Source organism: Microbacterium sp. 8M (genome assembly GCF_902506375.1).
GTDB lineage: Bacteria > Actinomycetota > Actinomycetes > Actinomycetales > Microbacteriaceae > Microbacterium.
In genome coordinates this window covers 897,613-1,008,927 of record NZ_LR733284.1, presented here as the reverse complement: position 1 = coordinate 1,008,927, position 111,315 = coordinate 897,613, and the positions used below count along the sequence as shown (strand labels likewise).

Annotated in this window: 106 protein-coding genes and 1 tRNA gene (2 of these 107 cut by a window edge); 52 read left to right on the top strand and 55 right to left on the bottom strand. The window is 71.1% G+C overall.

All coding sequences use genetic code 11. The annotated features are described in order from the left end of the window. The 5 genes from AERO9AM_RS04775 to AERO9AM_RS04755 all read right to left on the bottom strand — a co-directional run. Window positions 1-97, bottom strand: the 5' end (the start) of a protein-coding gene (locus tag AERO9AM_RS04775; protein WP_159575119.1) for a hypothetical protein. It extends 413 nt beyond the left edge of the window; 97 of the gene's 510 nt are visible here — the first part of the coding sequence; it begins with the start codon at window positions 95-97; its stop codon lies off the left edge, out of view. A 103-nt stretch (window positions 98-200) separates the two neighbouring features. Continuing rightward, window positions 201-1,322 carry a M24 family metallopeptidase gene (locus tag AERO9AM_RS04770; protein WP_159575118.1) on the bottom strand — a complete coding sequence of 374 codons (1,122 nt, stop codon included), beginning with the start codon at window positions 1,320-1,322 and terminating at the stop codon, window positions 201-203. Window positions 1,323-1,604: 282 nt separating this feature from the next. Beyond that, window positions 1,605-2,333 (bottom strand): DUF3349 domain-containing protein, encoded by a 729-nt coding sequence (locus tag AERO9AM_RS04765; RefSeq protein ID WP_201298587.1) that lies wholly within the window; start codon window positions 2,331-2,333, stop codon window positions 1,605-1,607. Continuing rightward, window positions 2,330-2,620: a hypothetical protein gene (locus AERO9AM_RS04760; protein ID WP_159575117.1), complete on the bottom strand. Its 291-nt coding sequence runs from the start codon at window positions 2,618-2,620 to the stop codon at window positions 2,330-2,332. The genes AERO9AM_RS04765 and AERO9AM_RS04760 overlap by 4 nt, the downstream gene beginning before the upstream one ends. A gap of 17 nt (window positions 2,621-2,637) precedes the next feature. Beyond that, entirely contained in the window at window positions 2,638-3,834 is a 1,197-nt protein-coding gene (locus AERO9AM_RS04755; RefSeq protein ID WP_159575116.1) for an inorganic phosphate transporter, read from the bottom strand. A 222-nt stretch (window positions 3,835-4,056) separates the two neighbouring features. On the opposite strand from AERO9AM_RS04755, the gene AERO9AM_RS04750 reads away from it, so the two are divergent. Next, window positions 4,057-4,878, top strand: coding sequence for a cytochrome c oxidase assembly protein (locus AERO9AM_RS04750; protein ID WP_236602482.1), 822 nt, complete (start codon window positions 4,057-4,059; stop codon window positions 4,876-4,878). 104 nt (window positions 4,879-4,982) lie between these two features. Here AERO9AM_RS04750 and AERO9AM_RS04745 read toward each other — a convergent pair whose 3' ends face one another. Continuing rightward, window positions 4,983-5,441 (bottom strand): hypothetical protein, encoded by a 459-nt coding sequence (locus tag AERO9AM_RS04745; RefSeq protein ID WP_159575115.1) that lies wholly within the window; start codon window positions 5,439-5,441, stop codon window positions 4,983-4,985. Window positions 5,442-5,589: 148 nt separating this feature from the next. On the opposite strand from AERO9AM_RS04745, the gene AERO9AM_RS04740 reads away from it, so the two are divergent. Next, window positions 5,590-6,018, top strand: coding sequence for an NUDIX hydrolase (locus AERO9AM_RS04740; RefSeq protein ID WP_201298586.1), 429 nt, complete (start codon window positions 5,590-5,592; stop codon window positions 6,016-6,018). A gap of 23 nt (window positions 6,019-6,041) precedes the next feature. Here AERO9AM_RS04740 and AERO9AM_RS04735 read toward each other — a convergent pair whose 3' ends face one another. Further along, window positions 6,042-6,491 carry an aminoacyl-tRNA deacylase gene (locus AERO9AM_RS04735; protein ID WP_201298696.1) on the bottom strand — a complete coding sequence of 150 codons (450 nt, stop codon included), beginning with the start codon at window positions 6,489-6,491 and terminating at the stop codon, window positions 6,042-6,044. Window positions 6,492-6,568: 77 nt separating this feature from the next. Continuing rightward, the gene (locus AERO9AM_RS04730; protein ID WP_159575114.1) at window positions 6,569-7,075 is read right to left on the bottom strand and encodes a DNA helicase; all 507 of its coding nucleotides are present in this window, start codon (window positions 7,073-7,075) and stop codon (window positions 6,569-6,571) included. 127 nt (window positions 7,076-7,202) lie between these two features. Here AERO9AM_RS04730 and AERO9AM_RS04725 point away from each other — a divergent pair, with 127 nt between their 5' ends. Then, a complete protein-coding gene (locus AERO9AM_RS04725) occupies window positions 7,203-7,760 on the top strand; it encodes a peptidylprolyl isomerase (RefSeq protein ID WP_159575113.1) in 558 nt (185 codons plus the stop codon). A gap of 53 nt (window positions 7,761-7,813) precedes the next feature. Continuing rightward, on the top strand, window positions 7,814-8,704 hold the full coding sequence (locus tag AERO9AM_RS04720; RefSeq protein ID WP_159575112.1) for a rhomboid family intramembrane serine protease: 891 nt from the start codon (window positions 7,814-7,816) through the stop codon (window positions 8,702-8,704). Between the two features lie 297 nt (window positions 8,705-9,001). Here AERO9AM_RS04720 and AERO9AM_RS04715 read toward each other — a convergent pair whose 3' ends face one another. Next, window positions 9,002-9,241, bottom strand: coding sequence for a cell division protein CrgA (locus AERO9AM_RS04715; RefSeq protein WP_159575111.1), 240 nt, complete (start codon window positions 9,239-9,241; stop codon window positions 9,002-9,004). A 69-nt stretch (window positions 9,242-9,310) separates the two neighbouring features. Between AERO9AM_RS04715 and AERO9AM_RS04710 the strand changes: the two genes are divergently transcribed. Then, a complete protein-coding gene (locus tag AERO9AM_RS04710; protein WP_159575110.1) occupies window positions 9,311-10,090 on the top strand; it encodes a class E sortase in 780 nt (259 codons plus the stop codon). After that, on the top strand, window positions 10,090-10,263 hold the full coding sequence (locus AERO9AM_RS04705; RefSeq protein ID WP_201298585.1) for a hypothetical protein: 174 nt from the start codon (window positions 10,090-10,092) through the stop codon (window positions 10,261-10,263). Before AERO9AM_RS04710 ends, AERO9AM_RS04705 begins: the two co-directional genes overlap by 1 nt. An 8-nt stretch (window positions 10,264-10,271) precedes the next feature. On the opposite strand, the gene pknB is transcribed toward AERO9AM_RS04705, so the two are convergent. From pknB to AERO9AM_RS04670, 7 genes are all read right to left on the bottom strand, one after another. Further along, window positions 10,272-11,972, bottom strand: a complete 1,701-nt coding sequence (gene pknB / locus AERO9AM_RS04700) for a Stk1 family PASTA domain-containing Ser/Thr kinase (protein WP_201298695.1) — start codon at window positions 11,970-11,972, stop codon at window positions 10,272-10,274. 66 nt (window positions 11,973-12,038) lie between these two features. Next, a complete protein-coding gene (locus tag AERO9AM_RS04695) occupies window positions 12,039-13,754 on the bottom strand; it encodes a protein kinase domain-containing protein (RefSeq protein ID WP_159575108.1) in 1,716 nt (571 codons plus the stop codon). Continuing rightward, window positions 13,751-15,214: a peptidoglycan D,D-transpeptidase FtsI family protein gene (locus AERO9AM_RS04690; protein ID WP_159575107.1), complete on the bottom strand. Its 1,464-nt coding sequence runs from the start codon at window positions 15,212-15,214 to the stop codon at window positions 13,751-13,753. Before AERO9AM_RS04690 ends, AERO9AM_RS04695 begins: the two co-directional genes overlap by 4 nt. A 63-nt stretch (window positions 15,215-15,277) precedes the next feature. Beyond that, complete coding sequence (locus AERO9AM_RS04685) at window positions 15,278-16,672, bottom strand: FtsW/RodA/SpoVE family cell cycle protein (RefSeq protein WP_159575106.1); 1,395 nt, start codon at window positions 16,670-16,672, stop codon at window positions 15,278-15,280. Then, window positions 16,669-17,919, bottom strand: coding sequence for a PP2C family protein-serine/threonine phosphatase (locus AERO9AM_RS04680; RefSeq protein ID WP_159575105.1), 1,251 nt, complete (start codon window positions 17,917-17,919; stop codon window positions 16,669-16,671). The genes AERO9AM_RS04685 and AERO9AM_RS04680 overlap by 4 nt, the downstream gene beginning before the upstream one ends. Before the next feature lie 9 nt (window positions 17,920-17,928). Next, window positions 17,929-18,441, bottom strand: a complete 513-nt coding sequence (locus AERO9AM_RS04675; protein WP_159575104.1) for an FHA domain-containing protein FhaB/FipA — start codon at window positions 18,439-18,441, stop codon at window positions 17,929-17,931. Then, on the bottom strand, window positions 18,434-19,132 hold the full coding sequence (locus tag AERO9AM_RS04670) for an FhaA domain-containing protein (protein ID WP_159575103.1): 699 nt from the start codon (window positions 19,130-19,132) through the stop codon (window positions 18,434-18,436). Before AERO9AM_RS04670 ends, AERO9AM_RS04675 begins: the two co-directional genes overlap by 8 nt. Before the next feature lie 217 nt (window positions 19,133-19,349). Here AERO9AM_RS04670 and AERO9AM_RS04665 point away from each other — a divergent pair. Beyond that, window positions 19,350-19,433 (top strand) — tRNA-Leu (locus AERO9AM_RS04665). 65 nt (window positions 19,434-19,498) lie between these two features. On the opposite strand, the gene AERO9AM_RS04660 is transcribed toward AERO9AM_RS04665, so the two are convergent. After that, window positions 19,499-19,696 (bottom strand): hypothetical protein, encoded by a 198-nt coding sequence (locus AERO9AM_RS04660; protein ID WP_159575102.1) that lies wholly within the window; start codon window positions 19,694-19,696, stop codon window positions 19,499-19,501. 332 nt (window positions 19,697-20,028) lie between these two features. Between AERO9AM_RS04660 and AERO9AM_RS04655 the strand changes: the two genes are divergently transcribed. Continuing rightward, on the top strand, window positions 20,029-21,882 hold the full coding sequence (locus tag AERO9AM_RS04655) for a lipase family protein (RefSeq protein WP_236602481.1): 1,854 nt from the start codon (window positions 20,029-20,031) through the stop codon (window positions 21,880-21,882). A gap of 136 nt (window positions 21,883-22,018) precedes the next feature. Here AERO9AM_RS04655 and AERO9AM_RS04650 read toward each other — a convergent pair whose 3' ends face one another. After that, window positions 22,019-22,804, bottom strand: a complete 786-nt coding sequence (locus AERO9AM_RS04650) for a DNA/RNA non-specific endonuclease (protein WP_159577367.1) — start codon at window positions 22,802-22,804, stop codon at window positions 22,019-22,021. Window positions 22,805-23,015: 211 nt separating this feature from the next. Here AERO9AM_RS04650 and AERO9AM_RS04645 point away from each other — a divergent pair, with 211 nt between their 5' ends. The 6 genes from AERO9AM_RS04645 (at window position 23,016) to AERO9AM_RS04620 (ending at window position 30,169) form a co-directional block, all read left to right on the top strand. Beyond that, window positions 23,016-25,118 carry an MDR family MFS transporter gene (locus AERO9AM_RS04645; RefSeq protein WP_442923250.1) on the top strand — a complete coding sequence of 701 codons (2,103 nt, stop codon included), beginning with the start codon at window positions 23,016-23,018 and terminating at the stop codon, window positions 25,116-25,118. 47 nt (window positions 25,119-25,165) lie between these two features. Continuing rightward, on the top strand, window positions 25,166-25,798 hold the full coding sequence (locus AERO9AM_RS04640; protein WP_159575101.1) for a TetR/AcrR family transcriptional regulator: 633 nt from the start codon (window positions 25,166-25,168) through the stop codon (window positions 25,796-25,798). Between the two features lie 296 nt (window positions 25,799-26,094). After that, a complete protein-coding gene (locus AERO9AM_RS04635; RefSeq protein ID WP_236602480.1) occupies window positions 26,095-28,170 on the top strand; it encodes an MDR family MFS transporter in 2,076 nt (691 codons plus the stop codon). A 56-nt stretch (window positions 28,171-28,226) separates the two neighbouring features. Further along, window positions 28,227-28,835, top strand: coding sequence for a TetR/AcrR family transcriptional regulator (locus AERO9AM_RS04630; RefSeq protein ID WP_159575100.1), 609 nt, complete (start codon window positions 28,227-28,229; stop codon window positions 28,833-28,835). Then, window positions 28,832-29,416, top strand: a complete 585-nt coding sequence (locus AERO9AM_RS04625; protein WP_201298584.1) for a GNAT family N-acetyltransferase — start codon at window positions 28,832-28,834, stop codon at window positions 29,414-29,416. Before AERO9AM_RS04630 ends, AERO9AM_RS04625 begins: the two co-directional genes overlap by 4 nt. A gap of 549 nt (window positions 29,417-29,965) precedes the next feature. Beyond that, window positions 29,966-30,169, top strand: a complete 204-nt coding sequence (locus AERO9AM_RS04620; protein ID WP_159575099.1) for a cold-shock protein — start codon at window positions 29,966-29,968, stop codon at window positions 30,167-30,169. 189 nt (window positions 30,170-30,358) lie between these two features. On the opposite strand, the gene AERO9AM_RS04615 is transcribed toward AERO9AM_RS04620, so the two are convergent. From AERO9AM_RS04615 to AERO9AM_RS04605, 3 genes are all read right to left on the bottom strand, one after another. Then, the gene (locus tag AERO9AM_RS04615; RefSeq protein WP_236602479.1) at window positions 30,359-31,033 is read right to left on the bottom strand and encodes an HAD hydrolase-like protein; all 675 of its coding nucleotides are present in this window, start codon (window positions 31,031-31,033) and stop codon (window positions 30,359-30,361) included. Window positions 31,034-31,060: 27 nt separating this feature from the next. Further along, the gene (gene nucS, locus AERO9AM_RS04610; protein ID WP_159575097.1) at window positions 31,061-31,756 is read right to left on the bottom strand and encodes an endonuclease NucS; all 696 of its coding nucleotides are present in this window, start codon (window positions 31,754-31,756) and stop codon (window positions 31,061-31,063) included. 145 nt (window positions 31,757-31,901) lie between these two features. Next, window positions 31,902-33,125, bottom strand: a complete 1,224-nt coding sequence (locus AERO9AM_RS04605) for an MFS transporter (protein ID WP_159575096.1) — start codon at window positions 33,123-33,125, stop codon at window positions 31,902-31,904. A gap of 59 nt (window positions 33,126-33,184) precedes the next feature. Here AERO9AM_RS04605 and AERO9AM_RS04600 point away from each other — a divergent pair, with 59 nt between their 5' ends. The 9 genes from AERO9AM_RS04600 (at window position 33,185) to AERO9AM_RS04560 (ending at window position 46,408) form a co-directional block, all read left to right on the top strand. Then, window positions 33,185-34,273 carry a LacI family DNA-binding transcriptional regulator gene (locus AERO9AM_RS04600; RefSeq protein ID WP_159575095.1) on the top strand — a complete coding sequence of 363 codons (1,089 nt, stop codon included), beginning with the start codon at window positions 33,185-33,187 and terminating at the stop codon, window positions 34,271-34,273. Window positions 34,274-34,410: 137 nt separating this feature from the next. Continuing rightward, a complete protein-coding gene (locus AERO9AM_RS04595; RefSeq protein ID WP_159575094.1) occupies window positions 34,411-37,359 on the top strand; it encodes a Na+/H+ antiporter subunit A in 2,949 nt (982 codons plus the stop codon). Continuing rightward, a complete protein-coding gene (locus AERO9AM_RS04590) occupies window positions 37,359-37,964 on the top strand; it encodes a Na(+)/H(+) antiporter subunit C (protein WP_159575093.1) in 606 nt (201 codons plus the stop codon). Before AERO9AM_RS04595 ends, AERO9AM_RS04590 begins: the two co-directional genes overlap by 1 nt. Beyond that, window positions 37,961-39,523, top strand: coding sequence for a Na+/H+ antiporter subunit D (locus AERO9AM_RS04585; protein WP_159575092.1), 1,563 nt, complete (start codon window positions 37,961-37,963; stop codon window positions 39,521-39,523). The genes AERO9AM_RS04590 and AERO9AM_RS04585 overlap by 4 nt, the downstream gene beginning before the upstream one ends. Continuing rightward, complete coding sequence (locus AERO9AM_RS04580) at window positions 39,520-40,098, top strand: Na+/H+ antiporter subunit E (RefSeq protein WP_159575091.1); 579 nt, start codon at window positions 39,520-39,522, stop codon at window positions 40,096-40,098. Before AERO9AM_RS04585 ends, AERO9AM_RS04580 begins: the two co-directional genes overlap by 4 nt. Continuing rightward, window positions 40,095-40,364 carry a monovalent cation/H+ antiporter complex subunit F gene (locus AERO9AM_RS04575; protein WP_045250261.1) on the top strand — a complete coding sequence of 90 codons (270 nt, stop codon included), beginning with the start codon at window positions 40,095-40,097 and terminating at the stop codon, window positions 40,362-40,364. Before AERO9AM_RS04580 ends, AERO9AM_RS04575 begins: the two co-directional genes overlap by 4 nt. A gap of 25 nt (window positions 40,365-40,389) precedes the next feature. Beyond that, the gene (gene mnhG, locus AERO9AM_RS04570; protein ID WP_159575090.1) at window positions 40,390-40,776 is read left to right on the top strand and encodes a monovalent cation/H(+) antiporter subunit G; all 387 of its coding nucleotides are present in this window, start codon (window positions 40,390-40,392) and stop codon (window positions 40,774-40,776) included. A gap of 94 nt (window positions 40,777-40,870) precedes the next feature. Further along, window positions 40,871-44,956: a Pls/PosA family non-ribosomal peptide synthetase gene (locus tag AERO9AM_RS04565; RefSeq protein WP_159575089.1), complete on the top strand. Its 4,086-nt coding sequence runs from the start codon at window positions 40,871-40,873 to the stop codon at window positions 44,954-44,956. Between the two features lie 60 nt (window positions 44,957-45,016). Further along, entirely contained in the window at window positions 45,017-46,408 is a 1,392-nt protein-coding gene (locus tag AERO9AM_RS04560) for a M1 family metallopeptidase (RefSeq protein WP_159575088.1), read from the top strand. Window positions 46,409-46,474: 66 nt separating this feature from the next. On the opposite strand, the gene AERO9AM_RS04555 is transcribed toward AERO9AM_RS04560, so the two are convergent. Further along, window positions 46,475-47,983 carry an SDR family oxidoreductase gene (locus AERO9AM_RS04555; RefSeq protein ID WP_159575087.1) on the bottom strand — a complete coding sequence of 503 codons (1,509 nt, stop codon included), beginning with the start codon at window positions 47,981-47,983 and terminating at the stop codon, window positions 46,475-46,477. 25 nt (window positions 47,984-48,008) lie between these two features. Further along, complete coding sequence (locus tag AERO9AM_RS04550) at window positions 48,009-48,656, bottom strand: MarR family winged helix-turn-helix transcriptional regulator (RefSeq protein ID WP_236602478.1); 648 nt, start codon at window positions 48,654-48,656, stop codon at window positions 48,009-48,011. Between the two features lie 72 nt (window positions 48,657-48,728). Between AERO9AM_RS04550 and idi the strand changes: the two genes are divergently transcribed. From idi to AERO9AM_RS04515, 7 genes are read left to right on the top strand one after another with little or no spacing between them, the layout of a single operon-like run. Further along, window positions 48,729-49,286, top strand: a complete 558-nt coding sequence (gene idi, locus AERO9AM_RS04545; protein WP_236602477.1) for an isopentenyl-diphosphate Delta-isomerase — start codon at window positions 48,729-48,731, stop codon at window positions 49,284-49,286. Next, the gene (locus tag AERO9AM_RS04540) at window positions 49,283-50,356 is read left to right on the top strand and encodes a polyprenyl synthetase family protein (protein ID WP_159575086.1); all 1,074 of its coding nucleotides are present in this window, start codon (window positions 49,283-49,285) and stop codon (window positions 50,354-50,356) included. Before idi ends, AERO9AM_RS04540 begins: the two co-directional genes overlap by 4 nt. Further along, window positions 50,353-51,231: a phytoene/squalene synthase family protein gene (locus AERO9AM_RS04535; protein WP_201298583.1), complete on the top strand. Its 879-nt coding sequence runs from the start codon at window positions 50,353-50,355 to the stop codon at window positions 51,229-51,231. Before AERO9AM_RS04540 ends, AERO9AM_RS04535 begins: the two co-directional genes overlap by 4 nt. Further along, window positions 51,228-52,784, top strand: coding sequence for a phytoene desaturase family protein (gene crtI / locus AERO9AM_RS04530; protein ID WP_201298582.1), 1,557 nt, complete (start codon window positions 51,228-51,230; stop codon window positions 52,782-52,784). Before AERO9AM_RS04535 ends, crtI begins: the two co-directional genes overlap by 4 nt. Beyond that, the gene (locus AERO9AM_RS04525) at window positions 52,775-53,161 is read left to right on the top strand and encodes a lycopene cyclase domain-containing protein (protein ID WP_159575085.1); all 387 of its coding nucleotides are present in this window, start codon (window positions 52,775-52,777) and stop codon (window positions 53,159-53,161) included. Before crtI ends, AERO9AM_RS04525 begins: the two co-directional genes overlap by 10 nt. Next, entirely contained in the window at window positions 53,158-53,514 is a 357-nt protein-coding gene (locus AERO9AM_RS04520) for a lycopene cyclase domain-containing protein (protein WP_159575084.1), read from the top strand. Before AERO9AM_RS04525 ends, AERO9AM_RS04520 begins: the two co-directional genes overlap by 4 nt. Beyond that, complete coding sequence (locus tag AERO9AM_RS04515) at window positions 53,511-54,398, top strand: prenyltransferase (protein ID WP_159575083.1); 888 nt, start codon at window positions 53,511-53,513, stop codon at window positions 54,396-54,398. Before AERO9AM_RS04520 ends, AERO9AM_RS04515 begins: the two co-directional genes overlap by 4 nt. A 21-nt stretch (window positions 54,399-54,419) precedes the next feature. Here AERO9AM_RS04515 and AERO9AM_RS04510 read toward each other — a convergent pair whose 3' ends face one another. After that, window positions 54,420-54,941, bottom strand: coding sequence for a 4'-phosphopantetheinyl transferase family protein (locus AERO9AM_RS04510; RefSeq protein ID WP_159575082.1), 522 nt, complete (start codon window positions 54,939-54,941; stop codon window positions 54,420-54,422). 176 nt (window positions 54,942-55,117) lie between these two features. Here AERO9AM_RS04510 and AERO9AM_RS04505 point away from each other — a divergent pair, with 176 nt between their 5' ends. From AERO9AM_RS04505 to AERO9AM_RS17625, 8 genes are all read left to right on the top strand, one after another. After that, window positions 55,118-56,128 carry a LacI family DNA-binding transcriptional regulator gene (locus AERO9AM_RS04505; protein WP_159575081.1) on the top strand — a complete coding sequence of 337 codons (1,011 nt, stop codon included), beginning with the start codon at window positions 55,118-55,120 and terminating at the stop codon, window positions 56,126-56,128. Between the two features lie 114 nt (window positions 56,129-56,242). Beyond that, window positions 56,243-57,541, top strand: coding sequence for an ABC transporter substrate-binding protein (locus tag AERO9AM_RS04500; protein ID WP_159575080.1), 1,299 nt, complete (start codon window positions 56,243-56,245; stop codon window positions 57,539-57,541). A gap of 69 nt (window positions 57,542-57,610) precedes the next feature. After that, entirely contained in the window at window positions 57,611-58,531 is a 921-nt protein-coding gene (locus tag AERO9AM_RS04495; protein WP_159575079.1) for a carbohydrate ABC transporter permease, read from the top strand. Next, window positions 58,528-59,370, top strand: a complete 843-nt coding sequence (locus AERO9AM_RS04490; protein ID WP_159575078.1) for a carbohydrate ABC transporter permease — start codon at window positions 58,528-58,530, stop codon at window positions 59,368-59,370. The genes AERO9AM_RS04495 and AERO9AM_RS04490 overlap by 4 nt, the downstream gene beginning before the upstream one ends. Next, complete coding sequence (yicI, locus tag AERO9AM_RS04485; protein ID WP_159575077.1) at window positions 59,370-61,502, top strand: alpha-xylosidase; 2,133 nt, start codon at window positions 59,370-59,372, stop codon at window positions 61,500-61,502. Before AERO9AM_RS04490 ends, yicI begins: the two co-directional genes overlap by 1 nt. A gap of 40 nt (window positions 61,503-61,542) precedes the next feature. After that, a complete protein-coding gene (locus tag AERO9AM_RS04480; RefSeq protein WP_236602476.1) occupies window positions 61,543-62,937 on the top strand; it encodes an MFS transporter in 1,395 nt (464 codons plus the stop codon). A 67-nt stretch (window positions 62,938-63,004) separates the two neighbouring features. Continuing rightward, on the top strand, window positions 63,005-64,174 hold the full coding sequence (locus AERO9AM_RS04475; protein ID WP_328821150.1) for a glutamate-cysteine ligase family protein: 1,170 nt from the start codon (window positions 63,005-63,007) through the stop codon (window positions 64,172-64,174). Then, on the top strand, window positions 64,129-64,530 hold the full coding sequence (locus AERO9AM_RS17625; protein ID WP_328821149.1) for a hypothetical protein: 402 nt from the start codon (window positions 64,129-64,131) through the stop codon (window positions 64,528-64,530). Before AERO9AM_RS04475 ends, AERO9AM_RS17625 begins: the two co-directional genes overlap by 46 nt. 115 nt (window positions 64,531-64,645) lie before the next feature. Here the strand turns inward: AERO9AM_RS17625 and AERO9AM_RS04470 are convergent, their stop codons facing one another. From AERO9AM_RS04470 to AERO9AM_RS04460, 3 genes are all read right to left on the bottom strand, one after another. Continuing rightward, window positions 64,646-65,404 carry an alpha/beta fold hydrolase gene (locus AERO9AM_RS04470; protein WP_236602475.1) on the bottom strand — a complete coding sequence of 253 codons (759 nt, stop codon included), beginning with the start codon at window positions 65,402-65,404 and terminating at the stop codon, window positions 64,646-64,648. Between the two features lie 37 nt (window positions 65,405-65,441). Next, window positions 65,442-66,437, bottom strand: coding sequence for a hypothetical protein (locus tag AERO9AM_RS04465; protein WP_159575076.1), 996 nt, complete (start codon window positions 66,435-66,437; stop codon window positions 65,442-65,444). An 83-nt stretch (window positions 66,438-66,520) separates the two neighbouring features. Then, window positions 66,521-67,357, bottom strand: a complete 837-nt coding sequence (locus AERO9AM_RS04460; RefSeq protein WP_201298581.1) for a hypothetical protein — start codon at window positions 67,355-67,357, stop codon at window positions 66,521-66,523. Window positions 67,358-67,479: 122 nt separating this feature from the next. Here AERO9AM_RS04460 and AERO9AM_RS04455 point away from each other — a divergent pair, with 122 nt between their 5' ends. Continuing rightward, on the top strand, window positions 67,480-68,403 hold the full coding sequence (locus AERO9AM_RS04455) for a hypothetical protein (RefSeq protein ID WP_159575075.1): 924 nt from the start codon (window positions 67,480-67,482) through the stop codon (window positions 68,401-68,403). A gap of 67 nt (window positions 68,404-68,470) precedes the next feature. Here AERO9AM_RS04455 and AERO9AM_RS04450 read toward each other — a convergent pair whose 3' ends face one another. The 4 genes from AERO9AM_RS04450 to AERO9AM_RS04435 form a co-directional block, all read right to left on the bottom strand. Continuing rightward, window positions 68,471-70,078 (bottom strand): ABC-F family ATP-binding cassette domain-containing protein, encoded by a 1,608-nt coding sequence (locus tag AERO9AM_RS04450; RefSeq protein ID WP_159575074.1) that lies wholly within the window; start codon window positions 70,076-70,078, stop codon window positions 68,471-68,473. A gap of 24 nt (window positions 70,079-70,102) precedes the next feature. Beyond that, window positions 70,103-71,221 carry a radical SAM protein gene (locus AERO9AM_RS04445; RefSeq protein WP_159575073.1) on the bottom strand — a complete coding sequence of 373 codons (1,119 nt, stop codon included), beginning with the start codon at window positions 71,219-71,221 and terminating at the stop codon, window positions 70,103-70,105. Then, window positions 71,218-71,403 (bottom strand): 50S ribosomal protein L32, encoded by a 186-nt coding sequence (rpmF, locus tag AERO9AM_RS04440; RefSeq protein ID WP_159575072.1) that lies wholly within the window; start codon window positions 71,401-71,403, stop codon window positions 71,218-71,220. The genes AERO9AM_RS04445 and rpmF overlap by 4 nt, the downstream gene beginning before the upstream one ends. A 430-nt stretch (window positions 71,404-71,833) precedes the next feature. Further along, window positions 71,834-72,505, bottom strand: coding sequence for a hypothetical protein (locus AERO9AM_RS04435; protein WP_159575071.1), 672 nt, complete (start codon window positions 72,503-72,505; stop codon window positions 71,834-71,836). 193 nt (window positions 72,506-72,698) lie between these two features. Between AERO9AM_RS04435 and AERO9AM_RS04430 the strand changes: the two genes are divergently transcribed. Further along, window positions 72,699-73,859 (top strand): endo-1,4-beta-xylanase, encoded by a 1,161-nt coding sequence (locus tag AERO9AM_RS04430; protein WP_159575070.1) that lies wholly within the window; start codon window positions 72,699-72,701, stop codon window positions 73,857-73,859. A 67-nt stretch (window positions 73,860-73,926) separates the two neighbouring features. On the opposite strand, the gene AERO9AM_RS04425 is transcribed toward AERO9AM_RS04430, so the two are convergent. The 5 genes from AERO9AM_RS04425 to argG all read right to left on the bottom strand — a co-directional run bounded on the left by AERO9AM_RS04425 (window position 73,927) and on the right by argG (window position 79,660). Continuing rightward, window positions 73,927-75,822, bottom strand: coding sequence for a YhgE/Pip domain-containing protein (locus AERO9AM_RS04425; protein WP_159575069.1), 1,896 nt, complete (start codon window positions 75,820-75,822; stop codon window positions 73,927-73,929). Continuing rightward, the gene (locus AERO9AM_RS04420) at window positions 75,819-76,745 is read right to left on the bottom strand and encodes a hypothetical protein (protein WP_201298580.1); all 927 of its coding nucleotides are present in this window, start codon (window positions 76,743-76,745) and stop codon (window positions 75,819-75,821) included. The genes AERO9AM_RS04425 and AERO9AM_RS04420 overlap by 4 nt, the downstream gene beginning before the upstream one ends. Further along, a complete protein-coding gene (locus AERO9AM_RS04415; RefSeq protein WP_159575068.1) occupies window positions 76,742-77,410 on the bottom strand; it encodes a TetR/AcrR family transcriptional regulator in 669 nt (222 codons plus the stop codon). Before AERO9AM_RS04415 ends, AERO9AM_RS04420 begins: the two co-directional genes overlap by 4 nt. A gap of 39 nt (window positions 77,411-77,449) precedes the next feature. Beyond that, a complete protein-coding gene (locus tag AERO9AM_RS04410; RefSeq protein WP_159575067.1) occupies window positions 77,450-78,082 on the bottom strand; it encodes a SatD family protein in 633 nt (210 codons plus the stop codon). Window positions 78,083-78,211: 129 nt separating this feature from the next. Further along, window positions 78,212-79,660 (bottom strand): argininosuccinate synthase, encoded by a 1,449-nt coding sequence (gene argG, locus AERO9AM_RS04405; protein WP_159575066.1) that lies wholly within the window; start codon window positions 79,658-79,660, stop codon window positions 78,212-78,214. 188 nt (window positions 79,661-79,848) lie between these two features. Here argG and AERO9AM_RS04400 point away from each other — a divergent pair, with 188 nt between their 5' ends. The 6 genes from AERO9AM_RS04400 (at window position 79,849) to AERO9AM_RS04375 (ending at window position 84,191) form a co-directional block, all read left to right on the top strand. After that, window positions 79,849-80,109, top strand: coding sequence for a hypothetical protein (locus tag AERO9AM_RS04400; protein ID WP_159575065.1), 261 nt, complete (start codon window positions 79,849-79,851; stop codon window positions 80,107-80,109). A gap of 17 nt (window positions 80,110-80,126) precedes the next feature. Further along, the gene (locus AERO9AM_RS04395) at window positions 80,127-80,894 is read left to right on the top strand and encodes an ABC transporter ATP-binding protein (protein ID WP_159575064.1); all 768 of its coding nucleotides are present in this window, start codon (window positions 80,127-80,129) and stop codon (window positions 80,892-80,894) included. Window positions 80,895-80,954: 60 nt separating this feature from the next. After that, window positions 80,955-81,266 (top strand): hypothetical protein, encoded by a 312-nt coding sequence (locus AERO9AM_RS04390; RefSeq protein ID WP_159575063.1) that lies wholly within the window; start codon window positions 80,955-80,957, stop codon window positions 81,264-81,266. After that, window positions 81,263-82,738, top strand: coding sequence for a hypothetical protein (locus tag AERO9AM_RS04385; protein WP_159575062.1), 1,476 nt, complete (start codon window positions 81,263-81,265; stop codon window positions 82,736-82,738). Before AERO9AM_RS04390 ends, AERO9AM_RS04385 begins: the two co-directional genes overlap by 4 nt. Beyond that, complete coding sequence (locus AERO9AM_RS04380; protein WP_159575061.1) at window positions 82,689-83,405, top strand: hypothetical protein; 717 nt, start codon at window positions 82,689-82,691, stop codon at window positions 83,403-83,405. The genes AERO9AM_RS04385 and AERO9AM_RS04380 overlap by 50 nt, the downstream gene beginning before the upstream one ends. A 153-nt stretch (window positions 83,406-83,558) precedes the next feature. After that, a complete protein-coding gene (locus tag AERO9AM_RS04375) occupies window positions 83,559-84,191 on the top strand; it encodes a response regulator transcription factor (RefSeq protein WP_159575060.1) in 633 nt (210 codons plus the stop codon). Window positions 84,192-84,233: 42 nt separating this feature from the next. Here the strand turns inward: AERO9AM_RS04375 and AERO9AM_RS04370 are convergent, their stop codons facing one another. From AERO9AM_RS04370 to AERO9AM_RS04335, 8 genes are all read right to left on the bottom strand, one after another. Next, entirely contained in the window at window positions 84,234-85,001 is a 768-nt protein-coding gene (locus AERO9AM_RS04370; protein ID WP_201298579.1) for a Pr6Pr family membrane protein, read from the bottom strand. Window positions 85,002-85,030: 29 nt separating this feature from the next. Next, window positions 85,031-86,185, bottom strand: a complete 1,155-nt coding sequence (locus AERO9AM_RS04365) for a hypothetical protein (protein ID WP_159575059.1) — start codon at window positions 86,183-86,185, stop codon at window positions 85,031-85,033. Continuing rightward, window positions 86,179-87,006: a hypothetical protein gene (locus tag AERO9AM_RS04360; protein ID WP_159575058.1), complete on the bottom strand. Its 828-nt coding sequence runs from the start codon at window positions 87,004-87,006 to the stop codon at window positions 86,179-86,181. Before AERO9AM_RS04360 ends, AERO9AM_RS04365 begins: the two co-directional genes overlap by 7 nt. Further along, entirely contained in the window at window positions 87,003-88,154 is a 1,152-nt protein-coding gene (locus AERO9AM_RS04355; protein WP_159575057.1) for a vWA domain-containing protein, read from the bottom strand. Before AERO9AM_RS04355 ends, AERO9AM_RS04360 begins: the two co-directional genes overlap by 4 nt. After that, window positions 88,151-89,137: a VWA domain-containing protein gene (locus AERO9AM_RS04350; protein WP_236602474.1), complete on the bottom strand. Its 987-nt coding sequence runs from the start codon at window positions 89,135-89,137 to the stop codon at window positions 88,151-88,153. The genes AERO9AM_RS04355 and AERO9AM_RS04350 overlap by 4 nt, the downstream gene beginning before the upstream one ends. Further along, window positions 89,128-89,631, bottom strand: coding sequence for a hypothetical protein (locus AERO9AM_RS04345; protein ID WP_159575056.1), 504 nt, complete (start codon window positions 89,629-89,631; stop codon window positions 89,128-89,130). The genes AERO9AM_RS04350 and AERO9AM_RS04345 overlap by 10 nt, the downstream gene beginning before the upstream one ends. Then, window positions 89,615-90,580 carry a DUF58 domain-containing protein gene (locus AERO9AM_RS04340; RefSeq protein WP_159575055.1) on the bottom strand — a complete coding sequence of 322 codons (966 nt, stop codon included), beginning with the start codon at window positions 90,578-90,580 and terminating at the stop codon, window positions 89,615-89,617. The genes AERO9AM_RS04345 and AERO9AM_RS04340 overlap by 17 nt, the downstream gene beginning before the upstream one ends. Before the next feature lie 224 nt (window positions 90,581-90,804). After that, a complete protein-coding gene (locus AERO9AM_RS04335) occupies window positions 90,805-91,770 on the bottom strand; it encodes an AAA family ATPase (protein ID WP_159577356.1) in 966 nt (321 codons plus the stop codon). 539 nt (window positions 91,771-92,309) lie between these two features. Here AERO9AM_RS04335 and AERO9AM_RS04330 point away from each other — a divergent pair. The 5 genes from AERO9AM_RS04330 to AERO9AM_RS04310 all read left to right on the top strand — a co-directional run bounded on the left by AERO9AM_RS04330 (window position 92,310) and on the right by AERO9AM_RS04310 (window position 98,882). After that, window positions 92,310-93,563, top strand: a complete 1,254-nt coding sequence (locus AERO9AM_RS04330) for a histidine kinase (protein WP_159575054.1) — start codon at window positions 92,310-92,312, stop codon at window positions 93,561-93,563. Beyond that, entirely contained in the window at window positions 93,560-94,231 is a 672-nt protein-coding gene (locus AERO9AM_RS04325; protein ID WP_159575053.1) for a response regulator, read from the top strand. The genes AERO9AM_RS04330 and AERO9AM_RS04325 overlap by 4 nt, the downstream gene beginning before the upstream one ends. A gap of 284 nt (window positions 94,232-94,515) precedes the next feature. Beyond that, window positions 94,516-95,793 carry an acyltransferase family protein gene (locus AERO9AM_RS04320; protein ID WP_159575052.1) on the top strand — a complete coding sequence of 426 codons (1,278 nt, stop codon included), beginning with the start codon at window positions 94,516-94,518 and terminating at the stop codon, window positions 95,791-95,793. 112 nt (window positions 95,794-95,905) lie between these two features. Further along, window positions 95,906-96,871 carry a helix-turn-helix transcriptional regulator gene (locus AERO9AM_RS04315; RefSeq protein WP_159575051.1) on the top strand — a complete coding sequence of 322 codons (966 nt, stop codon included), beginning with the start codon at window positions 95,906-95,908 and terminating at the stop codon, window positions 96,869-96,871. 109 nt (window positions 96,872-96,980) lie between these two features. Continuing rightward, the gene (locus AERO9AM_RS04310) at window positions 96,981-98,882 is read left to right on the top strand and encodes a HAMP domain-containing protein (RefSeq protein ID WP_236602473.1); all 1,902 of its coding nucleotides are present in this window, start codon (window positions 96,981-96,983) and stop codon (window positions 98,880-98,882) included. 77 nt (window positions 98,883-98,959) lie between these two features. Here the strand turns inward: AERO9AM_RS04310 and AERO9AM_RS04305 are convergent, their stop codons facing one another. From AERO9AM_RS04305 to AERO9AM_RS04290, 5 genes are all read right to left on the bottom strand, one after another. Next, window positions 98,960-100,006 carry a DMT family transporter gene (locus AERO9AM_RS04305; RefSeq protein ID WP_159575049.1) on the bottom strand — a complete coding sequence of 349 codons (1,047 nt, stop codon included), beginning with the start codon at window positions 100,004-100,006 and terminating at the stop codon, window positions 98,960-98,962. 292 nt (window positions 100,007-100,298) lie between these two features. Further along, the gene (locus AERO9AM_RS17465) at window positions 100,299-100,454 is read right to left on the bottom strand and encodes a DUF2795 domain-containing protein (protein ID WP_236602683.1); all 156 of its coding nucleotides are present in this window, start codon (window positions 100,452-100,454) and stop codon (window positions 100,299-100,301) included. Continuing rightward, on the bottom strand, window positions 100,384-101,475 hold the full coding sequence (locus AERO9AM_RS04300) for a glycosyltransferase family 2 protein (protein WP_159575048.1): 1,092 nt from the start codon (window positions 101,473-101,475) through the stop codon (window positions 100,384-100,386). Before AERO9AM_RS04300 ends, AERO9AM_RS17465 begins: the two co-directional genes overlap by 71 nt. Continuing rightward, on the bottom strand, window positions 101,472-103,082 hold the full coding sequence (gene rfaE2 / locus AERO9AM_RS04295; protein ID WP_159575047.1) for a D-glycero-beta-D-manno-heptose 1-phosphate adenylyltransferase: 1,611 nt from the start codon (window positions 103,080-103,082) through the stop codon (window positions 101,472-101,474). The genes AERO9AM_RS04300 and rfaE2 overlap by 4 nt, the downstream gene beginning before the upstream one ends. After that, a complete protein-coding gene (locus AERO9AM_RS04290) occupies window positions 103,079-104,614 on the bottom strand; it encodes an aldehyde dehydrogenase family protein (protein WP_442923249.1) in 1,536 nt (511 codons plus the stop codon). Before AERO9AM_RS04290 ends, rfaE2 begins: the two co-directional genes overlap by 4 nt. A 225-nt stretch (window positions 104,615-104,839) precedes the next feature. Between AERO9AM_RS04290 and AERO9AM_RS04285 the strand changes: the two genes are divergently transcribed. After that, the gene (locus AERO9AM_RS04285) at window positions 104,840-105,979 is read left to right on the top strand and encodes a glycosyltransferase family 9 protein (RefSeq protein WP_201298578.1); all 1,140 of its coding nucleotides are present in this window, start codon (window positions 104,840-104,842) and stop codon (window positions 105,977-105,979) included. 186 nt (window positions 105,980-106,165) lie between these two features. Here the strand turns inward: AERO9AM_RS04285 and AERO9AM_RS04280 are convergent, their stop codons facing one another. The 6 genes from AERO9AM_RS04280 to AERO9AM_RS04255 form a co-directional block, all read right to left on the bottom strand. Next, window positions 106,166-106,873 carry an SDR family oxidoreductase gene (locus AERO9AM_RS04280; RefSeq protein WP_159575046.1) on the bottom strand — a complete coding sequence of 236 codons (708 nt, stop codon included), beginning with the start codon at window positions 106,871-106,873 and terminating at the stop codon, window positions 106,166-106,168. A 140-nt stretch (window positions 106,874-107,013) separates the two neighbouring features. Further along, a complete protein-coding gene (locus tag AERO9AM_RS04275) occupies window positions 107,014-107,889 on the bottom strand; it encodes a bifunctional heptose 7-phosphate kinase/heptose 1-phosphate adenyltransferase (protein ID WP_159575045.1) in 876 nt (291 codons plus the stop codon). Next, window positions 107,886-108,602 carry a D-sedoheptulose-7-phosphate isomerase gene (locus tag AERO9AM_RS04270; protein ID WP_201298577.1) on the bottom strand — a complete coding sequence of 239 codons (717 nt, stop codon included), beginning with the start codon at window positions 108,600-108,602 and terminating at the stop codon, window positions 107,886-107,888. Before AERO9AM_RS04270 ends, AERO9AM_RS04275 begins: the two co-directional genes overlap by 4 nt. After that, window positions 108,599-109,885, bottom strand: coding sequence for a glycosyltransferase (locus AERO9AM_RS04265; RefSeq protein ID WP_159575044.1), 1,287 nt, complete (start codon window positions 109,883-109,885; stop codon window positions 108,599-108,601). The genes AERO9AM_RS04270 and AERO9AM_RS04265 overlap by 4 nt, the downstream gene beginning before the upstream one ends. Next, a complete protein-coding gene (locus AERO9AM_RS04260) occupies window positions 109,882-110,979 on the bottom strand; it encodes a glycosyltransferase (RefSeq protein WP_159575043.1) in 1,098 nt (365 codons plus the stop codon). The genes AERO9AM_RS04265 and AERO9AM_RS04260 overlap by 4 nt, the downstream gene beginning before the upstream one ends. Next, on the bottom strand, window positions 110,976-111,315 hold the 3' portion of the coding sequence (locus AERO9AM_RS04255; RefSeq protein ID WP_159577350.1) for a glycosyltransferase family 9 protein. Its footprint extends 755 nt past the window's final position; the window shows 340 of its 1,095 coding nt (coding positions 756-1,095); its start codon lies beyond the right edge, outside the window — the gene reads right to left on this strand; it ends in the stop codon at window positions 110,976-110,978. The genes AERO9AM_RS04260 and AERO9AM_RS04255 overlap by 4 nt, the downstream gene beginning before the upstream one ends.

Here is a 111,315-nt window from a genome sequence, read left to right as displayed (position 1 = left end):
CGGTGCCCGCTGCGCAGCCCGAGACTCCCACGAGCGCGAGAGCGGCTCCTGCCGCGAGCAGAACGCGTGAAGGGATCCTGGTCCGCTCTGCCGTCATGTGCTCACCCTAAGGGGCATGAGGTGAAGACACCGCCATTGGTTCTGCCGGCCTCAACCGAGTGCTCGGCCCGTACGCGACGCAGGCCCCGTGGGCGGTTCCCTCAGGATCCCGCGGGGGTCAGCTCGTGCGGGGTGGTGTTGAGGTTCGTGCAGCCGTCGGCGGTCACGACGACGATGTCCTCGATGCGGGCGCCCCACTCGCCGGGGAAGTAGATCCCGGGTTCGATGCTGAACGCCATGCCTTCGCGCAGCGGCAGCGTGTTGCCGGGCGCGATGTACGGCTCCTCGTGCGTGGTCACGCCGATGCCGTGGCCGGTGCGGTGCAGGAACGCGTCGGCCAGGCCCTCGGCGGCGAGCACGTCGCGGGCCGCGGCGTCGACCTGCTCGGCGGTCACCCCGGGGCGCACCGCGTCGACCGCTGCCTGCTGGGCGCGCACGAGCACGGCGATCCGCCGGGCGATCTCGGGATTCGGCGCGCCGACCGCGTAGGTGCGCGTGCTGTCGGAGTTGTAGCCGCTCGGCACCGCGCCGCCGATGTCCACCACCACGACGTCGCCGTCCTGGATCACCCGGTCCGAGACCTCGTGGTGCGGATCCGCGCCGTTCGGACCGGAGGCGACGATCACGAACTCGACCGTGCGGTGCCCCTCCTCCAGGATCGCGGCGGCGATGTCGGCCGCGACCTCGCGCTCAGTGCGGCCCGCGCGCAGCAGCCCGGGCACCCGGCGGTGCACCGCGTCGATGGCGTCGCCGGCGCGGCGCAGCTCGGCGATCTCGGCCGCGTCCTTGATCATGCGGCTCTCGCGCAGCACGGGCGTCGCGAGCTCGGGCCGCGCCCCCAGGCGCTCCGTGAGCGGCACCACGTGCAGCGCCGGCAGGGCGTCGGCGACGCCGAAGCGCGCCACGGATCCGCCCATCGCCGCGGTGACCAGGGCGTACGGATCCTGGCCGTCCACCCAGCCGGCCACCGCGAGTCCGAGCGCGCCCACCGCGGTGTCGCGCACCTTGGCGAGCTCCATGCGCGGCACGACGACGGTCGGCTCGCCGCTCGCCGGGATCACGAGCGCCGTGAGCCGCTCGATGGTGTCGCCCTCGACGCCGGCGAGGTACGTCAGGTCGGGACCCGGTCCGACCACGATCGCGTCGAGGCCGGCTTCGGCGGTCAGCGCGCGAGCGCGGTCGAGGCGGGCGGCGTACACGGAGGCGGGGAACGGGGTGCTCACCCCTCCACGCTACGTGCCACCCGGTGCGGTACGCCAGGCTCGCGGAGGGACATATTCCGAGATCGAGATGAACCGCTGCCGCCGGTGCGGAGGAGGGATGATTCGTCTTCCCGGATGCCTGCCGACCGGATCTGCGGTGGACGATCCGCTCAGTGATCCGGACCCTTCGACGGGCTCAGGGACCGGACGGTCGGTCCGGTGATCCGGGGCCTTCGCGAGGCTCAGGGGCCGGACGGTCGGTCCGGTGATCCGGGGCCTTCGACAGGCTCTGGGACCGGACGGTCAGCTCAGCGTGAAGCCGGACTCCTCGAGGCGGGCGCGCACGCGCTCCACGTCGTCGTCACCGGGCAGCTCGCCGAGCACCTTCATCATCAGCACCTGCGCGTCGACGATGGAGACCTCGGGATCCGCACCGCTCTGTGCCGCCACGGCTTCGCACACCTCCTGCACCTCGTCGTCGGTGAGGCGGCGGCGCAGCAGGGCGAGGATGGGCACGCGGTCCTGTGCGGGGATGCCGTCGGGGTAGCCGGCGCCCAGCCAGCGCAGCGCCTGGGCGATCGGGCTCGGGTCGGCGTCCGGGGCCACGCCGGTGCCGACCGCATCGGGCACGCCCGTGCCGGCGGAACCGGCCGCGTCGGCGGCGCCGGACCCGGCGGCCCCTGACGCGGCGGCCTCAGACTCGGCCTCGGCGAGGACGCGCCGATCCCCGGCGATCCGCTGCGCCTTGGTGCTCAGCGGCACACCGCGCTCGGCCAGGTGGGCGGCGACGCGGCGCACCTCGTCCTCGCCGGGGGTGGCCGAGGTGACGTCGGCGATGGCGGTCCGGATCTGCGAGACGCGCACCGGATCCGTCTCCTGCTGCGCCAGCGCTGACACCACCGCGGCGAGCTCCTCCGCGGTGAGGGTGCGCTGCAGCAGGGCGAGCAGCGGCGAGTAGTCCTTGGGCGGCACGCCCTCGGGGTAGCCGGCGCGCAGCCAGTCGAGCACGCGGGTGAGGACGTTGCCGTTCACTTGCCCGCCCCGAACAGGGAGATGCCGAAGTAGTGGTAGATGCTCAGCCGGGTGATGAAGAGCACCCCGGCGAGCACCGCCGCGATGACGATGGCGAAGAGGATCCACCCTGCGGCGGTGAGCAGTGGCCGCCTCGTGCCGGGCGCCTCGCCCTCGACCTCGCCGGTTCCGGCGGACTGCAGCCGCATGCCGATCGCGAACAGCGCGGGCAGGCCGGCGCCGAACAGCAGTCCGACCAGCAGCACACGGCCGGCGGAGAGCGCCATCTGCGCGATGTCGAAGTTCATCTCGTCCGTCCTTCGGTTCAGGCCGCCGCGCCCTGCGAGGCGGTGCTCGGGACGACTCTGCCATCCCAGTCGGCGTTGACGTTGCGGTGATCGACCCTCTGCCGGCGGCTGCGCAGGTACATCAGCGTCGCCGCCGCGACCAGCAGCACGAACACGGTGATGGCGCCGGCGAGCCCGCCGATGCCGTGCGCGAGGAAGAAGCAGAGTGCGCCGACCACGCCGGCCGCGGGCATCGTGATCAGCCACGCGGTGACCATGCGCCCCGCGATTCCCCAGCGCACATGGGCGCCCGGACGACCGACACCGGATCCGAGGATCGAGCCCGTGGCGACGTGCGTCGTGGACAGGGCCATGCCCATGGAGCTGGAGGTGAGGATGATCGCCGCCGACGAGGCCTCGGCCGCGAGTCCCTGCGGCGACTCGATCTCGACCAGGCCCTTGCCGAGGGTGCGGATGATCCGCCAGCCGCCGAGGTAGGTGCCCAGGGCGATGGCCGCGCCGCAGGTCACGATGATCCAGATCGGCAGGCCGTCGCTGAGGATCTGCTCGCCGGTGAGACTGCCGTGCGCGATGAGGGCGAGGGCGATCACGCCCATGGTCTTCTGGGCGTCGCCGGTGCCGTGCGCGAGCGAGACCAGCGACGCCGTGCCGATCTGGCCCCAGCGGAACCCGGCCTCGCGGTGCTTGGCGTGCACCGTGCGGGTGAGCCGGTACACGAGCCAGGTGGCGACCGCTGCGACCACCCCGGCGATGACCGGCGAGAGCACGGCGGGCACGATGATCTTGCCGAGGATGCCGGCCCAGTTGACGGTGGCGGCGCCGGCGATGCCCGCACCGATGAGACCGCCGAACAGCGCGTGCGAGGAGCTCGACGGAAGACCCAGCAGCCAGGTGAGCAGGTTCCACAGGATGCCGCCGACGAGGCCCGCGAAGATGATGATCATCGCGGACTCCGGGTTGAGCCCGGGCACGAGATCGCCGTTCGGGCCCTGGATCGTCAGCACGTCCTTCGTGATCGTCGCGGCGACCTCGACCGAGAGGAAGGCGCCGACGAGGTTCAGGATCGCGGACAGCGTGACAGCGACCTTGGGCTTGAGCGCGCCCGTGGCGATGGAGGTCGCCATCGCGTTGCCCGTGTCGTGGAAGCCGTTGGTGAAGTCGAAGCCGAGGGCGGTCACGACCACCAGGACGAGGATCAGCACTTCGGCGCTCATGATCGTCAGCATCCCGCGCTCTGCCTGCAGGGACGGCCGGTTTCGCCCACTCGACGGCGAGAGTTCACCCGCCGTTAAGCCGTGGGCGCCGGGCCCCGATCTCACCGTCCGCATAGTCGCCGGGCGTAGCCTCACGGCGGCCTCATCAGCAGATCGGAGCCCGCCACGCCTCCCATCCCCGTCTTCCTCCGCACCTGGAGCCTGGATCCGACCGCGCTCGTCGTGCTCCTGGTCGCCGCCGGGCTGTACCTGGGCGGTGTCGTCGTGCTGCGCCGGCGCGGGCACCGCTGGCCGCTGCGGCTGACGCTGCTCTACCTGCTGCTGGGGCTCGGCTCGTACGCGTGGGTGTCGTTCGGGTTCCTCGGCAGGTGGAGCGCCGAGCTCCGCTGGGCGTTCACCACCCGGATCGCCCTGCTGCTGTTCGTGGTGCCCATGCTCGTGACGCTCGGGAGGCCGGTGTCCCTGGCGCGCGCCGTGCTCTCGGCACACCCGCGCGCCGGAATGAACGGCTTCCTGCGGTCGTGGATCGCGAAGTTCTTCGGCAACGCGATCATGGCGCCGGTGTTCACGTGCCTCGTGTTCGCCGTCTTCTTCACGCCGCTCTCGGCGACGCTGCGGTTCTCCCCCGTCGCGCCGGGGGCGATCTCGGCGGTGGTGCCCGTGCTGGGGCTGCTCATGGTGCTGCCGATGGCGGCGCACACCGTCGCTCGCACGAGCCTGTTCATCGTGGCCGAGTTCCTCTTCGCGTTCGTGGAGCTCGTGCTCGACGCGATCCCGGGGGTACTGCTGCGCCTGGGAACCGTGGTGTTCGACCACGCCGGAGCGGTGCCCGGGGCGATGCCGCTGTGGTTCCCGAACCCGCTGCGCGATCAGCAGCTCTCCGGCGACCTGCTGTGGTTCATCGCCGAGATCGTCGACGTGCCGATCCTCGTCATCCTGATGATGCGATGGATCCGCTCCGACCGGCGCGAGTCGCGCAGCATGGACGAGCTCAGCGACGAGGAGATGGCCGAGCTCACCGCCGCTCACCTGCGCGGCGAGTGACGGATCCGGATCCGTCCGGCCCGCTCCGGTCGTTCAGGTCGCACTTTCTGCTGCACCCGGGAGCGGGTGGCGCAGAAAGTGCGACCTGAACGAAGGGAACTCTCTCAGTCGGCGGGCGCGGCGGTGCGGATGCGCTCGCCGAGGAAGGCGAGGTCGGCGGGCGTGAGGGCCGTCACCGCGTAGGAGACGGGCCACACCGTGCCGTCGTCGAGCTGCGCGGGCCATTCGAACTCGAACGTGGCGTAGCGCACCTTGAACTTCGCCTTGGGCTTGAAGAAGCAGACGACCTTGCCGGCGGCGTTGGCCCAGGCGGGCATGCCGTAGTACGTCTTGGGCACGAGGTGCGGCGCGTTCTCGGCGACCAGCTGGGCCAGGGCGGTGGCGAGGGGGCCGTCCTCGTCGTCCATCTCCGCGATCTTCGCCCGCACGTCGGCCTCGCCGGCGGCGCGCAGCTCCTCGGGGCTCGCCTTCTTGCGTGCGGCACGGGTGCGGCTCTCCTTCGCGGCCTCCTTGACGGCGGCGCGCTCGAAGTCGCTCAGCACGGGCGCGGTGCTCTCGGTCATGTCATCCTCCGTTCGATGGCCCCGGCTTCCGGGACGTTCACCAGCCTAGGAACGGGTGTTCGGCCGCGCTTCTTCAGAACTGATCGATCCGATCACCGGATCCGGCCCGGCGGCGCCATACCGCCGTGCACCGCCTAGGGTGTGACTCATGGACATGCGGGTGGCGGCATACGCGGTCATCGTCGACGACGCCGATCGCGTGCTGCTGGCGCGGTGGACCGAAGGACGCAGGGTGTCCTGGACCATGCCCGGCGGAGGACTCGAGCCGGGTGAGGATCCGCAGGTGGCGGCGCGGCGGGAAGTGCACGAGGAGACCGGCTACAAGGTCGTCATCGAGGAGCTGCTCGGGATCCACTCCCGGGTGATCCCGCCCCGGCGCCGGGTGACGCCCGGAGCGACGGATCCCCTGCACACCCTGCGGATCGTGTACCGCGCGCGCATCACCGGCGGACGACTCCGGTTTGAGAAGAACGGCTCCACCGACATGGCCGCCTGGTATCGCCTGGACGAGATCGGCGGCCTCCAGCGCGTCCGGCTCGTCGACATCGCCCTGGGCATGGCAGGGCTGCTCGGCTGACGCCGGATCCGCGAGCCGTCGATCTACTCCGCCTCGGAGATGTCGGCGACGGTGGCGTCGTACGCGTCGATCAGGGCGTCGGCGTCGACGAACAGGCTGTAGCCGTGGGATCCCGCGCCCATCGCGATGCGCTGCCCGCGGATGGATTCGTCGGCGAAGACCGGCCAGGCCGTGGTGCTGCCGATCGGGACGATGGTGCCGCGCTCGTATCCGGTCGCGGCGAGGGCCACCTCCGGGTCCGGGAGCTTCAGCCGGTTCACGCCGACCAGCGCGCGCAGCTTCGGCCAGGAGATCTTGCGCCCGCCCGGGATCAGTGCGAACAGGAAAGTGTCGTCGCTCCGTTTGACCACCAGCGTCTTCACGATGCCGGAGGGATCCAGGCCGAGAAGGGCCGCGGCCTCATGGAGGCTGCGGGCTGCCGGGCGCTCACGGATCTCGATCTCGAGGCCGCGCTCTGCGGCGGCGTCGCGCACGCGGGCGTGCGGATCCGCGGTGGACTCAGGATCCGCGACGTCGGACGGCCCCTCGGCCGGCTCGGGGCGGGCGGTGCTCACGCCTCGGGGGCGTTCAGCGGGTCGTCCGCGACCCAGAGCTCGTCGTCGGCGCGGAGGGCCTGCCAGGCCGCGACCAGCACGCCGACCGCAGCGGCGGCGCCCAGGATGATCGCGATCACGCTGCCGATACCGGGACCGCTCTTGCGGGCGGCCGGCGCGACCAGGGTGCGCGGGGTGTACGGCGTTCCGGTGCGCTTGGCGTTGGCGATGTCCCATGCGGTGAGCGCGGTGCCGACCACTCCGCCGATCGCGGGGACGACCTTGTGGTCGACGACGTCGCGGGAGATCTTGAGGCCCTTGTCGACGACGGGGGCCACACGGTGCTCGTACACGTCCTGAACGGCGGGGACGACCTGCTCACGACGGAAGTTGTCGAGCTGGCGGCCGGCTTCGCGGGCGAAGTTCGCCGCATCCCCGGCGACGACCTGCTGGGCGGCCCACAGCTTGGCGGCCTCGCTCTGCAGCTTGCGGAGTTCCTTCTGACGCTTGCGGCTCAGGCTCACGATGCCCTCCCAATCGAAACGGGGTTCGGACTCCCCATCTTGCCAGAGATGCTCCTGTGCGGCGGGTGTGCGTCCCAGTTCACAGGGGAATCGGAAGGTGCCGGGGTTCCGATGCGAGAATGGATCCATGCCTCACGCCACTCACGTCGCCACCCTGCACACCAACCACGGAGACATCGTCGTCAACCTGTACGGCGACCACGCACCCCGCACGGTGAAGAACTTCGTCGGTCTTTCCGACGGCACCGGATCCTGGACGCACCCCGCCACCGGCAAGCCGGGCGAGGGTCCGCTGTACAAGGACGTCATCTTCCACCGGATCATCCCGAACTTCATGATCCAGGGCGGCGACCCGCTCGGCCAGGGCGTCGGCGGACCCGGCTACACGTTCAACGACGAGATCCACGGCGAACTGAACTTCAACGAGCCCTACGTGCTCGCGATGGCCAACGCCGGTCTGCGCCGCAACGCCATCACCGGACAGGTCGAGGGCACCAACGGCTCGCAGTTCTTCATCACCACCGACCCCACCCCGTGGCTGCAGGGCAAGCACACGATCTTCGGCGAGGTCGCCGACGACGCGTCCAAGGCCGTCGTGGACGAGATCGCCTCGGTGCGCACGGGCGCGGGCGACCGCCCCGTCGAGGATGTCGTGCTGCACTCCGTCGACATCGTCGAGAACTGATCGCGACCGATCCTGATCACTGAGCCTGTCGACGTGGACTCCGGAGCGCACCGATGACGACCCCGGAGTTCCACGCGAATCCCGACAACTTCTGCTACCGGCACCCCGGTCGGCAGAGCTTCGTGCTGTGCCAGCGGTGCATGCGGACGATCTGCCCGGAGTGCCAGACGCAGGCGCCGGTCGGGGTGATCTGCCCCGAGTGCATGCAGGAGCAGCGGCGCAGCCGCACCCCCGCCCAGCGCCGCGCCGACCGGCGCTGGGGTGCGCGTTCCATGACCGCCGTGGGCGGGCGCCCACTCATCACGTACTGGATCCTCGGGATCACCTCCGCTGTGAGTCTTCTGCAGCAGCTTCCCGGGCTCTTCGGGCCGATCACCGGCGCGCTGCAGTTCGCGGGGGCATATCTCTACCCGTCACTGTCGGGGCTGCCGTTCGAGCCGTGGCGAATGCTGACCGCGCTGCTCGTGCACGGAAACTTCATCCATCTCGGCTTGAACATGCTCGCGTTGTGGATGGTGGGGCAGCAGCTCGAGCCGCTGCTGGGGCGTGCGAAGTTCCTCACGCTCTATCTTGTGAGCGGGCTCGGCGGGTCGGTCGCGATGGCTCTGATCGATCCGACTCAGCCCACAGTCGGGGCGTCCGGGGCGATCTTCGGCCTGTTCGTCGCCCTGATCGTGATCGGCCGCCATCTCGGCGGCAACATCATCGGTGCGCTCGTCGTGCTCGGGATCAACTTCGTGTACGGGTTGATCGTTCCGGGGATCGCCTGGGAGGCGCACGTCGGCGGTGCCGTCGTCGGGGCGCTGGTCGCGCTCATCTACATCAACGCGTCCCGGCGCCGCAGTGCGCGGTTCTGGTGGATCGGGCTGGTCGCGGCACTCGTGCTGGTGCTGCTCGTCGTGGTCGCGATCGTGCCGCCGCTGATCATCACCGCCGGTCACTGAGAACGTCGTTTGCGGAGAACGCCGGTCACGGACGACTCGGAACGCAAGGCCCTCGCCCTCGGGCGGGGGCCTTCGTCGTCTCCGCGGGGTGTGAATAACACCGGTGTAATTCTCCCCAAGTGGGGATAGAACTGTGGATAACTCCGGGGAGCGGGTGTGCATATCCATCCCCAGAATGTGGATAACCCTCTGGATCCGTGGACAACCCTGCGGAATGCCGTCTTGAGCCGGTCGGAGGGCCGGAATGCAGAAACGCCCCCGCGCGGGCGGAGGCGTTTCGGTGAGGGTGCGGCGGCGTCAGCGCCAGCGCGTCGTCATGAGGAAGCCGATGAGTGCGATGCCGAGGCCGATCAGCAGGTTCCAGGACTGCAGGCCCGGGATCGGGTACTGCATGCCCGTGATGTAGAAGACCAGGATCCAGGCCAGGCCCAGCAGCATGAAGCCCACCATGACGGGCTTGAACCACACGGCGTTGGGGGCGGCTTCGCCGTCGACCTTCTCTACGACGGCCTCTTCGGTCTTGCGGGATCGTGCCATGCGCACAGTCTACCCAAACGCCTGCGCCGCACACGGGGAGGGTAGAGGTCGGCTGAGTAGGATCGCGGCATGACCGATGCGACGCGAGCCTCCGCCCGTCGCATCCGAGACCGCCGACGGCGGGCGACGCCCCTGAGCGTGCTCGGCGAACTGCTGCTCACCGCGGGCGTCGTGGTGCTGCTCTACGTGGCGTGGCAGATGTGGATCGGCGATCTCATCATGAGCGCCGAGGCCAACGACAAGGGGCAGCAGCTCACCCAGGAGTGGGCGAAGGCGCCTGCACCTGCGTTGCCGCCCGTGCTCGACGACGGCAGCGGCGTCGACGCCGCGCACCCGCGGTACGCGCCGCCCGAGATGACCGCGCCGAAGGACGGCGTGCCCTGGGGAGCCGTCCTGCGCGTGCCCCGGTTCGGCGCGGATTATGCGGTGACGATCGCGGGCGGTGTCACCCGAGCGGACACGCTCGACCACGGCTGGATCGGCGTGTACCCGAACGCGGGGATGCCCGGCCAGACCGGCAACTTCTCGATGGCCGCGCACCGCACGACCTGGGGCAAGCCGTTCAACCAGCTCGACCGGCTGCGCCTGAACGACGCCATCGTGATCGAGACGGAGCAAGGGTGGTACACCTACCGGTTCCGCACGCTCGAGTACGTCACCCCCGACAGCGTCGACGTGCTGGATCCCGTGCCGCAGATGCCCGATGCACCCCCCGGCGGTCGTTACATCACGCTGACCGCGTGCTCGCCGCTGTACTCCCTGGCCGAGCGCATCGTGGCCTACGGGGTGTTCGAGAGCTTCCAGCCGCGGGCGCTCGGCGCTCCGGCCTCGCTGAAGGCGGTGAGCTGATGTACGCGGCGCTGTGGCGCATCCTTCCCGGGCCCTGGTGGGTGCGGCTGCTCATCCTGCTCGTCCTGCTCGCCGCGGTGCTGTACGCGCTGACGTTCTGGGTGTTCCCCTGGGTGAGTCCGCTGATCTCACCCGGTGATGTGAGCATCGAGCCGGCGCCGACGGCGACCTGACGACCGGATCACTTGCCGGTGCAGTAACTGAGGTCGATCGTCGACTGCACGGGCACGTCTCCGGGCGCCACAGACATGGCGGCGACCTTCTTCGGATCCGTGGCCTTGCAGCCGGGGTTCTCCACCGGGTTCGCGGTGAGCCCCAGTTCCTGCAGCGCCTGGGTCGCTGCGTCCAGGGTCCAGCCGGTGAGGTCGTTGACCGTCACCACGCCGCTGGCCACCACGAGATCGACCACGGTGCCCGGCGCGACCTTGGTGCCGGCCGGAACGCTCGCACTCAGCACGGTGTCGTGCTGAGTGCGCGGATCGTTCTTCTGGGTGACCGAGCCGAGCTGCAGGCCGGCCTTCGTCAGGGCGTCCTTGGCGGCCGAGGCGCTGAGGCCCTCGAGCGTCGGGACCGCGATCTCCGCGGCACCCGAGGAGACGTAGACGGTGACGGACTGGCCCTTGTCCATGCTGCTGCCGGCGGTGGGATCCGTGCTGATCACCTTGCCCTTTTCGACCGTCGCATCCGCCTGCTCGATGCGGATCGCACGCAGGTCGTTCTTGTCGAGCATCGCCACCGCGGCGTCGTAGCTCTGACCGACCACATTCGGCACCGTGCGTCCCGCGCCCGGCACGTCTGTGGTCGGCTTGATCGCCAGCACCCAGATCAGCACCGAGGCCAGCAGCACCACGAGCAGCGCGATGCCGGCCCACACCCAGGCGACCGGCGGCCCGGACTGGGTGCGCGTCATGGTGGTGTCGGAGGAGAGCTGGCGCAGCGTGCGCGCGGTCTCCTGCGCGTGCCGCGGACTGGGACCGTACAGCTCGCTGGTGAGCGAGGAGAGCTGCTTCTTCGTGGGCACCGCGCCGGTCACCGCATTGTCGAGTGCGGTGCGGAACGAGGCCGCATCGGGGAAGCGCTGGAACGGATCCTTCGCCATCGCGCGCAGCACGATCGGCTCCAGGGCGCGGATGCGCTCGAGCTCGGCGGCGGAGTGCGCCTCGTCGTGCACCTCGCTCGGCGGCAGCGGCGTCTCGCTGACGTGCTGATAGGCGACCGCGACCGGCGACTCCCCGCGGAACGGCTGGCGGCCCGCGAGCATCTCGTACAGCACGACACCGGTGGAGTACAGGTCGGTGCGCGCGTCGACCTGCTCGCCCTTGGCCTGCTCGGGCGAGAAGTAGGCGGCGGTGCCGATGATCTGTGTGGTCTCGGCGACCGTGGACGACGAATCGGACACCGCGCGCGCGATGCCGAAGTCCATCACCTTCACCGTGCCGCCCGGCGTGATCTTGACGTTGCCCGGCTTGATGTCGCGGTGCACGACACCGGCGCGGTGCGAATATTCGAGCGCCTCGAGGATCCCGTCGGCGTAGCGCACGGCGTCGGCCGTCGGCACGGGACCGCGGGCGATGACGTCCTTCAGCTGCTCGCCCTGCACCAGCTCCATCACGATGAACGGAACCGGCTCGGCAGAGCTGCCGCCGGCCTCGGGCGTGGAGTCCTCCCCCGCGTCGAACACGCGCACGATCGACGGGTGCGACATGCGCGACGCGGCCTGCGCCTCCATCCGGAACCGGGTGCGGAACGCCGTGTCCCTGGCGAGCTCGCGGTCCAGGATCTTGATCGCGACCTCGCGGCCGAGCGTCAGGTCGTACCCCCGGTACACCTGGGCCATGCCGCCCCGGCCGATGAGGTCATCGACGCGGTAGCGACCGGCCATGACGCGCGTGGTCGTCGTCACGGAGGACCCCCCTCGTTCTCGTGATTCTGCTGCGGTGCCCGTGCCTCAGGGCGTCGGCGTGGGCGTCACCGGCGGTGTCGGAAGCGACTGGATCTGCGCCGTGCGCGAATCCGAGTCGGGGCTCTGCTGGTCGCCGCACCGCACGGAGTACTTGGCCGTGAAGTCGCCGCTCTGGCTGAGCCGAACCTCGGTGCTCGTCGTCCCGGCCGGGAACTCGGGGCCCCCGGACATGAACGATCCGCCGTCGATCGTGACGATGTAGCCGGTGATCGACGTGCCGCTGGGGCAGACGTAGTCCGCACCCCATGAGACCGTGATGGTGCCGCCCGCGATCATCTCTCCCGCGAACGTGGGCGCGGCGCCCGGCTTCGGGGGCTGGGTGCGGTCGGCGTACGCCGTGAGTGCGATCGAGGACCCCTGCGGGACCTTGCCCTGGGGGTTGACCTTGTAGACCTTGCCGACCTGGTCGGCGGCCGGTGCCGGATCGCCGGTCGCGCAGGTGGCCTTCAGGCCGGCGTCGACGGCCTTCGCGGTGGCCTCGTCACAGGTGAGACCGACAAGACCGAGGGCGTCGACGTCGACGCGCGGCGTGGTCGTGGGCGACGGCGTCTTGCTCGGGGAGGGCTGCGACGACGCCGTGGTGGAGGACACCGGGTCGGGCGCCTTCTGGTTCGCCAGGAGAGCCCAGATCGTGCCGCCGAGCACGATGAGCAGCAGCGCGATGAGCGCGATCAGCGGCCACGTCCACGGGCTGCGCTTCTTCTTCTCCGGCGCCTGCTCGGCCTCGGTCGGGATCTGCGCCGTGGTCGGCATGATCGTGGTGGCGCCCTGGGTCGCACCCAGGATCTGCGTCATCGCGTCATCACCGGACGCACCGGCGGCCCCGGCTCCCCCCACGACGCCCGCGATCACTGCGGGCACCGCGATCGCGGCGGAGTTCAGGTCGCCGCGGCGCAGCGCCTGCGCGGCCCGGGCGACTGTGGCGGCAGAGCTCGGCCGGTCGGCCGGCTTCTTCGCGATCATCGCCATCACGAGGTTCTGCACCGGCTGCGGCACCGTGGCGGGCAGCGGCGGCGGGGTGTCGTTGATCTGCGCCATGGCGATCGCGACCTGCGACTCACCCGTGAAGGGGCGCTTGCCGGCGAGGCACTCGTACGCGACGATGCCCAGCGAGTAGATGTCCGTGGCCGGCGACGCGGCGTGCCCCGACGCCTGCTCCGGGGAGAGGTACTGGACGGTGCCCATGACCTGACCGGTGGCGGTGAGCGGCACCTGGTCCGCGATGCGGGCGATGCCGAAGTCGGTGATCTTGACGCGGCCGTCGGGCGTGATGAGCAGGTTGCCGGGCTTGATGTCTCGGTGCACCAGGCCGGCGGCGTGCGCGGCCTGCAGCGCCGACGCGGTCTGCGCGACGATGTCGAGGGTCTTGTCGGCGCTGAGGGCGCCCTCGCGTTCGATGATGGTCGAGAGCGCCTCGCCGGGCACGAGCTCCATGACGAGGTAGGCGGAGCCGTTCTCCTCGCCGTAGTCGAAGACGCTGGCGATGCCCTCGTGGTTCACGAGCGCGGCGTGGCGGGCCTCGGCGCGGAAGCGCTCGAGGAAGCCCGGATCCCCCATGTACTCGTCCTTGAGGATCTTGATCGCGACGGTCCGTCCGATGACGTGGTCGGTCGCTTCCCACACCTCGCCCATGCCGCCGATCGCGATCCGAGACTGCAGCTCGTACCGGCCGCCGAAATGCACACCCTGCGTCGGCCTCATCTGTTCAGCACCGCCTCCATGACCTTCTTCGCAATCGGTGACGCAATCGTGTCACCGGATCCGGACTGTCCCTGCCCACCGCCGTCTTCGACGACGACCGCAACGGCGATCTCCGGGTTCGAAGCGGGCGCGAAGCCGGTGAACCACAGCGTGTAAGGGGCCGTGTCGCCGTTCTCCGCCGTGCCCGTCTTTCCGGCCACGTCGACTCCGTCTATTCTTGCACCCTGCGCTGCGCCGCTTGAGACCGACGCCTGCATGGCGGCGGTGATCGCAGCCGCCTCCTCGCGGGTCGCCGCCTGGCGGAACTCGGTGTTCGGGAACTGCTTCTGCACGGACAGATCGTCGCCGACCACCTGGTCCACCATGCGGGGATTCATCACCACTCCGCCGTTCGCGATCCCGGCCGCGACCATCGCCATCTGCAGCGGCGTCGCCCGCACGTCGCCCTGGCCGAAGCCGGTCAGGCCCGTCTTGTCCGGTGAGAGGTTCTTCGGGTAGGTCGAGGCGGACGACTGCAGCGGCAGCGAGAACTCCTGGTCGAAGCCGAACTTCTCGGCCGCCGCGCGGATCGCGTCGTCGCCGAGCTGCACCGCGAGCTCGGCCATCGGGATGTTGCAGCTGTACCGGATCGCGTCGGCGAGGCTCACGTTCTGTCCGTCGCCGCCGGGGCAGATCCCGCCCCAGGCGTTGTGCACGGCGGTGCTGGTGCCCGGAAGCGTGTACGCGGCGGGGTTGGGGAAGGTGGACTGCATCGTGAAGCGGCCGGAGTCGAGCGCCGCGGTCGCCACGACGAGCTTGAACGTGGACCCAGGCGGGTTCATGTTCCCGCCGATGGCGCGGTTCGACAGCGGCTTGCCCGGATCGGCCACGAGCGCGTCGTAGGTCGCGTTCGCGGCCTTGGAGTCGTGCACCGCGAGGCTGTTCGTGTCGAAGCCGGGGGTGGAGACCATGGCCAGGATCCGGCCGGTCTTCGGCTCGATCGCGACGACGGAGCCCTGGTAGCCCTGCAGTGCGTCGTAGGCGGCCTTCTGCGCGACCGGGTCGAGCGTGAGCATCACGTTCGCGCCCTTCTGCGGCTGGCCGGAGATGATGCGCTCGATCGAGGACAGGAACTGCGAACTGCCCGTTCCGCTGAGCTCGCTGTTCATCGCCTTCTCGATGCCGGTCGCGCTGCCCAGGGCCGGGTTGTAGTAGCCGGTGACGGCGGACCACATCTGCGGATCCGTGTAGACCCGCTGGAACGAGTACATGTCGTCGGAGGGTACGGAGGTGGCGATCGGGGCGCCGCCCGCGATGATCGAGCCGCGCTGGATCTCGTAGCTGTCCAGCCGGGTTCGCCGGTTCGCGTCGTTCTGCGCGAGGGCGTCGGCCTGCACGACCTGGATCCAGCTCACCGAGCCGAACAGCGCGAGGAACATGACCAGCACGAGGATGCTGATCCGCCGGAGCTCTTTAGTCATGCGACACCCCCTGGGGTGTCGTGCTCGCCGGTCCCTGAGCGAGCGGAGCGAGACGAAGGGTCGTCATCCGATCACCACCCTGGGCTGGCGGCGCACGCCGTCGGAGATCCGCAGCAGCAGGCCGACGATGAGCCAGTTGGCGATCAGCGAGGATCCGCCGGCGGCCAGGAACGGCGTGGTGAGGCCGGTCAGCGGGATCACCCGGGTGACGCCGCCGACCATGATGAACACCTGCAGGCCGATCGTGAACGAGACGCCCACCGCGAGCAGCTTGCCGAAGTCGTCCTGACCGGCGACGCCGATCCGCAGGCCGCGGCTCACGAAGACCATGTACAGGCAGAGCAGCGCGAACAGTCCGATCAGGCCGATCTCCTCGCCCAGGCTGGTGATGATGAAGTCGCTCTCGGCGACCGGCGTGATCTGCGGGCGGCCCTGGCCGAGGCCGGTGCCGATCAGGCCGCCGTGCGCGAGCCCGAAGATCCCCTGCGTGAGCTGGTAGCTCTGGTCCTCCATGAGGTCGGGGTCGAAGGCGTTGATCCACGTGTTGAAGCGGTTCTGCACGTAGGTGAGGAACTGCGACACGATGGCGACGCCGACCACCACGCCCGCGACGCCGATGAGCACCCAGCTGGTCTTGCCGGTAGCGACGTAGAGCATCACGATGAACATGCCGAAGATGAGCACACCGGTGCCGAGGTCGTGCTGGGCGACGATGATGGCGAGCGAGATCAGCCACACCACGATCACCGGACCGAGCTCGCGCATCCGCGGCCACGTGATGCCGGCGAACCGCTTGCCGACCGACGAGAGGCTCTCCCTGGTGCGCACCAGATACCCCGCGAAGAAGATCGCGAGGAAGATCTTGGCGAGCTCGCCGGGCTGGATCCCGAGTCCGCCGATGTTGATCCAGACATCGGCGTTCGCATCGTCGACGCCGAGGCCCGGCACGAACGGCAGGATCAGCAGCAGGATGCCGGCGAGGCCCGACAGGTACGTGAAGCGGTACAGCACGCGGTAGTTGCGGAGGAAGATCACGAGGGCGATGGCGCCGATCACCGAGATCGCCATCCACATGAGCTGCTTGTTGGAGTACGCGTCGAAGCCGACGCGGTGCGCGGCGATGTCGAGCCGGTAGATCTCCGCGATGCCGACGCCGGTGAGCAGCGTCGCGATCGGGAGGACGAACGGATCCGCATCGCTCGCGACGAAGCGCAGCACGACGTGCAGCGCGAAGACCAGCACTGCGAGGCCTCCGCCGATGATCAGGATCATCGGGTCGATGCGGTGCAGAGCGCCCAGCTGCACGAGGGTGAGCGCGGCACCCGCGACGGCCATCGCGAACAGCAGCAGCCAGAACTCGCGGTTGCGCTGCGTCTGCGGGCCGCGGATCCGGCGCAGTGCGCGGAGGACGGCCGTGTCGGCCGAGACGCCGCCGGGTGCGGGTGTGGTGGCGGTCATGGCGTCTTCCCCGTCCCCGCGGCGGTGCGCAGGCTCTCGACCGTGGCGCGCGCGGCGGCGAGCGTGCTGGCGCTCGTGGTCTCCTCGACGGCGGACTGGTAGAACTGGGGCAGATCCGACACCTTGATGCCGGTGTCCTCGTACACGTGCGAGAGCGGGAACGGCCCGAGATCCTGCTGGATCCCCTGGAAGATCGCGACATTGCCGGACTCGGGCGCGATGCCCACGTAGTAGCGCGTCTGGGTCCACGCGTACCCGCCGAACAGGGCGGCCGCCATAAGCGCGATCACCACGATCAGGCCGGTGATCCAGCCGATCCGGCGGCGCACCGCGCGACGGTGATCCTCCTCGATGAGCTCCTCGAGGTAGTCCGCGGCGGGCTCGAAGTGCGTGGGCTCGTTCGCCGCCTGACGCACGGGATGCAGCCAGCTCGGTCGCGCCGGACGGGCGGCCGGCACCACGACGCCCTGCGGGTTCGCCGCGGCGCCCACGATCGTCGCGGATCCGGAGCGGACCGGATGCTGGCCGCCCACGTCGACGATCACGATGGTGACGTTGTCGGGGGCGCCGCCGTCGAGCGCCGACTTCAGCAGGCCGTCCGCGGTGCGGCCGGGCGCCATGCCGAGCCGCAGCGTCTTCATCATGTGCGCCTCGTCGACCACGCCGCTGAGGCCGTCGGAGCAGAGCAGCCAGCGGTCGCCCGGGAAGGTCGGCATGACGAACATGTCGAGCTCGGGATCCGCGTCCATGTCGCTCAGCACGCGCATGAGCACGGAGCGGCGCGGGTGGTAGCGCGCCTCCTCGGGTGTGATGCGGCCGGAGTCGACGAGCCGCTGCACGAACGTGTGATCCGTGGTGATCTGCGTCAGCGTCTCGTCGCGGTAGAGGTAGATGCGCGAATCGCCGATGTGGCCGATGACCGCGTAGTCGTCGACCATGATGATCGCGTCGAGTGTGGTGCCGAGGCCCGCGAGCTCCGGCCGGTCCTTGACGGCGCGGATCATGTCGCCGGCCGCCGTGGTCGCCGCAGCCTGCAGCGAGGCCTCCGCATCCATCGTGGACGGGTAGGCGTGGTCGAGGTTCTGCAGCCGGTGGATCGCGATGCTGCTGGCGACGTCGCCGCCCGCGTGGCCGCCCATGCCGTCGGCGACGACGAACAGGTTCGCCCCGGCGTAGCCGGAGTCCTGGTTGTTGGAGCGGACCTTCCCGGTGTGGGAGATCGCGGCGCTCGAGCCCTCGAAGACCATGGCCGCCGGTTACGCCCGCAGCTCGAACGTCGTGGCGCCCACCTTGATGGGAGCGCCGACCGGAACCGCGACCGGCGCGCCGACGCGCTCGCCGTCGAGGAAGGTGCCGTTCGTGGAGTCGAGATCCTGGAGCATCCACTGGTCGCCCCACAGCATCAGGCGCGCGTGGTGGCTGGAGGTGTAGTCGTCGCGGATCACCAGCCCGGACTCGCTGGAACGGCCGATCGACATCGGCTCGGATCCGAGCGGCACCTCGAGGCCTGCCTTGGGGCCCGAGGTGATCACGAGCTTGCTGACGGTGGAGGTGGTCGCCGGTCCGCCGGGCCGGCTGCGCGGGGCGGCCTTCGGCTTGACCGGAGGGGCGGCCGGCTTCGCGGGAGCGCTCGCCGCGGCCGCCTCGGGCATCTTGCGCACGCGCACGCCGAACAGGTCGGCGCGCAGCGAATAGACCACGGCGAACACGAAGAACCACATCAGCACGAGGAAGCCGATGCGCAGCAGGAGCAGCGTCAGTTCACTCATGGCGGCGGCTTCCCGCCGATGCCGAGACCGGCACGATCTGGAAGGTGAGGTCGGTGCGGCCGATCGTGATGACCATGCCGCTCTCGAGCTGCGCCTCGCGCACGCGCTGTCCGTTCAGCTTCGTGCCGTTGGTGGAGCCCAGGTCGCGGAGCATGGCGTGGTCGCCGTCCCACAGCACCTCGGCGTGCTTGCGGCTGGATCCGGCGTCGCTGATCGTGATGTCGGCGTCGCTGCCGCGGCCGATCACCGTGCGGGCCTTGGTCAGCGGATACCGGGATCCGCCCGTCGCGATCTCGGCCTGCCAGGTGACGCGGCCGCCGGTCGCGGTCGATGAGGACTCCACGCGCACGGTGCCGGTCGCGAGCTTGTCGTCGGCTTCGAGGGCGATGTCCACGGGGCCCGCGAAGCTGTATCCCTGGGCGCGGGCGTGGTCCTTGACGAGGACGTGCAGCTCGTCGATGAGCGCGGATCCGAGGCCGTGCATGGCGGTGGCGTCGTCACCGCTGAGGTGCACGAGGAAGGTGCTCGGAACGATGATCCGGTCGCGGCTGACGACCGCGGCCTTCGTGTCCATCTCACGGCGCAGAGCCGAAGCGATCTCCACGGGCTGGATGCCGCTGCGGAAGGTCTTCGCGAACGCGCTGTTCACAGCGCGCTCGAGACCCTTCTCAAAGCTGTCTAGTAGTCCCACTGGGCTCCCATGGCTCACCGATCGGTAGGCCCATGTTAGCGACACGGCCTGAATGAACCCCTGGGGCGCCGCGACATGGAGGAAACGCTGAAGCGCCGGGCAGCACCGGATGCGGCGCGCGACGGTGTCCGGTGCCGGGACGAGCGCGGACGGCCGTGGTTCGAACCCGGCCCCGGGGCGTGATATTCTGGGGAGGTTGGTTCGCGAGGACCGACATGCGCGAGTGGCGGAATAGGTAGACGCGCTGGCTTCAGGTGCCAGTGCCGGCAACGGCGTGGGGGTTCAAGTCCCCCCTCGCGCACAGAACGACGAAGGCCCCGGATCGAAAGGTCCGGGGCCTTCGTCGTTTCGGTGATCAGGGTGGCCTCAGGCGACTTCGGCGGCGAAACGGCGCAGTGCGTCGTCGACGTCGGTCACGCGCAGGCTCAGCCGGCTTCCGGGCTCGCACTGAGTGCCGCGTACGAGACCTGGCACGTCGGCGAACTCCACGAGAACGCCGAACGGGAGCGTCTTGGTCACCGTCGCGGTGATCATGTCACCGGTGCGGGGGAGCTTCTCGTCCATGCATCCACCTCCCTTCCCTGAATCGGGCGAAGGAGAACAGGCGGATCACGGGGCGGTCGGGCTAACCTTCCGTGTCGTGCCGCGCATCGCGTCCGGCACCATCCCGATCTTCACAGCCTGATTCTAGAGCCGGAGGGATCCGCGGTGAAGGGCCGCTTCCGTCCGGAACCGGCCAGATCCCGGGCGCGGCGCAAGCGGGGAGGAGTCCCCCGCCGAGTCTTCACAGCGGCATCTGCGCGCCAGTATGTTGGCCTCAGCGTCCGGGACGAGAGGGCGATCGCGAGAAGCGCGTCGCGCCGACAGCCGATGCGGCGCGAGGCGAAGGGGGCACCGTGACCGGAGACGAGACCGCAACAGCGCCGGAACCGGAGGGGATCCGGCCGGCGCGCGCAGGACGCCCGGCGCAGGCCGTCGCCCGCCTGAGTGCGCCGATCCGGGTCGTCCTCGGCCTTGCGATCGCCGCCGTGGGCGTGGCCTTCCTGCTCGTGTCGATGACCGTGCAGACGATCGCCCTCGTCACCGGGATCGGCATCTTCCTCGTGGGGGTGGCGGTGCTGCTCGTGCCCGGCGATCGTGAGGAGGCGGCGGGATCCGGATCCCGCTCGCTCCCGGTGATCATCAGCCGCGTCCTCGGCGCGCTGCTGGTGCTGCTCGGCGCGGGCATGGCGCTGTGGCCGGCCGCGGGCGCGCCACTGCTGGCGCAACTCCTCACCGCGGCGCTGATCGTCTTCGCCGTGGCGACGGCCGTGCGGGCCCTCCGCCCCGGCGCGGACCAGCGGGTCACCGGGATCATCGCCGCCCTCGCCACGCTCGCGGTCGCCGCGATCACGGTGTTCTGGCCGGTGCTGACCCTGGTCGTCTTCCGGCTCGGCGTCGGCGCGTGGTTCGTCTTCATCGGGCTGCAGCTCGTCGTGCGTGCGCTCTGGCAGCGCTCCCCGCGACCGCACGCGGCGGCTCCGCGCCGTGGTGTGCGCTGGCTCCGCACGATCGGCGCGACCGTCGCCCTCGTGCTGGCGGTCGCGCTCGCCGCGGGCAGCGGTGCGCTGCTCGGCGGGACGCCGCTGCCGGTGCCCGACGCGTTCTACACCCCGCCCGCCACCGTGCCGTCCGCACCGGGCACGCTCATCCGGTCCGAGCCGATGACCATCGGCGTCCCTGCGGGGGCGAAGGCGTGGCGCATCCTCTATACGACGACGCACCCCGACGGATCCCCCGCGGTCTCGAGCGGCACCGTGCTCGCACCCGCCGATCCCGGACCGGATCCGCTGCCGCTGCTCACCGTCGCGCACGGCACGGTCGGGGTCGTGCCGGGCTGCGCGCCCTCGCTCAGCGCCGCGCCGTTCGCCGACGGCGCGGGCACGGCCATGGTCGACATGGTCACGAAGCACGGCTGGGTCGCCGTGACCAGCGACTACATCGGACTCGGCACCAAGGGGCCGCATCCCTACCTCGTCGGCGACGCGGAGGCCCGCAACGTCTGGGATGCGTCGAAGGCCGTGCTCGGCTTCGACGCGGTGAAGGTCTCCACCGACACCGTGATCTGGGGGCACTCGCAGGGCGGGCAGGGCTCCCTGTGGACGGGACAGATCGCGTCGTCGTACGCGCCGGAGTTCACGGTGAAGGGGATCGCCGCCTTCGCGCCCGCCTCCGACCTGTACGCGCTCGCCGAGGCGATCAAGACCGAGACGGCGGGCAAGACGGTGTCGGCGTACATCGCGGCGACCTGGGATCGGGTGTTCCCCGAGCTCGAGGTGGAGGAGAACCTGACGCCCGGATCCGCGGGCCCGGTCGAGCGCATCGGCGGGCTGTGCTTCAACGGGCACGACGGTCTTGCCGCGATCCTGCGCGGCAGTCAGGTGCCCAATCAGATCTTCCCGAACACGCTGCTGGGCGGCCCGTTCGGGGAGAAGCTCAAGGAGCAGGAGCCCACCGGCCCCTTCCCCGCCCCGCTGCTGGTCGCGCAGGGTCTCGCAGATCCGCTCGTGAAGCCCGCGATCCAGCACGCCTGGGTGCAGGGGCGCTGCGACGCCGGGATCCCGATCGACTACCGCACCTATCCGGGGCTCGGGCACGTGGAACTCGTCGGGCCGGACTCGCCGCTCACGCCGCAGCTGGAACAGTGGACCCTGGACCGGTGGGACGGCAAGGCGCCGACGCCCGACTGCGACCACCTGCCGGTCGGCTGACGCCCGGGCCGGCCTGCTCTTCGTCTCGTCGCTGCGCTCCTCGCTCAGGGACCGGCATCCATCGGTCCCTGAGCGAGCGCAGCGAGACGAAGGGCGCCGCCGCGCGAGACGGGCGCCCGCCCGACTGCCGCCGCGCTCAGAGCACGATGTCGTCCGCGGAGCGGAGCAGGTGCCACTCGCCCGCCCGCACGGTGGCCGGCGCAAGCACGTCGGCAGCAGCCAGCGGCCCCACGTCGACGCCGGCGAGAGCGGCGATCTCCGCGATCGGCACCTGGAACGTGCGGAAGCCCCCGAGCGGGGCGACGGCGAGCAGACCGCTGCGGGTGTCGACGAGATCCGACTGGTCGAGCACGAACCCGGCCGCGGCGAGGGATCCTGACGAGACCCAGGCGGCGATCTTCCAGAAGCGCAGCGGGATCCGGATGCCGCGGTAGGGCGGGTCGTCGTCCTCGAGCACGGGCGCGGTGAACACCGACAGCCGCTGCCCGGTCGCCTCGGCGTACGCCATCACGTGGTCCTCCAGGCCCAGCCACAGCTCCGGGCCCTGATTGAACCGGGCCGCCTGCGGGGCCGCGTTCGGGTAGACGAAGGTGGCCTCCATCGCGGCGCGCGCCTCGCTCGGCTCTCCCCAGCCCGGGTCACGCCGGCGCACCAGGTGGCCGCGATCGAGGTCGTTGCCCGCGTACACGGCGGGACCGGTCTGCTCGTCCTCGTCGATCCGGGGATCCAGCCGCCACTCGCCGGTGCGCGGCAGATCCTGCAGGGCGGACCCGTCGATGTTCACGCCCGTCGCCACGGCGAGCCGGCGGCCCGGATCCAGCAGCACCGTGAACCGCGGATACGTGAGCTCGCGCACCTCGCGCGCCGGGCGCGGAAGCGCGACGGGAACGGAGAGGAAGCCGGACAGGTAGCCGTCGGTCATGCCTCCATCGTGGTCGATGCCGCCGACATGCGTCACGACCTGGCCGAACGCTCCGGTGATCGGATCCACATCCGTGCGTGACGGAAAGCTTGCGAAGGTGTAAGATTGCAGGGTTGCAAGTTTTAGCGCCGGCGACGGCGCCCGCGTCGATCGACGGAGTCCGCGGGCGGATCCGCCCCCGCTCCATCCCCTGCTCCCCCGGAAGGACCTCATGGCAACCGCCACCGACACCATCGCGACGGTCACCCCGCCCGCCCCGCGCGCGGCGCAGCCCATCATGACCCACAAGCAGATCATGCTCGTGGTCTACGGCCTGATGAGCGGCATGTTCCTGTCATCGCTCGCGCAGACCGTCTTCGGCACCGCGATCCGCACGATCGGCGACGACCTGCACGGCCTCGACCAGCAGGCCTGGGTCACCACCGCGTTCCTCATCACGTCGACCATCGCCGTGCCGATCTACGGCAAGCTCAGCGACATCTTCGGCCGCCGCCCGCTGTTCATCCTCGGGATCGTCGTCTTCATCCTGGGATCCACGCTCTCGGCCTTCTCGACGTCGATGATGATGCTCGCCGCCTTCCGCGCGTTCCAGGGCATCGGGGCGGGCGCCCTGATGGCGCTGCCGCTCGCGATCATGGGCGACATCCTCGCCCCGCGCGAGCGCGCCAAGTACCAGGGCTATTTCTTCGCGGTCTTCGGCATCGCGACCGTGATCGGCCCGCTCGTGGGCGGTCTTTTCGCCGGCGCGAAGGAGATCCTCTGGATCGACGGCTGGCGCTGGACCTTCCTCATCAACATCCCGCTCGGCCTGTTCGCCCTTTTCATGGTGATCACGTTCCTGCACCTGCCCAAGGTCGGAAAGCACAAGGGTCCGCGGATCGACTGGTGGGGGGCCGCTGCGGTGATCGTGGCCCTCGTCCCGCTGCTCATCGTGGTGGAGCAGGGCCGGGCCTGGGGCTGGGGCTCCGCCGGGGCCATCGCCTGTTACGTGATCGGCGGCCTGGGACTCGTCGCGTTCATCGTGATCGAGGCCCTCATGAAGGACGACGCGATCATCCCGCTGAAGCTGTTCCGCTCCGGCACGTTCTCGATGGCCACCGTGCTCGGGATCCTCGTCGGGTTCGCGATGTTCGGCGCCATGATGACGATCCCGCTGTACATGCAGATCGTCGTCGGCATGAACCCGACCGAGTCCGGTCTGTCCATGCTGCCGCTGATCGTCGGCCTGATGCTCGCCTCGCTCGCCTCCGGCCAGATCACCGCGCGCACCGGCAAATACCGGATCTTCCCCGTGCTGGGCACGCTCTTCACCGCAGTCGGGTTCTTCTCGCTCACCCTCATCCGGTACGAGACCCCGCTGTGGCAGATCTTCGCCGGCATGTTCGTGCTCGGCCTCGGGCTCGGCCAGCTCATGCAGCCGCTCACGCTCGCGAGCCAGAACTCCGTCGACCCGCACGAGATGGGGGTCGCCTCGAGCGCGGCCACGTTCTTCCGCCAGATCGGCGGAACCCTGGGCACGGCCGTGATGCTCTCCGTGCTGTTCTCGCTGCTTCCGGCCAACATCCTGCACGCGACCGCGGACAAGGCGAACCTCACGGCGGCCCTCGACACCGCACTGGATCCGGTGCAGGCCGGCAAGGCCGGGAACGCGGCGATCATGAAGCAGCAGTGGAGCCCGATCGTCGGCCCGCTGACGAAGAACATCCAGGAGCAGCTCGACAAGGGCGTGGCCGAGGGCGACGTGAAGGCGAAGGAGGCGGCAGACTCCGCCGTCACGGCTGCGGTGACCCAGGCCGTGGACCAGGCGGTCGCCGCGGGTCAGCTGCCCGCCGCGGCTGCTCCCGCCGTGATCGCGCAGAAGGCGGCCGAGGCGACGCCCGCTGCCGAGGCCACGGCGCACCAGCAGGTGCTGAAGGCCGTCGCCGAGAAGGCGCACGCCTCGGTGCAGGGCGACCGGGTCGCCGTGGACTGGGCCGACCACGACCAGCGCACCTACTGGGTCGACCAGATCGTGCCGACTCTGCAGGACGAGATCCAGAAGAAGGCGGACGACGCGTCGGGATCCTCCCCGGTGGCCGTGAACGACACCTCGTTCCTCACCGGCGCGGATGCGACGCTCAGCAAGCCGTTCATGATCGGGTTCATCCAGGGCCTCGTGACGCTGTACTGGGTCGGGCTCGGCGTGATCCTGCTGGCGTTCGTGCTGACGTGGTTCTTCAAGGTGCCGCCGCTGCGCGCACGCTCGGCCCTGCAGGAGCAGGCCGACAAGGCCGGCCTCACCGAGACCGGCACGATCAGGACGCATTCGGCGTGAGAGGTCGGGCGGACGCGCGTCCGCCCGCCTCCCGGGAGGCAGGAGAGATGACGGACATCGAGGATCCGGCTGCGACGGACGTGCACGCGGAGGCGTGCGGGCGCCGGGAGCGCAAGAAGCAGCAGACCCGGCAGGCGCTGCACGAGGCCGCGCTGCGGCTGGTGGACGAGAACGGGCTCGACGGCACCACGGTCGAGCAGATCTGCGAGGCGGTGGACGTGTCGCCGCGGACGTTCTTCAACTACTTCCCGTCGAAGGCCGCTGCGGCCCTCGATCTGCCCGACTCCGCCATCTCCCCCGCCGGCGCCGAGGCCTTCCGCGCCGCGGAGGGCGAGCTGGTGCCGGCCCTGTGCGAGCTCATCGGCGCCTCGATGGACGACGCTCAGCACCGCAAGCGCATGAAGGCGCTGGTGCTGCGCCGCCCCGAGCTCATGCCGGCCTTCGCGCAGTGGATGGGCAGTGTGCGCGAGCAGTACTACGCGCTGGTGCGTGAGCGCGCCGACGACGCCGAAGCCCTGGCCGCGGTCGCCCTCACCATGGCGGCGCTCAGCATGATCGTGCACGACGGCACCGCCGGCGGCGAGCGTCCGGGTGCTGCGCGGCTGCTCGAGGCGGTGGAGCAGCTCGTCGCGGCCCGCACGGTCGCGCTCTCCCCCGTCGCCGCGCCTTCTCGCGCCTGATCCCCCATCCCCGAGCACTCCCCGCCCTCATCCTGACTGCGCCGAGCCACCCCCTTTGCCCCGAGCCGCCCCCTTGCACACCGCGTGCAAGGGGGCGGCTCGGCGAGAAAGGGGTGGCTCGGCGTTCGTGGAGTGGGCGGATCGCACCCAGCAACCTCATAGCGAAGCTGCGTTTGCGCAACCTTTCCGATCGTGTAATCTTGCAGAGCTGCAACATTCTTGCCGCCAACGTCGGCGCCCGCGCATCGCATGCCGACGACGGGCTCCGGCGTCCTTGAACCATTCGAAGGGGCTCCATGTCCACCGCAACCGCAACCACAGGGGCGACGCGCGCCGACCACGCGCAGAACGCCCCGATCATGACGCACAGGCAGATCCTGCTCGTCATCTACGGCCTCATGGCCGGCATGTTCCTGTCGTCGCTCGACCAGACCATCGTCGGAACGGCGATCCGCACCATCGGCGACGACCTGCACGGTCTCGACCAGCAGGCCTGGGTGACCACGGCCTACCTGATCACCTCGACGATCTCGGTGCCGATCTACGGCAAGCTCAGCGACATCTTCGGCCGCCGTCCGCTGTTCCTCTTCGGCATCTCCGTGTTCATCGTCGGCTCGGTCCTCGCGACGTTCTCTTCGTCGATGCTCATGCTCGCCGCCTTCCGCGGTGTCCAGGGCATCGGCGCCGGCGCGCTCATGTCGCTGCCGCTCGCGATCATGGCCGACATCCTGGCGCCGCGCGAGCGCGCGAAGTACCAGGGCTACTTCTTCGCCGTGTTCGGCATCTCCTCGCTGATCGGCCCGCTCGTGGGCGGCCTGTTCGCGGGCGCGAACGAGATCCTCTGGATCAACGGCTGGCGCTGGGTGTTCCTCATCAACCTGCCGATCGGCCTCATCGCGCTCGGCATGGTGATCGCCTTCCTGCACCTGCCCAAGGTCGGCAAGCACAAGAACCCGCGCATCGACTGGTGGGGGGCGACGGCCGTGATCGTGGCGCTCGTGCCGCTGCTGCTCGTGGCCGAGCAGGGGCGCGAATGGGGCTGGGCCTCGTTCGCCGCCATCACCTGCTACGTCATCGGCGGGCTCGGTGCGATCGCGTTCGTGCTCATCGAGATCGCCATGAAGGACGACGCGATCATCCCGATCCGGCTGTTCCACTCGCGCCCGTTCTCCTGGGCGACCGGCATCGGCGTGCTCGTCGGCTTCGGCATGTTCGGCGCGATGATGACGATCCCCCTCTACATGCAGATCGTCGGCGGGCTCACCCCGACCGAGTCCGGGTTCGCGATGCTGCCCATGGTCTTCGGCCTCATGGGATCCTCGATGGCCGCCGGCCAGATCACCGCGCGCACCGGCAAGTACGGCATCTTCCCGCGCACCGGCACGCTGATCATGGCCCTCGGCTTCCTGCTGCTGACGTTCGTCTCCTACGACACCCCGGTGTGGTTCATGATGGTCGGCATGTTCGTGGTCGGCCTCGGCCTCGGCCAGCTCATGCAGTCGCTGGTCATGACGAGCCAGAACGCCGTCGAGGCCCAGGACATGGGCGTCGCGACGAGCGCCGCCACGTTCTTCCGTCAGATCGGCGGAACCCTGGGCACGGCCATCATGCTCTCGATCTTGTTCACGCTGCTGCCGACGAACATCGTGCACAGCATGGCCGACAAGCCCACGCTGACGAGCGCCCTGAACGCGGCTCTGGATCCGGCCGTCGCCGGCGAGAAGAAGAACCAGGCCGTGATGAAGCAGCTGTGGGACCCGATCGTGGGGCCGCTGGAGGCGAACATCCAGACGCAGCTCGACAAGGGGACCGCGGAGGCCAAGGCCGCGGCGGGCAAGGCCGTCACCGACGCGGTCACGGCAGGCGTGAACCAGGCGGTCGCCGCCGGGCAGCTGCCCGCAGCCGCCGCGCAGAGCGTGATCGATCAGAAGGTCGCCGAGGCGACCCCGGCCGCCGAGGCCAAGGCCCTGCAGACCGTGGCCGACAAGGCGCACGGCACCGTGCAGGACGGCAAGGTCGTCGTGGACTGGTCCGACAAGGATCAGCGAAGCTACTGGGTCGATCAGCTCGTGCCGAACATCGTGAAGGACATCGACAAGGGTTCGTCGAAGGCGTCGAGCGGATCCAACTCCTCGGTCAGCGACACGTCGTTCCTGAACGGGGCGGACCCGGCCCTCACCAAGCCGTTCATGGTCGGTTTCACCAAGGCCATCGACGTCATCTACTGGGTCGGCTTCGGTGTGCTGATGCTCGCCTTCGTGCTGACCTGGTTCTTCACGGCACCGCCGCTGCGGACGCGCTCTGCTCTGCAGGAGCGGGCGGACGCCGCCGGCGTCAGCGAGACCGGTACGATCAGGGTCCAGAGCGCCTGAGCGATGCAGCCGGGGCGGGCACGTCCCGCCCCGGCTCCGCGCACGAGGAGAAGAAGATGAGCATCGCGAACACCGTCGGTGAAGGCCGGCGCGAGCGCAAGAAGCAGCAGACCCGGCAGGCGCTGCACGAAGCGGCCCTGCGCCTCGTCGAGGAGCAGGGCCTGGACGGCACCACGATCGAGCAGATCTGCGAGGCCGTCGACGTCTCGCCGCGCACCTTCTTCAACTACTTCCCGTCCAAGGCCGCCGCCGCGCTCAAGCTGCCCGAGTCGGGCGTCGAGGCGGAGGTGGAGGCGCGCTTCCTGCGGGCCGAGGGGGAACTCGTCCCCGCGCTCTGCGAGGTCGTCGGATCCTCGATGGACGTCGGCATGGACCGGCAGCGGATCAAGGAGCTGCTGATGCGGCGTCCCGAGCTGCTGCCGGCGTTCTCGCAGTGGATGGGATCCGTCCGCGAGCAGCTCGTGGAGCTCGCCGAGCGCCGCGCCGCCGACCACGACGAGGCGATGCGCGCGGTCTCCCTCGTGCTCGCGGCCATGAACGTGCTCGTGCACACCCGCACCACGCCGGACCGCCCGGGCGCCGAGCGGCTGCTGCAGGCGCTGGACGGCCTCGTCGACGTCCGGTCGGCGCGGATGTCGGATCCGGAGCCTACGCTGGACGCGTGACCTCCCCCGTCCTGGAGCGGCTCGCTCTGCCGCTGCGCACCGAACGGCTCATCGTCCGCGCGAGCACGGCGGATGACGCCGACGCAGTCTGGCGCTACCGGCGCCTCGACGAGGTGAACCGCTGGCTCACGACCGCCCCGCAGGACGCCGCCGCGTTCCGCGCGCACTTCGCGGATCCGGAGCGACTGGCGGTCACGCTGCTCGTGGAGCTGCCCGGCACCGGGGTGATCGGCGACGTCATGCTGCGCGTCGAGGACGCCTGGTCCCAGGCCGAGGTGCGGGACCGCGCCGTGGGCGTGCAGGCGGAACTGGGCTGGGCCATGGACCCCGCGCATCAGGGGCGGGGATATGCGACCGAGGCGGTGCGTGCGGTGATCGCCGTGTGCTTCACCGAGCTCGGCCTGCGACGGGTCAGTGCCGGCTGCTTCGCGGCGAACGAGGCGTCCTGGCGGATGATGGAGCGCCTCGGCATGCGGCGTGAGGAGCACAGCCGCGAGACCGCGCTGCATCGCAGCGGCGAGTGGATGGACGGCATGAACTACGGTCTTCTGGCCTCGGAATGGCGCGCGTTGACCGTTTGAGAGCGCATTCCGATCGCCGCGCGGAATCGCCTGGACACCCGTGCATGCCCTCGCCTAATGTGGACCGCGCGCACCTGAAGAGAGTCGCTCCCGCCTGACGTCCCCAGCGAAGGCGGTAGGTCTTCCCCAGAGACCGGCGGCTCGTGCGTGCATGGGCCCCCTCGGCGCATCCAGTCCCCAATGGATACCCCGGGGGGGCCGCTTCGCCCCCAGTATTCCGATGTACTGCATGGTAGACCCGCGGACCACAATTTGTCCCCCTTTTGGGGGACAAATTCTCTGAACATGCGTTATGCTGTTCTCAGACGCACCCTCCGGTCGTCCTGGGTCCCCATCGCTCCCCCCGCGGTGGGGACCCGCTCCATTTCCGGGGAGTCCGCATCCGGCGGCGGCTGCCATGCGCCCGCCGCCATGCGCATACGGCCCCGTCACGTCGTGCAACATTTGCGTCACCTTGTCACCCGGGGTGTTGCGATGAGGTGCCTCTCGGATAGCGTTAGCCTTGTCGGCGCGTTTGCTCCGACGTAAGCCCAAGCAAGAAGGCAGTACATGACTCAGGGCACGGTTAAGTGGTTCAACTCGGAGAAGGGCTTCGGCTTCATCTCCCCCGATGACGGTGGGGCTGACGTGTTCGCGCACTACTCCGCCATTGCGACGTCCGGTTACCGCTCGCTCGACGAGAACCAGCGCGTCGAGTTCGATGTGGCGCAGGGCCCCAAGGGCCTGCAGGCCGAGAACATCCGTCCGCTCTGAGCGACACGGACTCCTGACTCCCCCGGGGCTTCGGCTCCGGGGGAGTTCTCTTTTGTGCGGGGCGCCCTCCCCCGTCGCGAGAGCGGACCCCGGTCGCGAGACCGACGTTCCGATCGTCGGTTCCGGGACGTGGATTCGGTCTCGCGGATGGCTCCGACCGCCGAGGGACCTCGAACGGAACGGATCCCGTCACGCCTGCGGGAGCAGGATCCGCAGCAGCTGCTCCGGCGTGGCGACCTCGGCGATCGCGCCGTCCGACTCCCCCGGCTCGCCGAAGCCCCAGGTCACAAAGATCACCGGCACGCCGAGCGGCGCGGCTCCCTCGACGTCGTGCTTGCGGTCACCGATCAGCACGGGCCGGCTGATGTCGACGCCCGCCTCAGTGAGCCGCTGCAGGGCGCGGCGGAGCACCGCCTCCTTGCCGTCGTGCAGTCCCGCGGCGTCGGGCAGGGCGCCCGCGACCACGACGAAGTCGTCCATGAGCTCGTAGTGCTCGAGGATCGCGAGCACCTGGTTCTCCGGCTTCGAGCTGGCCGTCGCCTGTGGGATCCCCGCGGCCTTCACGGCCCGCAGCGCTTCGGCCACCCCGGGATAGATCCGCACGCTTGCGGCGTAGCCGTCACGGGCGGCGAGCTCGCGATACCGCCGCATCGCGATGTAGGCGTCCTCGACCGACAGTCCGGCGCGATCGCGGAACGACTCGAACATGGGCGGACCGATCCACTGGGAGAGCTCCGTCGCCGCCGGCTCGGGGAGCCCGAACGACGCGAAGACCTCGATCAGGCGCGGCAGGATCCCGGCCGAGGCGTCGGCGATCGTGCCGTCGACGTCCCAGAGGACGCAGGTGTACGGGGGAACGGACATGTCCATGCCTCTCTTGGAATGAAGGGGTCAGAACAAGCGGGGCGCGCCGGAGGAGATGCCCTTCATGTCCTCGTAGTCGAGCACGAGGCAGCGGATCCCCCGGTCCTCGGCGAGCACACGCGCCTGCGGCTTGATCTCCTGGGCCGCGAACACGCCCTGGACGGGCGCCAGATGCGGATCCCGGCCGAGCAGCTCCAGGTACCGGGTGAGCTGCTCCACCCCGTCGATGTCGCCGCGGCGCTTGACCTCGACGGCGATGGCGACGCCGTTCGCGTCGCGCACCATGAGATCCACCGGGCCGATCGCGGTCGGATACTCGCGGCGCACCAGGGTCGCGCCGTCGGCGATGCGGTCGACCTGCTCGGCGAGCAGACGCTGCAGATCCGCCTCGACGCCGTCCTTCTGCAGGCCCGGATCCACGCCGAGCTCATGGGCGGAGTCGTGCAGGATCTCGTAGATCTGCACGCGCAGCGCGTCGCCGGTCTTCTGGTGCGTGACGCGCCACACCTCGGTCACGCCTGCGGACGCCTCCTCCTCCCCCGGCTGCTCGGACTCGAGACGGCACGGCGGGCTCATCCAGTTCAGCGGCTTGTAACTGCCGCCGTCGGAGTGCACGAGCAGGCTGCCGTCGCCCTTGTGCACCAGCAGGCGCGTGGCGAGGGGCAGGTGGGCGTTGAGGCGGCCGGTGTAGTCGACGGCGCAGCGGGCGATGACGAGACGCACCCGAAGAGCCTAGCCCGCGATGCTGCGACGCCTGCACGATCACGCTGCGTCTGCGGGACGGATCCGCGGATCCGGTCGTGCACGCGTCGTCAGGTCCTGCAGACGTCGCGGGGGAAGCCGGTTCCGTGGGACGGCGATGCGGCGCTCAGTCGTCCGAGACCTTCTCGTCGACGCGGAGCGGGCGTGCGGCCCCCGAGAACAGGCCGGACAGCGCCGCCAGCACGACGAGGATGTACAGCGTGTTGAGCAGGCCGATGTGGTTGCTGATGAACCCGAGCACCGGCGGCCCGCTGAGGAACGCGATGTAGCCGATCGTGGCGGCGGCGCTCACGCGTGCGGCGGCCTTCGCCGGGTCGTCCGCGGCGGCCGACATGCCCAGCGGGAAGCCGAGGGACGCACCGATGCCCCACAGCGCCGCGGCGACGAACACCAGCGGGGTGCTCGGCGCGAGGATGAACAGCAGGATGCCGGCGGCGGCGGTGATCGCGAGGGTGCGCAGCACGAGGACGCGGCCGAACCGGTCCACCAGGGGGCCGCCGAACAGCCGCACGACGGTCATGGCGACGGAGAAGGTGGCCAGCGCCGCGGCGCCGAGCGCCGGGCCGGCGTGGTGGTCCTCCGAGACGCCGAGCGCCAGCCAGTCGTTGGCGCCGCCCTCGGCGAACGACATGCCCAGCATCACGATGCCGAGGAAGTAGGTGCGGGGCTCGCGCCACGCCTCCAGCGCGGTGTGCATCCGATCCCGCCAGTGCGGCTTCTCCTCGGGCTGCGGATCGAGCGCCGCCTCGCGGTTCGGCACATTCGCCCAGCACGCGACCGCGACGAGGGCGATCACGGCCGCGATGAGAGTGGTGTGCGCCGTGACGTTCCATCCGGACTGCACGAGGAGGGCGCCGATGCCGGCGCCGATGACCGTGCCGAAGCTGAAGAACGCGTGGAACACGGGGAGGATGGTCTTCCCCATCTGCTGCTCGATCGCCGTGGCCTCGACGTTCATCATGACGTCGAGGGATCCGTTGCCGAACCCGAACAGCACCAGGCCCGCGATCACCACCGCCGGGGAGCTCAGCACGTTGGTTCCGAGCCCGACGAGGCCGACCCCGACGGCGAAGGTCAGCATGGTGACGAGCATGCCGAGGCGGGCGCCGGTGCGCGCCATGACCGCCGGACTCGTCGAGATGCCGACGATCGAGGAGATGCCCATCCCGAGCAGCAGGACGCCCATCTGTGCGTTGTCGATGTGCAGCGCGAGCTTGATGTCGGGGACCCGCGACGCCCAGGTGGCGATGGACAGACCGCTGGCGAGGAAGATCGCGAAGATGGCGATGCGCCAGCGCACGAACTGGGAGCGGGTGAGAGCGGTGTCCATCCGGTCAGTGTATCGAATCGATTCGATCTCTGTAATCCCAAGGGTGTTATTGTCGAGGAATGAGCTCGGATCCGGACGCCGGGGCGCCCCGGCGCCGCGCGACGATCGCCGATGTGGCGCGCGCCGCAGGTGTGAGCCCGTCGACGGCGTCGGTCGTCTTCAGCGGCAAGGCGCCCGTTGCCGAGCGCACCCGCGAACGTGTGCTCGCGGTCGCCGCAGACCTCGGCTACACCGGTCCCGATCCGCGCGCGGCCTCGCTCCGGCGGGGTCGGAGCGGCATCGTCGCCGTGACGGTCGAGGAGCACCTGCGCACCGCGTTCCTGGATCCGATCAAGACCGCGACCATGGACGGCCTCACCGACGGTCTGGCCGCGCTCGGCGCCGGTGTGCTGCTGCTGCGCGACGACCCCGACGCGGCGCCGGACGCACCGACCCTCGCCACGGCGCCGATCGACGCGGCCGTGCTCATCGGATGCAGCGGGCGCATGCGGGAGACGCTCCAGGCCGTGCGCAACCGGGGACTGCCGGTCGTGGTGATCGAGGGCGATGCGGGGGAGGGCGTGCCGCGCATCGAGCTCGACAACGTCGAGGCCGCGGCCCAGATCGCGCACCACCTGCGCGCCCTCGGGCACCGCGACATCGGTGTGGTGACCCTCTCCTTCGACGGGGAGCGGGTCCGCGGCGACGCGACGCCCGAGCGCATCGCCGGGATCACGACCCCCGTCACCAAGGACCGCCTCGACGGCACGCTCTCGGTGTTCCCCGACGCCCGCGTGGTGTCGGCGGGCGGCAGCTTCATCGACGAGGGCGTGCTGGCCGGGCGGCTGCTGTTCGCCGACCCCGAGCATCGACCCACCGCCGTCATCGCCCAGAGCGACCTGCTCGCGGCCGGCGTCATCCGCGCCGCCGAAGAGGCGGGGCTGCGGGTGCCCGAGGACGTCAGCGTGGCAGGCTTCGACGGCATCGCGGTGGACGGGCTCGGTGACCACATCCTGACCACCGCCGTGCAGCCCGCCGTCGAGAAGGGACGCGCGGCGGGTGACGCCGTCGCACGGCTGCTGGCCGGGGAGCCCGCGGCGTCGATCAGCTTCACCTGCGCCTTCCGGGAGGGCACGACGACCGGTCCGGCGCCCGGCTTCGTGGGATAGATTCCGGATCCGGCATACACCGGGATCCGGGGCGTGGGAACGTTCAGCCTCTAAGCTGGATGTGAACCCGCCCGCCTGTGTCGACCTGCCCGGCCCACGCCGAGACCGCAGAGACCGACGAGCCAGAGGAGACCGCCATGCTGACGCTCCTCGCCGTGTTCGCCCTCGCCTCGCTGCTGCTGCCGCTGCTTGTCGCCTGGATCGGGGCGCGCGCGTTCGCCGTGGCGGCTCTCATCCCGACCGCGGCCTTCATCCACACTGCGGCGCTCACCCCGCGCGTGCTGGCCGGTTCCGCCGCGGATCCCGCCGTGCTGCCGCACGAGTCGGTCGAGTGGATCCCCCAGCTCGGCATCGCGCTCTCCTTCCGGCTGGACGAGCTGAGCTGGCTGCTCGCGCTGATCGTCACCGGCGTCGGCGCTCTGGTGCTGCTGTACTGCCGCTGGTACTTCCGCGGCTCCAAGGAGGGGCTCGGCCAGTTCGCCGCCGTGCTGCTGGCGTTCGCCGGTGCGATGTACGGCCTCGTCACCACCGACGACCTCGTGCTGCTGGTGATGTTCTGGGAGGTCACGAGCATCCTGTCGTACCTGCTCATCGGGTACTACCACCGCCGTGGCGCGAGCCGCCGTGCGGCCCTGCAGGCGCTGCTGGTGACGACCCTCGGCGGGCTCGCCATGTTCATCGGCGTGGTGTTCCTCGCCGTCGACGCGGGCACCTCCAGCATCTCCCGGATCCTGGAGATCGCGCCGAAGGGCCCTCTCGTCGATGCGGCGATCGTGCTGCTGCTCGTCGGCGCCCTCAGCAAGTCGGCGATCTTCCCGTTCCACTTCTGGCTGCCCGGCGCGATGGCCGCGCCGACGCCCGTCAGCGCCTATCTGCACGCGGCCGCGATGGTGAAGGCCGGCATCTACCTCATCGCCCGGTTCGCGCCGGTGTTCGCCCTGTCGGGTCCGTGGCGCCCGATCACGATCGCGCTCGGCGTCTTCACCATGCTGCTGGGCGGGGTGCAGGCGCTGCGGGAGACCGACCTGAAGCGCATCCTCGCCTTCGGCACGGTGAGCCAGCTCGGCTTCTTCACGATCGTGCTGGGCTACGGCACGCCGGACGCGATGCTCGCGGGGCTCGCCCTCGTGCTCAGCCATGCGCTGTTCAAGTCGTCGCTGTTCCTCATCGTCGGCGTCATCGACCGCCAGCTCTCCACGCGCGACGTCACGGAGATCAGCGGCGTGGGGCGGCAGGCCCCGCTGCTCGCCACCGCCGGCTTCCTCGCTGTGGGATCCATGATGGGGAGCCCCCCGACGATCGGCTTCGTCGCGAAGGAGTCGACGCTCGCGGCGCTGTTCGACGAGGCCATGCGCGGATCGCCGTGGGGCATCGTCGCGCTCGTCGGCGTGATCCTCGGATCCATCCTCACGGCGGCATACGGGGCGCGCTTCCTCTGGGGCGCGTTCTGGCGCAAGAAGGACGCCGCCGGCGCCTATATGCCTGAAACAGAATGGCCGGCTCCGCCGTTCGGATTCCTGGTGTCGCCGGTCGTTCTCGCCGCGGGCACCGTCGTGCTCGGGCTGCTGGCGTCGGCGGTGAGCGTGGCGCTGCACGGTTATGCGGACGACGCGAAGGCCCCCGGCTACGACGGCTCTCCGCTGGATCCGGGTCATCTCGCGCTGTGGCACGGCCTCGCGCCGGCGCTGTTCCTCTCGCTCGCCGCCGTGCTGCTCGGCCTGGCGCTGTTCCCACTCACGCGGCGGCTGGGCTGGGACAGCGCCCCGCGCCTGCTGCCGTTCACCGCACAGGACGCGTACTACCTCGTCATGCGCAATGTCGACCGGCTCTCCGTCGTCACCACCACGATCACGCAGCGTGGTTCGCTGCCGATCTACGTCGGCACCATCTTCGTCGTGGTGATCGCGGGGGAGGCCACCGCGCTCATCGCGGGCGGCCCCGCGAACGCCGAGCTGAGCGCCTGGCACACCCCGGTGCAGCTGGTGGTGGCGCCCATCATGATCGGTGCGGGGCTGCTCGCGATCCGGGCGAAGAAGCGCTACACCGGCGTCGTGCTGGTGTCGGTCACCGGGCTCGGCATGGTGGTGCTGTTCGGCACCAGCGGCGCGCCCGACCTGGCCCTCACCCAGATCCTCGTCGAGACGGTCACCCTGGTCACGTTCGCGCTCGTGCTGCGGCGGCTCCCGGCACGGATGGGGGAGCACAACGCCTCGGTGGGCCGGGTGCCGCGCGCGATCCTGGGGGTGGCGGCGGGCGTGATGATGGCGCTCGTGGCGATCGTCGCCACCGGATCCCGGGTCGCGGAGCCGATCTCCGAGGCGTTCCCGAAGCTCGCGTACGAGCTCGGGCACGGCAAGAACGTCGTGAACGTCGCCCTCGTGGACCTGCGCGGCTGGGACACGATGGGGGAGCTCTCGGTGCTCGTGCTCGCCGCCACGGGTGTCGCGTCGCTCGTGTTCGTCACGCACCGCGCCGACCGTCTCTCGGCGACCCGGGCGCTGCCTGAGGGCCAGCGCCGCGCGCACCGGCGTCCGCTCGTCGAGACGACCGAGGGCGTGCGGGTGCAGACCGCGGGCGACACCGCGCCGCGGGCGTGGCTCGTGGGCGGAGGCAACGTCAAGCCGGAGAACCGCTCGATCCTGCTCGAGGTGATCGTGCGGATCCTGTTCCACACGATCATCGTCGTCTCGATCTACCTGCTGTTCGCCGGGCACAACGCCCCGGGCGGCGGCTTCGCCGGAGGCCTCGTCGCCGGCATGGCGCTGGTCATGCGCTACATCGCCGGCGGTCGCTGGGAACTCGGCGCCGCCGCGCCGACCGATGCCGGGCGCCTGCTCGGAGGCGGTCTCATCCTCGCCGTCGGCGCGGCCGTCGTGCCGCTGTTCTTCGGACTCGCCCCGCTGTCCAGCGCGGTGTGGGAGGCGGAGATCCCGGTGATCGGGCACCTCGAGTTCGTGAGTTCGACGATCTTCGACATCGGCGTCTACCTCGTCGTCATCGGGCTGGTGCTCGATGTGCTGCGCAGCCTCGGGGCCGAGGTCGACCGGCAGACGCTCGAGATGCGCGCGCGGGGGGTGGATGTCTGATGGACGTCTCCCTCGTGCTCATCGTGATCATGGCCGTGCTGTTCGGATGCGGCGTCTACGCGATGCTCGAGCGCAGCCTCACCCGGGTGCTGATCGGGTTCCTGCTGCTCGGCAACGCCGTGAACCTGCTGCTGCTCATCGTGATGGGCCGGCCCGGGCGTGCGCCGTTCTACGGCGGTTCGATAGGCTCCGCGACCGAGGACGTGAGCGATCCCCTGCCGCAGGCGCTCACCCTCACGGCCATCGTGATCACGTTCGCGGTCTCGGCGTTCCTGCTGGCGCTCATCTACCGCTCCTGGCAGCTGGGCAAGGCCGACACGGTCGAGGACGACGAGGCCGACATCGCCGTGCGCGGCCGCACCGAGGTCGAGGAAGACCTCATGGACGACGAGGTCGACCTCGAGGACGAGGACGCGACCACCGACTTCGTGGGCGTCGCGACCGCCCCGATCCGCGTGCTGCACGCCAAGGACCATGCCGCGCTCGTCGACGACGCCCCCGTGGACCGGCCGGATCCCGGCCCGCTGCCCGGCGGAGGTCCGGGATCGGCAGGCCCGGGCGCGTCGACGGGCTCAGCCACCGAGCCGGGGGAGGGCGACCAATGAGCGCCCTCGTCCCGCTGCTCGTCGCGCTGCCCCTGCTGGGGGCCGCGATCACCCTCGTCTTCGGCCGGAACACCCGGATCCAGGTGATCGTCACCGTCGCCACGCTCGCCGCCGTCTCGGTGATCGCCGCCACGCTGCTCGTCGCAGTCGATCAGGCCAAGCCGATCGCGGTGATGGTGGGCGGCTGGCCGGCGCCGTTCGGGATCGTGCTGTACGTCGACCGGCTCGCGGCGCTGCTGGTGCTCGTATCGAGCATCGTGCTCGTCGCGGTCCTGCTCTTCTCGGTGGGCCAGGGCGCCGCGGACGGCGCCGAGGAGACCCCGATCTCCATCTTCAACCCGTCGTATCTAATCCTCGCCGCGGGCATCTTCAACGCGTTCATCGCGGGCGACCTGTTCAACCTCTACGTCGGCTTCGAGATCCTGCTCGTGGCGTCCTACGTGCTCATCACCCTCGGCAGCACCGAATCCCGGATCCGCACCGGCGCGGTCTACATCGTCGTCTCGCTCGTGTCCTCGGTGCTCTTCCTCGTCGCGATCGCACTGATCTACGCCGCGCTCGGCACGGTGAACATGGCGCAGATCGCCGAGCGCATCGAGGAGATCCCGCCGAGCACGCAGCTCGTGCTGCACCTCATGCTCGTGGTGGCGTTCGGCATCAAGGCGGCGGTCTTCCCGATGTCGTTCTGGCTGCCCGACTCCTACCCGACCGCACCCGCGCCGGTGACCGCGGTGTTCGCGGGCCTGCTCACGAAGGTCGGCGTGTACGCGCTGATCCGCACCGAGACGCAGCTGTTCAACGTCTCGAGCATCAACACGCTGCTCATGATCGTGGCCCTCGCGACCATGGTGATCGGCATCCTCGGCGCCGTGGCGCAGGCCGAGCTGAAGAGGATCCTGTCGTTCACGCTGGTCAGCCACGTCGGCTACATGGTGTTCGGCCTCGCGATCGCGACGCCGGCGGCGATCGGCGCGACGGTGTACTACATCGTGCACCACATCATCGTGCAGACCACGCTGTTCCTGGCGGTGGGCCTCGTGGAGCGCAGGGCGGGCAGCACGTCGATCCTCAAGGTGCGCGGGCTCATGAAGGCCGCGCCGCTGATCGCCGTGCTCTACTTCGTACCGGCGATCAACCTCGGCGGCCTCCCGCCGTTCTCGGGGTTCATCGGAAAGTTCGCCCTGTTCCAGGCGGCGGCGCAGGTCGCGACGCCGCTGATCTGGGTGCTCATCGTCGGCGGCGTGCTCACCTCGCTGCTCACGCTGTACGCCCTCATGCGCGCGTGGAACCTCGCCTTCTGGCGCAGCAAGGACGAGACGCCCGAGGAGATGGAGAACGAGCGCATCGCCCACCTCGGCAGCGCGCCGGCCGCGGATGAGCAGCAGGAGCGGCGCCGGATCCCCACGATCATGACCTTCGCCACCGGCGGCATGGTCGCCGTGACCCTGGCGCTCACGGTCTTCGCCGGCCCCATCTACGGGCTCTGCGAGCGGATCGGCGCCAACCTGCTGCAGCCGGTGCACCTCGACATGCTCGACGGGGACGGAGCGTCGTCATGAGCCCCGACGTGAAGCGCACCCGCTGGCGCGAGATCGGCGTGCAGCTGCCGTTCCTGCTCTGGCTGGTCGTGCTGTGGATGCTGCTGTGGGGCCAGTTCACCGTGCTCGCGGCCGTGACCGGCATCATCGTGGCGCTCATCGTGACCCGCGTGTTCCGGCTGCCGACGATCGAGCTGTCCGGGCGGATCAACCTGGTCTGGACGGCGGTGCTGGTGGTGCAGTTCCTCGCCGCGGTCGTACACGGCTCGCTCAGCGTCGCCGCGCAGGTGCTGAACCCGCGCCGCGCGCCGCGGTCGGCGATCATCGCGGTGCCGCTGCGCTACGCCGACGACCTGGTCATGACCCACGTCGCGGTGACCTCGTCGCTCATCCCCGGATCCCTCGTGGTGGAGGCGGAACGCGACACCCGCACGCTGTACCTGCACGTGATCGGCGTGCGCTCGCTCGACGACGTGGAGCGGCAGCGCGCCGGCGTGCTGCGCTGGGAGCGCCGCATCGTCCGGGCGCTCGGCTCGCCGACGCAGGCCGCTCTGCTGCGCGCCGACGAGCGCGCCGAGAAGGAGGGCCGCCGATGAATCCGCTGCTGCTCGTGATCATGGTCGTCTTCGCCGTCGCGGCGATACTCACCGTGATCCGCATCGTCATCGGCCCGTCGATCCTGGACCGCGCGGTCGCCGCCGACGTGCTGCTCACGGAGGTCATGTGCGTGCTCGGAGCCGACATGGCGATCAACCACCACACTCGCACGCTGCCGGTGCTCATCGTGGTGGCCGCGGTCGGCGTCTTCGGATCCATCTCGGTCGCACGGTACGTCGCACGCAGGGACAACACCCCCTCATGAACGGCGCAGGCAGGAGGGAGGAGCGATGAACGTCTTCGAGCTGAGGATCCCGGATGCGGTGGTGGACATCGCCGTCTGGATCCTCGTGCTGATCGGCGCGGTGCTGTGCCTCACCGCCGCGATCGGGCTGCTGCGCCTGCGGGACGTCCCGAACCGGCTGCACGCTGCGACTAAGCCGCAGGTGCTCGGTCTGCTGCTGATCTGCCTGGCGATCGCGCTCTCGCAGCGCTCGGTGGTCGGGATCGTGCTGGGGCTGCTGCTCGTCGCGCCGGTCGTCCTCATGCAGTTCGCCACCGCGCCGCTCTCGGCGCACATGGTCGGGCGCCAGGCGTACCGCAACGGCACGATCGACGAGCGCTCGCTGGTGGTGGACGAGCTCGCCGACTCCAAGCGCACCCCGCCCGCCGGGTAGGGCAGGCAGCCCGGATCCGCTTCACCTGCTGTTTCCCCTCGGGCGGTACCCTGAGCGCGCACGCGCCCGGCGTGCGCCGCTGGAACGGAACCCGATGCAAGACATCCTCGATCGCGCCGCACTCGCGGCGACGCCGCGCACGCTGATCGACATCCTCGTCGACACCGCGCGGCGGCACCCGGACGCCTCCGCGATCGAGGACGCGGCCGGCGCCCTCAGCTACGCCGAGCTGCTCGCCCAGGTCTGGCGCACCGCGGCACGGCTCCGCGAGCAGGGCGTGCTGCGCGGCGACCGGGTCGGGATCAGGATGCCCTCGGGCGGCCGCGAGCTGTACCTCGCGATCCTCGGCACGATGGCCGCGGGGGCCGCGTACGTGCCGGTCGACGCCGACGATCCCCAGGAGCGGGCCGACCTGGTCTTCGGCGAGGCGAAGGTGCGCGGCGTGATCGGTGCCGGCGGGGTGTTCACCCCTGTCGAGGAGGGCGCCGCGGAGGCGGACGCAGTGCCGGCCGCCGAGCTCGTCGAAGCGTCCGACTCCGAGCTGGTCCCTTCGACAGGCTCAGGGACCGGGGGGTCGGTGACCGGCGATGGCCCCTCGACAGGCTCAGGGACCGCGGGAGGCGCAGGGACCGCGGGGCCGGGACCCGGTCTGTTCGACGGCGACGACCCGCATCCCAGCTCCGTCGCGATCGGGACCGTGCCGCATCCGCTGCCCCTCGATGACGCGTGGATCATCTTCACGTCCGGATCCACCGGGGTGCCCAAGGGTGTCGCGGTCACGCACCGCTCCGCCGCCGCCTTCGTCGACGCCGAGGCGAACCTGTTCCTGCAGCACGCGCCGATCGGACCGGGCGACCGCGTGCTGGCCGGGTTGTCCGTGGCGTTCGACGCCTCGTGCGAGGAGATGTGGCTGGCGTGGCGCCACGGCGCGTGCCTGGTTCCCGCGCCGCGGGCGCTCGTGCGGTCGGGCGAGGACCTCGGGCCCTGGCTGCTCGGGCACGGCATCACGGTGGTGTCGACCGTGCCGACGCTGGCGGCGCTCTGGCCGCAGGACGCGATCGAGAACCTCCGGCTGCTCATCTTCGGCGGCGAGGCGCTGCCGCCCGAGCTCGCGGCGCGCCTCGTGGGGGAGGAGCGCGAGGTCTGGAACACCTACGGCCCGACCGAGGCCACCGTCGTCGCCTGCGCGGCCGAGATGAACGGGGAGGCGCTGCGCGCGGGGGAGCCGGTGCGGATCGGCCTGCCCCTGGACGGGTGGGAGCTCGCGGTCGTCGACGGCGAGGGCAACCGCGTCGCCGAGGGCGAGGTCGGCGAGCTCGTGATCGGCGGGGTCGGGCTCGCGCGGTACCTGGATCCGGCCAAGGACGCGGAGAAGTACGCGCCGATGCCGTCGCTGGGCTGGGAGCGCGCCTACCGCTCGGGCGACCTCGTGCGGTACGAGGAGGCGGGGCTCGTGTTCCAGGGGCGCGCCGACGACCAGGTCAAGATCGGCGGCCGCCGCATCGAGCTGGGGGAGGTGGAGGCCGCGCTGCAGAATCTCACCGCGGTGACCGCCGCGACCGTCGCCGTGCAGCGCAGCGAGGGCGGCATCCCCCTGCTGGTCGGCTACGTGGTCCCGACGCAGGGCTTCGACCGGCAGACAGCGCGCGCCGAGCTCGCCGAGACCCTGCCCGCACCGCTCATCCCGCTGCTGGCGGTCATGGACGAGCTGCCCGTGCGCACCTCGGGCAAGGTCGACAAGGCCGCGCTGCCGTGGCCGCTCACCGATCCCGACGCCGACGACTCCACGCTCACGGGCACCGCGGCGTGGCTCGCCGAGCAGTGGTTCGCCGTGCTCGGCACGCGTCCGCTCGACGAGGACGCCGACTTCTTCCAGCTCGGCGGAGGATCCCTCGCGGCCGCGCAGCTCGTGAGCCGGATCCGCTCCCGTGCGCCCGAGTTCACGATGGCCGATGTGTACGACCTGCCCCGGCTGCGCCGCATGGCCGACGCGGTCGAGGCGGAGGCGGGCGACGAGGAGCCGGATCCCGGCGACTTCCACGAATCGCGGCCGACGCCGCGTCGCATGCAGTGGATCCAGACGCTGCTCGGCGTCCCGCTGTTCGTGCTCGGCGGGATCCGCTGGGTGCTGTGGCTGCTCACCGGAAGCGCGATCCTGCACCTCGTGCCCGGGTACGACTGGCTGCCGACCGCGCCGGTATGGCTCATCGTCGCGGGCCTCGTGGTGTTCGCGACGCCGTTCGGCCGGATGGCGATCGCGGCGGTCGCTGCCCGGCTGCTGCTCGCGGGGGTCCGCGCGGGCGACTATCCGCGCGGCGGCGGCGTGCATCTGCGGCTCTGGCTCGCGGAGCAGGTCAGCCACCAGATCGACCCGGTCGGGTTCGCCGGCGCTCCGTGGGTGAGCTACTACGCCCGTGCCCTGGGCGCGAAGATCGGACCGGACGTCGACCTGCACACGCTTCCCCCGGTGACCGGCATGCTCGACATCGGCCGGGGTGCGGCGATCGAGCCCGAGGTCGACCTCTCCGGCTACTGGATCGACGGCGACGTCGTGCGCATCGGCGGGATCCGGATCGGCGCCGGTGCCGTCGTCGGCGCGCGCAGCACCCTCGCGCCCGGCACGCGCATCGGACGCGGCGCGGAGGTCGCTCCCGGCTCCGCGGTGTTCGGGCGCGTGCGCGCCGGGCAGCGCTGGGCGGGCTCGCCGGCGGTGCGCGTGGGCGGCAAGTCGGCCCCGCTCGCGCCCGAGCGTCCTCCGACGCCACGGCGGTGGCTGTGGGCATATGCCGCCTCGAGCATGGGCCTCGGCTTGCTTCCCGTGATCGCGTTCGCCGTGGGCGCGCTCGTGCTCGTGCAGGGCGCCCGCGGAGCCGCCTCGCTCGGCGCGGCGATCCCGGGGCTGGCGCTCTGGCTCGTCCCCGCCGTCCTCGTGACCGGGATCGTGTTCGCGGGCCTGGTCGTGACGACCACGCGGCTGCTCGCGATCGGGCTGCGCGAGGGGATCCATCCCGTCCGCGGCCGGGTCGCCTGGCAGGCGTGGACCACCGAGCGCCTGCTCGACTCCGCGCGCACGCTGCTGTTCCCCCTCTACGCGAGCCTGTTCACACCGGTCTGGCTGCGGCTGCTCGGCGCGGAGGTCGGCAAGGAGGTGGAGATCTCGACGGTGCTGCTGATCCCGTCGATGACGACGATCGACGACGGCGCGTTCCTCGCCGACGACACGATGGTCGCGTCTTACGAGCTCGGCGGGGGCTGGATGCGCCTCGCCGCCGCCCGCATCGGCAAGCGCGCGTTCCTCGGCAACTCCGGCATGGCCGGCGCCGGCCACAAGGTGCCCAAGGACGGGCTGGTCGCTGTGCTCTCGGTCGCGCCGGACAAGGCGAAGGCGGGATCCTCCTGGCTGGGGTCGCCGCCGGTGCGTCTGCGCCGCGTCGTGAACGAGGCGGATCTGGAGCGCACCTATCGCCCGCGCGCGTCTCTTCGGGTCGCCCGGGGGCTGTGGGAGCTGTGCCGCCTCGTCCCCGTGATCCTCACCTGCGCTCTGGGCCTCGCGGTCCTGCTGGCGCTGGCCGCGCTCGCCGCATGGCTGGGGCTCGGCTGGACCGTGGTGCTGTCCGGTCTCGTGCTGCTCGCCGCCGGCGCGGTGGCGGCCGGCTGCGCGACGGCGGCGAAGTGGACCTTCGTCGGGCCGATCCGCGCGGGGGAGCACCCGCTGTGGTCGAGCTTCGTGTGGCGCACGGAGGTGGCCGACACGTTCACCGAAATGATGGCGGCGCCGTGGTTCGCCAACGCCGCGGCGGGAACTCCGGCGCTCGCCGTGTGGCTGCGCACGCTCGGCGCGAAGATCGGGCGCGGCGTGTGGACCGACAGCTACTGGCTCCCCGAGCCCGATCTGGTTACCCTCGGCGACGGCGCGACCGTGAACCGCGGCTGCGTCGTGCAGACGCACCTGTTCCACGACCGCGTCATGAGCATCGACACGGTGACGCTCGAGGCGGGCGCCACGCTGGGCCCGCACAGCGTGATCCTGCCCGCCGCGACGATCGGATCCGACGCGACCGTGGGGCCTGCGTCGCTCGTGATGCGCGGCGAGAGCGTGCCGGTCGGCAGCCGCTGGAGCGGCAACCCGATCGGTCCCTGGCGCGCCGTGAAGGTGCGCACCTACCAGGCGGCCGAGTGAGACCCGGGACCGCGGTGAGCGCCGCGCCGCCAACGGGCTCGGATCTGTGAGCATGGAACGGTGAGCCCCGACGACTACACGCCGCACAGCGGCGACCGCCGCTACCATGTCGAGCACTACGACCTCCGCATCGACTACCGGCTCAGCACGAACCGGCTCGACGGGGTCGCCGTGGTGCGCGGCCGCGTGCTCGAGGCCACCAAGAGCGTGTCGCTCGACCTCGTCGGCCTCAGGGCGACCAAGGTCCAGGCGCCACGGGGAGCTTCAGGAGGGAAGGGTGGCCGGATCGGGTTCACCCAGACCGACCGCAAGCTCAAGATCGCGTTCGGCCGGGAGCTCGCCGTCGGCGAGCCCTTCGAGATCTCCATCGCGTACGGCGGCGCTCCCCGGCCCCGCCGCACCCGCTGGGGCACGCTCGGATGGGAGGAGCTGGAGGACGGCGCGATCGTCGCCTCGCAGCCCATCGGCGCTCCGTCGTGGTTCCCCTGCAACGATCACCCGAGCGACAAGGCGAGCTACCGCCTCACGATAACGACGGATCCCGGCTACACGGTCGCCGCGGCCGAGCCGGTCTCGACGTCGACCAGGGGCGGGCGCTCCACGTGGGTGTTCGAGCGCTCCACTCCGACCCCCACGTACCTCGCGACCGTGCAGATCGGGAAGTATGTCTCGCGCGGCATGGATCTCGCCGGCGTCGAGGGGCAGGTGCTCCACCCGCCGGCGCTCACCGCGCGCGTGCAGGCGGATCTGGCCCCGCTGCCGCGCATGATGGCGGTGTTCACGGAGGCGTTCGGGCCGTACCCGCTGCCCTCCTACCGGCTCGTGGTGACCGCCGACGACCTGGAGATCCCGCTCGAGGCGCAGGGCATGGGCGTGTTCGGCGCCAACCACATCGATGGCCGGGGGACTCTGGAGCGCCTCATCGCGCACGAGCTCGCGCACCAGTGGTTCGGCAACAGCGTCGGCGTCGCCCGGTGGCGTGACATCTGGCTCAACGAGGGCTTCGCCTGCTATGCGGAGTGGATCTGGTCCGAGCGCAGCGGCGGGCACAGCGCGCATGCCAAGGCGCTCGGGCACTGGGCGGCTCTCGCCGCGCAGCCGCAGGACCTCGTGCTCGCCGATCCCGGCCCCGAGCTCATGTTCGACGACCGGGTCTACAAGCGCGGCGCTCTGACGCTGCACGCGCTGCGGCTGACCGTCGGCGACGACGTGTTCTTCCGGATCCTGCACGCGTGGACCGAGCGGTTCGCCGGCGTCACGGCCACGACCGAGGACTTCCGGACGCTCGCGGCCTCCGTCGCGGGCCGTCGCCTGGAAGCGTTCTTCGACGCCTGGCTCGACCTGCCGCCGCTGCCCGAGCTGCCCGCGGCCCCGGCAGCCGGAGCGCGGGTCGAACCGGCGCCGGTCACGGAGGCGCTGAATGTGAATCCCCGCGCCGCGGGCGGCCGCTGAGGAGGGATCGTCCAGATCCGGGGCGAGCGCGGTGACAGCGCGATGGTGGATGGAAGCGAATCCGGATCAGCCCTGCGCGACCGGCGAACCGTGCGCGCCCGAGGAACCCTGCGCACCGGCACCCCGTTCCGCAGCGCGCAGGATGCTCGTCGCCATGCCGGCGAAGATGATGCCGTGGAAGGGCACCAGGGCGGCCCAGTAGAGACGACCCGATAGACCCCTGGGAAAGAAGACTGCGCGCTGCCGGTAGCGGCTCCCGCGGTCCGTGCTCTCGACGGCAAGCTCGAGCCAGCCCCTGCCGGGCAGGCGCATCTCCGCTCGCAGCCGCAGCGCGCGTCCGCGCTGGATCGACTCCACCCGCCAGACGTCCACGACGTCCCCGGTGTTCAGCCTTGAGGGGTGCCGGCGCCCCCTGGTCATTCCCACTCCGCCGGACAGGCGGTCGATCCAGCCACGTGCAGCCCAGGCCAGGGGGGACGAGTACCAGCCGTTGGCGCCGCCGATCGACTCGATCACACTCCACACCGCCTCAGGTGGCGCGACGCTGTCTCGTTCCCTCGTATCCGTGAAGACCCGTTGCCCGGCCCACTCGGGGTCGCTCGGAAGAGGGTCGCTCGGCGCACCGGGCACGGTGGCGCTCTGCCAGCTCGTCTCGACCTCACCGGCCCGCTCTCGCCGCAGGGCGAGCCGCACGGCGACCCGATAGGGGAGCAGGCCACCGGGAGGATCCGGGATCCATTGTGCGATGTCGTGCTCATGGGCGACGCAGTCGTTCTGCAGCGAGGCGATGATGGGCACCGCGATCCGGCGCGGAACGGGTGTGACGAGGTTGACCCACTGCGAGGCCAGCCAGGGAGTCAGCACCGGCAGCGCCGCGATCGGTCTCTGCGGCAGTCCTGCCTCGAGCGCGTAGCCGTTCATCATCTGCCCGTACCGCAGCACGTCGGGTCCGCCCAGATCGAACGTCCGGTTGAGCTCCTGGTCGATCGTCACCGATTCCACGAGATAGCGGAGCACGTCGCGCACGGCGATCGGCTGCACGTGATTGCGCACCCAACGGGGTGCCGGCATATAGGGCAGCACCTCGGTCAGGTGCCGGATCATCTCGAAAGATGCCGACCCCGAGCCGATGACGATGCCGGCCTGCAGCACGATGGCGGGCACCGGACCGTCGAGGAAGACCTGCCCCACCGCGGCTCGCGATGCCAAGTGCTCCGAGAGAGCGGCCTTCTGCGGGTGCAGTCCGCCGAGGTACACGATGCGCTGCACGCCGGATTCGCCCGCCGCGGCGGCGAACGTCTGGGCATGGGCCTTCTCGGTCCTGGCGAATCCGCTGCCCGCCGTCATCGAATGCACCAGATAGAAGGCGACGTCGACACCCTGCATCGCGGCGCGCACGCCCCGCGCGTCGGCCAGGTCGGTCTCAGCCACGTGCACGCGGTCCCGCCACGGCACGTCGGTCAGCTTCCAGGCCGCTCGCACCAGGCAGGTCACCTCGTGGCCTGCCTCGAGCAGCTGCGGGACGAGGCGCCCGCCGATGTACCCGGTCGCTCCTGCCACCAGCACGTGCGTCATGTCGTCGCGCTCCCGTCGTTCGGTATCAGCTGGAGGTCTCCGCGTCGCGCGGAACGGACGTCGAGGATCGCGGGTGCGCGCCCTGCGATTCGTCCGCGTGCTCGGCAACCGCGATCCGCTCCCCGTCGGGATCAGGATGCTCCGTGGCCGCAAGAGCTTGGAGGAAGCCGGTCACGATCGCGCGGTCGGACGGACTCAATCGTGCTGCCACGGCGAAGCGCCGCGCGTGCAGGCGGCCCACGCCCTCGCGGGCGGCGAGTCGGGTCTCCGGGGATACCCGCAGAGCCAGGGCACGGCGGTCGTTGGGGTAGGGGAGCCTGAGCACATGCCCTCCCTGCTCGAGTCGGTCGAGCAGCTTGGTCGTTGCAGCGGAGCTGATGCCGAGATGCTCGGCCAGTGCGCGTGCCGTCGCAGGTTCGCCGGCATTCTCCGCTGCGATGAGGAAGCGGACGGCACGCATGTCGTTGATGTTCAGCCTCATGTAGCGACGCGAGGCGAGGCTCATCCTCTCCGCCGCGCGGTGCCAGGCGCTCAGCGCGGCCATCATCTCCACGATCTCATCGACGTCCTGGTCGCTGAGATCCTCTCGGTTCACGAGTTCCGAGGTGGGGTCGATGAGGCGCGGATCGATCATCGCTCGCTCGGTGCGTGGTCCGGGACGGGGATCTTCCATGGAAGGACTCTATGTCATATGGTTTACTGCTAACCAAGAATGTATTTAACCAAGTTAGCAAAAGGAGTCGAGATGGTGGACGACGGCGAGCGGGTCGTGTTGCTGAGTTCGGACGGCTCCGAGATCGGCACGGCTCCCAAGAGCAGCGTGCACGGTGCGGACACGCGCCTGCACCTCGCCTTCTCCTGTCACGTCTTCGATCCCGACGGGCGGTTGCTGGTCACCCGCAGAGCGCTCACGAAGGCCGCGTGGCCGGGGGTGTGGAGCAACTCGTTCTGCGGCCACCCGGCACCGGGCGAGGGTCTTGTCGCGGCAGTCCGGCGGCGCGCCGAGCACGAACTCGGCCTTGCGCTCGGCGCCGTCGAGCCGGTCCTCCCGTTCTTCCGTTACCGGGCGGTGGACGCCGCGGGGGTGGTCGAGAATGAGATCTGCCCGGTCTACGTAGCCACTTCCGACGGTGCGCCGCGTCCGCATCCGGACGAAGTGGTCGAGCACCGCTGGGTGGATCCCGGCGATCTCGCCGCCTCCATCGAGCGGGTGCCCTGGGCCTTCAGTCCATGGCTGGTGCTGCAGGCGAAGCTGCTGCCGTTCCTCGGAGGCGGGCGGGATCTCGAGGAGCTGGCATCGTGATCGAACCCGCGATGGTCCGCGATGTCGGCTCCGCAGCTCATTCCGTCGCCGAGCTCGAGGCCGCGATCGACGCGTGCTTCGACGACGTGGCGAGGACCGTGGGGACGTTCCAGGGCTTCGATCGGGTGTGGGAGTCGATGCGCCAGGCATCCACCGGCGGAAAGCTGCTGCGGCCCCGTCTCCTGCTCTCCGCTCAGCGTGCGTTCGGCGGTGCTCCGGACGAGCACGCGCTGCAGGCAGCGGTGGCGATCGAACTGCTGCACGTGGCGTTCCTGCTGCACGACGACGTGCTCGACCGCGACCTCGTGCGGCGGGGCGGACCGAACCTCATCTCGCGGCAGCGTGACGCAGCCCTTGTCCGAGGCGTGAACCCACGGGAGGCGCGACGGTACGGCGAGAGCTGCGCGGTCCTCGTCGGGGATCTGCTGCTCGCGGCCGCGCATCGTCTGATCGGCGAGCTCGACGAGCCGGTGGGAAGGCGGCGCGCGCTGCTGGGCGTGCTGGACGATGCGGTTTCCGCCGCGGCCGTGGGCGAGCACGCGGATCTACGGATCAGCCTGAGCGGCGAAGCCGACGAGGACACGATCTTGCGCACGATGGCGCTGAAGACGGCGCGGTACTCGTTCAGTGCGCCACTGCGATTCGGCGCGCTGATGGGCGGGGCGTCATCCGACGTCGTCGACGCGCTCGGCTTCATCGGAGACACGGTCGGGATCGCGTTCCAGATGCGCGATGACGTGCTCGGGGTGTTCGGCGACCCCAGGCGCATCGGGAAGTCGGTGCTGTCCGACCTGCGCGAAGGCAAGATCACCCTGCTGGTCGCGTATGCCCGGATGGATCCTTCCTGGCAGCGGGTGGCGCACCTCTTCGGCGACCCAGACCTCGACGAGCGCGGAGCGGCTCTCCTGCGCTCCGCGATCGAGCGGAGCGGTGCTCGAGCCCGTGCCGAAGCCGTGGCCGCGCAGCTCATCGACGAGGCGAGCATGTCGATGTACCGGGCAGCGCTGCCGCGCGAGATCATCGAGGACCTGGAGCGGGTCATGGCGAGTGCGATGGAGCGCTCGCGATGAGTGCGCCCGCCGGGCTGCGGCAGTACGACCGCACGGCCGCGCGGGGCTCGACGCAGGTCCTGGAGAGCTACTCGACCTCGTTCCGCCTCGCCAGCCGGCTGTGCAGCGGACCCGTGCGTGCCGACCTCGCCGCCATCTACGCCCTGGTGCGCGTAGCGGATGAAGTGGTCGACGGATGCGCCGCAGACGCAGGACTGACCGGAGAGCAGTGCCGCGCCGTGCTCGACCACCTCGAGCAGGAGGTGGAGTCGGCCCTCGCCTGCGGCTACAGCGCGAACCTCGTCGTGCACTCCTTCGCCAACATGGCGCGCGAGACCGGGATCGACGAACGTCTCACCAGGCCTTTCTTCGCCTCGATGCGGCGCGACGTGGATCCGCTCGTCTTCACCGAGGAGCGCGAGCTCGACGACTACGTGCACGGATCCGCCGAGGTGGTCGGGCTCATGTGCCTGGCCTCGTTCTGCCGCGGTCTGCCCGCGGATCCGCTGCGAAAGGCGCGCTGGGAGCGGGGCGCGATGGCGCTGGGATCGGCGTTCCAGCGGGTCAACTTCCTGCGTGATCTCGGCGAGGACGCGGTCTCCCTCGGGCGCAGCTACTTCCCGGGGGTGGATCCTCAGGGGATCTCCGAGGAGCAGAAGAACCGGATCCTGGACGGCATCGACGCGGAGCTGCGGGAGGCGGCCACCGTGATCGGGGAGCTGCCGTCGTCCAGCCGGCGGGCGGTCACCGCCGCGCACCTGCTGTACGCCGAGCTCTCCTCCCGGCTGCGGTCCACGCCCGCGCACGACCTCGTACGCCGGCGGGTGAGGGTGCCCGCGGCGCGCAAGGCATGGGTCCTGGCGCGAGCGGCGCTGTCGCCGGCGGTGGCTCGATGAGCCGTGTCGCGGTTCTCGGCGGGGGAATCGCGGGGATCGTCTCGGCGGCTCTGCTCGCGGCCGACGGACATGAGGTCGAGCTGTTCGAGAAGTCCGCTGAACTCGGCGGGCGCGCGGGGCGCTGGGACGCACGAGGCTTCCGGTTCGACACCGGCCCGTCGTGGTATCTGATGCCCGAGGTCTTCGATCATGCGTTCCGGCTGCTCGGAACGACCGCGGCCGACGAGCTCGACCTGGTCCGGCTGGATCCCGCCTACCGGGTGTTCTTCGATGGCGCGGATCCGCTCGACGTGCGCTCCGGTCGAGCGGCCGCGGTCGCGCAGTTCGAGGGGATCGAGCCCGGAGCAGGCGCGAGGCTCTCCGCTCATCTCGACTCGGCGGCGCGCACCTATCGGCTTGCGAACGATCGCTTCCTCTACACCGACTTCTCCCACCCGCGCGCGTTCGTGCCAGGACGTGCGCTGAGGGAGCTGCCGGCCTTGTCGCGGCTGCTCGGCCGCTCGCTGCAGAGCCTGGTGGAAGGATCCTTCACCGACCCGCGACTGCGTCAGATCCTGCAGTATCCCGCGGTCTTCCTCGGCGCCTCGCCGGCCCTCGCGCCTGCGCTGTTCCATCTGATGAGCACGTTCGACCTCGATGACGGCGTGTTGTACCCGCGCGGGGGGCTCGGCGTGGTGGTGGATGCGTTCTCGCGACTCGCCGCGGAGGCAGGGGTCGCCGTGCACACCCGCACCCCGGTCCGCAGGATCCTCGTCGACGGTCGCGCGGTCCGGGGCATCCTGGTGGAGCGCCACGGCGCGCTGTGCGAGGAGCGGTTCGACCGGGTGGTGAGCGCGGTCGACATGCACCACAGCGATACGGCGCTGCTGCCGGGCCGCTCGCGGGAGCGCTCGCTCCGGCACTGGGATCGGAGCAACCCTGGCACGGGAGCGGTCCTCGCGATGCTGGGAGTGCGCGGGCGGCTCCCGGAGTTGCGTCACCACAACCTCGTGTTCACGCGGGACTGGCAGGCGAACTTCGATGCCATCTTCGGAGCCGTGCCGCGGGTGCCGGATCCCGCGTCGTTCTACGCCTGCATGCCGAGCGCGACAGATGCCACGGTCGCTCCGGAGGGACACGAGAACCTGTTCCTGCTCGTGCCGGTCCCGGCGGACCCCGGCATCGGATCCGGTGGCCTGGAGGGTGCGGGTGCCGCCGAGGTGGAGGCGGTCGTCGACCGGGCCATCGCCGCGCTCGCCGAGCACGCCGGTGCTCCCGATCTGCCTGAGCGCGTCGTGCTGCGACGCACGGTGGGCCCCGCCGACTTCGAACGCGACCTGCACTCCTGGCGGGGCTCCGCCCTGGGCCCCGCGCACACGCTGCGACAGAGCGCGTTCCTGCGCGGGCGGACGCGCTCGCGCAGGACGCGAGGCCTGTTCTATGCGGGCGCGACCACCATTCCGGGCATCGGGTTGCCGATGTGCCTGATCAGCGCCGAACTCGTGCTCAAGGCGTTCCGCGGCGACCGTAGTACGGGCCCCTTGCCGGTCGCGGAGACCCAGCGATGGGTGTGACGTATCTCGGCCTGCTGATCGTGGCGATGCTCGGCGTCGGGCTTGCGGACGCCCGATGGCGGCTCTTCCTCTGGGGTGATCCGCGCCGCGCGGCACTGGTCCTGCTGGCGGGCGTCGCGCTGCTGCTGGGATGGGACGTCGCGGGGATCGCGGCCGGCATCTTCCTCCGCGACCCGAACGCCCTCTCGACCGGCATCCTGCTCGCGCCGCACCTGCCGATCGAAGAGCCCGTCTTCCTGGTGTTCCTGGTGCAGGTGACCATGACGACGTATGCCGGAGCGCGGCGGGTCCTGACCTCGTCGCACACGCGGGCGCGTCGGCTCGAGCGCGCTGCGACACCGCCCCCCTCCGCGTGGACGGAAGGTCACCGCACATGAGCGCGTATCTCCTGCTCGACGCCGCTTTCCTGCTGCCCTGCGCGCTGGTGCACCTGCTGACGTGGCGACGTCGTCCCCCACGGCACGCTCTTGCGCTCCTGATGACTCTGCTCGTGCTGGCGGGCCTGACCGTGGTGTTCGACTCGCTCATGATCTCCGCCGGGCTCTTCCGCTACGCCGAGGATCGGATCAGCGGGGTGCGGCTCTGGCTCGCTCCCGTCGAGGATCTGGCCTATCCGCTCGCCGCCGCGCTGCTCGGAACGGCGCTGTGGAATGCGCGTCGGGGCGTCCGGCGCTCGCCGCACGCGCCCGTCGTCGTCGACCGCCGCCTCGGGCCGGGAGGCGGCTCGTGAGCACCGCCGTTCACCGCTCTCTCCCGGCCGAGATCCTGCTGACGTCACGGCCGCTGAGCTGGATCAACACCGCTTTCGGGTTCGCGGCGGCGATGGTGCTCACGACCGGTCGGGTGGACGCCGCCGTGCTGATCGGCACGACGTTCTTCCTGATCCCCTACAACCTCGCCATGTACGGGATCAACGATGTCTTCGACTACGCCTCGGATCTGGCCAATCCGCGGAAGGGCGGGGCGGAGGGCGGCGTCCTCGACCCCGGCCGGCATCGGGTGATGCTCACGGCGGCGATCGGGCTGTCGGCGCCGTTCGTGATCGCGCTGATGGTGCTCGGAGACCCGGCTTCGTGGGTCGTGCTCGGGGTCGCGCTGTTCGCCGTGGTCGCCTATTCGGCTCCGCCGTTCCGGTTCAAGGAGGTGCCGTTCCTGGACTCGGCGACCTCCAGCATCCATTTCGTCTCACCCGTCGTCTACGGTCTCGTGCTCGCGCATGCGGCTCCGACGCCGGGGCTGGTGCTCATGCTGATGGCGTTCTTCGCCTGGGGAGTGGCCAGCCACGCCTTCGGCGCGGTGCAGGACGTGATTCCCGACCGCGATGGCGGTATCGCGTCCATCGCGACCGTGCTGGGTGCCGCCAGGACGGTGCGGTTCGCGATGGCGATGTGGATGCTGGCGGGAGTGCTCATGCTGTTCACGCCGTGGCCAGGACCCTGCGGCGCGGCGCTCGCGGTGCCGTACCTGCTCGCGGTGTGGCCCTACCGATCGATCAGCGACGAGCACTCGGCCGAGGCGAACAGAGGGTGGCGCCGATTCCTGGCACTCAACTACCTGTGCGGCTTCCTCGCCACGGTGCTGTTGATCTGGTGGGCGGCAGGCGCCACCCGCTGAGAGCCGTTCGCGGCCGGCCGATCAGCTCCGCAGCGCGAGCGAGACGACCATGCCCGGTGCGGCGACGACCGAGAGCACGAGATACGCGGTGCCATCGGGCCCGAGCGCCGTCCCCCCGGGGAAGAGCCGCACCTCGTCCGGCGGAACCATGAGCCCGCGTCCATCGGCCTTGAGCACCGCCTCGATCGCGGTCCAGCCGCGCAGATCCGGCGGATCGGCCGGGGCGAACAGGGCGGCGAGGTCGGGCCGCGCGCCCGCGCGCTCGGCGTCGATGCCGATCTCGGCGGTGTTCTCGGCGTGGGCGACGGCGACGACCACCCACGGGTCGGCATAGGCGATGCTCGCGTGCACGGGGACGAAGGGCAGCACCGGGCGTCCGTGCGGCCCGCCGCAGACAGGGCAGCGCCGTTCGATCCGCAGATCGGACCCTGGAGCGAGCTCGCCGGCCAGTGCGCGGACCAGCGCGTCCGCGGTCTCGCGCCGGGAGCCGTGGGCGGAGCGCGCCCAGGCGATCCGCACCCCCTCGACCGTCGTCCGCTGCACCCGACCAGCGTAGGGTGCGTGCCCGACGCGGGGCGCACGCGCGGACGGCGGCGCGCGCGCCCATAAGTTGAAGTAGCCAACAAAACTCTTGCGCACCGTCGAAACGCTCGCTAGGGTCGATCGTCGAAGCGCTTCACCAGCGCAACCGTACCGATCGAAGAAGCCCGGAGACGACGATGGCGAAGATCCATGAGGTGGCCGAGGCCGCCGGCGTGTCGATCAGCACCGTCTCCTATGCGCTGAGCGGCAAGCGCTCGATCTCGCCGGCCACGCGGGAGCGCGTGGAGCGCGCCGCCGCGCGGCTCGGCTACGAGCCGAACGCCGGTGCGAGGATGCTCGCCGGGCGCCGCACGCACATCTTCGCGCTCACCGAGCCGTTCCGTGCGGACACGCATGCGCCGACGCACATGAGCTTCGTCCTCGCGACGTCGATCGCCGCACGCCGCTACGACTACGACATCCTGCTGCTCACCGACGCCGAGGCGTCGGCGGGGATGCGCCGGGTCTCCGCCAGTGGGCTGGTCGACGGGATCCTCGTGCTCGACGTCGCGCCGCAGGACGACCGGGTCGCACTGTCGCGCGCGATCGACGTTCCGACGGTCTTCATCGGGGTGCCCGACGATGCCGAGGGTCTCGTCTGCGTCGACCTCGACTTCGAGGCGGCAGCAGGGCTCGCCGTCGACCGCCTCGCCGAAGCAGGGCATCGCCGCATCGGCTTCATCGGCCACCCGGAGACCGCGTACGTCCGCTCGAACTTCCCGCCGCGGGTGCGTCGCGGCGTCGAGGACGCGGCGCGGCGTCGCGGCGTCACCCTCGCCACGGCGTTCCCCGGTGAGGGCGACGAGCGGCGCCGCGACATCGGCGAGGCTGTGCGGCGCATGATCGCCGAGGGCGTCACGGCGCTCGCCCTGCACTGCGACGACGCCGCCCATGCGGCCGTCCTCGCCGAGCTCACCGCGGCCGGGCTCGCGGTGCCGGCGCAGATGTCGGTGGTGTCGATCGGTTCCTCGTTCGACACCTCCTCGTTCTCCACCCCGCTGGACCGCATCCCGCTCGAACCGGACACGTCCTGCGAACTCGCCGTCGAACTGGCCTCACGACTGGCCGATGGCGAGCACGTCGAGCCCGGTGTGCGCCTCACCGCACCGCACTACCAGGCGTTCGGCTCGGTCAGCCCGCCCCGCTGACCTGGCGCATCCCGTCATCCGCCCATCCACCCCGTTCGCATCACCTGTTCCCACCATCTCTCCCCTCATCCCTTTCACCAACGTCGAAACGCTTCGACAACCACGGAGGTAGCAATGAAGCACACCAGGATCCTCGCGGCCGTCGCCGCGACAGCGGTCATCGGCGCCGCACTCGCCGGCTGCAGCGGCAGCGAAGACGACACCAATGGCGCGGGCAAGACCCTGCGGCTGTGGCACTACGAGGGCGCCGACAGCGCCATGGGCAAGGCCTGGGCCGAGGCCATCAAGGTCTTCGAGAAGGAGACCGGTGCCAAGGTGCAGTTCGAGGAGAAGAGCTTCGAGCAGATCCGCTCGACTGCGAGCCAGGTGCTTAACTCCGACCAGGCGCCCGACGTGCTCGAGTACGCCAAGGGCAACGGCACGGCCGGCCTGCTCTCCAGCCAGGGTCTGCTCGCCCCGCTCGATGACGCCGTGAAGAAGTACGGCTGGGACAAGAAGCTCGCCTCCAGCCTGCAGACCACCGCGAAGTATGACGACAAGGGCATCATGGGCTCCGGCAGCTGGTACGGCGTGCCGAACTACGGCGAGTACGTCGAGGTCTACTACAACAAGACCGCGTTCGAGAAGGCGGGCGTCGCCGTGCCGACCTCGCTCGCCGAGTTCGAGGCGGCGATGAAGACCTTCAAGGACGCCGGCCAGACCCCGCTGTCCGAGTCGGCGGTGGAGTACCCGCTGAGCCAGCTCTGGTACCAGCTGGCCCTGACCAAGGCCGACCGGTCGTTCATCGACGACTACCAGCTCTACAAGCACCCGGTGAAGTGGGACGACGAGCCGCTCACCTACGCCACGCAGACCATCGCGGACTGGACCGCGAAGGGGTACATCTCCAAGGACGCCAGCGGTCTCAAGGCCGAGGACGCGGGTGTCGCGTTCATCAACGGGCAGGCCCCGATGTTCTACTCGGGCAGCTGGTGGTACGGCCGGTTCATGACCGAGATCAAGGGCTTCGAGTGGGGGACGTTCCTGTTCCCGGGCAGCGACTTCACCCCCGGATCCGCGGGCAACATGTGGGTCGTGCCCGAGCGTGCGAAGAACAAGGCGCTGGCCGAGAAGTTCATCGACATCACGATGCGCCCCGAGATCCAGGCCATCCTCGGCAACGGCGGAGGCGTGCCCGTCGCCGCCGATGTGTCCGCGATCACGGACGAGAAGTCGAAGGAGCTCATCGAGAACTTCAACACCATCACCAAGAACGACGGCATCGCGTTCTACCCCGACTGGCCCACGCCGACGTTCTACGACCAGCTCAACGCAGGCCTTCAGGAGCTCGTGAACGGCACGAAGTCGCCCGCTGAGGTGCGCAAGCAGCTGGGCGACCAGTACGCGTCCGGCGTGAAGGACATCGTCGGCTGAGGCCCCGGGGGCTGCGGGCACCCGCCCCGGCCCCCGACCGCCTCCACGCTCTTCGGAAAGGACGACGGCATGTCCGACGTACGCAGCCTCATCCCCGGGTCGCGCCCGCGCGCGTTCTGGCCCTATCTGCTTCCGGGCCTGATCCTGCTCCTCGTGATCATCGTGATCCCGCTGGTCTGGAACGTGTACCTCACGTTCACGAGGTATCGGGGGATCCGGCCCCCGCAGTGGATCGGGCTGGGCAACTGGCAGAAGCTGTTCGGCGACCAGGTGTTCTGGACCTCGTTCGGCAACTCCGTCGCGATGATCCTCGCGATGGTCGTCGTGCCGACGCTGCTCGGCCTGCTGCTGGCGGCGATGCTGTTCGATCTGATCGGCAAGAAGTTCGGCGGCAGGATCGCGAGCTTCCTGCGCGCCACCTACTACCTGCCGCAGATCCTCCCCGCCGTGATCGCGGCGATCGTGATCGGCTGGATCCTGCGCCCGAAGAACGGAGCGCTCAATCAGGTGCTCGAGGCGATCGGTCTGGGCGCCCTGCAGCACAACTGGCTGGGCAGCGGCGACACCGCGCTGGTCAGCATCATGGTGATCATGGTCTGGGTGCAGCTGGGCTATCCCGTCGTGATCTTCATGGCGGCGCTGCAGCGGGTGGATCCGGAGCTCTACGAGGCGGCCGAGCTCGACGGCGCCGACTGGTTCCAGAGGTTCCGCGCGATCACCGTCGGCATCATCCGGCCCGAGATCTTCGTCGTCACGCTGACCTGCACGATCGCCGCGCTCAAAGTGTTCGGCCCCGTCTATGCGCTGACCCGCGGCGGGCCCGGAACGTCCACCATCGTGCCCGCGTACTACGCGTACAGCGAGTTCTTCCAGTCGCAGCAGGTCGGCTACGGCGCGACCATCGCGACCGCGCTGACCGTCGTCATCGCGATCGTCAGCGTGGTGTTCATCCTCGTGCAGAACCGCATGGAGAAGGAGGAGGCCCGATGAGCCGCTCCGGCATCGCTCGCCGCCGGCCATCCGACTGGGTCGTGCTCGTCATCGCCATCGTGCTGGGCCTGCTCATCGCGGTGCCGCTGCTGCTGATCCTGATCAACTCGTTCAAGTCGCCCGGCGACTACAACACGTCCGGGCCGCTGTCCCTGCCGAAGGAGCTCTACTTCGACGGGATCGGCGCGTTCTGGAATCGGGTCGACTTCCCGCTGAAGCTGTGGAACAGCTTCTTCATCGCCGGCACCGTCGCCGTGCTGGCGGTGGGGCTGTCGATGCTGAACGCCTTCGCGCTCGGCATCGGCCGGGTCAAGGGGCGGCTGTGGATCGTCGTGGTGATCCTGCTGGCGAACATGCTGCCGCAGGAGGTGCTGCTCTACCCGCTGTACTTCCTCTTCAAGCAGGTGGGCCTGTACGACAACCCGTGGTCGGTGATCATCACCTTCACCGTCATCCAGTCGGCCTTCGGCACGTATCTGCTGTCCTCGGTGTTCAGTACGTTCCCCAAGGAGGTGCTCGAGGCGGCCGCGCTCGACGGCGCCGGGCGCTGGCAGGTCCTGTGGCGCGTGGTGTTCCCCATCTCCCGCCCGACGCTGTCGGTGCTGCTCATCTTCTTCTTCATCTGGACGTGGAACGAGTTCCTCATCCCCTTGACGTTCCTCGTGTCGAACGCGAATCAGACGGTGCCCGTGGCGATCACGGCGCTGCAGGGCGACCGGCTCATGGACGTCACCACGACGAGCGCCTCGGCGCTGCTCGGCCTGCTGCCGACGCTCGTCTTCTTCCTCATCTTCCAGCGCACGCTGACGCGTGGCATCACGGCAGGAGCAGTCAAGTAATGAAGTTCACCGACGGGTTCTGGCAGCTCCGCCCCGGAGTCGACGCCCTGTACGCGCAGGAGGCGCGCGATCTGTCCGCCGAGGACGGCGTGCTCACGGTGTGGGCGCCGACGCGGGTGATCGCCTCGCGCGGAGACACCCTCAACCGGCCGCTGCTCACGGTGTCGCTGTCGAGCCCCGCGGAGGGCGTGATCCGGGTGCGCGTCGAGCACCACCGCGGTGCGGCCGGCACCGGTCGCCGGTTCGGGTTCGATGCGAACCCGGAGCACCGCGCCGAGGCGCGGCTCGATGACGACGGCGGCGTGCTCGACGCGGGCTCTCTGCGTGCGCGCATCCGCCGCGGGGCGCCGTGGGAGCTGACCTTCGAGCACGACGGCGGCGTCTACACGACCAGCGGGCACCGCTCGATCGGTTCGATCGCGATCGCGCCGCACGCCGCGGTCACCGCCGAGCCCGTGGGATCCGACGGCATCAGCGTCAGCGGCAGGGCCGAGGCGGACAACTACATCCACGCCCAGCTCTCCCTCGACGTGGGCGAGCTCATCTACGGTCTCGGAGAGCGGTTCGGCCCGCTCGTCAAGAACGGGCAGACGGTCGACGTGTGGAACTCCGACGGCGGCACGTCGAGCGAGCAGTCGTACAAGAGCATCCCGTTCTACCTCTCCAGCCGCGGCTACGGCGTGCTCGTGAACGACGCCGGCCACGTCTCGTTCGAGGTCGGCTCCGAAGCCGTCGAGCAGGTGCAGTTCTCAGTGGCGGGGCAGAGCCTGGAATTCTTCGTGATCGCCGGGCCGACCCCGGCGGAGGTGCTCGACCGCTACACCCGCCTCACCGGACGCCCCGCCCGGGTGCCGGATTGGTCGTACGGCCTGTGGCTGTCGACGAGCTTCACGACCGACTACGACGAGGAGACCGTCAGCGGCTTCATCGACGGCATGGCCGACCGCGACATCCCGCTCGAGGTGTTCCACTTCGACTGCTTCTGGATGCGGGAGTTCCACTGGACCGACTTCGAGTGGGATCCGGCGGTGTTCCCCGACCCGGAGGGCATGCTCGCGCGCCTGCACGAGCGGGGTCTCCGCGTCAGCACCTGGGTGAACCCGTACATCGCGCAGCGGTCGCGGCTGTTCGACGAGGGACTCGAGCACGGCTACCTGGTCCGGCGGCCGGACGGATCGGTGTTCCAGTGGGACCTCTGGCAGGCGGGCATGGCACTGGTCGACTTCACGAACCCCGACGCCACAGCCTGGTTCCAGGGGTACATCCGGCGCCTGCTGCGTCAGGGCGTCGACGCCGTCAAGACCGACTTCGGGGAGCGCATCCCGACGGGCCTGGCATGGCACGACGGCAGCGATCCCGAGGCCATGCACCACCGCTACACGCAGCTGTACAACCGCGCCGTGTTCGATGTGCTCGTCGAGGAGCGCGGCGAGGGCGAGGCCGTGCTCTTCGCGCGATCGGCGACGGCCGGGGGACAGGCGATGCCCGTGCACTGGGGCGGCGACAACTCCTCGTCGTTCGTGTCGATGGCGGAGTCGCTGCGCGGCGGGCTGTCGCTCGCGCTCAGCGGCTTCGGGTACTGGAGCCACGACATCGGGGGCTTCGAGGGGGATCCGGATCCGGCCGTGTTCAAGAGGTGGCTGGCGTTCGGACTGCTGTCCAGCCACTCGCGCCTGCACGGATCCACGAACTACCGGGTGCCGTGGGCGTTCGACAACGGCACGGAGGAGCCGGGGCAGAGCGCGGTCGACGTCGCGCGCGCCTTCACGAAGCTGAAGCGCTCGCTGCGGCCGTACCTCGTCGCGGCCGGCGAGGAGGCCCATCGCAGCGGACGCCCCATCATGCGCCCGATGGTGCTGGAGTTCCCGGAGGATCCCGCGGCCGGCTACCTCGACCGGCAGTACATGCTGGGCGCCGACCTGCTCGTCGCGCCGGTGTTCACCGCATCCGGCGAGGTCGAGTACTACCTGCCAGACGGCCGCTGGACGAACTGGTTCACGCGTGAGCAGGTGCAGGGTGGCGGCTGGCGCCGCGAGATGCACGCCTTCGACACGGTGCCGCTGTGGATCCGGGAGGGCGCCGTGATCCCTGTCGAGGACGAGGACGGGGTGCGGTCGGAGGTGCGGGGCTGAGGACGCAGCGCGCCCATCCGGCGTCATAGGATCGAACCCTATGACGTCGGATCCGGTGGGCACGCAGAGGATGCGCCGCCCGGGTCCGATCGCCCGCATCGTCGGTGCGCTCGACGACCCGGTGCTCCGGGCGCTGGTCACCGCCACGACCGTCGCTCGGATCGGCCGCGGCGTGTTCCTCTCGATCACGGTGCTGTACTTCATCCGCGTCGTGGGGCTGAACGGCGCTCAGGCCGCGATCGTGCTGGCGGCGGCCAGCGGCAGCAGCATCGTGGCCTCGTTCCTCGGCGGTTGGCTCGCGGATCGATGGAGCGCGCGTCGCCTGTCCTTCACGTTCGAGACCGCCGCGGGGCTGCTCCTCGTCGCGTACGCCTTCGTCGACACGTTCGCGGCCGCGATCGTGCTCGCGGTGTCCAGCGGCTTCCTCGACGCCCTCGCACAGTCCTCCCGTTCGGCCGTGATCGCACGCGGGTTCACGGGGGAGAACCGGGTGCACGCCCGCGCGGTGCTGCGAACGGTCACCAACCTGTCCATCGCCGCCGGTTCCGGGATCGCGGCGGTCGCGCTCGCGATCGGGACGCCCGTGGCCTACCGGGTGGTTATCGTGCTCGCCGGCGTCGTCTGCGCGCTCGGCGCGATCCCGCTGCTGCGCCTGCCCTCCTCCGTCGACGCGGACGCGCGCGTCGCTGAGACGATCAGGACCGAGACCGGATCCGTGAACACCGCCGCGACCGCGGCCGCCGAACGCGAGCTGCGCCGCGACTGGCGCGCGCGCTCGCCGTGGCGGGACCCGCGCTACCTGCTGCTGACCCTGTTCTCGGCGATGTTCGGCATGCAGTTCGGCGTGGCGGAGGTCGGTGTGCCGCTGTGGATCACCCATGCCACCACCGCGCCCGACGCCACGGTGTCGGTGCTGCTCATCTCCAACACCGTGCTCGTCGTGCTCTTCCAGGTGCGGCTGTCCCGCAACACCCACGACCTCCGCGTCGCCGGCAGGGTCTCGCTGATCGCGGGCGTGCTCATGGCGGGCGCATGCCTCGTCTACGCCGCAGCCGCAGGCCTGCCCGTCGCGGCCGCCGTGTCCGTGCTGCTCCTGGCCCTCGTCGCGCACACGTTCGCGGAGATCCTCTCGCAGGCGGGCGGCTGGGGGCTGAGCTTCGAGCTGGCGGATCCGGTGCGCGCGGGCGCATACCAGGGCGTCTTCGGGATGACGTTCTCGATCGCCTCGCTGGTCGCGCCCCTCCTGGTGAACGCGACGGCCATCGCGCTCGGCTTCGCGGGCTGGGCGATCCTCGCGGCGGTCTTCCTCGGATCGGCCGTCGGCATCGCGGTGATCGCGTTCCGCGCCGCCCGGGAGCAGCAGCGCGAGGAGGTGCAGGTGCGCGACGAGGAAGGGCCGCGCGACGAGGAGCGGTCTCGCGCCACGCGAGGGTAGAGCCCGCCCGCCTGAGCCGGAGGATCTCACCCTCGACCTGCTCCCCGCTGACGAGTAGCTTCTGCTCATGGGAGACCACGTCGACGAGCGGGTGTTCACCCGGCAGGACCGCACGCTGTTCCGTGAGAAGACGGCGCGCTGCCTCGACGCGCTCGCCGTGATGCTCGCCGACGGCCAGTTCGAGGTCGCCGAGCCCCGGCTGGGCCTGGAGATCGAGCTCAACCTGGTCGACGACGCGGGCGACCCGGCGATGGCGAACGAGGCCGCCCTCGACGCGATCGCCGATCCCGCGTTCCAGACCGAGCTCGGCCAGTTCAACATCGAGATCAACGTCGAGCCCCGCCCGCTCGCCGGCCGCAGCGTCACCGACCTGGAGCACTCCCTGCGCGCCTCGCTCAACGCCGCCGATGAGAAGGCGCGCAGCGCGGGATGCCGCCTCGCCATGATCGGCATGCTGCCCACCCTCGACGAGCGCCACTTCACCGGGGAGTGGCTGTCGGCGGATCCGCGCTACGACCTGCTCAGCCAGCAGATCCTCGCCGCCCGCGGGGAGGACATCGAGCTCCGCCTCGACGGCCCGGCCCTTCGACAGGCGCACGGACCGGATGGCCGCCTCGGCGACGGCACCGGGCGGGAGACCCTCGACATCGTGTGCGACACGATCCTCCCCGAGGCCGCCTGCACGTCGGTGCAGCTGCATCTGCAGGTGGATCCGGCGGAGTTCGCGGCGTACTGGAACTCCGCGCAGGCCATCGCGGGTGTGCAGGTCGCGCTCGCCGCCAATTCGCCGTTCTTCGCAGGCAAGGCGCTGTGGCACGAGACCCGGATCCCGCTGTTCGAGCAGGCCACCGACACCCGTTCGGTCGAGCTGAAGAACCAGCACGTGCGGCCGCGGGTGTGGTTCGGGGAGCGCTGGGTGACGTCGATCTTCGACCTGTTCGAGGAGAACTCCCGCTACTTCCCCGCGCTGCTGCCGGTCACGACCGACGAGGATCCGTTCGAGGTGCTCGCCGGGGGTGGCACGCCCGCGCTCGCCGAGCTGCGGATGCACAACGGCACGGTGTACCGCTGGAACCGCCCGATCTACGACGGCAAAGGCGAGCATTATCACCTGCGCCTGGAGAACCGGGTGCTGCCGGCGGGACCCGGCATCGTGGACGTGCTCGCCGACGCCGCGTCTACTACGGGCTCGTGCACGCGCTCGCGCAGGCCGACCGCCCGCTCTGGACCCAGATGACCTTCGACGCGGCCGAGGAGAACCTGCACTCGGCCGCCCGCGACGGCATCGAGGCGCGCCTCTACTGGCCCGAGATCGGCTGGATCGGACCGCGCGAACTGGTGCTGCGGCGCCTGCTGGCGCTCGCCGCAGAGGGGCTCGACGGGTACGGGGTGGATCCGGCCGAGCGCGATCGCTATCTCGGCGTCGTCGAGCAGCGCTGCCTGACCGGGCGCAACGGGGCGGTGTGGCAGCGCGAGAACGTCGCCGCCCGCGAGCGCGCCGGAGCCACCCGGTCTGAGGCGCTGCACGGCATGCTCGCCGACTACCTGGAGCACATGCACGCGGGAGAGCCCGTGCACACCTGGGAGCTGTGAACCCGCCGCCGTGTGCGGTCCCTGATCGAGGAGCGGAGCGACGAGAGGAAGGGCGGGCGTTCGTCCTTCGTCTCGCTGCGCTCGCTCGGGAACCGGTTCGAGCGCGTCGGGCGCGTCAGATTCCGCCGAGGAACTCCCGGATCCGGTCCGCGGCCGGACCGGCATCCCGGATCATCGTCTCGTGACCGCACCCCGGGATCTCCGCGTACTCGCCCTGCGGGATCGCGTCGGCCACGGCGCGTGTCCACGCCGGCGGCGAAACCGGGTCGCGGGAGCCGCGCACGACCAGGGTCGGCACGGAGATCCGCGGATAGACGTCCTCCGGGCGGTGCGCGACCGTGGCGCGGATCTTGCGCACGATGTGCGGGCCCGCGCGCAGGTACTCGCGCACCCCGCGGATCACCACGCGCGGGTCGACCGATGCCGTGTCCTGGAGGAACCGCAGCGCCTGCCGTGCCACCCGCCGCGCCCCGGCGTCGACGGTGGGCGCCGCCAGCACCACTGCGCGCACCCGGTCGGGATGGCGCACCGCGAGCTCGGCTGCGACCTGACTGCCCATGGAGTGCCCGATCACCGTGACCGCGGGGAGGTCCGCGGCGACGAGGTGCGCGGCGATCAGGTCGGCGTGCTGCGGCATGGTGAGCGGCAGGTCCGGCTCCGGCGCGGCCCCGAAACCGGGCAGGTCGACGGCGACGACGGTGCCCTCGAGGCGGCGAGCCAGCTCGCCGAAGACGCTGCGGCCCATGCCGAGCCCGTGCACGAGCAGGAAGACGTCCGATCCGGATCCGGTCCGCTCCGCGATGAGCGTCGCGGATCCCTCGGTGAACGCCACGACGTGACCGTCCAGTGCGGGAGTCAGGTCGGGAGTGCTCACCCCTCCACTTCACCACATCCCGCCGTGGGGGATCCGCTCACCCGGCGGGGCATGCCTCCGGGGCGGAGACGCCGTGGATCGCGGCCCATTGCGTCTGGAGCTCGGTGCCGAACTGCGGTGCCGGCCCCGGAAGCCGCGGCACACAGCCCGACGTGCTGAAGGCGCCGATGACCTGGCCGGGACGCCCGCGGAGCCCCACGGCGTATGCATCGCCGCCCGGCGCCATGGCAGCGAGCACGGCACGGATCGATTCCCAGCCGACCGTGTCCGTGAGCGCCCGATCCGGCGGGATCGCCGGGGCGACGGAGGTCGGCACCCGCAGCCACAGCCGCGGAGGCTGGCCAGGGAACACGTCGACGACGAGTTCCCGCTCGCGGTCGGAGTCGTACCGGGCGAGGCCGAGGTACGCCGCGTCGAGTCCACGCAGCGTCGCCGCCAGCGAAGGAGGAACGGGCGACTCGATGGTCGAATCCTTGCCGATCGAGAGGATCAACCGATCGGTGCGTGTCGTCATCGAGAGCTCATCGAGGAGGGCCGCTTGCAGAGCGGGTGAGAGCCCCTCATCCGCGATGCGCAAGGCGCGTTCGTCGCCGATGGATCCCGAGATGCGCATACCGCGTTCTGCTCGGCTCAACCACTCGTCGACGAATCCCACCCCGGGAGAGCGTGAGCCGGGGGCGACGGTGAAGGCGACGTCGGGGACCGCTTCGAGTGTGAGCTGCAGTGGTGCCGCGCGTGAGCCGCCGACCGTTCCCGCGCCGCGACCGCCGTCCTTCGAAGCCAGCCACGTGGTGATCACGCGGTGAGCCTGTGCGGCCGTGACCCCGCGTTCGAGCTCGACATCCGTGTTCCGCGCGATTCCCGCATCGAAACCGCCGTCGTCCACGACGCAGGACGCCGAGGTGACGCCGGGCAGCGGTCGAAGCGCCGCGCAGGCGGCGTCCGCGGCGCGTCGCGCTTCTCCGACATCCGCGGGGGAGGAGCACGCCCCGAGAGCAGACGCGGCGACCAGAACCGCGAAGACCGCGGTCATTCGCGACAGCCCGCCACGTCCCGCCCGGAGCCTCCTCGCCCGAGGACGACGCGCGTGCTCATCAACGCCATCGCGAGGCGCGCTCATAGGGCCCGCAGGCGGGCCGCCCGGCCCTCGTCGATGCCTCCACGCCACCCTGAGAGCGGCGGCGTGATGTCGGATCGCGGGCCGCCCGACCATGCGGCGGCGAACTCGCTGCGAGAGACGAACCGGTCCCAGGCGGGGTCGAGCGTGCCCGGCAAGAGCCCGTACTCGGCGAGTCCGATAAGGATGCCGTATCGCTGATATCTGTCCGCTTCCGGCACGATCTTGGCTCGGGCCATCGCCTTCTCCAGCTCACCGGCGCGTGTTCCCGCCGGTTGGGCCGAGATCACGTCCAGCAAGGTCCGCAGCCGCTCCCTGTCGTCGGCCGTAGGGGAGGGGAGGCCGGCAGCGACAGCGGTCTCGAGGTCGGGCAGATAGCGCTGCGGCTGCTCGTTCCAGGCCCAGCCCAGCGCAAGCCGCACCAGCACCTCGGTCCCGTCGAGCTCGAAGGCGTCGCCTCGGGAAGGGGTCAGTCCGCAATCGGGCAGTCCGTCGTCCTTCACGGGCGCGGTTGCGAGGTACCTCGCCCATGCGAACGAGATTACCGTCTGCCGTCCGTGACGAGCGCTGCCGAGACCCGCGATGAAGGCGCCGAGCACGGCGTCCTCGTCGAGCATGGATGCGGCGGCGACCGAACGGTCGAGGATGTCGATCGGTGCGAGTCGATCGACGGTGCGGACGGGCCATCCGAAGCGCTCGGCCTCGGCGACATGGACCGGATCCGTGGACGCCTCGGCTCCCGCGACGCCACCCGTGCGGGTGAAGCGGTATCCGTACACCCGCATCAAGGCGTCGAGCTCGGCATCGGCGGGGATTCGTCGTGGCAGGGCCTTCACCCCGTCAGGATATGGGCTCAGCCGCCGCCGGTGCGGGTCGATGGTCGGCGCCGTCCTGATTCTCTGCTGGTTGCATCGATCTGCCGATCAGATGCCTTGAGAAGACGTCCTAAGGTGAACGCGTGCAGTTCTCTGTTGAGGTGACCGACATCCTCGATCCGCTTCCGGGTCTCGTCGCCGCGGGTGAGGTCGACGGGCGGCGGGTGTTCGCTGTGTGGCGCGACGGCGCGGTGCGTCTCCTCGACGATCGCCTGATCGAGGTCGCGCACAGGGACGTGTCGCTGGCGGACGATGCGCGCGTGCTGGCGGCATCCGCTCTGGACCTCGTGATCATCGCCACGCAAGGAGCCGTGGTCCGCGTCAGCGCACAAGTGGATGTGCTCGACCTGCCCGCCGATGCCGCGGCGATCCTCGAGGGCCTCCCGTTGATCGCCGTCCCCGGCGAGGCGATCCATCGGCTTCTCCTTCTCGAACCGACGGCCGGGGTGGTCATCGCCGAGCAGACAGTCGACGTGGACGACGCGCGCGCGTTCATCTATCCCCATCCGCATGATGGGTCGGCGATCCTCGAGTTCGCGATGGGACAGGACGGGACGCTGGCGTACCGCGTCGACGTCGAGGAGTCCGCGCTCCGGCTGAGCGCGATCCTCGAGGGAGACGACCCGGTGGTCGCCGGCTTCGCTCCTACAGGCGATCGGCTCCTCATCGCGCAGTACCCCAGCGGTCCCGAGACGGTGCGGATCCTCACGTGGCCCGAACTGGACGAGGCTGCGCGTGTCGACGGCGGCGAGGTCGATGCTGAGTACGGCTTCGGTCTCGCCGGGTGCTGGATCGACGATGATCGGGTGGCTTTCTACGCCACCGAAGACGCCCTCATGGTTGCGGCCGGCGACCTGGAATCGCCGGAACGAGTCGAGCTTCCGATCGCCTTCGGCGACGACGGGGAGATCGAGAGTCTCACCCCTCTCGGCCGCGGAGGCGTTGCCGTCGGCACGTGGACGCCAGCCGGCCGGCTCACGCTCGTCGTCGAGATGACCGAAGCCTAGGGCCCCGCACGCCTCGAACTGGCATAGGCATCCTCCTGCACTCGCGCTCGGAGCCGATCCAACGGGGCTACACGCTCAGCCCTCGGCGCTGATGCATCCGCCCGCGGTCGTCGAGTTCGAGGATGGTCCCGATGCCGATCCTTTCGAGGAACGCGAAATCGTGGCTGACGATGAGCAGGGCTCCGCGGTAGGCGTCGAGAGCTTCCGCGAGTTGTTCGACGCTCGTGATGTCGAGGTTGTTCGTCGGCTCGTCCATGATCAGCAGCTGGGCGGGCGGCTCGGCCAGGAGAAGCCGTGCGAGGGACACGCGGAACCGTTCGCCGCCCGAGAGCGTGCGCACCGGCCGGTCGACGCTGTCGCCACGCAGAAGCAGTCGAGCGAGCTGGTTCCTGATCGTGTCGGTAGGTGTCTCGGGCGCGACGGCCTGCACGTTCTGGAGTGCGCTGGCGCCGTCGTCGAGTCCATCGAGCCGCTGTGGGAGAAATCCGACGAGGTCGGTGACCAGCCGGCCGTGAGGGCGCCCGGGAACCGGATCGGTCTGCTGGAGGAGCTGTTCGAGCAGGGTCGACTTTCCGGCTCCGTTCGCGCCGATGAGCGCGACGCGTTCCGGCCCTTGGATCACGATGGTTCGCCCTTCGTCCTCCAGTTCTGCCAGGCGTCGCCCGCGAGGGACGTCGGGGTCGGGAAGGACGAGGTGAATATGCTCGTCGTCGCGGACTCGTGCGTCGGCCGCGTCGAGGGCGGCCTGCGCGGCCTGCACCTTGTCGTCGAGGGTCGACCGCAGCGATCCGGCGGAAGCCTGAGCCTTGCTGGCGCGGTTCCCGGCAAGGATCTTGGGGATGCCGCCGTCCTTCTGAGTCTTCCTGCCTGTTCGTTCGCGTCGCGCGAGCTTCGTCTCAGCCTCGACGCGCTGCTTCTTCTCCACCTTCAGCGCCTGCCGGGCGGAGCGTGCAGCCTGCATCGCAGCGGCCTGCTTCTGTTCTTGGAATTCCTTCCACGCGCTGTACGGGCCGCCGAAGGTGTCCAGTCTCCCGGCATACAGCTCGGTGGTGTTGTCCATGTGTTCCAGCAACTCGAGGTCGTGGCTGACGACGATGAGGGTTCCCGGCCATTGGTCGACGAACTCGGCCAGCCTCGTTCGTGTCGCGCGGTCGAGGTTGTTGGTGGGCTCGTCGAGAAGGGTGATCGGGGTGCGGCGGATGCGCAGTCCGGTGATCGCGATGAGCATGCCCTCGCCGCCGGAGACCTCTGCGACACGGCGGTCGAGGTCTCCGGCGGAGAACCCGATCTGGTGCAGTGCTTCGTCGGCGCGGGACTCGATGTCCCAGTCGTCGCCGATCACGTCGAAAAGACGTTGGTCGACGTCGCCGGACTCGATCGCCTTCATTGCATCGAGGATCGATTGGATCCCGAGCAACTCGGCGATCGTCGTGTCGCGTCGCAGCGTGAGTGTCTGCGGCAGGTACCCGACCTCGCCGCCGGTGTCGACGTGGCCGGAGGACGGCTGGAGCTCACCTGCGATGAGGCGGAGCAGGGTGGATTTGCCGGCGCCGTTGCGGCCGATCAGCCCGGTTCGGCCCGTACCGAAGGTGCCATTGACTCTGTCGAGTCCGATGGTGCCATCGGGCCACTCGAAGGTCACATCCCGCAGGGTGATTGCGGATTTCGTAGACATTGCTGTGCTTCTCTTTCTCTGCCATCAGCCGCCGGCAGGCGTGACGGGGGTCACTTCTGTGTCGATGAGCCCAGCCCCCGGTGAGGGCTGGGTGAGGTACTTCGCATGGAGTTGCCCACAGGCCGCGTCGATGCCCGTGCCGGACTGGCGCCGCCTTGTCGCGTGGATACCGCGAGTGGTCAATCCATGCACGAACTCGTCCACACGGTTCGACGAGGGCGCACGATACTCAGGAACGGCTCCGGCGGCCTCGTTGTAGCGGATGACGCTGACATGGAACAGCTCCGGCCGAGAACGGTCGTGGACCAGTTGTGACAGTGCCGCGAGATGGTCGTCGCTGTCGTTGACGCCTGCGATCAGCAGATAGGCGAGATACACCTTTCTGCGGCTCGTGACGGCGTGCCGGTCCAGGATGTCGAGGTTACGTGCGAGCGGGAATCGCTCCTCAAGGGGGATGATCCGCTCCCTCTGGTTCGGGAACGGCGAGTGCACCGAGAGCGTGATCGTCACCCGCGGGTGCTCATTCACGAGACGTTCGAGGTTCGGCGCGAACCCGACAGTGGACACCGTGATCCGCCGCGCCGACATGCCAGCGTACGCTTGGCCGGTCAGTAGAGTCAGCGCGTCGAACACGTGGGGGTTGGCCAGCGCTTCGCCCATGCCCATGAAGGCGACACTCGCCGGCCGTGGCAGCCCTGCTCGTGTCCAGCGCGGGTGCATCACCTGCGCGACGATCTCGTCCGCAGTGAGATTTCGGATCAGTCCGACCGCGCCGGTGGCGCAGAACGTGCATCCGAGGGCGCAGCCGGCCTGCGACGAGATGCACATCGAGTCCCAGCCGGCCCGGTAGTGCGAGACGACGGTCTCGATGCGCACACCGCTGTCCGAGGAGAACAGCACCTTTTCGACGTGTTTATCGCGCTGGACCTCCAGCGTCGTGAGCGGGTGCAGCCGGGGGCCGAAGCGCGCTGTCAGTTCATCGCGCAGTCGCGCCGGAAGGGCGCGGACGTCGCCGAACGTCTCCGCGGTCGAGCCCTGCCAAGCGGTGATGAGTTGCCGGAACCGGAACGCCGGCTCGCCAGCCTGAGCGAGGTGATCGTGAATGCGCATCCAACGGCTCCTCGTGGTCAGGGCGGTGTTCATGTGTCACCGCCCTGGAGGGGGAGGACCTCACGGCCTCGGTAGAAGCCGCAGTGCTGGCATGCACGATGCGATGGCGTGACCTTTCCGCAGGCGGGATTGCTGCAGGTGGTGAGCGCGGGCGCAGTGGTCTTCCAGTGAGCGCGGCGATGACGGGTGCGAGAACGTGACTTGCGGTGCTGCATGACGGTGCCTTTCGTGAGCAGGTTGCAGGCGCCAGCGGAGCTGGCAGGACAACCGACTTCGGGCCGTGTGGATGCAGCGAAAGGTCACGCCACCGGGCAGCGCAAGAGTGGCTTCGACGACGTGGAGCGGTCGCTCCACGTCAAGAAGAAGACTGACCTGAGAGACGGGGCCGCGCGTTCGCACTCGTGCACTCGGGACCGAAGTCGGTGCGATGCGAATGTGCCGGTGATGACCGTACGGGAGTGAGCATCCCAGGAGGGGATGGCTTCACATGGATGCGTTGAGAAACGATCGTCCACTGATGCGGGTGAAGCCCGCACGAATGGTAGCCACCGGCAGTTCGGTGGCTACGCTCTATCGACCTCGATCATCTCCACAGCGACGACTCTACCAGCCGCGACGAAGAGGGACTCCGTCTGGATCCGCCGCCTACTCGCGATGTCGCCCGGTGAGCGCGGCGCGGATGCCTGCGGCGGGATACCTCTGCCGCGGATGCGTGGAGCCGACAGTGTCAGCCAAATCCAGGAGAGTGGCGCCGATCTCCGGGGTGATACTGAGCGGGTAGCGCTCGATCGCCAACTCCAATGTCCCCAGGAGTCCGGACCGCCGAGGAATCACGTCCCGATAGACCTCCCAGGCGCGCCCGTCATCGCAGAACGCGAGCAGGTAGGCGGCCTCGGCTCGTGTACTCAGCTCCGGAGCGACGCTGAATGTCTCGGCGAGGGAGTGCACCCAGTCGCGCCACTCCCGCTCTTGCGCGGCGGCCCGAACCGGCTCCCACATGGGGTGTGCCACACACCGTTCCGCAGCGTGCCGCACCGTGTTCAGTAGGCTGTCGCGCACCTTCACATCCGCCTCCGCGCGCAGCGCACCGCCGAGCATCCGCCGCGTCTCCGCGCGCAGGAAGTACTCGCGCACAGGAAGCAGGAACCACCCCAGCTCGGCCCTCGCGAGGGAACTCAGTCGCCGAGCGGCGGTGAGACGCACAGTCACGTCCGCGGAGTCGAGCGCATCCTCCAGCTGAGCGAACTCCGCGTTCGCCTCCGCTGCACGCGTGGCGTAGCGGGCTGAGCTCAGCCAGCGAGCGATCTGGTCGTCCATACCCATACCCACCGTCGAACCCGTACCGCTCCTGCTTCGCGTACCGCCTGAACAGTATCAGCGTGACAACGCACCCTCCGGAATCCGCGGAGAGGTTGACGCTCCTGCCGCCCGTCGCTAGTTTTCGTTGTTATCAACAACATATGGGTGGCGCGCGCGCCGCCCATGCCGACGATGAAGTCAGGAGATCTCCATGCGCCGATCGACGCGCTTGCTTCTTGCGGTCTCGACCGCCGCAGCCCTCGTGCTGCCCGTGTGCGGCGCGGCGGCCGCCGAAGCCGCGCCGCCGTCCCACAGCCGCTCCGACAAGTCCACCCTGCGGGCGCAGGCGCCGAAGGACCTCGCCATCGGCACAGCAGTGTGGGGCCAGAAGGAGCTGGTGGGATACGACCCCGCCGCGCCGACCGAGTACCAGCAGGTGCTGGGCGCCCAGTTCTCGTCGCTCACCCCGGAGAACGACATGAAATGGGAGTCGGTCCACCCCTCCGCCGACGTCTACGACTTCGCCTCGGCGGACGCGCTCGTGGCCTACGCGAAGGACAATCACCAGCAGGTGCGCGGGCACACGCTGCTCTGGCACAGCCAGAACCCGGCCTGGGTCACCGAGGCGAGCAAGACATGGACCTGCGACGACGCCCGCGCGGTGCTGCACGACCACATCAGCACCGTGGTGGGGCACTTCAAGGGCGAGATCTACCAGTGGGACGTCGCGAACGAGATCTTCCAGGACACCTGGGATGCCGGCGGGGTGCGGCTGCGCACGGAGGCCAACCCGTTCCTGAAGGCCTGTGCGAGCGACCCGATCGCCCTCCTCGAGGACGCGTTCCGCTGGGCGCATGAGGCGGATCCCGACGCGGTGTTGTTCCTCAACGACTACAACGCCGAGGGGATCAATGCCAAGACCGACGCATACTACGCGCTCGTGCAGCGGATGCTCGCCGACGGCGCACCGGTCGGCGGCTTCGGCGCGCAGGCGCACCTGAGCCTGCAGTACGGGTACGACACCACGCTGCAGGCGAACTTCGAGCGCTTCGCGGCCCTCGGCCTGCAGGTCGCCGTGACCGAGGCGGACGTCCGCATCCCGCTCCTTCCCGGAGAGACCGCTCCGACGGCGGAGCAGGTCGCTACGCAGACCGACCGCTACGACGCGATGCTGCAGGCGTGCCTGAACGTGTCGGCCTGCACCTCGTTCACCGTGTGGGGCTTCCCGGATGCGAACTCGTGGGTGCCCGCGGTCTTCCCGGGTGAGGGCTGGGCGACCATCTTCGAGGACGACTACACGCCGAAGCCCGCGTTCACCGCGATGCTCCGTTCACTGGAGGACGCGACGCCGGGCCGCTCGCCGCGACGCTGAGCACCTGCGCGGCTCTCGACGCCGGTCCTCCCTCGGAAGGGCCGGCGTCGAGAGCAGGTGCGGCCGCTCAGCCGATGAGGCTGGGCTGCAGGTCGCGCAGGGTGCGCTTGTGCGTCATCCGGGTGACGCCCACCATCGCGAGCAGCAGGGCGCCGACCAGCCAGATGCCGAGCACGCCCAGATCCGTCATCGCGCGGGATACCTGGCCGCCGTACATGAGTTGGCGCATGGCGTCGACGACGTATCCCATCGGCAGCACGTGGTGCAGCGCGGCGAGCGGCGCCGGAAGCGTCTGCCACGGGAACGTGCCGCCGGCGGTCACCAGCTGCAGCACCATGAGCACGAGTCCCATGAACTGCCCCACGGAACCCAGCCACACGTTCAGCGCGAGGATGATCGCCGCGTACGTCGCCGAGGCCAGCACCATGATCCCGAGCGCGCCCCAGCCGTTCTGGAACGTGAAGCCGAGCGCCCAGGCCAGCACGCCCAGCAGCCCCACCATCTGCAGGGCGCCGAACCCGGCGGGGGTCAGCCACCCGGCCAGGGTGATCCGGATGGGGGAGTGCAGCGCGGTCACCGCGCGCCGCGAGATCGGCTTGATGATGAGGAACAGGGCGTAGATGCCGATCCACCCGGCCAGCGCGGCGAAGAAGGGCGCCAGGCCCTGGCCGTAGTCCTTGGCCGCCGCGACCTTGTCGCTGGACACGTCGACGGGGTTCGCGATCGTCTTGGCCTGCTGCTCGCGCAGCTCCGGGGTGGAGGCGGGGATCGCGTCCACGCCCGCCTTCAGGCCGTCGCGCAGCGTGCCGATGCCGTCGGCGAGGGTGCCGAGACCGTCGTGCAGGCTCTTCGCGCCGTCGCGGGCGCTCGCCGCACCGGTGCTTAGCGCCGCCGCGCCGTTCGCCGCGGTCTGCGCGCCGTTCGCGAGCTGCTGCGACTTGTCGGCGAGCGTCGCGCTGCCGGACGCCACCTGTGCCGCGCCGTCCGCGAGCTGGTCGATCTTGCCGACCGCGCCCTGCACGGTGTCGTTGCCGCTGCGCAGCCGGTCGCCGAGCGGATCCAGCTTCGCCAGCACCGCGTCGATGTCGGCCTGCGACATGCCCCGGTCCGCGAGGGCCGCGGCGATGTCGCTGCGCACCTGCGGAAGGGTGTCGGTCGCCTGCTGCACGAGGGATCCGGCCTCGTCCGCGTACTGCGCGATCTGCCGGTTGCCATCGCTCACCTGCTGCGCGCCGTCTGCCAGAGTCGCGGCGCCGTTCGCGAGCTGCTGCGACCCGTCGGCGAGCTGCGCCGTGCCCGACGCGAGCTGCGCGGCGCCGTCCGCCAGCTGCGCGGTCCCGTCGGCGAGCTGACCGCTGCCGCTGACCGCGGTCTGGGCGCCGTCGTACAGCTTGCCGGCGCCGTCGGCGGCCTCGCCGAGCTTGTCGCGCACCTCGCTCAGGCCCGTGAGCAGCTTGTCCGCGGCCTCCTGGCCCACCATCTCGGCGACGGAGCGGCGGATCTTCTCGACCGCGCCGGATCCGATCGACGACGCCAGATAGTTGTTGGCGTCGTTGGTCTCGAGTTCGATGCGCGCCTGGTGCGGATTCGTCCCCGACGACGAGAGCAGCGCCTCGGAGAACGTCTTCGGGATCGTGACGGTGAAGTCGACGTCGCCGTTCTTGAGGGCCGCCCGCGCGCCCGGCGCGCTCATGCGCTGCCAGTCGAACGCCTTGCCCTCGACGAGGTTGTCGGCGACCTTCTCGCCGTAGTTCGTGGTGGTGCCGTTCGAGGTCGCGCCGGCGTCCTCGACGACGAGCCCTACGGGCACCTCGGTGAACTTGCCGTAGGGATCCTGGTTCGCCCAGAGGTAGAGCCCGCCGTACAGCACCGGCACCGCCATGAGCGCGATCAGGGCGATCACGGCCATGGGCGTCGCGGTCAGCCGGCGCAGCTCGGCGGCGATCATCGCGGGGATCTTCATCGCTCTGCTCCGTTCGCGGTGTCGGTGTCGGTGGTTTCGGGATCGGTCCCTGAGCTTGTCGAAGGGACCTCGTCGGGGGTGGTCCCTTCGACGGGCTCAGCGACCGGTTGGTCGGGGGTGGTCGCTGAGCCTGTGCTGGTCCCTGAGCTTGTCGAAGGGACGTTGTCGGGGGTGGTCGCTTCGACGGGCTCAGCGACCGGTTCGGCGACCGGAGGCTCCTCCTCGAGGGGTTCAGCCGGATCCGCGGCGATCGCGGCGGTGGATCCGGTGATGTCCGCGAGCGGACGCACGGGCACCGTCGCGTTGGTCGGGTAGTCCGTCTCGAGCGCCTCGGGGAGCTGCTCGATGACCGCCGCAGCGGAACCGCCGACGATCACGAGCACGGCGAAGCCGCGGTCGGCGAACTCCGAGGCGATGCGCCACCACCCCTCCGGGCGGCCGCCGTGCCGGTCGGGGGAGACCAGCACGAAGCCCTCGACGTCGTCGCGCAGCACGGCGAGCTCGGCCAGCACGCGCACCCGGACGGACGGCTTGATGGTGCCGATCGGGTGTGCGGCGAGCTCGGCGAAGCCGATCTGCTCGAGCCACCGCCGTGCGTGCAGCGGGGTCGCGGGGAGCCCCGCGAACATGAGCTCCTCGCCCACGACGGCGGCGAGCGTGACGCCGGGATGCGGGTCGCTCACCTCGGGGGCGTCGACGAGCGCCATGCGACGACGCAGCTCGCGATCGTTGCGGGTGCCGTCGATCGTGACCTCGCCCGTGTCGGGGCGCATCCGTCCGGTGGCGATGAGACCCAGCACGGTGGGGCGCAGTTCGGTTTCGGCGAGCACGAACCGGGCGTGGCCGGTCTCGATCTCAAGCGATGTGGTGGGCAGCGCGCGGCCGTTCTTGCCCTTGCTGACGTCGTGCACGGCGATCCTCATGCGCGGCCCTCCTCGGCGGGAATCGTGGCCAGCGTATCGGCCGCGGCGGTTGCGCCGAGTTCCGGATGGGCGGCGAGCAGCGCGTCGATCTCCCGCCAGCCGAGTCCGGCGATGCTGAGCACGGCCCGTACGGCGATGTCGCCGGCGACGGGGGAGGAGGCGTCGGTGCGGGTGACCACGGTGCGGGCGCTCTCCTCGATGAGGCGGGCGAGCGTCGGCGCGGTCATGTCCTGCCTCAGCTCGCCGTCCTCCTGGCCGCGGCGCACGAGGGCGGCGAGCACGCGCCGCAGGGGGGCGAGAGCTGCGGCCGTCGCCTCGACGTGCGCCTCGTCCAGGGCGATCGCCGCGGCGACCTGCACGTGCGCGGCCTCGCGCCAGAGGTCGGCGGTGAGGCGCGCCAGGGCGATGCGGCTGTCGGGGTCGTCGACGCGCTCCGCGATCGCGTTGAACCGCGCGGCGCCGGCCGAGACCAGGGCGTGCACCAGCGCCGTGCGGTCGTCGAAGTGCCCGTACAGCGCGCGTCGGCTGAGGCCGGCCGCGCGGGCGATCTGGTCGACGGAGGCGTGCGGATCCGCGGCGAGGGTCTGCGAGGCCGCGGCGAGGATGCCCGCGCGGTTCTCGGCGGCGTCCCTGCGCTGGCGGCGGGGTGCAGTGGTGTCGGTCACTCCTCCAGTGTAGCGCTATCCTGCACAATGGTGTGCAAGTTATGCCGTGAGCAGACTGAAGGCCTGGATGACTGCCCCCGCGCCCGATGAGGCGAGCGCCTGCGAGACCGCGGGCTGGGTGATGCCCTCGGCGGCGGCGAGCTCGCGCTGGGTCGTGCCGAGGCAGCGCCCGTAGGTGAGCCGGCGCGTGCGGGCGCTCATGTCGGTGATGAGCTGGTCGCGGGTGAGCAGGCCGATGTTCGCCTGGCGCGCGAGGAGGTGGTCGGGCTCCGGCTGGGCCTCGTGCGCGACCACCCAGGTGCGGGCGCCGGGGGCGGCGCGGCGCTGCAGCGCGTGCACCCGCTCGATCGCCGCGCGTGCGGCCCACCAGCCGGGACCCTCGGGGATCTCGCCGGCGGCGGAGGCGATCTCCTCGACGGGGCCGATACCCACGCCGAACCGGCAGTCGAGCTCCTCGGGCAGGGCGAGGCGCAGCAGGGTCAGCGCCGCGAGCGCCGCGTCGAGGGTCGGATAGATGCCCTGCTGCTCATCGCCCACGGTGGGTCGCAGGGGGCTCGCGGACAGCGGGCCATCGCTCTCGATCCGCGCGATGGCGTCGTCGAGGGCCTGTTGCGCGCTCGCGCGGTCGTCGAGCGCGCGGGATCCGACGATGTCGAGGATGACGGCGATCATCTGAAAAGGGTATCACTGATCTTTCGCAGAGATAACCCTGACGCTTTTATCTGCCGGTAATGGGTGGAGGGCTTCTGCGGCGAGGGGGTCCCGGGTATCGGCCAGGAACGCCCTCACGTGCGTCTGCGCTCAGTCGGTGCCGGAGTCGAAAGCCGCACCCTCGCTGGCGAGGTCGACGGCGTCCGCGAGAGCCTCCTCGGTCTCGGCCAGGGTGGTGCCCTCGACCGACTCCGTGATCTCGTTCGCTTCGCCCGCCGTCACGCGACCGACGAGCTCGCCGGTGGCACCGCCGACGAGGCCGAGGCCCGCGTACTGCTCGAGGCGGGCGCGCGAGTCGGCGATGTCGAGGTTGCGCATCGTGAGCTGGCCGATCCGGTCGACCGGGCCGAACGCGGCGTCGCCGACGCGCTCCATGGAGAGCTTCTCCGGGCCGTACGACAGGTTGGGGGAGACGGTGTCGAGGATCGTCCAGTCGTCGCCGCGGCGCAGGCGGATCGTGACCGTGCCGGAGATCGTGGATCCGACCCAGCGCTGGATCGACTCGCGCAGCATGAGCGACTGCGGCTCGAGCCAGCGGCCCTCGTACATGAGGCGACCGAGGCGGCGGCCCTGCTCGTGGTACGTCGCGAGGGTGTCCTCGTTGAGGATGCCGTTGACGAGGCGCTCGTAGGCGATGAACAGCAGCGCCATGGCCGGAGCCTCGTAGATGCCGCGCGACTTCGCTTCGATGATGCGGTTCTCGATCTGGTCGCTCATACCGAGGCCGTGGCGGCCGCCGATGGCGTTCGCCTCCTGCACCAGCGCGACCGGATCCGGGTACTCGACGCCGTTCAGGGCGACGGGACGGCCGGCCTCGAACGTGACCGTGACGTCCTCGGTCTCGATCGAAACGGACGGATCCCAGAACTTCACGCCCATGATCGGGTCGACGGTCTCGAGCGAGACGTCGAGGTGCTCGAGGGTCTTCGCCTCGTGCGTCGCCCCCCAGATGTTGGCGTCGGTGGAGTAGGCCTTCTCGGCGGAGTCGCGGTAGGGGAAGCCGTGCGCGACGAGCCACTCGCTCATCTCCTTGCGGCCGCCGAGCTCGGTGACGAAGTCGGCGTCGAGCCACGGCTTGTAGATGCGCAGGCGCGGGTTGGCGAGCAGGCCGTAGCGGTAGAAACGCTCGATGTCGTTGCCCTTGTAGGTGGAGCCGTCGCCCCAGATGTCGACGCCGTCCTCCTTCATGGCGCGCACGAGCAGGGTGCCGGTGACGGCGCGGCCCAGCGGCGTGGTGTTGAAGTAGGTCTTGCCGCCGGAACGGATGTGGAAGGCGCCGCAACTCAGGGCGACGAAGCCCTCCTCGACGAGCGCGGTCTTGCAGTCGATGAGGCGCGATGCCTCGGCGCCGTACTCCAGCGCGCGGCCCGGGATCGAGGCGATGTCGTCCTCGTCGTACTGGCCCAGATCGCCCGTGTAGGTGAAGGGCACCGCGCCCTTGTCGCGCATCCACGCGACCGCCACGGAGGTGTCGAGCCCTCCCGAGAAAGCGATGCCGACGCGCTCGCCGACGGGCAGGGACTGGAGGACCTTGGACATGGGATCCAGTCTATCGGCGGCGTTTCGCGGGTTTCGACGGGCCCGGACCGGGTGGCTATCCGAAGGTAGCGGGAGAGCGGTTCGAAGGTCTCGGCAGTTCGGGACCTATGGGCGAAGCGGTGGCCATCGTCCCGTCCCTAGCCTGCAGGCACAGCCCATTCCAGGGCTCGGAACGAAGGGAGGGTCGCATGTCAGTGATCGAAGCGACCGCAGTACTGCAGAACGGGATCGTCGGGGCGATGGCAGCGGGCGAGGAGCGCGTGCGGCGTATGCTCCTCGTCCGCCGCGACAGCTACGTCTGGATCATCATCATCGCGATCGCGGTCATCATCGCCCTGGGGCTGATGACGGCGTGGTTCATCTACTGCCGTAATCAGGGCGGCTGGCCGGCGCTGGACATGCCGTCCTGGTCGTCGGGCGGCACCTGGAAGATGTACTGCAGATCCTGAGCCGACGGGAAGCGGAGATGCTGACGGACGCCGTGCTCAGGGCCGAGGCGCTCTCGAAGCGGTACGGTGCGCGCACGGTACTGGACGACGTCTCGATCGAGGTGCGCCGAGGGCGGATCCACGGACTGCTCGGACCGAACGGCTCCGGCAAGACGACGGCGTTGCACATCGTCACCGGGTTGGTCCGCCCCGATCGAGGACGCGTCCGCGTCCTGGGCATCGACGTCCAGGACAAGGCGAGCCGGGAAGAGGTCGGGTTCGCCCCCGACGACCTGCCTCTTCCCGGCACGTTGACGGGGCGGGAGTTCCTCCTGTTCCACGACGCGCTGCGCCGGCGCGACGATTCCGCGCGGGCGGCCACCCTCACGGAGATGCTGGGGATCTCCGGTGATCTCGACGCACCGGTCGCCGAGTACTCGCACGGAATGCAGCGAAAGCTGCAACTCGTGGCCGCCGTGATGCACGAGCCCGCCATCCTCATCCTCGACGAGCCGTTCCGCGGCCTCGATCCCGATGCCGCGCTGGGGGTGAGGCGCCTCCTGCTCGCGTACGCCGGCGGCGGCCGCGCCGTGCTCGTCGCGACCCATGACATGCTCCGCGCCGAACGCGACTGCGATGAGGTGACCATCCTCGATCACGGCGCCGTCGTGGCAGCTGGCGCCCCGGGCCGGCTGATCTCCGAAGCGTCCTCCTGCGCATCGCTCGAGGACGTCTTCCTCCGCGTCACCGGGCGAGCCGATGACGCGGAGGTGCGGGCCGATCGCCTCGCGGCGGTCTTCCGCTGACTCACCGGGTGCCGGGCGTCGCCCGGCACCCGACACACCTGAACGAGAAAGGCACATCTCATGACAGCCGGATTCCGGATCCTCCTCCACTGCTTCGCAGGACTCGTGCTCGGGGTCTGCGTCGTGTTCCTCGCCATCGCTGCGTCGCTCGTCATGGCCTTCAGCACGGCCGGGGACGTGACGATCCCCGGCGTCATCCGGATCTGGCGTTCGACCGAGAACGGCGCGACGGCGCTGAACTTCGTGCCGGACTTCGTGGGCATGGGGATCGCGGTGCTCGCGTGCGCCGGACTGTACGTGCTGCTGACCACGTTGGCGGGGCGTCGCATCCGCCGGGCATCGGAGAGTGCGCACTCGGAAGCCGCCGGATGAGGGCGGTCGCCGCGGTCGCGCTGACCCTGTGGGTCAGGGAGGTCGCCCGGGTGCTCGGCACGACGACGCGGAGGATCACGGCGGCCGCGATCGTCTCCGGCGTCCTGCTCGTGCTGTTCGGTCTGGGGCTGGCGCTTCTGGCCGGTGCTGAGCTCGATGGCGGGATCTCCTCGGAGCTGCATCTCTCCCTCGCGCGCACGTCCTTCTCCGCGGCGGCGATGACGGCCGGCATCGTCGCGGTGATCCTGTGCCTCTCCGCGCCGCCGCGGACGGCGCTGCAGAACCTCCTCGACCTGCTGCCGGTCAGTCGCGCGGCGGCCCGTCTCGGACAGCTCGTTCCTGTCATCGCGGCGGGACTCGTCTACAGCGCAGCGCTGACCAGCACCGCCGTCGTGGTGGTGCTGCGGACCAGTGCCGGAGTCGCGGACGCCCTGCGGGGGCTCGCCTCCTACGTCGCGCTGCTCGCTTGCTTCCTCCTGGGGGCCGTCGCGGTCTTCACGGCGCTGCAGGCCGTCGCGATCGCTCTGCTTCGGCTGCCGCTCCAGTACGCGTCGACCTTCTCGGGCGCGCTCGTCTTCGCGGGCGTGGTCGCCGTCACCGGTCCGGACCTGCTCGCGCAGCCCTCCCCCGCCGACGGTGGCGGGGCGCTCGAGCTTCTGCCCGCGCGCACGTTCGCGCGCATCGCCGTGGCGCCGGTCCCCGCGGCTGCGGCGGTGGCCGTGGCCTGGACCTCCGCGGTCGTCGTGCTGCTGTGGCTGGTCTCGCGGCACCACGTCGCGGGCGCGCCGCGCGCAGCGATCCGGCTTCTCCGTCGTACGCGTCCGTTCCGGCGCACCGCCTGGTGGGGGCAGCTCTGGGCGGAGGTGCTCATCGCGGTGCGCACACCGCAGTTCGTCGTCTCCGCGCTGCTGCTGCCACTCGGAGTCCTGGCCGTCTGGGTGCTCGCCCGGACCGTGCCCGCGTCGGCGCTCATCGTCCCGACACTCGCCGGGTCGCTGCCCGTCCTCCCCTTCGTTCTCGCGGTCAACGCCGTGGGGCGCACGCTGCGCACGCAGTGGCTGTCACGTCTGGTCGGCGGCGATCGGGTGCCGTTGCTCGGACCCAAGGCGCTGGCGGCCGCGTCCGCAGGCGTGGCTCTCGGGGCGCCGGTGCTCGTCGCGGTGCTCGTCACGGGGTTGATCCCCCCGGCGCAGATCCCCGACATCGTCGTCCGGTGCCTGCTGGGCCTGACCGCCGGCCTGCTGTGCGGCGCGATCGTGCCGTACAGCGAGGAGCAGCCGCTCTCGGCGTCCGCCGCCGGATTCCTGCTCGCGCTCGTCTACATGTCGGTCACGCTCACGGCCGGGTGGGTGGCCGCAGTCGCGGCTCCCGGCACGGACCGCGTGCTCATCCTGGCGGCGATCACCGTGCTCGGCGGCGCCTATGCCGCCGTCGCGGCTCGGCAGAGCAGGCGAGAACCCGCTCGTGCTTGAAGTTCGCCGCGTGGTGCGGGTCGGAGTGGAGGAGGAGCAGGGCGTTCTGATCTGCACGGAGCTGGGATTGCGCCGTCGCAGGTCCGCTCCGGAGGCCGTCGCGGACGGACTCTGCAGCGAGGAGCTCTTTCTGCGTGCGGGAGGTCGCTCCTGGCATCTGCCGCCGTGGTTCACCAGCAGGTCGCGACTGCTGCCCCGCGGTGTCGTCCCTGCGGCGCTGGCCTGCGTGATCCATTTCGGATCGGGCATGGGCCTGATCCTCGCGGCGCTGGTTGTTCTCCTGGCCACCGGGGCCGTTTTCGGACTCTCGGCGCTCATCGCCTTGGCAACCCTCGGTCTGGTCCTCGTCGGATCGATCCTCGTGCACGAGCTCGGTCATGTGCTCGCCTACCGGATCCTGATGGGCGTTGCGGCACCCGCTGTGCTGATCGTGCGGGGCGCGTCGTGCCGGGTGCTGCGTCTTTCCGGCCCGTGGTGGGCGGACGTATCCGTCGTGCTGGCGGGGCCGGTGGCTCCGGTCGTCGTCGCGGCATGCGCGTGGCCTCTGTTCGAGCTGGCGCCGCCGGCGGTGCTGCTGGGCGCGCTGGTGGCGCTCGGCCATGTCGTCGGTCTCGCGCTGCCGTTCGGGGACGGGGCCGCGTTGAGGGAGATCGCACGCGGGAACTGACGGCAGCGTGTCCGTGGGGCCCCTCACGACGGTAAAGGAAACTGTGCTGTACGCTGAGCCGGGGGACTCTGATCAACGGCTGGGGGGCTCATGATCACTGCGGTATCGGACGACGCGTTTCCGACGGCGATCGTCGTGTCATCGGACGGTCTGATGGGGTCTGCGCTCTCGATGATCCTGTCAGGCGAGTCGGGCCGGCCCGTGGAGCTGGTGGCGTCGATCGAGAGCGCGATGGCCGCCTGCGCGAAACGTACGAGCGCCGGCGAGACCCCCGTCATCGTGTTCGATCTCTCGCCCTCCGAGCTGCCCGGCTTCGAGACCCGGGCCGCGCTGGCCGCGGCGAACGCGCAGGCGCCCGTGATCGTCGTCGCCCCGGCGGAGCCGTTCGGGCGGCTCCGGGACCTCTTCGAACTCGGCGTTCGCGGGATCGTCGGGCGGGATGCCGAGCCGGAGGAGCTCGTGCGCGCCGTCATCGAGACCGCGAAGAAGGAGACCGTGGAGAAGAACGTCTTCGTCTCGCGGCGGGTGCTGAACCGCCTCGTCGAGCACGTCATCCGCTGCCCGATCCGCACGGTCGGCGCTGCCGGGCGAGAACTGGAACTGTTGGCGCCACGGGAGCGCGAGATCGTGCAGCTGCTCACCCGCGGAATGACGAACCGCGAGATCGCGGCGGAGCTCCACCTGTCCGAGGCGACCGTGAAGGCCCATCTCGGCCGGGTCATGACGAAATGGCAGGTGCGCGACCGGCTTCAGGTGGTGCTGCGCGCCCTCAACCGCATCCCTTGAGGGCGCAGCGTGACCGCTCGCTCCGGATAGGGGCGTGCCGTCTCAGCTTCCGCGCTTGCGCGACACCCAGATCACGCCCGCGCCCACGGTGAGGATCGCGACGGCGATGCCCACGATGTAGCCGGCGACGCCGAGGTATCCGCCGAGCAGCGCCTGGTCGAAGTTGGCGGGATTCAGGAAGGGGTAGGGGTACCACCCGGCCTCTCCGGTGCGCGGGTTGATGATGAAGTTCGCGCGCACGAGCGTGTACACCGCCCACAGGATCGGGAAGGCGGCGATGATCCCCAGCACGCCCCAGCCGAGGCACCGCCGGCGTGGCGCGAACAGCACGTCGGCGAGCAGGAGCAGCGGTCCCACGACGTGCATCATCTCGTTCGCCCAGGCCACGGTCGAGCCCTGCGGCAGCTCGATCCCGCGCAGCAGCAGGTTGTAGACGATGCCCGTGACGATCATGTACGTCGAGACGCAGGCGAGCAGGATCGCGATCGCGCGCGGTTCCGGATCCGTCGAACCGGCCCCTGAGGCTCTCGTGGTCCGAAGGCTCCAGACCGCGACGACGATGAGCATGATCGCCGACGACACGTTGGACTCGATCGTGAAGAAGCTGAGGAAGTTCGCCACCACGGTCGGCACGTGCGAGCCGTAAGGAGTGGTCGCCGCGAGCGCATTGCCCACGGTCACCACGAGCTGATGCGTCACGGCGGCGAGGATGGCGACCGCACCGACGAGCCGTACGGCCGCCCAGACCCGGACGTCGATCGCGAAGCGGGCAGGGCGAGTGGCGGTGCGCTCCGGCGCGGAGATCTGCATGCCTTGACGATAGCGGTGCGCGCGGCCGCTCACGGATACTTGGTCAGCGCCTTCTTGAAGTCGTCGACCTTCTTCTCGCTCAGCATGTAGCGACCCACCACCGCGAGCTGCAGACCCTCCAGCGGCTCGCCGGTGCGCTTCGCCGTCTGTTCGCGCGATGCGCGGTACTCGCCGGTCGTGTCGTTGGCCAGGTCGGTGATGTCGGCGTAGAACCAGCCCGGATCCGGCTCGTCGTCGCTGAACCACTCCCAGTCCACCTGCGTCTCGGGAGTCGCGCCGCCGTACATCTTCGAGATCATCGTCGGATCCACGCCGCTCGCGGGATCGTTGAAGGCGACCATGCTGCGCCAGCCGTGCTGCTCGATCACCGACTCGACCGTCTGCATCACGTCGAGCTTGTGCGCGTAGCCGGTCACCGGCGTCGTCGTCGCCCACACCTCCGAGGTGTACCGCACCAGCATCGACTCCCCGCCGTAGCCGTTGCGCTCGGGGCGCTCCTGGGCGTCGGCGGACTTGACCCACTGCAGTCCGTACTCGGAGGTCAGCCGCGCGCGTACGTCGGCCATGGTCTCATCGGCCAGAGCCTGGAGCTGCTCGAGCGACTGCTGATGCAGGAACTGGTTCGCGTCCTTGTCCTTGATGCCGGGGTACGCCTCCCACAGCTTCTGCTTCGCGGTCTTGTGGCCCTCGTAGGATCCGGTCGCGGCGACGCGCACGGCGCTCAGCGCCCCCATCGTGCCGACGTTGAGCACGAGCGCGATGGTCAGCGCGACGGCGCCCAGGATGCGCCCGGACCGGGTCACGAGGGCCGCGATCGCGAAGCCCAGCACGGCCAGTTGCAGCACGAGCATGGTCGCGCCGAAGAAGGCGTCGGCGGCGCCGACGGCGAGCAGGATCAGCGCGACGACCACGAAGGCGATCGAGGCGGCGAGGGAGATCCAGCCGAGGGGGCTGCGCTTCTTCGGCGGCCGGCCGGTCGCTGAGCTCTTCGGGGAGCCAGAGCCCGGAATGGTCCCTTCGACGGGCACAGGGACCGGCCCGGGTCCTTCGTCTCGCTGCGCTCGCTCAGGAACCGGCACGCCGAGGAGGGCACGGCGGGCGCCGCGGTAGCCGCCGGGCGGCGGCACCGGCGGAGCGCCGGCCGAATCGGTCACGTAGCGGGGCGGATCGCTGCGGTCTACCATGGCTTGTCCGTCCCGCTGCTGCCGCCGTCGTCAGTGCCGTCCTGCTGGTTCTGCTGGCGCTCCTGCTCGCCCTGCTGCAGCTTCTTCTGCAACTCGTCGAGTTTGCCCTGGTCGGGCTGCTGCGGCTGCGGCGGCTGCTGCGGATCCTGCTTCTGCGGATCCTGCTGGTCGGAGTTCTGCTGCTGTTGCTGATCCTGCTGCTTCTGCTGCAGGCGGTCCTTCTGGTCCTTGTTCGACTGCCCCATGTCGCGCTGCGGATCCGGCGACTGCTCCTGCGCCTGCTTGCTGTCGCATTCCTTCGGACGCTCGGCGTTCACCTGCAGCGCCCGCGCGTAGAACTCCAGCGCCGTCACGTGATCCTGCTTGTCCGCGGCGGCATCGCCCTCCCGCTCGAGCACGAGCGCCAGGTTGAAGCGCACCGCGCATACCTCGAGCCCGTGGGCGAGCTTCAGCGACTCCTCGAACTTCTTCTGGCCGGCGGCGAGCTTGCCCGACTCGGCGAGACCGACGCCCTGATCGAAGGGCGCCTTGTACGGCTCGAACCAGTTCGCCGGGTCGAGATTGCGCGCGGCGCTCACGGATCCGGTGTAGTCGCCCGCGACATACGCGGTGATCGACTGGTAGGCGAACGCGTACAGGCTCACCAGCTTGCCGACGAACAGCAGCGCCACGAGGATCAGCGGGAGCGAGCCCCAGGCGATCCACCGGCGCGCGGCCCGGCGGCGCCGGTTCGCGGCGAGGGGGGCGTGCGCGGCGGCGTCGGGCCCCTCGACAAGCTCAGGGACCGACTCGCGTCCTTCGACAGGTGCCGTGGTGGTCATGCGCCACCTCCCGAGGCGGCCGGGCGTCCTTCGTCTCGCTGCGCTCGCTCAGGAACCGCAGTGTGAGCGGCCGGGCGCTCGGGGGCCGAGAGGTGGCGCATGCGCATGATCAGGATCGTGGCGCGGGTGATCTCGGCGCACAGCAGGGCGACGATCACGAGGGCGAAGATCCAGCTGAGGTCCGTGGGCTGGGTCAGCGGATCGTCCTCGCGGTACGCCAGGGTCGACTTCGGCGCGGGCGGCAGCTGCGGCTTCGCCTCGGCGGTGCGGTGCTCGTAGCCCACGCCGAGCTCGCCCGCGATCTGCTGCAGGTTCTTCTCGTCGATGCGGCTGAGCGCATCGGATCCCTGGTACTGGATGTAGTCGCCCTGGCCCTCGAACGCGCCCGTGGTCTCGCGCATCGGCCCGCCCTTCGCGGTGCCGTAGCCGAGCACCTCCCCGCCGGACACGAGCTTCTTCGCCGCGGCGAACGACTCCGGGGAGCTGGAGACCGTCTGCTCGCCGTCGCCGAGGTAGAACACCATCCGCGCCCGATCCGGCGACGCCTTCCGCGCGTTCTGCAGGGTCTGCGCGAGCAGCTGGTTCGCGATGCCGATCGAGCTGCCCTTGGACTGCCGCGTCACCTCGGGCTGCAGCACGTCCACGGCCGAGACCAGGGCGCCGGTGTCGGTGGTGAGCGGCAGGCGCAGTACGGCGTTCGCGTCGAAGGTGATGAGCGCGAACCGCGCGCCCGGGTACGCCTCCGCGATGCGGCGCACATCGCTGCGGACGCCGGCCATCCGGGTGCGGTCGGCGGATCCGCTCTTCGCGCCGTCCCAGTCCTCGGCGACCATGCTGGCGGTCGTGTCGATCGCGATCACCACGTCCGTGGCGGAGGCCAGAGTGCGCACCTGGCCGCCGGGGATGCCGGGCCGCAGCAGCAGGATGCCGCACGCGAGCACGAGCAGCACGCGCAGTGCCCACACCACGGGGCCGGCGCCCGTGCGTCCTTCGTCTCGCTTCGCTCGCTCAGGAACCGGGGTGCGCGAAGGGGGCTCAGCGGCCGGGGCGCGGCGCAGCGAGCGCACGAGCATCCACACCGCCGCGGCGAGCACGGGCAGCACGAGCAGGATCGCCAGGAACGGCGCGACGACGGGCTGGAGGATCACAGGCGCACCCTCCACAGCAACACGACGAAGCCGAGTGCGATCACGATCAGGGCCGCGATCCACAGCTGCGGCACGTCGGTCCAGATGACCGTCGCCTGGCCCTTCAGCTGCGACGCCTCCTGCTTCTGCACCTGGGCGATGATGTCGCCCACCGTCGTGGTCTCCCGCAGCGCATACGCCTTTCCGCCGGTCACCGCGGCGGCCTCCGCGAGATCCTCGCTGTTCGGCTGGTCGATGCCGTCGACGGGGTTGATCGTGTAGATCCGGATCTTCTTCGACGCGGAGTAGTCGGCTGCCTCCTTCAGCGAGACGATCGGGGATCCGTTCAGCTCGTTGTCGGTGGCGAGGATGATCGAACGGGCGCGCTGCTCGTCGGCGTGGTCGAAGCGCATCACGCAGGAGGCGAGCCCGTCGCCGATGAGGGAGGCGCCCACGCCGTTCATCGTGCCGACCCACTGCTCGGGCACGTCGGTCGCGTAGTCGAAGCCCTTCATGAGGCTGCGCAGGTGCTCGCGGATGAACGGGTAGTCGTCGGTGAGGGGGAAGACCTGCACGGCCGAGCTGTTGAAGATCGTGAGCCCGACGCGCTCGCCCTTGAAGCCGTCGGCGAGCTTGTCGAAGATCGACACGATCTCCTTGTCGACGTCGGTCATGGATCCGCTCACGTCGAGGCAGAGCATGATGTCGCGGTTCGTGGCCACCGGCTGGATCGTCTTCTGCGCGATCGGGCGGGCCGCCACCACGCCGCCGATCACGACCGCGAGGATCCCGAGGGCCACGATCGCGGCGAGGGCGGCCTGGCGACGGCGCACCGCCCGGCGGAACGCGGGCAGGGCGCGGATCCGCTCGGCGCGGGCGACCGGCGCACCGGAGCCGGAGGACGCGCCCCCGCGCCCGCGCAGCCCGAGCAGCACGCCGAGGACGATCGCCAGGAGCAGGACGCCGATGACCGCGAGCAGGATCCAGATGTTCGCTAGTACCACGTCGTCACCACCTTGCGGGCGGCCTCGGCGCCGGCGAGCGGCCCTTCGACAGGCTCAGGAGACGGCGCGCTGCGCCGGAAGATCCTCGGGTAGTAGTTGCGCCCGATGGCGTCGATGAGCGCCGGGTGCACGCCGAGGCGCACCAGATCGTCGAGGGCCAGCACGGGCGCCTCGATGCCGCTGTACTCGTTCACGAAGGAGCGCACCGTGCGGCTGAGCTCGAGGTTGGCGCGGCGGGCGTCGATGCGGCCCGCACGGTAGTCGGCCTCGATCTGCGCGATCGCGCCGAGGTACTCCTGGCGCAGCACCGTGGCGACGTCGGCGGTGAGCGTCGGCACCGGGAGGGGCGCGGCCACGGCGAGCGTGCGCCGCGGCCGGGTCAACACCACCACGAGCCACGCGGCCCCGGCGAGCAGCAGGAGAACGCCGATCGCGAGGAGGATCCAGCCCGGGCCGTACTGGGCGGGCGGGTACAGCTCATCCGTGCCGGACATGCGACCTCGCATCCAGCATCGCGAGCAACTCGCCGACGGCGCCGTCCTGATCGGCGAGCGCGACGTTCGTGATCTCCAGGCGGCGCAGCAGCGCCTCGGTGTGCGCGGCGGCGGCGGCATCGGCGGCGTGCAGCTCGGCGGCGAGCTCGGCGTCGCCCTGCAGGAACTCGGGGATCGCCCAGTGCGACGCGACGTCGCGGCGGGCGCGCTGGGGCGCCGCCGGCGGGGCCTCGACCTCAGAGGCGCGGCCCGAGCGGCCCGCACGACGCGCCGAGGCGGTGCGCCGCGGCACCGCGTCGAGCACCGGCTCGGCGTCGCGCAAGGTGATCCACAGCACGTCGTGCTGTACGCGCAGGCGCCGCAGCAGCCGCTCCGTCTCGGCGCCGACCGGGGCCTCGTCGGTGAGCACGACCACGATCATGCGGCGCGAGATCGTGCGCGCCACGTACGACAGCAGCGCGTCGCGGTCGGACGGGACCGACGCGTCGTCGACCGCGCGGTCGATCTGGCGCAGGGTGTGCTCGAGGGCGGCCTCGCTGCGACCGATCTCCCGGCGGCGCACCCCGGAGGAGTCGCCGCTGACCAGGCAGAAGTCGTCGCCGTGCCGGAGCGCGAGCAGGCCCAGCACGCCGACCGTGAGGATCGCCAGCTCCTTCTTCGGCCTCTCGTCGTGCGCGAGCGCCGCCATCGAGAGCCCCGTGTCCACGACGAAGAGCACGGTGTGCATGCGGGTGGCCAGCGACCGGCGCACCACGGGGGATCCGAGTCGCGCCGTCGCCTTCCAGTCGATGTCGCGGATCTGGTCGCCGTACTCGTAGGCGCGCAGGTCGTCGAAGTCGAGGCTGTGCCCGCGCAGCAGCGACGCGTACGCGCCGTCGAGCGCATGCGTCGACTTGCGCGTCGAGTCGATGAAGAGCTTGCCCTTCACCGGCGTCAGCAGGCTGGCCATGGCGGGATCCTCGGTTCGTTCGGCTACTCGGCTTGTTCGGCTTTTCGGCTTGGGTCAGGGTCCGGTGGGAGATGGAAAACGTCGCTGCGGCGAACCCTGGAGGGACGAAACCCATCTCTTGGCCGCACGGTTGAGGTCGTCGAGATGAAAAACGTCGCTGCCGAACGCCGCGGAGACGCGAAAACCATCTCCGCGACGGCGGGCCAGGGTGCGGAGGCGCATGGTCAGGGGGTCGGCACGGCGCCGAACACGGCGTCGATGATGTCTTCGCTGCGCACGTTCTCGGCCTCCGCCTCGAACGTCAGCAGCACGCGGTGGCGCAGCACGAGGTGGCGGAGGTTGCGCACGTCCTCCGGGATCACATACGAGCGCCCGGAGAGCAGGGCGAGCGCGCGGGACGCCTGCAGGAAGGCGATGGATCCACGAGGGCTGGCGCCGTACTTGATGTACCCGCCGAGGGTCTCGCCGATGTACGGCACCGGGTTCCGGGTGACGTAGACGATCGAGACGATGTAGTTGCGGATCGCCGGATCCACGTACACCCGCGACGCGATGTCCTGCAGCTGCTCGACGTCGGCCAGCGAGATCGTCGTGGTCGCGTGCCGGTCGGGATCCAGGGCGCCGGAGTCGATGCGGGCGAGCACCTCCAGCTCATCGGCGGGGCTCGGATACTCCACGATCTCCTTGAGCAGGAAGCGGTCCATCTGGGCCTCGGGCAGCTCGTAGGTGCCCTCCTGCTCGATCGGGTTCTGCGTGGCGATCACGAGGAACGGGCGCGGCACCTTGTGGATCTCGCCGCCGATCGTGGTCTGCCGCTCCTGCATCGCCTCGAGCATCGCCGACTGGGTCTTGGCGCTGGAGCGGTTGATCTCGTCGAGCAGCACGAAGTTCGCGTGCACCGGGCCGAGCACGGTGCGGAAGGATCCGCTCGCCGCGTCGTAGATCTGCGTGCCGGTGATGTCGCTGGGCAGCAGGTCGGGTGTGCACTGGATCCGCTTGAAGTCGGCCTTGACCGTGTCGGCGAGGGTGCTCGCGGCGGTCGTCTTCGCGAGACCGGGCACGGATTCGAGCAGGATGTGCCCGCCCGCCATGAGCGCGAGCAGCAGGCTCGTGCGCAGGCGCTCCTGGCCCACCATACGGGCGGAGTACGCCTTCGAGACGATGTCGAGGGTCTCGCGGGCGCGCGCCATCTCCGCCTCGGTCGGGGCGGGCTTCGTCGGTGCCGCTGCCTGGGCGGGGGCGGCCGGCGCGGTCGGCGCGGGGGCAGCAGGGGGTTGTGCCGGGTTGCCGGTCCCTGAGCCTGTCGAAGGGCCCGGCGTGGAGGGTTGTGCCGGGTTGCCGGTCCCTGAGCCTGTCGAAGGGCCCGGCGCGGACGGTGCGGCCGCTGTCGGTGCGGACTGCTCCCGGCGCGTGCTCGGTGCGGGCGGCATCGGCGGCGCGGGCGGGATCGCGGGCGGCGGGGCGACCGTGCTCGCGGGCGGAGGCGGCGTCTGCGCGGCGAACGTCGGCGCGTCGTTGTTCTGGCTCACGTGCGGTTCCCCCTGGTTCGGGTGCGCGCTGCGGCGGCGCACCTCTGCCAGCGTAACCGGCGTCGATCGCGCTGCTCCCTGGATCGGATGGGGAGGACTCCCCATCCCGCGCCGCCCACGGTGATACCGCGGGGTGACGTGCGCATCGGCACGAGGCCGTAGCGTGGATCCGACGGCGCACGAGCGCGGAGAGGGGCGGCATGTCTGTCGAGGGTCAGCAGGATCTTCGGCGGTCGGCGCTGTGGCGCCGGCTCGGGATCCTGCCGCCGCGTGTGGCGCCGGGGCGGGCGAACCTCGTGGTCTGGGCGCTCGCGATCGCGTGCGCCCTCACCCAGCTCGCCGTCGCCGCGCCGCTCGGCGTCACCCTCTACCGGATCCCGGTGGCCGGGGCTCTGATCCTCTCCCTCGTGCAGGCGGCGGCCATCGTGCTCGCGCTGTTCGCGCCCGCCTGGGCGACCGTGGTGGCCCTGATCGCCGGGAACGCGCTCGCCGGCCTGGCCTCGGCCGAGACGGGTGCGCCCTGGCCGGTCGCGGCGTCGACGACCGTCGCGAACACGCTCGTGTGGATCGGCGTGGCGCAGCGGGCGCGCTGGTGGGTGCCCGCGGGAGGATGGGCGCTCAGTGTCCTCTGCGCCGTCATGGTGGCCGTGGAGTCGCCGGTGCGCTCCGACGACGGCGCCGCGATCGCCGACCTCATCGTGTTCGCCGCGGTCACCCTCGGGGCCGTCCTCGTCGGCCTCGGCATCCGCAACTGGTCCCTGCTGCGTGCGCAGCTGCGGGCCGAGCGCGCCGCGACGGCGGTGGAGCTCGCCCGCCGCGAAGCCGTGGAGGACAAGGCGCGCATCGCCCGCGAGCTGCACGACGTGGTCGCACACGGCATGTCGGCGATCCAGGTGCGCGCCGCGAGCGCTAGGTATCGGATCCCCGGCCTTGACGACGAGGTCGCCGCGGAGTTCGACGAGGTCGCGTCGACCGCACGGTCGGCGATGAAGGAGATGCGCGTGATCCTGGGTCTGCTCCGCGACGAGGATGCAGACGTCGAGCACGCGCCGCAGCCGGGGCTCGCCGACATTCCCGGGCTCCTGGCGCGCGCGGGGGATCTGGGCCCGGTGGCGGAGCGCGGTGCCTGGCGGCTCACCGAGGACGAGCGGCAGGATCCGATCCTCGGCCTCGCCGCCTACCGCGTGGTGCAGGAGGGGCTGAGCAACGTCGCGCGGCACGCTCCCGGCGCCGCCGCGGAGGTGGTGTGGACGCAGGCCCCCGGCGAGCTCGGGATCGACATCCGCAACGGCGTGCCGACCAGACCCGCCGCGCCGCGGGCGGATGGGGGCGGGCACGGCCTGCGCGGCATGCGCGAAAGGCTGGCGACGATGGGCGGTACGGTGCAGACCGCGGCGCAGGAGGACGGCGGGTTCGCGCTGCACGTGCGGATCCCGAGAGAGGGACGCGGATGACGACGGTGCTGATCGTCGACGATCAGGCGATGCTGAGGGCAGGGTTCTCCGCGATCCTGCAGGCGCAGGACGGGATCGACGTGGTCGGGCAGGCGGCCGACGGTGTCGAGGGCGTCGATGAGGCGCGCCGGCTCCGGCCCGACGTGGTGCTGATGGATGTGCGGATGCCGAATCTCGACGGCATCGAGGCGACCCGGCGCATCCTCGCGGCGGCGGAGCGCGACGGCCGCCCCGCGCCCGCCGTGCTCGTGCTCACCACGTTCGACGCCGACGAGTACGTGCACGAGGCGCTGCGCGCCGGGGCCAGCGGGTTCCTGCTGAAGGATGCGCTGCCGGAGGAGCTCGTCCAGGCAGTGCGCGTGGTGGCGGCCGGCGACGCGCTGCTCGCCCCGCGCATCACCCGCCGGCTGCTGGAGCGGTTCGCCGAGAGCCGGCCGCGGGGCGGGGGCGCGGAGCTGAGGTTGAAGGGGCTCACCGAGCGCGAGCACGAGATCCTGGTGCTGATCGGCCGCGGCCTGTCCAACCGCGAGATCGCGGGCTCGCTCTTCCTCGCCGAGCAGACGGTGAAGACGCATGTCAGCCGGATCTTCGCCAAGCTCGGTCTGCGCGACCGGGTGCAGGCGGTGATCCTGGCGTACGACGCCGGACTCGTGGCGCCGGCGGGATGAGGCCGCTCGCTCAGGTCGTCTGCGAGACCGCGACGCCGAAGACGGCGCTGCGACGACGAGGCGCACGATGAGCAGGATTCCCCACGCCAGCAGGATCAGGCACGAGATGATCACGCCGGCCACGGCCATCCCTCGTCCCGCGGGCTCGCGGCGCAGCCCCACGATTCCCCGCACGAGGGCCGTGATCGGCAGCAGGAGCGTGAACCCCGTCATACCGCGGTAGGGGGCGGATCCGGCTCCGCAGCGGGATGCGCGTGCGATGACCCGCCCGCGACGGTGAGGGCATGGCACTGATCACCCCCGCTCTCGCCCCCGCGCCGACTCCGCCGGCGCGCCCCGTCCGGGACACGTCCGTCGACGCCGTGCGCGCCCTGCTCCTCGGCGTCGTGGTGCTCCTGCATGCCCTCATGGTGGGCGTGAGCGTCGCCGCAGACGGATCCCCTGTGCTGCGCAACGCGATGGAGGGCTGGGACGGGTTCGGCCCGCTGACCTGGATCCTGCAGATCATGCCTCTCTTCTTCGTGCTCGGCGGGTTCGCCTCGTACACCCAGTGGACGCGGCAGCGGGCGCGCGGAGTGACGCCGGACGCGTACGTCGCGGGGCGCGTGCGCCGCCTGCTGATGCCCGCTGCCGGCGCGATCGTCGCGGCCGCGGTCGTGCTGGCCGGGCTCGTCGTCGCAGGCGTGCCGGCGGAGATCGTCGCCACAGCGGGGTTCCGCACGGGGCAGCCGCTCTGGTTCCTGGGCGTGTACCTCGGCTGCTCGGCGCTGGTGCCGGCGATGGTGCGTCTGCACGAGCGCCACCGCGCCGCGACGTTCCTCGCGCTCGCCGCCGGGGTCGTCGCCGTCGACGTGGTGCGCGGTGCGACCGGGACCACGGGGATCGGCCTGCTGAACATGGCTTTCGTGTGGCTGCTGCTGCAGCAGCTCGGGTTCGCGCTGGCGGACGGCTCCCTCGACCGCCTCCGGCGCGGGCCGCTGCTGGCCGTCGCCGGGGCGGCCGTGGGGCTCGCGGGCGTGCTGATCCTCACCGGCGCGGCGCCGGCGAACCTCATCGACGCGCTGAACCCGCCGATGGCGATCCTCGTGGTGGCGGGCGTCGCGCAGACCGCGCTGTTCCTCGCCCTGCGGCCGCGATTGCGCTCGGCCGCGGCGGGTGCGCGTACGTCCGCGGTGATCTCGTGGGTCAACGCCCGGGCGATGACCATCTACTCCTGGCACATGCTCGTGGTCATCGCGCTGGCCGGGATCCTCCTGCTCTGGCACGCGGGCCTGCCTGCGCCGCTCACCGCAGACTGGTGGGCGAGCCGCCCGCTGTGGTTCGCCGCGGTGCTGACCGCGGTGGGGCTCGTGGTCGCGGTGGTGGGCCGGCGCGAGGCGGCGCGCGACTCGGCCATGCCGCCGTCGGACCGCGCACGGGCGACCGCGTCGGCGCTCACGGGCGTCGCCGGGGTCGTGACGATCCTCGTCGCCGGATCCTCCCCGTCGGGCTGGGTCGTCGGCGCCGCGCTCGTCCTCACCGCCCTCCGCCTGCAGAGGGTCCGTGCCCTCACCGGTTCGTGAGGCGCGCCTGTCCCCCCGCGCCCCCGTCGCCGGCAACCGGACGGGGGACGGTCGGATCCTGGGGACGTTACGCTTCAGCAGGGGGAGGGCGACGACGGAGGGCGGTGTGCGGATGGCGGTGGACCACGCCATGCTCGAACGGCGCGGCCGCTTCGAGGGCGGCGCGGTGTTCTCGGGTCCCGAGGGGCTCGCCCGGCTCTCGGTGTCCTCCCGCATGACGAGCCCGCGGCCGCATCACCACCGCACCCTGGTCGCCACCACGACGTTCGGCGAGATGTTCGCGACGCGGATCCGGTCCCGGCATCTGCACGCCGAGCGCTCGCCCGACCGCCTCGACGACCCCTACTCCGGGTACGCCCAGCTCGGCTTCGTGCTGTCGGGCACCATGCGGATCGAGCAGGCGGGGCGAGAGAGCGCGATCGCCCCGGGTGCGGTGAGCCTGCTCGTGGGCAGCCTCCCGTTCCGCACCCGCATCGACGAGGAGGCGGAGTCGGTGCAGCTGTACCTCCCGCTGCGTCTGATGCGTGCGCACGGGTACACCCCCGAGGGGTGGGCGGGCGTCACGTGGGACCGCACTCCGTCCGCGATCGCGCTCCAAGACATCCTCCGCACGGTGACGAGCGGCACGGATCCCGTGCCGGAGGCCTCGGCCACCTACGTCGGTCACGCGCTGCGCGAGCTCGCCCTGGCCGTGCTGCACGAGGCGGCCGATCGCGTGCACGCCGGGTATGACGCGAAGGCCATGTACCGGGAGCGGGCGCAGGCGGTGATCGCCGACCGCTTCACGGATCCGTCCTTCGACGTCGCCGCGCTGGCGGACGAGCTGAAGGTGAGCCCGCGCTACCTGCACTCGCTGTTCCAGGGCGAGGAGCTGAGCCCGGGGGCGCTGCTGCGCGCCACGCGGATCCGGCACGCCGCGGGGCTGCTCACCGGGTCTCGCACGCGCGAGCTGACGGTCGCCGCCATCGCACGGCTCAGCGGTTTCGGCGGCGACGATCAGTTCGCCCGGGCGTTCCGTCGCGCGCACGGCATGACGCCGTCGCAGTATCGGGATCGGCACCGTTCCGCCGCGCACTGAGATCCGACGTTTCGCGCGAGAGCCGACGCGGATCCCTTTCCCTGCGTACCGGTATATCGGTACGGTTCGAGTGCCACAGCGTGGCCACCGGAGTGTTGCTCGAGGAGTCGTGCTCAGAACAGGGGGGCGGATGGACGTCGAAGGGTCGCGCACCGAGCGTGCATCACGAGGCAGGCGGCGCCGGCCGGGGCTCAGCATCCAGTCGAAGCTGCTGATCATGCTGCTCGGCGTGAGCCTGGTCTCGGCGCTCATCATCGGCGCGGTGGGCTTCGTCAACGGGCGCAGCTCCCTGCATGCGAGCGCGGTTGACCAGCTCACCACGATCCGCGAGATGCGCACCCATGAGATGAAGGTCGCGCTCGAGGACGTGAAGCGCACCGCGTCCCTGAACTCCCGCAACCTCAGCGCCCAGAGCATGTCGAAGGCGCTCAACGAGGGCTTCGACCAGCTGCAGGGCAGCGCGCTCGACGCCGGGCAGTCGGCCGCGCTGAGCCGCTACTACGCGGACACGTTCGTCCCTGCGCTGGAGAAGCGCACCGGCGACGAATACGGGGAGCGCGCGTTCATCCCGGCATCCGCCGCCGGGCAGTGGCTGCAGGCGCACTACACGGTCCGTAACACGACGCTCGACGACGCCGGCTATGAGGCGAATCTGACCGACGACGATGCGGGAGACGGATCCGCCTACTCCGCGGCCGCCGTGCGCTACGGCGACTACTTCGCCCGGCTCATCAACCAGGCCGGCTACGAGGACGCGCTGCTGCTCAACCTCCAGGGCGACGTCGTGTTCACGGCGTACAAGGGTGTGGAGCTCGGCACCAACCTCGACACCGGCCCCTTCCGCGACTCGAAGCTCGCCGACGCGTACCGCGAGGCCATCGCCACCAACTCGGTGGATGCGGTGGTGCTGACCGACTTCGAGCGCTGGACGCCGTCTCTGGGCACGCCGTCGATGTGGATCGTCTCGCCGATTGGCAACGACTCAGGGATCACGGGGGCGCTCGCGCTCCAGGTGTCCCTGGACTTCGTGAACGACGTGATGACGGGCCGGCACGGATGGAAAGGCCAGGGCCTGGGCGACACCGGAGAGGTGTACCTCGTGGGCCGCGACGGTCTCATGCGCAGCGTCTCGCGCGAGCTCGTGGAGCATCCGAAGAAGTACGCACAGGCGGTGATCGACCACGGCACGGCTCCGTCCGTCGCGAAGCGCGCGGTGCAGGTCAAGGGCACGGTGCTGCTGCAGCCGATCACGGGCGACGCGGTGACCCGGGCGCAAAGCGGCAAGAGCGGCACGCTGGAGGGCGCCGACTACATCAGCGGCTCGAGCGTGGTCAGCTACGGCCCGCTCGAGGTCGAGGATCTGGACTGGGTCGTGATCGCACGCATCGACTCCGCCGAGGCGTTCGCGCCGGTCACCGACTTCACCCGGATCGTGCTCATCTCGGTGCTCGGGATCATGCTGATCGTGGCGTTGCTGTCGCTGCTGCTTGCGCAGGTCTTCACGCGGCCGATCAACCGCCTGGTCGCGGCCGTGCACCGCGTCGCCGAGGGCGATCTCGACGTGCAGGTGCCGGCCGGATCCCGCGACGAGTTCGGCGACCTCGGCAGCGCCTTCAACGACATGGCGTCGAGCCTGCGGATCAAGCAGCAGCTCATCGACGAGCAGCGCGCCGAGAACGAGAAGCTCCTGCACACGCTCATGCCGCAGAGCGTCGCGGAGCGCTACAAGCAGGGCGATGAGACGATCACCGAGGCGCACGACGACGTCTCGGTGGTGTTCGCCGAGCTCATAGGCTTCGAGGAGCACGGCCGCACGATCAGCGCCGAGGAGGAGATCGCACAGCTGAACGCGCTGATGCGGGGCTTCGACGAGGCGGCGGACAAGGCCGGCGTCCGCGCGCATCCGCGGCTCGCCGCGGAGATCGGACAGTCGCTCGACATGAAGCGGGCCGCAGCGGCCGAAGTGCTCGCCGCCGCCGGGCTGACCCGGGGCGAGATCCAGCTGGGCTGACGCCTTTCGGATCCGCGCCGGCCATGCGCCCGTTCTCCGGCGCCTGTTCTCAGGGCGCGCCGGTCAGACGCCTGCGGTCACCGCGTGGGCTCGGCGCGTCGCCACCGCAGGCGGGTGACCAGCACGCCGAGCAGGCAGAGCGCGCCGCCGACGAACATGAGCGGCGTCGGCACCTCTCCGAGGATGATCCAGGACAGCAGGATCGCGATCGCGGGCACCACGTAGGTGGTCGCGGACGTCTGGCCCGCCGTGCTGCGCTGTAGCACGTAGGCCCAGGTGGTGAAGGCGATCGCGGTCGGGAAGACACCGAGGTAGACGACCCACAGGGTGGCGTCGAGCGGCGCGGTCTGCACGGCCCCGACGAGGTCTCCCGACCACGGCAGCAGGGCGACGGTGCCCGCGGCGGCGCCGAGCCAGGTCAGCGTCGTGGCGTCGGCGCCTGCGCTGAGCAGGTGCTTCTGCAGCAGGGTGCATCCGGCGTACATGACCGCGGCGAGCAGGGCGAGCAGCAGGCCCGCGATGTCGATGGATCCGGCCTTCGTGGTGGAGTTCAGGCCGATCAGCACCACGCCGGCGAACGCGATGGGCGCGCCGATCAGCAGCGGCCGGGGGAACCCCTCGCGCAGGAACAGCCCGCTGAACACGACGACCATGAGCGGGGCGAGGTTGACCACCATGGCCGCGGTGCCGGCGTCGAGCGTGTGCTCCGCGGCGTTCAGCGCGAGGTTGTAGACGCAGAACCAGCCGACGCCCCACACGGCGACGAGCAGCCACTGCCGGCGGGACGGCATCCGCACCCCGCGCCGCAGCGCGATGACCGTGAGCGCCACGGTGCCGACGGCCATGCGCAGCAGGGCCAGGGCACCGGGATCGAAGTGCGGGCCGGCGCCGCGGATGCCGATGAACGCGGACGCCCAGAGCACCACGGTGACCACGGCTGCCGCCAGGACGAGCGCGCCGTTCCGCCGCGGGGCAGCGCCGTCCGCTCGCGGGTCGGGGGCTGCTCCGGCCGCCGGGGCCGCGCCGTTCCCTCCGGGGACAGGAGCCGCGCCGTTCGTCCGCGGATCGGGGGCTGCCCCGGTCGCCGCGGCAGGGCGTGCTCGTCCTCGTGTGGTCTCCGCCATGCTCCGATGGTCGCAGGGGCCGCGGACATCGGTCGAGCACGGCGACCGCCATCCCTCGCCGAGATCCCGCCATACCGTCGTGGCCGCGCTGGCCATGGCGGAGGCCCGACGCACGCGCACCCCGGCGCTTTCGACCCCGAGCTCGTCGGAAAACGGAGCCGCCCGCCGGCGTGTCGGCGCGGGGCACGGCTCTGGGAGCCGCGACACGCGCCAGCTCCTCCGTTTTCCGCCCGGTGCGCGTCTCGTCGCCGGCCGGAGGCGCCACCGGCGCGTCGGGACCCGCCGCGGCGCCTCAGGCGCCGGCGACGGCCTCGCTCACCGCCGTCGGGCCGTCGTACTCCCGATCGGGGATGCCCTGGAGGGCGTCGAGCACCGCGTCATCGGCGCCCGACCCGCGCGCGGCGTCGAGGATCGCGTCCTTGCCCGCGGGGTAGTCGACGCCGCCCAGGAACTTCTGGATCTGGATCGGGTTCGGCTTGTCGTTCATCATTCCCTCTCTTCTCTCCGGCCCGGGTGGATCCACCCGGGGTTGTGTCGGCTGTGCGGCCCGGCGCGCCGCCCGCGTCGGCGGGTGCGGGCTCGGTGCTGAGCGGATCCGGATCCGCCGGCAGCGGATCCACGACCTCCGCGGCCTCGATCCGGCGGTCGGAGATGGTCGTGGGCGCCTCGAGGTGCACCGCTCCGCTGGGCAGGATCCCGGCCCCGCCGCGCCGCGCCATCACCCGCCACTGCGCGAGCACGTCCTCTCCGACGTGCCCCGGCGGGAGGTCGCGCCAGAACCCGAAACCGCCCGCGGCGAGCAGCTCCTCGCGGTCGAACAGGACGCATCCGCCGACCCACGCCACCCGGTAGGCGAGGCGGTCGTCATCGGAGAGCCCGCGCGCGGCCGCCTCGTGCGCCATGTTCGCGGCGTTGTGCAGCGTCCAGCGGCCGAAGGCCGGCCGGTCGCGGCCCAGCCGCTCGGGGCGCACCCCGCCGGCGCCCCAAGGCTGGAACGGCTCCCGCTCCGCATCGCGCACGTCGGGCAGATACGACAGCCCCTGCACGGCGAAGCCCACGAACCCGCAGCGCTCATCGGAGAGCGCTCCGTCCAGCCGGGCGAGCGCGCCTGGCTCCAACCAGACGTCGTCGTCGAGGAACAGCACCCGCGGCGCCCGCGCAGCGTCGAGGAGGAACTGCCGCTGCTCGGCGAGCCCGCGCCGCGGCAGATGCCGGAGGACGGCGACCTCGCGGCCCTGGGCGCGCAGCACCCGCACCATCGCCCTCACCGCGGGGGCGTCCTCGGCGGGCCGGTCGTGCGACTGATCGCTGACGACGACGCGGAACGGCGGATCGTCCTGGGCGGCGAGCCCCGCGAGGGTCACCGCCAGCTCGGCGGGACGATCGGCGGTGGGCACGAGCACGTCGACCGCGGCCGGGACCGGCGGCGAGGGGACGGCCCAGTGCGCGGATCCGCGACGGCTGATCATCCGGCCGCCACTCCCCGCGGGCTCTGGCCGTGCACGGCGCCCGCCCGCTCCGGCTCATCCCGCCCGGCGTCGTCACGGGCACCGTCGTCCCGCGCGGAGCCCTCCCGCGCGGCGGGATCCTGTGCCGACCCGCCGCCCGCGCCGTCGCTCCCCTCGGCAGTCGACCGGATCCGGCCGATGATCTGCGTCGTGGAGTGGTCTGCGACGTAGTCGAGGATGACCACCTCGCCGCCGACCGCCCGCACGTCGGGGGTCTCCGGCAGCATCTCGGGCGAGTAGTCGCCGCCCTTCGCGTAGACATCGGGGCGCAGCCGGCGGATGAGCGCCCGCGGGGTGTCCTCGGCGAACACGGTCACGTAGTCCACGCAGGAGAGCTCGGCCAGCACGTCGGCGCGGTCGCGATCCCGGTTCACCGGACGGTCGGGGCCCTTCAGCCGCTGCACCGAGTCGTCGCTGTTGACCGCCACGACGAGCACGTCGCCGAGGCGCTTCGCCTGCCGCAGATACGTGGTGTGCCCGCGGTGCAGCACGTCGAAGCAGCCGTTCGTGAACACGATGCGGTGCCCGGCACGGCGGTGGGCGTCGAGTCGGTCGGCCAGCTCTTCGACGCCGAGCGCCGACTCCGCGGGCCGGCCGAGCCAGTCGGTCAGCTCATCGAGGGTGCACACGCAGGTGCCTGGCTTGCGCACCGCGACGTCCGCCGCCTGCTGTGCGAGGTCGGTGGCCGCCTCGAGGGGCACCCCCGCGCCGCGCGCGACAGCGAGCGCGGCGGAGAACACGTCGCCCGCGCCGGACGCCTGCTTCTCGGGCAGGGGGTGCGCGTACGTGCGGTGCGGTCGCCCGCCGGCGGGCAGCAGGAGCGTGCCGGAGCGGTCGAGCGTGACCACCGCCGCGGCTGCCCCGGTCGCGGACAGCAGCTGCGACGCCCGCCGGGTCACCCGTCGCGCGCGTTCGGATCCGGATCCCAGCGGGATGCCGAGGATCGCCTCCGTCTCGGCGGCGTTCGGGGTGACCACGTCGGGTCGGGTCGGCGCCCACCGTCTCGGGTCATGGGCGTCGACGATCCGCACCGGGGGTCGGCGGCCGTGGGCGACCGCGTCGATGAGCGCCGAGCCGAGCGCCGCGGATCCGTAGTCGCAGATCAGCTGCGCGTCGGCCGTCGCGACGGACTCCACCGCGTCGCGGGCGAGCTGTCGCGCCGCTTCGGCGGGCAGCTCCTCGTGGTCGACCTCGTCCAGGCGCACCATGACCTGCCCGGCGGCAGCCACGCGCACCTTGGTCGTGGTGCGCATGCCGTCGACCAGACGCAGCCGGCGCACGTCGATCCCCGCGTCACGCAGCATCGTGCGCAGCCGGACGCCCGCGTCGTCGGCGCCGATGGCGCCCACGGCCTGCACCCGCGCCCCCAGAGCCGCCGCGTTCATCGCCGCGTTGGCCGCCCCGCCCGGGGCGTAGCGGTGCTCCTGCAGGTCGACGACGGGCGCCGGCGCCTCGCGGGCGATCCGGTCGATGCTGCCGGTCCACCAGCCGTCGAGCAGGAAGTCGCCGAGCACGGCGACGTCCGGACGGCGCTCGCGCAGCAGCGCCGCGTAGTCCAGCGGCGTCATCGCGGGGCCTCCTCACCGTGAGAAGCGCCCAGATCCTGCGGTGTATCCGGATCCTGCGGTGTATCCGGATTCTGAGGTGTGCCGGGATCGTACGGTGTGCCTGGATCCGGCGACGCGTCACCTCGGCGCGGCGCCCCCGCGCCGAGGTGCACGGCCTTCACCGTCGTGAGCTCATCGAGAAGCTCGGGGCCGTATCCGAAGCCGGATCCGCTGCGCCCGCGGGGCTGTGCCGAACCGCCAGGCGCCCCGCCGAACACGTCGTTGACCTTCACGGTGCCCACCGGCAGGGCGTCGATCGCGGCATGCGCGTGCGCGAGGTCGCAGGTGAGCACCGTGGCCGCGAGCCCGTGCTCGTCGTCGGCGGCGAGCGCGAGCCCCTCGGCGAAGCTCTCCACGACCATGACCGGGGCGACGGGGCCGAACGTCTCCTCGCGGAACACGAGCATGTCCGGCGTGCAGTCCACGAGCACCGTCGCCGGGTAGCCGGATCCGGGTCCGCCCGGCACCTCGCCGCCGACGAGGGCCCGGGCGCCGGAGGCGAGCGCGTCGAGCACGTGCGCATGCACCTGCTCGCGCATCCGCTCGTCGACGAGCGGGGCCGGGCCGGCCGCGTTCCGCGCCTCGGCCTCCGCGACGAGCGCCGCGATCACCTCAGCGGCGACATCGCGGTGCAGGAACACACGCTCGACCGCGGTGCACAGCTGGCCGCTGTTCGTGAACGCGCCGCGCGCGATCTGCGCGGCGGCCCAGGCCGGATCCACTCCCGCGTCCACGAGGAGCGCGTCGTTCCCGCCGTTCTCGCGGATCAGGTGCGCGCCGGTCAGGGCGACCGCGCGGGCGATCCACTCCCCGGTGCGGCTGGACCCCACGTGCGCCACCGCATCGACGTCCACCGAGGTGACGAGCGCCTGACCGGTCTCCGCGGCGCCCAGCACGGTCGAGAGCACGCCGTCCGGAAGGCCGCACGCGAGGAGTTCGCCGAGCCGTCGGCCGAGGTGCGGGCAGCGCTCGCTGGGCTTGAGCACCACCGTGTTCCCCGTGGCCAGGGCGGCGCCGACGAGCCCCGCCGTGATCGCGGCCGGATCGTTCCACGGCGTGATCACGGCCACGACGCCGCGCGGCTCGGGCCGCAGGAAGTCCGTCGCGTCGGCCGCGCCCAGCAGGCTGAGGCCTCGGTGCAGCGGCCCGAGTTCCGCGTACTGGCGGAGCGTGCTCACCGCGGCGCGGAGCCCGCCGACCGCGTCGTCGCGCCGGCGGCCGGTCTCGCGCCCCTCCAGCTCGGCGAGCTCGTCGATCCGCTCCTCGAGCGCGTCCGCCGCGGCGCGCAGCGCCTGGGCGCGTTCCTCGGCGGGGGTGCGCCGCCAGGCGGGGAAGGCGGCGCGGGCGGCGTCGATCGCCGCGCGCACCTCGTCGACGTCGGCCGAGGGGAGCTCGCCGACGGGGGAACCGTCGCGAGGATCCGTGATGACCATGGACGATGCCGGGCGCTCGTCGGCGTGGTGCCGGCCGGTGACGGGGATGTCGAGTGTCACGCGCTGCTCCTTCCTCTCGGCGCCCCGTCTCCGTGCCGGCGGCGGGGGTGCCGGCGACGGTGGGCGCCTGTCGGTCCCCTACCCGGTCTCCGCCGGGTTCACACAGGGTGTTCCCCGAGATCCGCGTGTCGTCCGCCGTGGGTTTGAGGGTGCCGCACGCGGGGAACCGGACAGGAGGGCCCCGCGCCGAGGCGAAGGGGATGCAGGACCGGAGGAGGATCCATCGTGCCCCAGACGTCGCTCGACACCGCGCCCGCCGCCGTCGCCGGTCCGGCCATCGCCCCGCCTGAGCCCCTGTTCGAGGACGTCCGCCGCATCGCGGTGCTGCGCGGGGGCGGCCTCGGCGACGTGCTGTTCGCGGTGCCCGCCATCCAGGCGCTGCGTGCGGCGTACCCCGCGGCGGAGCTCACCCTGCTCGGCACCGCGTCGGCGGAGCTGCTCGCCGCGCGCCCGGGCGGCGTGGATCGGGTGCGGCGGCTGCCCGCCGTGCCCGGGATCACCGCACCGGCGGGCCCGGCACCGGCGGATCCGGTCGCGTCGTCCGTCGGCGCTCTCCGCGCGGAGCACCTCGATCTGGCGGTGCAGCTGCACGGCGGCGGCCGGCACTCGAACCCGTTCCTGCTCGAGCTGGGCGCCCGGCACACCGTCGGCACGCGGACGCCCGATGCGGCGCCCCTGGAGCGGAACCTCGACTACGTCTACTACCAGCACGAGGTGCTGCGTGCGCTCGAGGTGGCCGGGCTCGCGGGCGCCGTGCCCGTCGCGCTGGAACCGCGGCTCGCGCTCTCCGCGGACGAGCGGGCGCGCGGTCGCGAGGCGTGCCCGCCCGGGCCGTTCGTGGTGCTGCATCCGGGAGCCACGGATCCGCGCCGGCGCTGGCCGCTCGAGCGCTTCGCGGCGGTCGCCCGGCGGCTGCTGGACGACGGCGTGCGCGTGGTCCTCGTCGGCGGCGGGGCGGACGCGCAGCTGTGCCACCGGCTCGCACGGCTTCTCGCCGACAGGGCCGCCGGCGTGACCGACCTCGCGGGGAGGCTCGACCTGCCCGGCCTCGCGGGCGTGCTCGCGGCCGCCGACGTCATGCTCGGCAACGACAGCGGGCCCCGCCACCTGGCGCAGGCCGTCGGCACCCGCACCGCGTCCGTGTACTGGTTCGGGAACCTCGTCAACGCCGGTCCGCTCGGGCGGGGCCGGCATCGCGTGCAGCTGTCCTGGACCACCCGGTGCCCGGTGTGCGGCCGCGACTGCACCCAGGTGGGCTGGACCGCCGAGCGCTGCGCGCACGACGACTCGTTCGTCGCGGACGTGGATCCCGAGGCGGTGCTCTCCGACGTCGAGTCGCTCCTCGATGCCGCCCGGGGCGACTGAGTGCCCCCGTCTCGCCAGGCTCGCCGCCCTTCGTCTCGCTGCGCTCGCTCAGGGACCGTCGGTCGGCCCGCCGGGCACGCTCAGGGACCGTCGGTCGGCCTGCTGGGCTCGCCGCCCTTCGTCTCGCTGCGCTCGCTCAGGGACCGTCTGCCGGCCCGCTGCGCTCGGTCAGGGATCGCGCCGGGCTCAGGGCCAGGACGGCTCCTCCTCGGGGAACACCATCAGCTCGCGGATCTCGCATCCCTGCGGCTGCTGCAGGGCGAACAGCACCGTGCGCGCGACGTCGACGGGGTCGTTCAGCTGCGCGTCGGGACCGGGCCGGTACTGCTCGTCGCGGTCGTCGAAGAAGCGGGTGCGCATGCCCGCCGGGATGAGTGTGGTGACGCCGATCCTGCCCCGGGTCTCCGCCGTCAGGGCGCGGGAGAAGCCGAGCACCCCGAACTTCGAGGCGCTGTACGCCGTCGCGTCCGAGAGCGGGCGCAGCGCGAGCGACGAGGCCACCGTGACGACCCGCCCGTGCGAGCGCTCCAGGTGCGGCAGCGCGGCGCGAACCGTCGACACGGTGCCGAGCAGGTTCACCCCGATCACGCGCTCCCACTCCTCGGCGGGCACGTCCTCGAGCCGGCCGCAGCGGTCGATCCCGGCAGCGGTCACGACCGCGTCGACGCCGCCGAGCTCCTCGGCGAGCTCGGCCACGGCCTGCTCCACCTGGGCGCGGTCGGAGACGTCGGCCTCGCGGCGCAGCGCGATGTTCGCCGTGCCGGACACGTCGCGGTCGATCACGGCCGCGGTGCCGCCCGTCTCGGCGACGAGTCGCGCCACGGCGGCGCCCAGTCCGGATGCGCCACCGGTGACGATGACGCGGCCGAGGGGGCGGGGAAACGTGCTGTCCATGGGTGCTCCTTTGGGGGTGAGATGCATCTGGGGATGGTTGCGGGACGAGGGCCGGGGAGGCGGCGGGGCGTGCGGCGAGTGCCGAGTCGGCGGTTCCGGCGGGTCGGCGGATCCGCGTGGCGACGGCCGGGGGAGGCGGGTCACCCGGCGAGTGCGGCGACCCCGCCTGCCGCGAGATAGGCGCTCGCCGCGTCGATCGCGGCGCGCACCGCGGCGCGGCGGTTCCCGCCCTCCGCCAGCACGGTCGCAACGGTCGCGGCGAAGCGGTCGCCCGCACCACAGGGGTCCGCCGCGACCACCGCCTCTCCGCGGGCCAGCCACGGCTCGTCGTCCTCCTCGAGCAGCAGCGCGCCGTGCTCGCCGAGCGTGACGACCACCGCCGGGGCCCGCCACCGGGCGCGCAGGATCCGGCACGCCTCCTCGGCCGCTTCCGGCACCGGGGCGCGCTGGGCGGCCGCGGCGGCCTCGGCGAGGTTGGGCGTGACGAGGCGCACGGTGGACACCGGGTCCTCACCGCGCGGATGCGGATCCCAGACCACCGGCACGTCCCTCCCACGGCGCTCGAGCTCCTCCCGCAGCCCCGCGGCAGCCGTGATCCCACGGCCGTAGTCGGCCACCACGACCACGTCCGCCGCGGCGACGGCGGCGCGCATCTCGGGCGTGACGGCGGGGATCGGCGCGGGACCGCACCCCTCGTCGATCCGCGCGACGGTCGCTCCGCCCGCGCGCAGGCGCGCCTTGACCGGGGTCGGCGCCCGGGACGGGCCCGCGACGAGTTCCACGTGAGCGAGAGCCCGGCGGAGGTGCCCGGAGCTGTCGTCGTCGGAGAGCGCGGTCACGAGCGTCACCTCGTGGCCGTCCCGCGCGAGCATGGTCGCGACGAGACCCGCGCCTCCCGCGCGCCGCGAGCGCCGGGTGACGTCGACCACCGGCACGGGCGCGTCGGGGCTGAGCCGGGTGGCGGTTCCCTCGATGTCCTCGTCCAGCAGCGTGTCGCCGACGACCGCGATCCTCACCGGGGCTCCCTCCGCACCGCCGCCCTGCCCGCGCTCGCGGCGTGCAGCAGGGGCTCGCCCGCGCGCCGCAGCGCCGGACGGATCCGGCGGGTCTCGGCCGGCGCGGGTTCCGCACGGGCCAGGATCCGCTGGTCGAAGACGCTGCAGACCGCGTGGATCGCCGCGAGCTGGCATTCCTGCACGTGCGCGGACGCGCCGTCGAGGCAGATCGCCTCGTCGCAGGCTCCCGCGAGCGGGTTGGGTGCCGGGCCGGTCAGCGCCCACGTCTCGGCGCCCGCCTCGCGGGCCGCCTCGACGGCCCGGAGCAGGTTCGCGCTCGCGCCGCTCGTGGACAGCAGCAGCACGACGTCGCCGGGGCGGGCGTGCGCCCGCACCTGGCGGGCGAAGACCTCCTCGAACCCGTAGTCGTTGCCGATGGCGGTGACGCTGGAGGTCTCCGCGTTCAGCGCGATCGCGGAGAACGCCGGCCGTTCGTCGCGGTAGCGGCCCACGAGCTCTGCGGTGAGATGCTGCGCCTCGGCCGCGGATCCGCCGTTGCCCGCCACGAGCAGGCGGTGCCCGCGCGGCAGCCGCTCGGCCAGCTCGTCGCCCCAGCGCTCGAGCGCGCGGGCGTGGCGCTCGGCCTCCACGAGGGCGGCGCCGAGGTCGCGCAGGTGCTCCACGACCGGGCCTGCGGCGGGGAGGGGGACGGGACGGGATGCGGCGATGCTCACAGTACGGCTCCTTCCAGGGAGGCGGGCGCCCGGCGGGCGCGGGCCAGGGCGTCGAGATAGATCCGTTCGGTCTGCGCGGCCACGCGCGCCCACGAGTAGCGCGCCTCGATGCGGCGCCGGCCCGCCAGACCGAAGGCGGCCCGGCGGTCGTCGTCCGGCAGCAGCTCGGCGAGCGCGTCGGCGAGCGCCTCGGCGTCCCGCGGCGGCACGTGCAGGCCGGTGGCGCCGTCCACGACCGTGTCGATGAGCCCGCCGACGGAGGCGGCGATCACGGGCGTGCCGCAGGCCATGCTCTCCAGCGGCACGATGCCGAACGGCTCGTACCACGGCGTGCACACCACCGCGTCGGCGGAGCGCAGCAGCGCCGGCATGTCCTCGCGGGCGACCTGCCCGCGGAACCGCACCCGGTCGCCGACCCCGAGGCTCTCGGCGATCCCGGAGAGCCGGGAGATCTCCGGGTCCGGATCCGCCGCGCTGCCGTCCGTGCCGCCGACGACGAGCTCCACCTCGTCCATGCCGCGCTCCGCGAGCAGCGCGAGCGCGCGCACGACGAGGTCGACGCCCTTGCGCGGCACGAGCCGGCCGACGCTGAGCACCCGATAGCGGGCGCCGCGCTGCTCGGCGGGCCCGTCGGGGTGGAACAGCTCGGGGTCGACGCCGCACGGCGCGAGGGCGATGCTGCGGGACGGCACGCCCAGGGAGCGCAGCTCGAACGCCTCGTCCGAGCAGGTCGCGATCACGGTGTCCACGCGGCGCCCGACCTGCGGCTCCAGCCACGCGCGCTCCGGGGGACTCGTGTCGGCGGATCCCTGATGGCGGCGCTTGACGACCCCGAGCGCATGGAAGGTGTGCAGCACCGGCGGGGCTCCCCCGGTCACCGCGGCGCGGGCGGTGGGGTGGGCGTCCGCCGCCGCCTCGAGCGTCTCCGCGGCCTCGAGCGCGGCGAGGCCCGACATCCAGAAGTGACTGTGCACCACGTCGGGGCGCTCCGCGGCCCAGTCCTGCGCGAGCCCGGCCGCGAGGGCGCTCATGTGCGGGAGCAGGTCGTCCTTCGGGATGCGCTGCGCCGGGCCCGCATCCACGTGCACCACGTCGACGCCGTCGGTGAGCGGCACCCGCCGCGGCAGGGCCGGGTCGTCGCGGCGCGTGTACACGATCACCTCGTGCCCGCGGGCGGCGAGGGCCGTGGACAGGGCGGCGACGTGCACGTTCTGGCCGCCGGCGTCGACGCTGCCGGGGGCGGCGAGGGGACTGGCGTGCTCCGAGACCATCGCGATCTTCATGAGGGGACTCCTTCCTTCCGGGTCTCTCGGGGAGAGGATCCGGATCGCCGCGGTGCGGCTTCCGATCCGCCGCGCCGCGCACGGTGGCGGGCGACGACGTCCTCGAGCACCGCATCCCAGTCGGTGAGGAAGCGCTCGAGGCCGTAGTGCTCCCGGGCGAACGCGCGGGCCACCGCACCGCGGCGGTGCGCTTCGTCCGGGTCGTCGAGGAGCAGCTGCGCCATCGCCTTCAGCTCCGCCGGGTCGGCCGAGATCGCGCCGGCGTCCGGCGGCACGGCGCGCGGGGCTTCGGTGAGGGCGAGCGTCAGTACGGGCATGCCCAGCGTCATCGCCTCGAGCAGCGACAGCCCGAGCGAGGTCCACAGCATCGGGTGCAGATAGGCGCGCCGTCGCGCGAGCTCCGCGTGCAGCCGCGGCGTCGGCAGGTCGCCGACGACCTGCAGGCGCTCGGAGCCGAGCCCGAGCGCGCCGGGCAGCAGGTCGGTGTCGATGCCGAACACGTGCAACGGGGCGGAGCGCGAGAAGGCGGGCAGCAGGTCGGTGCCGGTCACCCTTCCCCGGCGCACCGGCTCGTTGACGACGACGCCGAGGGCCGGCAGCTCCCCGGTGTAGAGGTGGCCCGGGTCGGGCACGCCGTGCTCGACGACGACGGTGACGGCGTCTCCGGTGTCCCACAGCAGGCGGTTCACGTGGGTGACGTGAGCGATCGGGATCCGGTCCTGGTCGGCGAGCGGATGGCGCTCTTCGACCGGGTGGCGCTTCGGGGTGTTGTGCTCCACGAAGACGGCGGGCACATCCCGCCCGGGCACGAGGCCGAGGATCCGCTCGGTCTCGTCGAGCTCCTCGAGGCGCTGCAGCACGACGAGGTCCACGCCGTCGGCGCGCAGCTCCCGCTCAGAGGCGGCGCGGGCGCGGCCCGGCAGCACGGGAGGCACGGAGAGCGCCGCAGAGCCGGGCTCGTCGCCGGGAACGGTGGCCCGAGGCGCGGCCGTTTCCGGCGCGGCTGTGCCCGGCGCGGGGAGCAGGTACTCGTGCGCACCGCGGGCGAACGCGTTCATCCATCCGCCGTGCACCGGCCAGACCAGGATCCTCATACCGCGACCGCCCTCTCCTCGGTGCGCGGACCGGCGGAGGACACCGCGCCCCGCGCGCTCTCCCCGCGAGTTCCGTCGTCCCGGGAGGTGGCCGCCGCCGCTCTGCGCCCCACAGCGGCGAGCCGCGTCGCGGCGGCGGCCACGTCCTCCGCCCGCACCCCGGACAGGCACGGATGACCCGGCACCGGGCAGACCCGGGCGCGAGTGCCCCGGCAGGCGGCGTGCTCGTCGCCGAAGAGCGCCACGGGCACCCCGTACGGCGCCCAGCGCACCGCCGGCACCACGGGCGAGAACAGGCTGACGATGGGCGTCCCGACGGCCGCCGCCAGGTGCGCG

What these genes read in the sequence shown, in the direction of transcription:
- AERO9AM_RS04445 (WP_159575073.1), bottom strand. Translation starts at nt 71,221, where the DNA reads ATGAACACCGCCCTGACCACGAGGAGCCGTTGGATGCGCATTCACGAT.
- AERO9AM_RS04325 (WP_159575053.1), top strand. Translation starts at nt 93,560, where the DNA reads ATGACGACGGTGCTGATCGTCGACGATCAGGCGATGCTGAGGGCAGGG.
- AERO9AM_RS04525 (WP_159575085.1), top strand. Translation starts at nt 52,775, where the DNA reads ATGGGTGTGACGTATCTCGGCCTGCTGATCGTGGCGATGCTCGGCGTC.
- AERO9AM_RS04695 (WP_159575108.1), bottom strand. Translation starts at nt 13,754, where the DNA reads ATGAGGCCGACGCAGGGTGTGCATTTCGGCGGCCGGTACGAGCTGCAG.
- AERO9AM_RS04480 (WP_236602476.1), top strand. Translation starts at nt 61,543, where the DNA reads ATGACGTCGGATCCGGTGGGCACGCAGAGGATGCGCCGCCCGGGTCCG.
- AERO9AM_RS04635 (WP_236602480.1), top strand. Translation starts at nt 26,095, where the DNA reads ATGTCCACCGCAACCGCAACCACAGGGGCGACGCGCGCCGACCACGCG.
- AERO9AM_RS04305 (WP_159575049.1), bottom strand. Translation starts at nt 100,006, where the DNA reads ATGGCGGAGACCACACGAGGACGAGCACGCCCTGCCGCGGCGACCGGG.
- AERO9AM_RS04690 (WP_159575107.1), bottom strand. Translation starts at nt 15,214, where the DNA reads ATGACTAAAGAGCTCCGGCGGATCAGCATCCTCGTGCTGGTCATGTTC.
- AERO9AM_RS04620 (WP_159575099.1), top strand. Translation starts at nt 29,966, where the DNA reads ATGACTCAGGGCACGGTTAAGTGGTTCAACTCGGAGAAGGGCTTCGGC.
- AERO9AM_RS04380 (WP_159575061.1), top strand. Translation starts at nt 82,689, where the DNA reads ATGCCGCCGTCGCGGCTCGGCAGAGCAGGCGAGAACCCGCTCGTGCTT.
- AERO9AM_RS04425 (WP_159575069.1), bottom strand. Translation starts at nt 75,822, where the DNA reads ATGAAGATCCCCGCGATGATCGCCGCCGAGCTGCGCCGGCTGACCGCG.
- AERO9AM_RS04260 (WP_159575043.1), bottom strand. Translation starts at nt 110,979, where the DNA reads ATGAGGATCCTGGTCTGGCCGGTGCACGGCGGATGGATGAACGCGTTC.
- AERO9AM_RS04475 (WP_328821150.1), top strand. Translation starts at nt 63,005, where the DNA reads ATGGGAGACCACGTCGACGAGCGGGTGTTCACCCGGCAGGACCGCACG.
- AERO9AM_RS04495 (WP_159575079.1), top strand. Translation starts at nt 57,611, where the DNA reads ATGTCCGACGTACGCAGCCTCATCCCCGGGTCGCGCCCGCGCGCGTTC.
- AERO9AM_RS04395 (WP_159575064.1), top strand. Translation starts at nt 80,127, where the DNA reads ATGCTGACGGACGCCGTGCTCAGGGCCGAGGCGCTCTCGAAGCGGTAC.
- AERO9AM_RS04280 (WP_159575046.1), bottom strand. Translation starts at nt 106,873, where the DNA reads ATGGACAGCACGTTTCCCCGCCCCCTCGGCCGCGTCATCGTCACCGGT.
- argG (WP_159575066.1), bottom strand. Translation starts at nt 79,660, where the DNA reads ATGTCCAAGGTCCTCCAGTCCCTGCCCGTCGGCGAGCGCGTCGGCATC.
- AERO9AM_RS04675 (WP_159575104.1), bottom strand. Translation starts at nt 18,441, where the DNA reads ATGAGTGAACTGACGCTGCTCCTGCTGCGCATCGGCTTCCTCGTGCTG.
- AERO9AM_RS04645 (WP_442923250.1), top strand. Translation starts at nt 23,016, where the DNA reads ATGGCAACCGCCACCGACACCATCGCGACGGTCACCCCGCCCGCCCCG.
- AERO9AM_RS04330 (WP_159575054.1), top strand. Translation starts at nt 92,310, where the DNA reads ATGTCTGTCGAGGGTCAGCAGGATCTTCGGCGGTCGGCGCTGTGGCGC.
- AERO9AM_RS04605 (WP_159575096.1), bottom strand. Translation starts at nt 33,125, where the DNA reads ATGGACACCGCTCTCACCCGCTCCCAGTTCGTGCGCTGGCGCATCGCC.
- AERO9AM_RS04450 (WP_159575074.1), bottom strand. Translation starts at nt 70,078, where the DNA reads ATGTCTACGAAATCCGCAATCACCCTGCGGGATGTGACCTTCGAGTGG.
- AERO9AM_RS04585 (WP_159575092.1), top strand. Translation starts at nt 37,961, where the DNA reads ATGAGCGCCCTCGTCCCGCTGCTCGTCGCGCTGCCCCTGCTGGGGGCC.
- AERO9AM_RS04320 (WP_159575052.1), top strand. Translation starts at nt 94,516, where the DNA reads ATGGCACTGATCACCCCCGCTCTCGCCCCCGCGCCGACTCCGCCGGCG.
- AERO9AM_RS04435 (WP_159575071.1), bottom strand. Translation starts at nt 72,505, where the DNA reads ATGGACGACCAGATCGCTCGCTGGCTGAGCTCAGCCCGCTACGCCACG.
- rfaE2 (WP_159575047.1), bottom strand. Translation starts at nt 103,082, where the DNA reads ATGACGCCGCTGGACTACGCGGCGCTGCTGCGCGAGCGCCGTCCGGAC.
- AERO9AM_RS04590 (WP_159575093.1), top strand. Translation starts at nt 37,359, where the DNA reads ATGGACGTCTCCCTCGTGCTCATCGTGATCATGGCCGTGCTGTTCGGA.
- AERO9AM_RS04615 (WP_236602479.1), bottom strand. Translation starts at nt 31,033, where the DNA reads ATGTCCGTTCCCCCGTACACCTGCGTCCTCTGGGACGTCGACGGCACG.
- AERO9AM_RS04375 (WP_159575060.1), top strand. Translation starts at nt 83,559, where the DNA reads ATGGGGTCTGCGCTCTCGATGATCCTGTCAGGCGAGTCGGGCCGGCCC.
- AERO9AM_RS04410 (WP_159575067.1), bottom strand. Translation starts at nt 78,082, where the DNA reads ATGATCGCCGTCATCCTCGACATCGTCGGATCCCGCGCGCTCGACGAC.
- AERO9AM_RS04745 (WP_159575115.1), bottom strand. Translation starts at nt 5,441, where the DNA reads ATGACCGAGAGCACCGCGCCCGTGCTGAGCGACTTCGAGCGCGCCGCC.
- AERO9AM_RS04555 (WP_159575087.1), bottom strand. Translation starts at nt 47,983, where the DNA reads ATGACGCACGTGCTGGTGGCAGGAGCGACCGGGTACATCGGCGGGCGC.
- AERO9AM_RS04315 (WP_159575051.1), top strand. Translation starts at nt 95,906, where the DNA reads ATGGCGGTGGACCACGCCATGCTCGAACGGCGCGGCCGCTTCGAGGGC.
- AERO9AM_RS04575 (WP_045250261.1), top strand. Translation starts at nt 40,095, where the DNA reads ATGAATCCGCTGCTGCTCGTGATCATGGTCGTCTTCGCCGTCGCGGCG.
- AERO9AM_RS04640 (WP_159575101.1), top strand. Translation starts at nt 25,166, where the DNA reads ATGACGGACATCGAGGATCCGGCTGCGACGGACGTGCACGCGGAGGCG.
- crtI (WP_201298582.1), top strand. Translation starts at nt 51,228, where the DNA reads ATGAGCCGTGTCGCGGTTCTCGGCGGGGGAATCGCGGGGATCGTCTCG.
- rpmF (WP_159575072.1), bottom strand. Translation starts at nt 71,403, where the DNA reads ATGCAGCACCGCAAGTCACGTTCTCGCACCCGTCATCGCCGCGCTCAC.
- AERO9AM_RS04300 (WP_159575048.1), bottom strand. Translation starts at nt 101,475, where the DNA reads ATGATCAGCCGTCGCGGATCCGCGCACTGGGCCGTCCCCTCGCCGCCG.
- AERO9AM_RS04630 (WP_159575100.1), top strand. Translation starts at nt 28,227, where the DNA reads ATGAGCATCGCGAACACCGTCGGTGAAGGCCGGCGCGAGCGCAAGAAG.
- AERO9AM_RS04705 (WP_201298585.1), top strand. Translation starts at nt 10,090, where the DNA reads ATGTACGCGGCGCTGTGGCGCATCCTTCCCGGGCCCTGGTGGGTGCGG.
- AERO9AM_RS04340 (WP_159575055.1), bottom strand. Translation starts at nt 90,580, where the DNA reads ATGGCCAGCCTGCTGACGCCGGTGAAGGGCAAGCTCTTCATCGACTCG.
- AERO9AM_RS04360 (WP_159575058.1), bottom strand. Translation starts at nt 87,006, where the DNA reads ATGACCACCACGGCACCTGTCGAAGGACGCGAGTCGGTCCCTGAGCTT.
- AERO9AM_RS04500 (WP_159575080.1), top strand. Translation starts at nt 56,243, where the DNA reads ATGAAGCACACCAGGATCCTCGCGGCCGTCGCCGCGACAGCGGTCATC.
- AERO9AM_RS04520 (WP_159575084.1), top strand. Translation starts at nt 53,158, where the DNA reads ATGAGCGCGTATCTCCTGCTCGACGCCGCTTTCCTGCTGCCCTGCGCG.
- AERO9AM_RS04720 (WP_159575112.1), top strand. Translation starts at nt 7,814, where the DNA reads ATGACGACCCCGGAGTTCCACGCGAATCCCGACAACTTCTGCTACCGG.
- AERO9AM_RS04370 (WP_201298579.1), bottom strand. Translation starts at nt 85,001, where the DNA reads ATGCAGATCTCCGCGCCGGAGCGCACCGCCACTCGCCCTGCCCGCTTC.
- AERO9AM_RS04265 (WP_159575044.1), bottom strand. Translation starts at nt 109,885, where the DNA reads ATGAAGATCGCGATGGTCTCGGAGCACGCCAGTCCCCTCGCCGCCCCC.
- AERO9AM_RS04725 (WP_159575113.1), top strand. Translation starts at nt 7,203, where the DNA reads ATGCCTCACGCCACTCACGTCGCCACCCTGCACACCAACCACGGAGAC.
- pknB (WP_201298695.1), bottom strand. Translation starts at nt 11,972, where the DNA reads ATGGCCGGTCGCTACCGCGTCGATGACCTCATCGGCCGGGGCGGCATG.
- AERO9AM_RS04760 (WP_159575117.1), bottom strand. Translation starts at nt 2,620, where the DNA reads ATGAACTTCGACATCGCGCAGATGGCGCTCTCCGCCGGCCGTGTGCTG.
- mnhG (WP_159575090.1), top strand. Translation starts at nt 40,390, where the DNA reads ATGAACGTCTTCGAGCTGAGGATCCCGGATGCGGTGGTGGACATCGCC.
- AERO9AM_RS04660 (WP_159575102.1), bottom strand. Translation starts at nt 19,696, where the DNA reads ATGGACGAGAAGCTCCCCCGCACCGGTGACATGATCACCGCGACGGTG.
- AERO9AM_RS04715 (WP_159575111.1), bottom strand. Translation starts at nt 9,241, where the DNA reads ATGGCACGATCCCGCAAGACCGAAGAGGCCGTCGTAGAGAAGGTCGAC.
- yicI (WP_159575077.1), top strand. Translation starts at nt 59,370, where the DNA reads ATGAAGTTCACCGACGGGTTCTGGCAGCTCCGCCCCGGAGTCGACGCC.
- AERO9AM_RS04710 (WP_159575110.1), top strand. Translation starts at nt 9,311, where the DNA reads ATGACCGATGCGACGCGAGCCTCCGCCCGTCGCATCCGAGACCGCCGA.
- AERO9AM_RS04755 (WP_159575116.1), bottom strand. Translation starts at nt 3,834, where the DNA reads ATGAGCGCCGAAGTGCTGATCCTCGTCCTGGTGGTCGTGACCGCCCTC.
- AERO9AM_RS04535 (WP_201298583.1), top strand. Translation starts at nt 50,353, where the DNA reads ATGAGTGCGCCCGCCGGGCTGCGGCAGTACGACCGCACGGCCGCGCGG.
- AERO9AM_RS04465 (WP_159575076.1), bottom strand. Translation starts at nt 66,437, where the DNA reads ATGACCGCGGTCTTCGCGGTTCTGGTCGCCGCGTCTGCTCTCGGGGCG.
- idi (WP_236602477.1), top strand. Translation starts at nt 48,729, where the DNA reads ATGGTGGACGACGGCGAGCGGGTCGTGTTGCTGAGTTCGGACGGCTCC.
- AERO9AM_RS04565 (WP_159575089.1), top strand. Translation starts at nt 40,871, where the DNA reads ATGCAAGACATCCTCGATCGCGCCGCACTCGCGGCGACGCCGCGCACG.
- AERO9AM_RS04595 (WP_159575094.1), top strand. Translation starts at nt 34,411, where the DNA reads ATGCTGACGCTCCTCGCCGTGTTCGCCCTCGCCTCGCTGCTGCTGCCG.
- AERO9AM_RS04550 (WP_236602478.1), bottom strand. Translation starts at nt 48,656, where the DNA reads ATGGAAGATCCCCGTCCCGGACCACGCACCGAGCGAGCGATGATCGAT.
- AERO9AM_RS04490 (WP_159575078.1), top strand. Translation starts at nt 58,528, where the DNA reads ATGAGCCGCTCCGGCATCGCTCGCCGCCGGCCATCCGACTGGGTCGTG.
- AERO9AM_RS04335 (WP_159577356.1), bottom strand. Translation starts at nt 91,770, where the DNA reads ATGGCGCGCGCCCGCGAGACCCTCGACATCGTCTCGAAGGCGTACTCC.
- AERO9AM_RS04680 (WP_159575105.1), bottom strand. Translation starts at nt 17,919, where the DNA reads ATGGTCTTCGAGGGCTCGAGCGCCGCGATCTCCCACACCGGGAAGGTC.
- AERO9AM_RS04345 (WP_159575056.1), bottom strand. Translation starts at nt 89,631, where the DNA reads ATGTCCGGCACGGATGAGCTGTACCCGCCCGCCCAGTACGGCCCGGGC.
- AERO9AM_RS04400 (WP_159575065.1), top strand. Translation starts at nt 79,849, where the DNA reads ATGTCAGTGATCGAAGCGACCGCAGTACTGCAGAACGGGATCGTCGGG.
- AERO9AM_RS04505 (WP_159575081.1), top strand. Translation starts at nt 55,118, where the DNA reads ATGGCGAAGATCCATGAGGTGGCCGAGGCCGCCGGCGTGTCGATCAGC.
- AERO9AM_RS04685 (WP_159575106.1), bottom strand. Translation starts at nt 16,672, where the DNA reads ATGACCGCCACCACACCCGCACCCGGCGGCGTCTCGGCCGACACGGCC.
- AERO9AM_RS04740 (WP_201298586.1), top strand. Translation starts at nt 5,590, where the DNA reads ATGGACATGCGGGTGGCGGCATACGCGGTCATCGTCGACGACGCCGAT.
- AERO9AM_RS04650 (WP_159577367.1), bottom strand. Translation starts at nt 22,804, where the DNA reads ATGACCGACGGCTACCTGTCCGGCTTCCTCTCCGTTCCCGTCGCGCTT.
- AERO9AM_RS04420 (WP_201298580.1), bottom strand. Translation starts at nt 76,745, where the DNA reads ATGAGGATCGCCGTGCACGACGTCAGCAAGGGCAAGAACGGCCGCGCG.
- AERO9AM_RS04430 (WP_159575070.1), top strand. Translation starts at nt 72,699, where the DNA reads ATGCGCCGATCGACGCGCTTGCTTCTTGCGGTCTCGACCGCCGCAGCC.
- AERO9AM_RS04390 (WP_159575063.1), top strand. Translation starts at nt 80,955, where the DNA reads ATGACAGCCGGATTCCGGATCCTCCTCCACTGCTTCGCAGGACTCGTG.
- AERO9AM_RS04385 (WP_159575062.1), top strand. Translation starts at nt 81,263, where the DNA reads ATGAGGGCGGTCGCCGCGGTCGCGCTGACCCTGTGGGTCAGGGAGGTC.
- AERO9AM_RS04600 (WP_159575095.1), top strand. Translation starts at nt 33,185, where the DNA reads ATGAGCTCGGATCCGGACGCCGGGGCGCCCCGGCGCCGCGCGACGATC.
- AERO9AM_RS04365 (WP_159575059.1), bottom strand. Translation starts at nt 86,185, where the DNA reads ATGGTAGACCGCAGCGATCCGCCCCGCTACGTGACCGATTCGGCCGGC.
- AERO9AM_RS04580 (WP_159575091.1), top strand. Translation starts at nt 39,520, where the DNA reads ATGAGCCCCGACGTGAAGCGCACCCGCTGGCGCGAGATCGGCGTGCAG.